Annotated in this window: 84 protein-coding genes, 4 tRNA genes and 7 pseudogenes; 58 read left to right on the top strand and 37 right to left on the bottom strand. The window is 37.2% G+C overall.

Going from position 1 to position 105,465, the window contains the following annotated elements; all coding sequences use genetic code 11:
- From ACFILD_RS00950 to ACFILD_RS00890, 13 genes and pseudogenes are all read left to right on the top strand, one after another.
- A pseudogene (locus tag ACFILD_RS00950) lies at nt 1–68 on the top strand (elongation factor Tu); the annotation flags it as partial.
- A gap of 48 nt (nt 69–116) precedes the next feature.
- Nucleotides 117–192 (top strand) — tRNA-Trp (locus ACFILD_RS00945).
- 200 nt (nt 193–392) lie between these two features.
- On the top strand, nt 393–605 hold the full coding sequence (gene secE, locus ACFILD_RS00940; protein ID WP_273790652.1) for a preprotein translocase subunit SecE: 213 nt from the start codon (nt 393–395) through the stop codon (nt 603–605).
- A 20-nt stretch (nt 606–625) separates the two neighbouring features.
- Nucleotides 626–1,156, top strand: a complete 531-nt coding sequence (gene nusG / locus ACFILD_RS00935; protein ID WP_273790740.1) for a transcription termination/antitermination protein NusG — start codon at nt 626–628, stop codon at nt 1,154–1,156.
- Nucleotides 1,157–1,305: 149 nt separating this feature from the next.
- Nucleotides 1,306–1,734 (top strand): 50S ribosomal protein L11, encoded by a 429-nt coding sequence (gene rplK, locus ACFILD_RS00930; protein ID WP_273723157.1) that lies wholly within the window; start codon nt 1,306–1,308, stop codon nt 1,732–1,734.
- Between the two features lie 4 nt (nt 1,735–1,738).
- Nucleotides 1,739–2,443: a 50S ribosomal protein L1 gene (gene rplA / locus ACFILD_RS00925; protein WP_375631242.1), complete on the top strand. Its 705-nt coding sequence runs from the start codon at nt 1,739–1,741 to the stop codon at nt 2,441–2,443.
- A gap of 361 nt (nt 2,444–2,804) precedes the next feature.
- The gene (rplJ, locus tag ACFILD_RS00920; protein WP_012755027.1) at nt 2,805–3,323 is read left to right on the top strand and encodes a 50S ribosomal protein L10; all 519 of its coding nucleotides are present in this window, start codon (nt 2,805–2,807) and stop codon (nt 3,321–3,323) included.
- A 101-nt stretch (nt 3,324–3,424) separates the two neighbouring features.
- Nucleotides 3,425–3,796: a 50S ribosomal protein L7/L12 gene (gene rplL, locus ACFILD_RS00915; RefSeq protein WP_273790654.1), complete on the top strand. Its 372-nt coding sequence runs from the start codon at nt 3,425–3,427 to the stop codon at nt 3,794–3,796.
- A 289-nt stretch (nt 3,797–4,085) separates the two neighbouring features.
- Complete coding sequence (rpoB, locus tag ACFILD_RS00910; protein WP_273790655.1) at nt 4,086–8,234, top strand: DNA-directed RNA polymerase subunit beta; 4,149 nt, start codon at nt 4,086–4,088, stop codon at nt 8,232–8,234.
- Between the two features lie 172 nt (nt 8,235–8,406).
- A complete protein-coding gene (gene rpoC, locus ACFILD_RS00905) occupies nt 8,407–12,618 on the top strand; it encodes a DNA-directed RNA polymerase subunit beta' (RefSeq protein ID WP_273790656.1) in 4,212 nt (1,403 codons plus the stop codon).
- Nucleotides 12,619–13,163: 545 nt separating this feature from the next.
- Entirely contained in the window at nt 13,164–13,550 is a 387-nt protein-coding gene (locus tag ACFILD_RS00900) for a MerR family DNA-binding transcriptional regulator (RefSeq protein WP_375631240.1), read from the top strand.
- Nucleotides 13,551–13,756: 206 nt separating this feature from the next.
- Complete coding sequence (locus ACFILD_RS00895; protein ID WP_375631245.1) at nt 13,757–14,446, top strand: nitroreductase; 690 nt, start codon at nt 13,757–13,759, stop codon at nt 14,444–14,446.
- A gap of 341 nt (nt 14,447–14,787) precedes the next feature.
- Nucleotides 14,788–16,179, top strand: coding sequence for an L-serine ammonia-lyase (locus ACFILD_RS00890; protein ID WP_375631239.1), 1,392 nt, complete (start codon nt 14,788–14,790; stop codon nt 16,177–16,179).
- Nucleotides 16,180–17,978: 1,799 nt separating this feature from the next.
- Here the strand turns inward: ACFILD_RS00890 and ACFILD_RS00885 are convergent.
- Both ACFILD_RS00885 and ACFILD_RS00880 read right to left on the bottom strand, forming a co-directional pair.
- Complete coding sequence (locus ACFILD_RS00885) at nt 17,979–18,257, bottom strand: hypothetical protein (RefSeq protein ID WP_273790659.1); 279 nt, start codon at nt 18,255–18,257, stop codon at nt 17,979–17,981.
- Nucleotides 18,258–18,289: 32 nt separating this feature from the next.
- A complete protein-coding gene (locus tag ACFILD_RS00880) occupies nt 18,290–19,639 on the bottom strand; it encodes a D-alanyl-D-alanine carboxypeptidase (protein ID WP_273790660.1) in 1,350 nt (449 codons plus the stop codon).
- Between the two features lie 235 nt (nt 19,640–19,874).
- On the opposite strand from ACFILD_RS00880, the gene clpS reads away from it, so the two are divergent.
- The gene (clpS, locus tag ACFILD_RS00875; RefSeq protein ID WP_273790742.1) at nt 19,875–20,246 is read left to right on the top strand and encodes an ATP-dependent Clp protease adapter ClpS; all 372 of its coding nucleotides are present in this window, start codon (nt 19,875–19,877) and stop codon (nt 20,244–20,246) included.
- A 6-nt stretch (nt 20,247–20,252) separates the two neighbouring features.
- Nucleotides 20,253–22,604 (top strand): ATP-dependent Clp protease ATP-binding subunit ClpA, encoded by a 2,352-nt coding sequence (clpA, locus tag ACFILD_RS00870; protein ID WP_375664639.1) that lies wholly within the window; start codon nt 20,253–20,255, stop codon nt 22,602–22,604.
- 7 nt (nt 22,605–22,611) lie between these two features.
- On the opposite strand, the gene ACFILD_RS00865 is transcribed toward clpA, so the two are convergent.
- Nucleotides 22,612–23,034, bottom strand: coding sequence for an HIT family protein (locus ACFILD_RS00865; protein WP_375631236.1), 423 nt, complete (start codon nt 23,032–23,034; stop codon nt 22,612–22,614).
- 134 nt (nt 23,035–23,168) lie between these two features.
- Nucleotides 23,169–23,630 carry a RidA family protein gene (locus ACFILD_RS00860; protein ID WP_375607219.1) on the bottom strand — a complete coding sequence of 154 codons (462 nt, stop codon included), beginning with the start codon at nt 23,628–23,630 and terminating at the stop codon, nt 23,169–23,171.
- Nucleotides 23,631–23,775: 145 nt separating this feature from the next.
- On the opposite strand from ACFILD_RS00860, the gene ACFILD_RS00855 reads away from it, so the two are divergent.
- The 13 genes and pseudogenes from ACFILD_RS00855 to lpxB all read left to right on the top strand — a co-directional run bounded on the left by ACFILD_RS00855 (nt 23,776) and on the right by lpxB (nt 37,865).
- Nucleotides 23,776–24,612, top strand: a complete 837-nt coding sequence (locus ACFILD_RS00855) for a cell envelope integrity EipB family protein (RefSeq protein WP_273790664.1) — start codon at nt 23,776–23,778, stop codon at nt 24,610–24,612.
- Nucleotides 24,613–24,779: 167 nt separating this feature from the next.
- On the top strand, nt 24,780–25,559 hold the full coding sequence (gene rpsB, locus ACFILD_RS00850) for a 30S ribosomal protein S2 (protein ID WP_273788135.1): 780 nt from the start codon (nt 24,780–24,782) through the stop codon (nt 25,557–25,559).
- A gap of 102 nt (nt 25,560–25,661) precedes the next feature.
- Nucleotides 25,662–26,585 (top strand): translation elongation factor Ts, encoded by a 924-nt coding sequence (gene tsf / locus ACFILD_RS00845; RefSeq protein ID WP_375664638.1) that lies wholly within the window; start codon nt 25,662–25,664, stop codon nt 26,583–26,585.
- Between the two features lie 157 nt (nt 26,586–26,742).
- Entirely contained in the window at nt 26,743–27,462 is a 720-nt protein-coding gene (pyrH, locus tag ACFILD_RS00840; RefSeq protein ID WP_273790666.1) for a UMP kinase, read from the top strand.
- A gap of 37 nt (nt 27,463–27,499) precedes the next feature.
- A complete protein-coding gene (gene frr, locus ACFILD_RS00835; protein WP_273790667.1) occupies nt 27,500–28,060 on the top strand; it encodes a ribosome recycling factor in 561 nt (186 codons plus the stop codon).
- A 724-nt stretch (nt 28,061–28,784) separates the two neighbouring features.
- Nucleotides 28,785–29,600 carry a phosphatidate cytidylyltransferase gene (locus ACFILD_RS00830; protein WP_273790668.1) on the top strand — a complete coding sequence of 272 codons (816 nt, stop codon included), beginning with the start codon at nt 28,785–28,787 and terminating at the stop codon, nt 29,598–29,600.
- Nucleotides 29,601–29,615: 15 nt separating this feature from the next.
- On the top strand, nt 29,616–30,764 hold the full coding sequence (locus tag ACFILD_RS00825; RefSeq protein WP_375631234.1) for an RIP metalloprotease: 1,149 nt from the start codon (nt 29,616–29,618) through the stop codon (nt 30,762–30,764).
- A 211-nt stretch (nt 30,765–30,975) separates the two neighbouring features.
- Nucleotides 30,976–33,372 carry an outer membrane protein assembly factor BamA gene (gene bamA, locus ACFILD_RS00820; RefSeq protein ID WP_375654509.1) on the top strand — a complete coding sequence of 799 codons (2,397 nt, stop codon included), beginning with the start codon at nt 30,976–30,978 and terminating at the stop codon, nt 33,370–33,372.
- Between the two features lie 65 nt (nt 33,373–33,437).
- Nucleotides 33,438–34,483, top strand: a pseudogene (lpxD, locus tag ACFILD_RS00815) (UDP-3-O-(3-hydroxymyristoyl)glucosamine N-acyltransferase).
- Nucleotide 34,484: 1 nt separating this feature from the next.
- A complete protein-coding gene (fabZ, locus tag ACFILD_RS00810; RefSeq protein WP_273790672.1) occupies nt 34,485–34,952 on the top strand; it encodes a 3-hydroxyacyl-ACP dehydratase FabZ in 468 nt (155 codons plus the stop codon).
- A 24-nt stretch (nt 34,953–34,976) separates the two neighbouring features.
- Nucleotides 34,977–35,801 carry an acyl-ACP--UDP-N-acetylglucosamine O-acyltransferase gene (lpxA, locus tag ACFILD_RS00805; RefSeq protein ID WP_273790673.1) on the top strand — a complete coding sequence of 275 codons (825 nt, stop codon included), beginning with the start codon at nt 34,977–34,979 and terminating at the stop codon, nt 35,799–35,801.
- 2 nt (nt 35,802–35,803) lie between these two features.
- The gene (locus ACFILD_RS00800; RefSeq protein WP_273790674.1) at nt 35,804–36,676 is read left to right on the top strand and encodes an LpxI family protein; all 873 of its coding nucleotides are present in this window, start codon (nt 35,804–35,806) and stop codon (nt 36,674–36,676) included.
- Nucleotides 36,669–37,865 carry a lipid-A-disaccharide synthase gene (lpxB, locus tag ACFILD_RS00795; protein WP_375643546.1) on the top strand — a complete coding sequence of 399 codons (1,197 nt, stop codon included), beginning with the start codon at nt 36,669–36,671 and terminating at the stop codon, nt 37,863–37,865. The genes ACFILD_RS00800 and lpxB overlap by 8 nt, the downstream gene beginning before the upstream one ends.
- 20 nt (nt 37,866–37,885) lie before the next feature.
- Here the strand turns inward: lpxB and ACFILD_RS00790 are convergent, their stop codons facing one another.
- The 7 genes from ACFILD_RS00790 to gltX (ACFILD_RS00760) all read right to left on the bottom strand — a co-directional run bounded on the left by ACFILD_RS00790 (nt 37,886) and on the right by gltX (ACFILD_RS00760) (nt 45,810).
- On the bottom strand, nt 37,886–38,659 hold the full coding sequence (locus tag ACFILD_RS00790) for an amino acid ABC transporter ATP-binding protein (protein WP_273790676.1): 774 nt from the start codon (nt 38,657–38,659) through the stop codon (nt 37,886–37,888).
- A gap of 79 nt (nt 38,660–38,738) precedes the next feature.
- Nucleotides 38,739–39,446 (bottom strand): ABC transporter permease, encoded by a 708-nt coding sequence (locus ACFILD_RS00785; RefSeq protein WP_273790677.1) that lies wholly within the window; start codon nt 39,444–39,446, stop codon nt 38,739–38,741.
- Entirely contained in the window at nt 39,443–40,165 is a 723-nt protein-coding gene (locus tag ACFILD_RS00780) for an ABC transporter permease (RefSeq protein WP_273790678.1), read from the bottom strand. The genes ACFILD_RS00785 and ACFILD_RS00780 overlap by 4 nt, the downstream gene beginning before the upstream one ends.
- A 79-nt stretch (nt 40,166–40,244) precedes the next feature.
- On the bottom strand, nt 40,245–40,997 hold the full coding sequence (locus ACFILD_RS00775; protein ID WP_375631231.1) for a transporter substrate-binding domain-containing protein: 753 nt from the start codon (nt 40,995–40,997) through the stop codon (nt 40,245–40,247).
- A gap of 339 nt (nt 40,998–41,336) precedes the next feature.
- Nucleotides 41,337–42,089, bottom strand: coding sequence for a transporter substrate-binding domain-containing protein (locus ACFILD_RS00770; RefSeq protein WP_375631230.1), 753 nt, complete (start codon nt 42,087–42,089; stop codon nt 41,337–41,339).
- A gap of 732 nt (nt 42,090–42,821) precedes the next feature.
- Complete coding sequence (gene gltA / locus ACFILD_RS00765; RefSeq protein WP_375660089.1) at nt 42,822–44,117, bottom strand: citrate synthase; 1,296 nt, start codon at nt 44,115–44,117, stop codon at nt 42,822–42,824.
- Between the two features lie 262 nt (nt 44,118–44,379).
- Nucleotides 44,380–45,810 carry a glutamate--tRNA ligase gene (gene gltX / locus ACFILD_RS00760; RefSeq protein ID WP_375658131.1) on the bottom strand — a complete coding sequence of 477 codons (1,431 nt, stop codon included), beginning with the start codon at nt 45,808–45,810 and terminating at the stop codon, nt 44,380–44,382.
- A 111-nt stretch (nt 45,811–45,921) separates the two neighbouring features.
- Here gltX (ACFILD_RS00760) and ACFILD_RS00755 point away from each other — a divergent pair, with 111 nt between their 5' ends.
- From ACFILD_RS00755 to gltX (ACFILD_RS00725), 7 genes are all read left to right on the top strand, one after another.
- Nucleotides 45,922–48,180 (top strand): ComEC/Rec2 family competence protein, encoded by a 2,259-nt coding sequence (locus ACFILD_RS00755; protein ID WP_273790683.1) that lies wholly within the window; start codon nt 45,922–45,924, stop codon nt 48,178–48,180.
- Between the two features lie 482 nt (nt 48,181–48,662).
- Nucleotides 48,663–49,367, top strand: a complete 705-nt coding sequence (gene rpiA, locus ACFILD_RS00750) for a ribose-5-phosphate isomerase RpiA (protein ID WP_273790684.1) — start codon at nt 48,663–48,665, stop codon at nt 49,365–49,367.
- A 107-nt stretch (nt 49,368–49,474) separates the two neighbouring features.
- Nucleotides 49,475–50,044, top strand: a complete 570-nt coding sequence (locus tag ACFILD_RS00745; protein WP_273790685.1) for a DUF2059 domain-containing protein — start codon at nt 49,475–49,477, stop codon at nt 50,042–50,044.
- A 203-nt stretch (nt 50,045–50,247) separates the two neighbouring features.
- A complete protein-coding gene (gene gor, locus ACFILD_RS00740) occupies nt 50,248–51,639 on the top strand; it encodes a glutathione-disulfide reductase (RefSeq protein WP_273790686.1) in 1,392 nt (463 codons plus the stop codon).
- 68 nt (nt 51,640–51,707) lie between these two features.
- Nucleotides 51,708–53,087: a class II 3-deoxy-7-phosphoheptulonate synthase gene (locus tag ACFILD_RS00735; protein ID WP_273790687.1), complete on the top strand. Its 1,380-nt coding sequence runs from the start codon at nt 51,708–51,710 to the stop codon at nt 53,085–53,087.
- 123 nt (nt 53,088–53,210) lie between these two features.
- Nucleotides 53,211–54,872: an NAD+ synthase gene (locus ACFILD_RS00730; RefSeq protein ID WP_375664637.1), complete on the top strand. Its 1,662-nt coding sequence runs from the start codon at nt 53,211–53,213 to the stop codon at nt 54,870–54,872.
- 10 nt (nt 54,873–54,882) lie between these two features.
- On the top strand, nt 54,883–56,256 hold the full coding sequence (gene gltX / locus ACFILD_RS00725) for a glutamate--tRNA ligase (protein WP_273790689.1): 1,374 nt from the start codon (nt 54,883–54,885) through the stop codon (nt 56,254–56,256).
- Between the two features lie 59 nt (nt 56,257–56,315).
- Here gltX (ACFILD_RS00725) and ACFILD_RS00720 read toward each other — a convergent pair whose 3' ends face one another.
- Both ACFILD_RS00720 and ACFILD_RS00715 read right to left on the bottom strand, forming a co-directional pair.
- Nucleotides 56,316–57,719 (bottom strand): DEAD/DEAH box helicase, encoded by a 1,404-nt coding sequence (locus ACFILD_RS00720; protein ID WP_375631225.1) that lies wholly within the window; start codon nt 57,717–57,719, stop codon nt 56,316–56,318.
- Nucleotides 57,720–57,864: 145 nt separating this feature from the next.
- The gene (locus ACFILD_RS00715) at nt 57,865–58,638 is read right to left on the bottom strand and encodes an NAD kinase (RefSeq protein ID WP_273790691.1); all 774 of its coding nucleotides are present in this window, start codon (nt 58,636–58,638) and stop codon (nt 57,865–57,867) included.
- A 263-nt stretch (nt 58,639–58,901) separates the two neighbouring features.
- Between ACFILD_RS00715 and ACFILD_RS00710 the strand changes: the two genes are divergently transcribed.
- The 6 genes from ACFILD_RS00710 to ACFILD_RS00685 all read left to right on the top strand — a co-directional run bounded on the left by ACFILD_RS00710 (nt 58,902) and on the right by ACFILD_RS00685 (nt 61,828).
- Nucleotides 58,902–58,978, top strand: a tRNA-Arg gene (locus ACFILD_RS00710).
- Nucleotides 58,979–59,513: 535 nt separating this feature from the next.
- Nucleotides 59,514–59,663: a YbfB/YjiJ family MFS transporter gene (locus ACFILD_RS00705; protein ID WP_375654511.1), complete on the top strand. Its 150-nt coding sequence runs from the start codon at nt 59,514–59,516 to the stop codon at nt 59,661–59,663.
- A 46-nt stretch (nt 59,664–59,709) separates the two neighbouring features.
- Nucleotides 59,710–59,937: a YbfB/YjiJ family MFS transporter gene (locus tag ACFILD_RS00700; RefSeq protein ID WP_375654512.1), complete on the top strand. Its 228-nt coding sequence runs from the start codon at nt 59,710–59,712 to the stop codon at nt 59,935–59,937.
- 283 nt (nt 59,938–60,220) lie between these two features.
- Entirely contained in the window at nt 60,221–60,472 is a 252-nt protein-coding gene (locus tag ACFILD_RS00695) for a hypothetical protein (RefSeq protein ID WP_375664636.1), read from the top strand.
- Between the two features lie 768 nt (nt 60,473–61,240).
- Nucleotides 61,241–61,486 carry a hypothetical protein gene (locus tag ACFILD_RS00690; RefSeq protein ID WP_375654513.1) on the top strand — a complete coding sequence of 82 codons (246 nt, stop codon included), beginning with the start codon at nt 61,241–61,243 and terminating at the stop codon, nt 61,484–61,486.
- Nucleotides 61,487–61,654: 168 nt separating this feature from the next.
- Nucleotides 61,655–61,828: a DUF6990 domain-containing protein gene (locus ACFILD_RS00685; RefSeq protein WP_375664641.1), complete on the top strand. Its 174-nt coding sequence runs from the start codon at nt 61,655–61,657 to the stop codon at nt 61,826–61,828.
- A 621-nt stretch (nt 61,829–62,449) separates the two neighbouring features.
- Here the strand turns inward: ACFILD_RS00685 and ACFILD_RS00680 are convergent.
- Nucleotides 62,450–64,018, bottom strand: a complete 1,569-nt coding sequence (locus tag ACFILD_RS00680) for a TerC family protein (RefSeq protein WP_273790694.1) — start codon at nt 64,016–64,018, stop codon at nt 62,450–62,452.
- A 437-nt stretch (nt 64,019–64,455) separates the two neighbouring features.
- Between ACFILD_RS00680 and ACFILD_RS00675 the strand changes: the two genes are divergently transcribed.
- A tRNA-Lys gene (locus ACFILD_RS00675) sits at nt 64,456–64,531 on the top strand.
- Between the two features lie 1,092 nt (nt 64,532–65,623).
- Here ACFILD_RS00675 and ACFILD_RS00670 read toward each other — a convergent pair.
- The 4 genes from ACFILD_RS00670 to ACFILD_RS00655 form a co-directional block, all read right to left on the bottom strand.
- Nucleotides 65,624–66,577 carry a YbhN family protein gene (locus tag ACFILD_RS00670; protein ID WP_273790695.1) on the bottom strand — a complete coding sequence of 318 codons (954 nt, stop codon included), beginning with the start codon at nt 66,575–66,577 and terminating at the stop codon, nt 65,624–65,626.
- 15 nt (nt 66,578–66,592) lie between these two features.
- Complete coding sequence (gene ybaL, locus ACFILD_RS00665; protein WP_375631222.1) at nt 66,593–68,344, bottom strand: YbaL family putative K(+) efflux transporter; 1,752 nt, start codon at nt 68,342–68,344, stop codon at nt 66,593–66,595.
- Nucleotides 68,345–68,443: 99 nt separating this feature from the next.
- On the bottom strand, nt 68,444–70,957 hold the full coding sequence (gene secD / locus ACFILD_RS00660; RefSeq protein ID WP_273790697.1) for a protein translocase subunit SecD: 2,514 nt from the start codon (nt 70,955–70,957) through the stop codon (nt 68,444–68,446).
- Nucleotides 70,958–71,049: 92 nt separating this feature from the next.
- Complete coding sequence (locus tag ACFILD_RS00655; protein WP_375660840.1) at nt 71,050–71,427, bottom strand: hypothetical protein; 378 nt, start codon at nt 71,425–71,427, stop codon at nt 71,050–71,052.
- 180 nt (nt 71,428–71,607) lie between these two features.
- Between ACFILD_RS00655 and ACFILD_RS00650 the strand changes: the two genes are divergently transcribed.
- From ACFILD_RS00650 to ACFILD_RS00625, 6 genes and pseudogenes are all read left to right on the top strand, one after another.
- Nucleotides 71,608–73,983, top strand: coding sequence for a mechanosensitive ion channel domain-containing protein (locus tag ACFILD_RS00650; RefSeq protein ID WP_375663672.1), 2,376 nt, complete (start codon nt 71,608–71,610; stop codon nt 73,981–73,983).
- Nucleotides 73,977–74,249, top strand: coding sequence for a hypothetical protein (locus ACFILD_RS00645; RefSeq protein ID WP_273790700.1), 273 nt, complete (start codon nt 73,977–73,979; stop codon nt 74,247–74,249). The genes ACFILD_RS00650 and ACFILD_RS00645 overlap by 7 nt, the downstream gene beginning before the upstream one ends.
- Before the next feature lie 565 nt (nt 74,250–74,814).
- The gene (locus tag ACFILD_RS00640) at nt 74,815–75,759 is read left to right on the top strand and encodes an outer membrane protein (RefSeq protein WP_375660842.1); all 945 of its coding nucleotides are present in this window, start codon (nt 74,815–74,817) and stop codon (nt 75,757–75,759) included.
- A 969-nt stretch (nt 75,760–76,728) separates the two neighbouring features.
- Nucleotides 76,729–76,794 (top strand): annotated as a pseudogene (locus ACFILD_RS00635) (hypothetical protein); the annotation flags it as partial.
- Nucleotides 76,795–76,818: 24 nt separating this feature from the next.
- Nucleotides 76,819–76,950 carry a hypothetical protein gene (locus tag ACFILD_RS00630; protein WP_375660843.1) on the top strand — a complete coding sequence of 44 codons (132 nt, stop codon included), beginning with the start codon at nt 76,819–76,821 and terminating at the stop codon, nt 76,948–76,950.
- A 179-nt stretch (nt 76,951–77,129) separates the two neighbouring features.
- A complete protein-coding gene (locus ACFILD_RS00625; RefSeq protein ID WP_342753367.1) occupies nt 77,130–77,459 on the top strand; it encodes a hypothetical protein in 330 nt (109 codons plus the stop codon).
- 125 nt (nt 77,460–77,584) lie between these two features.
- On the opposite strand, the gene ACFILD_RS00620 is transcribed toward ACFILD_RS00625, so the two are convergent.
- The 3 genes and pseudogenes from ACFILD_RS00620 to ACFILD_RS00610 all read right to left on the bottom strand — a co-directional run bounded on the left by ACFILD_RS00620 (nt 77,585) and on the right by ACFILD_RS00610 (nt 78,806).
- Complete coding sequence (locus ACFILD_RS00620; protein ID WP_375664635.1) at nt 77,585–77,788, bottom strand: hypothetical protein; 204 nt, start codon at nt 77,786–77,788, stop codon at nt 77,585–77,587.
- A 131-nt stretch (nt 77,789–77,919) separates the two neighbouring features.
- On the bottom strand, nt 77,920–78,147 hold the full coding sequence (locus ACFILD_RS00615; RefSeq protein ID WP_375664634.1) for a hypothetical protein: 228 nt from the start codon (nt 78,145–78,147) through the stop codon (nt 77,920–77,922).
- Nucleotides 78,144–78,806 (bottom strand): annotated as a pseudogene (locus tag ACFILD_RS00610) (lysozyme). Before ACFILD_RS00610 ends, ACFILD_RS00615 begins: the two are co-directional and overlap by 4 nt.
- Nucleotides 78,807–78,916: 110 nt before the next feature.
- On the opposite strand from ACFILD_RS00610, the pseudogene ACFILD_RS00605 reads away from it, so the two are divergent.
- The 3 pseudogenes from ACFILD_RS00605 to ACFILD_RS00595 all read left to right on the top strand — a co-directional run.
- Nucleotides 78,917–79,221 (top strand): annotated as a pseudogene (locus tag ACFILD_RS00605) (type II toxin-antitoxin system RelE/ParE family toxin).
- 186 nt (nt 79,222–79,407) lie between these two features.
- Nucleotides 79,408–80,063, top strand: a pseudogene (locus tag ACFILD_RS00600) (lambda exonuclease family protein); the annotation flags it as partial.
- Nucleotides 80,064–80,228: 165 nt separating this feature from the next.
- Nucleotides 80,229–80,411: pseudogene (locus ACFILD_RS00595) on the top strand (helix-turn-helix transcriptional regulator); the annotation flags it as partial.
- Nucleotides 80,412–80,499: 88 nt separating this feature from the next.
- Here the strand turns inward: ACFILD_RS00595 and ACFILD_RS00590 are convergent.
- The 8 genes from ACFILD_RS00590 to rpmH form a co-directional block, all read right to left on the bottom strand.
- Nucleotides 80,500–80,584 (bottom strand) — tRNA-Leu (locus ACFILD_RS00590).
- 113 nt (nt 80,585–80,697) lie between these two features.
- Nucleotides 80,698–81,318 carry a 2,3-bisphosphoglycerate-dependent phosphoglycerate mutase gene (locus tag ACFILD_RS00585; RefSeq protein ID WP_375637836.1) on the bottom strand — a complete coding sequence of 207 codons (621 nt, stop codon included), beginning with the start codon at nt 81,316–81,318 and terminating at the stop codon, nt 80,698–80,700.
- Nucleotides 81,319–81,346: 28 nt separating this feature from the next.
- Nucleotides 81,347–82,159 carry a 4-hydroxy-tetrahydrodipicolinate reductase gene (gene dapB / locus ACFILD_RS00580; protein ID WP_375637835.1) on the bottom strand — a complete coding sequence of 271 codons (813 nt, stop codon included), beginning with the start codon at nt 82,157–82,159 and terminating at the stop codon, nt 81,347–81,349.
- Between the two features lie 1,219 nt (nt 82,160–83,378).
- Entirely contained in the window at nt 83,379–84,071 is a 693-nt protein-coding gene (locus ACFILD_RS00575) for a glutathione S-transferase family protein (protein ID WP_273790709.1), read from the bottom strand.
- Nucleotides 84,072–84,210: 139 nt separating this feature from the next.
- Entirely contained in the window at nt 84,211–84,855 is a 645-nt protein-coding gene (gene yihA, locus ACFILD_RS00570) for a ribosome biogenesis GTP-binding protein YihA/YsxC (protein WP_375664633.1), read from the bottom strand.
- The gene (yidC, locus tag ACFILD_RS00565) at nt 84,852–86,690 is read right to left on the bottom strand and encodes a membrane protein insertase YidC (protein WP_273790711.1); all 1,839 of its coding nucleotides are present in this window, start codon (nt 86,688–86,690) and stop codon (nt 84,852–84,854) included. The genes yihA and yidC overlap by 4 nt, the downstream gene beginning before the upstream one ends.
- On the bottom strand, nt 86,680–87,072 hold the full coding sequence (rnpA, locus tag ACFILD_RS00560; RefSeq protein ID WP_273790712.1) for a ribonuclease P protein component: 393 nt from the start codon (nt 87,070–87,072) through the stop codon (nt 86,680–86,682). Before rnpA ends, yidC begins: the two co-directional genes overlap by 11 nt.
- A 117-nt stretch (nt 87,073–87,189) precedes the next feature.
- Nucleotides 87,190–87,324 carry a 50S ribosomal protein L34 gene (gene rpmH / locus ACFILD_RS00555; protein WP_005864709.1) on the bottom strand — a complete coding sequence of 45 codons (135 nt, stop codon included), beginning with the start codon at nt 87,322–87,324 and terminating at the stop codon, nt 87,190–87,192.
- A 576-nt stretch (nt 87,325–87,900) separates the two neighbouring features.
- Here rpmH and ACFILD_RS00550 point away from each other — a divergent pair.
- Nucleotides 87,901–88,962, top strand: coding sequence for an Mrp/NBP35 family ATP-binding protein (locus tag ACFILD_RS00550; RefSeq protein WP_375637833.1), 1,062 nt, complete (start codon nt 87,901–87,903; stop codon nt 88,960–88,962).
- Nucleotides 88,963–89,349: 387 nt separating this feature from the next.
- On the opposite strand, the gene ACFILD_RS00545 is transcribed toward ACFILD_RS00550, so the two are convergent.
- From ACFILD_RS00545 to ACFILD_RS00515, 7 genes are all read right to left on the bottom strand, one after another.
- Nucleotides 89,350–90,141 carry a pyrroline-5-carboxylate reductase gene (locus ACFILD_RS00545; RefSeq protein ID WP_375643627.1) on the bottom strand — a complete coding sequence of 264 codons (792 nt, stop codon included), beginning with the start codon at nt 90,139–90,141 and terminating at the stop codon, nt 89,350–89,352.
- A 55-nt stretch (nt 90,142–90,196) separates the two neighbouring features.
- The gene (locus ACFILD_RS00540) at nt 90,197–90,442 is read right to left on the bottom strand and encodes a hypothetical protein (protein WP_273790715.1); all 246 of its coding nucleotides are present in this window, start codon (nt 90,440–90,442) and stop codon (nt 90,197–90,199) included.
- 101 nt (nt 90,443–90,543) lie between these two features.
- Nucleotides 90,544–90,912, bottom strand: coding sequence for a YraN family protein (locus ACFILD_RS00535; protein WP_273790744.1), 369 nt, complete (start codon nt 90,910–90,912; stop codon nt 90,544–90,546).
- Nucleotides 90,913–90,916: 4 nt separating this feature from the next.
- Nucleotides 90,917–91,804: a 16S rRNA (cytidine(1402)-2'-O)-methyltransferase gene (gene rsmI, locus ACFILD_RS00530; RefSeq protein WP_375664632.1), complete on the bottom strand. Its 888-nt coding sequence runs from the start codon at nt 91,802–91,804 to the stop codon at nt 90,917–90,919.
- A 2,042-nt stretch (nt 91,805–93,846) separates the two neighbouring features.
- Nucleotides 93,847–95,511 (bottom strand): 4Fe-4S dicluster domain-containing protein, encoded by a 1,665-nt coding sequence (locus tag ACFILD_RS00525; protein ID WP_375664631.1) that lies wholly within the window; start codon nt 95,509–95,511, stop codon nt 93,847–93,849.
- A gap of 3 nt (nt 95,512–95,514) precedes the next feature.
- Nucleotides 95,515–96,435 (bottom strand): electron transfer flavoprotein subunit alpha/FixB family protein, encoded by a 921-nt coding sequence (locus tag ACFILD_RS00520; protein WP_273790718.1) that lies wholly within the window; start codon nt 96,433–96,435, stop codon nt 95,515–95,517.
- A 51-nt stretch (nt 96,436–96,486) separates the two neighbouring features.
- Nucleotides 96,487–97,233: an electron transfer flavoprotein subunit beta/FixA family protein gene (locus tag ACFILD_RS00515; protein WP_273790719.1), complete on the bottom strand. Its 747-nt coding sequence runs from the start codon at nt 97,231–97,233 to the stop codon at nt 96,487–96,489.
- Nucleotides 97,234–97,745: 512 nt separating this feature from the next.
- Here ACFILD_RS00515 and ACFILD_RS00510 point away from each other — a divergent pair.
- From ACFILD_RS00510 to ACFILD_RS00500, 3 genes are all read left to right on the top strand, one after another.
- On the top strand, nt 97,746–98,564 hold the full coding sequence (locus ACFILD_RS00510; RefSeq protein ID WP_375631209.1) for a hypothetical protein: 819 nt from the start codon (nt 97,746–97,748) through the stop codon (nt 98,562–98,564).
- Between the two features lie 178 nt (nt 98,565–98,742).
- Complete coding sequence (locus ACFILD_RS00505; RefSeq protein ID WP_375613503.1) at nt 98,743–99,663, top strand: sulfite exporter TauE/SafE family protein; 921 nt, start codon at nt 98,743–98,745, stop codon at nt 99,661–99,663.
- 2 nt (nt 99,664–99,665) lie between these two features.
- Nucleotides 99,666–100,475 (top strand): TIGR02186 family protein, encoded by an 810-nt coding sequence (locus ACFILD_RS00500; RefSeq protein ID WP_375637830.1) that lies wholly within the window; start codon nt 99,666–99,668, stop codon nt 100,473–100,475.
- A 22-nt stretch (nt 100,476–100,497) separates the two neighbouring features.
- Here ACFILD_RS00500 and ACFILD_RS00495 read toward each other — a convergent pair whose 3' ends face one another.
- Nucleotides 100,498–100,704: a DUF6460 domain-containing protein gene (locus tag ACFILD_RS00495; RefSeq protein ID WP_375664630.1), complete on the bottom strand. Its 207-nt coding sequence runs from the start codon at nt 100,702–100,704 to the stop codon at nt 100,498–100,500.
- 1,178 nt (nt 100,705–101,882) lie between these two features.
- On the opposite strand from ACFILD_RS00495, the gene ACFILD_RS00490 reads away from it, so the two are divergent.
- From ACFILD_RS00490 to ACFILD_RS00480, 3 genes are all read left to right on the top strand, one after another.
- The gene (locus tag ACFILD_RS00490) at nt 101,883–103,508 is read left to right on the top strand and encodes an ABC transporter substrate-binding protein (RefSeq protein WP_375664629.1); all 1,626 of its coding nucleotides are present in this window, start codon (nt 101,883–101,885) and stop codon (nt 103,506–103,508) included.
- Between the two features lie 414 nt (nt 103,509–103,922).
- A complete protein-coding gene (locus ACFILD_RS00485) occupies nt 103,923–104,072 on the top strand; it encodes a hypothetical protein (RefSeq protein ID WP_273790725.1) in 150 nt (49 codons plus the stop codon).
- A gap of 376 nt (nt 104,073–104,448) precedes the next feature.
- Nucleotides 104,449–105,465: ABC transporter substrate-binding protein (locus tag ACFILD_RS00480; protein ID WP_375664640.1), on the top strand; the 1,017-nt coding region annotated here is incomplete at its 3' end.

Here is a 105,465-nt window from a genome sequence, read left to right as displayed (position 1 = left end):
TTCGTTTTGCTATTCGTGAAGGTGGTCGTACTGTTGGTGCCGGTATCGTCTCTAAGATCATTGAATAAATAATGCTTGTTGCAGGGATACTAAAAGTTTTTTTAGTTTTGAGAGTTAGGGGTATAGCTCAGTTGGTAGAGCGGCGGTCTCCAAAACCGCAGGTCGCGGGTTCAAGTCCTGCTGCCCCTGCCAAAGGGGGGATTTTACATATAAGGGAGTGGATTTTGCTGCCTTTTTCGCTTTTTTTGATATGGGGCTTGTTTTTTTGTGTGTGAAACGGTATTGAATAGAAAGTAAGGAAATTGCATAAGTCTGAAAGTTGGCTTTTGCATTTTTTCCTGTTTATTTTGTTCTATAAAACACAATAGGACTAGAGAGAGTATAGTGTGACGATGGCATCTAAAACCAATCCGATTACCTTTTTGAAGCAGGTTTATGCAGAAACAATTAAAGTGAAATGGCCTACACGTCGTGAGACGGTTATTTCTACTATTATGGTTTTGTTGGTAACTGCATTGGCTTCAGCTTTCTTTTTTATTGTGGATCAGGTTATGCATTTTGGTGTTTGGCGGGTTATTGATCTTCTGAAATATCTTTTTAGTTGAGAATGTAAGGAAGTGTGACTGTGGCAGCTCGTTGGTATATTGTTCAGGCATATTCAAATTTTGAAAAGAAAGTAGCGGAAGCTATTGATAAGGAGGCAAAGCAAAAGGGACTTGATCATCTTTTTGAAAAGATTTTTGTTCCAACAGAGCGTGTTGTAGAGGTTCGTCGTGGACGCAAAGTTGATACTGAGCGAAAGTTTTTTCCTGGTTATGTTCTTGTTCGTGCTGAGTTAACAGATGAAGTTTATCATCTTATTAAGAATACGCCTAAAGTGACAGGTTTTTTAGGATCGGATGCGCGTCCTGTTCCTATTTCTGATCGAGAGGTTGAGCAAATTCTCAAACAAGTTCAGGAAAGGGTTGAGTCTCCAAAGTCCTCTGTATTGTTTGAGGTTGGAGAGCAAGTTCGCGTTGCTGATGGTCCTTTTGTTTCGTTTAATGGAATTGTTCAAGAGGTTGAAGAAGAGCGCTCTCGTCTTAAGGTTGAAGTGCTTATTTTTGGGCGTCCTACGCCTGTTGATTTGGAATTTGGTCAGGTTGAAAAACTCTGATTAAACTTAGAGTAGTTTTAATTACTTTAAGGAAGGAGTGGGAGGTGATTTATAGCTTTTGTCGGCTTAATGATCCGAACCACGTGACTGCAGCGGGTAACGGGCAAGGTGAATTGTCAGTATACCAGTGAAATTAAAGGCAGATTGTTATGGCAAAAAAAAGTATAGGTCAGCTTAAGTTGCAGGTTCCTGCAGGAGCTGCTACTCCATCTCCACCGATTGGTCCAGCTCTTGGGCAGCGTGGTATTAATATCATGGAGTTTTGTAAGGCGTTTAATGCAGCTACACAAGAAATGGAAAAGGGAGCGCCGATTCCAGTTGTTATTACGTATTATCAAGATAAGTCTTTCACATTTTCTCTCAAGACGCCTCCTGTATCATTCTTTTTAAAGAAGGAAGCAAACCTGAAATCTGGCTCAAAAGAGCCTGGTAAAGTGTCTGTAGGAAGCATTTCTCGCGATAAAATTCGTTCGATTGCGGAATCAAAGATGAAAGATCTTAATGCGAATGACATTGAGGCAGCAATGCGTATGGTTGAAGGTTCTGCTCGCTCGATGGGCTTGGAAGTGGTGGGCTAATATTATGGCAAAAGTAGCAAAAAGAATAAAAAATATCCGAAAAGATATTGATTTTAATGAACTTTACGCTTTAAAAGATGCCGTTTCAATGGTTAAGGAGCGTGCTGTTGCTAAGTTTGATGAAACAATCGAAATTTCAATGAACTTGGGTGTTGATCCTCGTCATGCTGATCAAATGGTTCGAGGCGTTGCTCATTTGCCTAATGGGACAGGGAGAAATATTCGTGTTGCCGTTTTTGCTCGTGGGGATAAGGCTGAGGAAGCTAAGGCGGCAGGAGCTGATATTGTGGGTGCCGAAGATTTATTTGAAAGCGTTAATAGAGGGACTATAGACTTTGATCGTTGCATTGCAACGCCAGACATGATGCCTCTTGTTGGTCGTCTTGGTAAGATTCTTGGTCCACGGAGTTTGATGCCAAATCCGAAGGTTGGTACTGTAACACTTGATATCGCCGGTGCTGTCAAAGCTTCTAAAGGTGGTGCTGTTGAGTTTCGTGTGGAAAAAGCTGGTATTGTGCATGCTGGTATTGGTAAGGCTTCTTTTGGTGTTGAAAAAATCGTAGAAAATATAAAAGCCTTTGCAAGTGCAGTTATTAAAGCCAAACCGCAAGGTGCAAAAGGTGAATATATTAAACGCGTTGCTGTTTCGTCGACTATGGGAGTTGGTGTTAAAGTTGATCCGGCAACGGTTCGTTCAGAGTTAATGTAAGCTGATTTATGATTTTGTTTTTTGGGGTATGGGAATATCAAAATTGTATTTTAAAGTGCTGGTTTTGATCAGCATTTAGCTATCTAAGCTTTATAGGGCTTAGGTTGTGCCGGGAGAAATTCCGGAATATCCTGTCCGAGATTGTAGGTGATACTTTTAAGTATCTTAATCAAAAAAAACCTGCATGAGACTGGGGTAAAAACTGAGAGTTAAAAGACTTAAAGGGTTTGAGCCAAGGTTGCCTTTGAACGCTGTGCGTGAAAAAGGGGACAGGATCCTCATCGGTGACATGAAGTATTTTATGTTATCAAAGGTAACCAACAGGTTTGTTTTAAGTAAATCTGTTAAATGGAGAGAGACAGTGAATAGAGCGGAAAAACGCGAATTTGTTACATGGCTTAACGAGGCTTTTCGGAAGTCTGGTTCTGTTGTTGTTGCACATTATTCCGGTCTGACAGTTTCACAGATGAATGATCTGCGTTCGAAAATGGGTGAAGCTGGCGGTGCCGTTAAAGTCGCCAAAAACCGTCTTGCTAAAATCGCTCTTCAGGGCACGGAATCTGAATCGATAGTGGGTTTGTTTACTGGGCAAACACTTATTGCTTATTCAGAAGATCCAATCACAGCACCGAAAGTTGCTGTTGATTTTGCGAAAAGCAATGACAAATTTGTCATACTTGGCGGTTCAATGGGTGCAACAAGTTTAACTGTAGATGCTGTGAAGTCATTGGCTTCATTGCCTTCATTAAACGAGTTGCGTGCAAAACTTGTGGGTATGATTTCTACCCCTGCGACCCGTATTGCACAGGTTGTTAATGCCCCTGCTGGTCAGGTTGCACGTGTCATTGGAGCATATGCTCAGGAGGATAAGGCGGCTTAAGGCTGTTTGTATTCACGTTTATGGAAGAGCCTTAATGCTTTTCTGTTTTTTTGGATAAAATTTAATAATGGTTCAAATCTTTTAATTGAAGGAATTTAAAAATGGCTGATCTAGAGAAGATCGTAGAAGACCTTTCTAATCTAACCCTTTTGGAAGCCGCTGAGCTTTCTAAGTTACTTGAAGAAAAGTGGGGAGTTTCGGCTGCTGCTCCTGTAGCTGTCGCTGCTGTTGCTGGTGCTGCTGCTCCAGCTGCTGAAGAAAAAACAGAATTTGATGTTATTCTTGTTGAAGGTGGCGCACAAAAAATTAATGTTATTAAGGAAGTTCGTGCTCTTACTGGACTTGGTCTTAAAGAAGCTAAAGATCTGGTTGAAGGTGCACCTAAGCCTATTAAAGAGGCTGCTTCTAAAGAAGAAGCAGAAAAAATTAAATCTCAACTTGAAGCTGCTGGTGCTAAAGTGGAACTTAAGTAAATTTAATTTTATCGGCGGGCATTTATGTTCGCCGATTTCTTTCTCTTAATACAAAGAGGGAAAATAATGAGTAAAAAACCTTTTCCTAATGGTTTCGTAACAGGAATGGGATAGGTTTAGATTACTTACTCCTTCATCATAGAGTCAAAGAGATAAATGGCTTATGTTGGTGGGAAAAGTTAATGATGCTCATTATTGAGTGTCAAGTGAACTGGTCTGCATATGCAGGTTAATGATATAAGGCTTTCAAGGTTGGTCTACCTTGAAGAGTAAAGATCAAGGAGCGACGATGGCTCAGACTCACGCAATGATGTCTCAATTCAATGGTCGTAAGCGCGTACGCAAATTTTTTGGTAAGATTCCTGAAGTAGCAGAAATGCCGAATCTTATTGAGGTTCAAAAAGCGTCATACGATCAGTTTCTCATGGTTGAGGAACCGAAAGGTGGACGACCAGATGAAGGTTTGCAAGCTGTTTTTAAATCTGTTTTTCCTATTTCAGATTTTTCCGGTACAGCTATGCTTGAGTTTGTAGGTTATGAATTTGATTTACCAAAATTTGATGTTGAAGAGTGCCGTCAACGTGATTTAACTTATGCTGCCCCATTAAAGGTCATATTGCGTTTGATTGTTTTTGATGTTGATGAGGATACTGGCTCCAAAGATATCAAAGACATTAAAGAGCAAGGCGTTTATATGGGCGATATGCCTTTAATGACGACGAATGGTACCTTTGTTGTTAATGGTACGGAGCGTGTTATTGTTTCTCAGATGCATCGTTCTCCTGGTGTCTTTTTTGACCATGATAAAGGAAAGTCCCATTCATCAGGAAAGCTTCTTTTTGCTGCTCGTGTTATTCCGTATCGTGGTTCTTGGCTTGATATTGAGTTTGATGCTAAGGACATCGTTTATGCGCGTATTGATCGACGGCGCAAAATTCCTGTTACAAGTCTTTTGATGGCATTAGGTATGGATGCGTCAGATATTTTATCAACGTTTTATGATAAAGTGACTTATGAGCGTGATGGAGAAGGATGGCGAGTTCCTTATTCTGTTGATCGCTTTAAAGGAATGAAGCTCATTTCTGACCTTATAGATGCAGATAGTGGTGAAGTCGTTGCGGAGGCTGGTAAAAAATTAACAGTTCGTACTGCGAAGTCTTTGGCAGAAAAAGGACTTAAAGCGGTTAAAGTTAGTGAAGATGATTTATTAGGTTGTTATCTAGCCGAAGATATCGTCAATTACGAAACAGGTGAAATCTACCTTGAGGCTGGTGATGAAATTGACGAAAAAGTATTAAAAATTTTGCTTGATGTTAGTGCTGATCAAATCAATATTCTTGATATTGATCACATGAATATTGGCGCTTACATCCGCAATACTTTGAAGGTGGATAAAAATGAAAGTCGGCAGGATGCGTTATTTGATATTTACCGAGTAATGCGTCCAGGTGAGCCTCCAACAATTGATACAGCAGAAGCAATGTTCCATTCATTGTTTTTTGATCCAGAGCGTTATGATCTTTCTGCTGTTGGGCGTGTTAAGATGAATTTGCGTATGGATCTTGATTGTCCAGACACAGTTCGCATTTTACGCCAAGAGGATATTCTTGCTGTTGTTAAGATGTTGGTTGAATTGCGTGATGGACGTGGTGAAATTGATGATATTGATAATCTTGGCAACCGTCGCGTTCGTTCCGTTGGGGAGTTGATGGAAAATCAATATCGCATTGGTCTTCTTCGTATGGAGCGTGCGATAAAAGAGCGTATGTCATCGGTTGAAATTGATACAGTTATGCCACAGGATTTGATCAATGCAAAGCCTGCTGCAGCAGCAGTTCGTGAGTTTTTTGGGTCTTCACAATTGTCGCAGTTTATGGATCAAACCAATCCATTGTCGGAAATTACCCATAAGCGCCGTCTTTCTGCTCTTGGTCCAGGCGGTTTGACTCGTGAACGTGCGGGTTTTGAAGTCCGTGACGTACATCCTACGCATTATGGTCGTATTTGTCCGATTGAAACACCAGAAGGCCCCAATATTGGTCTAATCAACTCCTTAGCAACATTTGCGCGAGTTAACAAATATGGCTTTATTGAAAGTCCATATCGAAAAATTATTGATGGAAAAGTTACAAAAGAAGTTATTTATCTTTCAGCGATGGAAGAAGCAAAGCATTATGTCGCTCAGGCTAATTCTTCATTAGATAGCGAAGGTCGTTTTATAGAAGAGTTTGTTGTTTGCCGTCATGCTGGTGAAGTTTTAATGGCGCCGCGTGATCATGTTGATTTGATGGATGTTTCACCAAAACAGTTGGTTTCAGTTGCAGCAGCGCTTATTCCTTTTTTGGAAAATGATGATGCGAATCGTGCACTTATGGGATCGAACATGCAGCGTCAGGCAGTTCCTCTTGTACGCGCTGAAGCACCATTTGTTGGGACGGGAATGGAATCCATTGTTGCACGCGATTCAGGAGCTGCTGTGAGTGCAAAACGTAGTGGTGTTGTTGATCAAGTTGATGCTACCCGTATTGTTATCCGTGCAACAGAAGATTTAGATCCTTCAAAATCAGGCGTTGATATTTACCGCTTACAGAAATTTCAGCGTTCTAATCAGTCCACTTGTATTAATCAGCGTCCTCTTGTAAATGTTGGTGATAGGGTAGAAAAAGGTGATATCATTGCAGATGGTCCATCCACGGATCTTGGTGATTTGGCTCTTGGGCGGAATGTTCTCGTAGCCTTTATGCCTTGGAATGGATACAATTATGAAGATTCTATTTTGTTATCCGAGCGCATTGTTGCTGATGATGTGTTTACTTCAATTCATATTGAGGAATTTGAAGTTGCGGCACGCGATACAAAACTTGGTCCTGAGGAAATTACGCGCGACATTCCTAATGTTGCGGAAGAAGCGTTAAGAAATCTTGATGAAGCTGGCATTATTTATATTGGTGCTGAAGTTCAACCGGGTGATATTTTAGTTGGAAAGATTACCCCAAAAGGTGAAAGTCCTATGACGCCGGAAGAAAAGCTTCTGCGTGCGATTTTTGGGGAAAAGGCATCCGATGTTCGTGATACTTCTATGCGTATGCCTCCTGGGACTTTTGGTACTGTTGTTGAAGTTCGCGTTTTTAATCGCCATGGCGTGGAAAAAGATGAACGTGCGATGGCAATTGAGCGTGAAGAAATTGAGCGTTTAGCAAAAGACCGTGATGATGAACAGTCTATTCTTGATCGCAATGTTTATTCGCGCCTCACCGATATGTTGACAGGTAAAGTTGCTGTAGAAGGTCCGAAAGGCTTTTCGGGCAGCAAAAAGCTTGATAGTACAGTGATGGGGCATTATCCACGATCCCAGTGGTGGCAATTTGCTGTTGAGGATGAAAAACTTCAAAATGAAATTGAAGCTTTGCGCAAGCAATATGATGAATCAAAGGAAGCATTACAACGTCGCTTTATGGATAAAGTTGAAAAGGTCCAAAGAGGTGATGAAATGCCTCCTGGAGTCATGAAAATGGTGAAGGTTTTTGTGGCTGTGAAGCGCAAAATCCAACCAGGTGATAAGATGGCGGGACGTCACGGAAATAAGGGTGTTGTTTCACGTATTCTTCCCGTAGAAGATATGCCATTTCTTGAAGATGGGACCCATGCTGATATCGTCTTGAATCCGCTTGGTGTGCCTAGTCGTATGAATGTTGGACAAATTCTTGAGACGCACCTTGGTTGGGCATGTGCGGGGATGGGCAAGAAGATTGGTGATTTGTTAGAGTTGTATCAAGAGACTGGGGATATATTGCCGCTGCGTCAGCGTATTGAAAATCTTATGCCTGATGATAATCATAATGAACCAGTCCGTCAGTATGATAATGAAAGCCTCTACAAATTGGCATTACAGATGAAAAAAGGGGTTTCAATTGCAACGCCTGTTTTTGATGGAGCACATGAGTCTGATATTAACATGATGCTGGAAGACGCAGGCTTAGATAGTTCAGGGCAGGTTACGCTTTATGATGGTCGTACTGGGGAGCCTTTTGATCGTCCAGTAACGGTGGGATATATTTACATGTTGAAATTGCATCACCTTGTTGATGATAAGATTCATGCACGTTCTATAGGTCCCTATTCACTTGTTACGCAGCAGCCATTAGGAGGTAAGGCACAGTTTGGTGGTCAGCGTTTTGGTGAAATGGAGGTATGGGCACTTGAAGCTTATGGTGCTGCATACACTTTGCAGGAGATGCTAACAGTAAAATCAGATGATGTGGCTGGGCGGACAAAAGTCTATGAGGCAATTGTGCGTGGTGATGATACATTTGAGGCAGGGATACCCGAAAGCTTTAATGTGTTGGTAAAAGAAATGCGCTCACTTGCTCTTAATGTGGAGCTTGATGATGCGCGTGAACTTATTGCACAGCGGGCATTGTCTGATACGGCAGAGTAATAATTCAAGGAGCGCACTGGAAAAAGGCTGTGCTCTTATTACTTTAAGAGGCTCAATAACCTTATTAAGGCTATACAGGTCGTTTTTAAAAGTAAATGTATTTTAAAGAAGATCTGTTATAAAATAAATGAGATATTACAACAGGTTCTAAGAATCTTTGAAGGAGAACAGCATGAACCACGAGGTCATGAATCTTTTCAATCCTCAAGCGCCAGCGCAGACATTTGACTCTATTCGTATTTCTATTGCGAGTCCTGAGAAAATTTTGTCCTGGTCGTATGGTGAGATTAAGAAGCCTGAGACTATTAATTATCGGACTTTTAAACCAGAACGTGATGGTCTTTTTTGTGCACGTATATTTGGCCCTATTAAGGACTATGAGTGTCTATGTGGCAAATATAAACGCATGAAGTATAAGGGCATTATTTGTGAAAAATGCGGTGTAGAGGTTACTCTTTCGCGCGTACGTCGTGAGCGTATGGGGCATATTGAACTTGCGGCACCTGTTGCACATATATGGTTTCTTAAATCATTACCAGGTCGTATTTCTACACTTTTAGATTTAACTTTAAAAGATATTGAGCGGGTTCTTTATTTTGAGAATTATATTGTAACCGAACCAGGATTGACATCTCTTAAGCTCCATCAGCTTCTTTCTGAAGAAGAATATATGCTTGCTATTGATGAGTTCGGAGAAGATCAATTTACAGCTATGATTGGCGCTGAAGCTATTTACGAGCTTTTAGCTAGTATGGAGTTAGATAAAATCGCTAATGATTTGCGTCTCGAATTAGCTGAAACAACTTCAGAGTTAAAGCAGAAAAAATTGATTAAACGACTTAAAATCGTTGAAAATTTTCTTGAATCTGGAAATAAGCCAGAGTGGATGATAATGAAAACAATTCCGGTTATTCCACCGGATTTGCGTCCATTGGTTCCGCTTGATGGTGGGCGTTTTGCGACATCCGATCTGAATGATCTTTATCGGCGTGTTATTAATCGTAATAACCGCTTGAAACGGCTGATTGAATTGCGTGCTCCTGGAATTATCGTGCGCAATGAAAAGCGTATGGTACAAGAAGCTGTTGATGCATTGTTTGATAATGGACGGCGTGGGCGTGTGATTACTGGAGCCAATAAACGTCCTCTCAAGTCTCTATCAGATATGTTGAAGGGCAAGCAAGGACGGTTTCGTCAGAACTTACTTGGGAAGCGAGTTGATTACTCGGGGCGTTCTGTTATCGTGACGGGTCCTGAATTAAAATTGCATCAATGTGGTCTTCCTAAAAAAATGGCTCTTGAATTATTTAAGCCTTTTATTTATGCGCGGCTTGATGCAAAAGGCTATTCATCAACGGTAAAGCAGGCAAAGAAGCTTGTTGAAAAAGAACATCCAGAAGTTTGGGATATCTTGGATGAGGTTATTCGTGAACACCCTGTTTTACTCAACCGTGCGCCAACATTGCACCGTTTGGGGATTCAGGCTTTTGAACCTATCTTAATTGAAGGCAAAGCTATTCAACTTCATCCACTGGTGTGTACTGCTTTTAATGCAGATTTTGATGGTGATCAGATGGCGGTTCACGTTCCGCTTTCTCTTGAAGCACAGCTTGAAGCCCGTGTTTTGATGATGTCCACCAATAATATTCTTCATCCGGCCAATGGTGCTCCCATTATTGTTCCCTCACAGGATATGGTTCTTGGTCTTTATTATCTTTCAATTGTTTCTGAAAAAGAACCAGGTGAAGGAATGGCCTTTTCTGATATAGGTGAGCTTCATTATGCCTTGGAAAATAAGGTTGTAACGCTTCATACGAAGATTAAAGGCCGTGTTAAGAATATTGGGAAGGATGGAAAAGAAGTTTCTAAACTTTATGATACGACACCTGGTCGTTTGATTATCGGTGAGCTTTTGCCAAGAAGTGCGGATATCTCATTTGATATTGTCAATCAAGAGATGACGAAAAAGAATATTTCTAAAATGATTGATCATGTTTATCGGCACTGTGGACAAAAAGAGACGGTTATTTTTTGTGACCGTATTATGCAGCTTGGCTTTTCTTATGCTTGTCGTGCAGGAATTTCATTCGGTAAGGATGATATGGTTATTCCTGATAGTAAGTCTCGTTTAGTTGCAGAAACAGAAGCTTTGGCTAAGGAGTACGAACAGCAATATAATGATGGTTTGATTACACAAGGTGAAAAATACAATAAGGTTGTAGATGCTTGGGGTAAATGTACAGATCGCGTTGCAGATGAAATGATGAAACGTATTCAAGCCGTCGATTTTGATCCTAAAACAGGTCGTCAACGGCCGATGAATTCGATCTATATGATGTCGCACTCTGGTGCTCGTGGTTCTGCTAACCAGATGAGACAATTGGCCGGTATGCGTGGATTAATGGCAAAACCATCGGGTGAAATTATTGAAACGCCTATTATTTCAAATTTTAAAGAAGGTCTAACTGTTAATGAGTACTTCAATTCCACGCATGGTGCACGTAAAGGACTTGCTGATACTGCGTTAAAGACGGCGAACTCTGGTTATTTAACACGGCGTCTTGTTGATGTTGCACAGGATGCTATTATTTCAGCAGTTGATTGTGGTACCGCAAAAGGGCTTACCATGCAGCCGATTGTTGATGCAGGACAAATTGTTGCCTCCATTGGGCAAAGAATTCTTGGTCGTACAGCGCTTGTTGATATTCTACATCCTGTCTCTGGAGAGGTTATCCTTGAAGGTGGAGCAATGATTGAGGAAGCTGATGTTGCGAAGATTGAAGCAGCTGGGATTCAATCTGTTCAAATTCGCTCTGCTTTAACATGTGAAACACGTCTTGGTGTTTGTGCAAAATGCTATGGTCGTGATTTGGCGCGTGGAACACCTGTTAATCAGGGAGAAGCCGTTGGTGTTATTGCTGCTCAATCCATTGGTGAGCCGGGAACACAGCTTACTATGCGTACTTTCCACTTAGGAGGAACTGCGCAGGTTGTTGATTCATCATATTTAGAGGCATCTTATGAAGGTAAGGTGGAGATTCGTAATCGTAATGTGGTTCGTAACTCTGAAGGCCAATTGGTTGTTATGGGGCGTAATATGGCTATCCTTATTAAGGATGAGTTAGGAAAAGAGCGCGTTGTACATCGTGTTAGCTATGGTGCTCATATTTTTGTTGATGATGGTGATGTGGTTAAACGTGGCCAACGTATAGCAGAATGGGATCCTTATACACGTCCAATTTTAACGGAAGTTGAAGGATATGTGGGTTTTGAAGATATGGTTGATGGTCTATCTGTCACTGAAACAGCTGATGAATCTACGGGTATTACAAAGCGTTTGGTGATTGATTGGCGCGCTAATCCACGTGGTGCGGATCTTAAACCAGCCATTATTATTCACACAGATAAAGAAGGTGAATCCATTGCTAAATTGTATAAGGGAGGTGAAGCCCGTTATATGATGTCAGTGGAAACTATTCTTTCTGTTGAGCTTGGTGCTCATGTTAAGGCTGGTGATGTTATTGCTCGTTTGCCAATGGAAAGTGCCAAGACGAAAGATATTACGGGTGGTTTACCACGTGTGGCTGAGCTTTTTGAAGCGCGTCGTCCAAAGGATCATGCGATTATTGCTGAAGTAAGTGGCACGATTCGATTCGGCCGTGGTTATAAGAATAAACGTCGTATCATTATTGAACCAAATGATGAAACTCTTGAGGCAGTAGAATATTTGATTCCAAAAGGTAAGTTGTTTCACTTCCAAGAAGGCGATCAAATTGAAAAGGGAGATTATATCCTTGATGGTAATCCAGCACCTCATGATATCTTGGCGATTAAGGGGGTTGAAGCTTTGGCATCTTATCTTGTTAATGAGATTCAGGAGGTTTATCGTTTACAGGGAGTTCTTATTAATGATAAGCACATTGAAGTGATTGTTCGTCAAATGTTGCAAAAAGTTGAAATTACTGAATCTGGAGATTCTGGTTATATTCCAGGTGATAATGTTGATCGTATTGAACTTGATGAAATCAATGATAATTTGATTGCAGAAGGGAAGAAACCAGCATCTGGTAATCCCATTCTTCTTGGAATTACAAAAGCTTCTCTTCAAACGCCTTCTTTCATTTCGGCGGCATCGTTTCAGGAAACAACACGTGTTCTTACTGAAGCAGCAGTTTCTGGTAAAATTGATACTTTGCAAGGACTTAAAGAGAACGTTATTGTCGGTCGTCTTATTCCAGCAGGTACAGGCGGTACGATTTCTCAAATCCGTCGTATTGCTGCGGTTCGTGATGATTTGATTGTAGATGAGCAGCGTAAGTCTAGTAATAACGAAGTGGCTAAGGCTATGTTGACAAATATGACAACCGGGGCCGTTGCTGAATAATTTAAATACAACATCACATAATATAAAAACGTCTGAATAGAAAGTTCAGACGTTTTTTTATCTCAAAATGCAGAAGTTACATATTTTCTTGAAAATGTCAAAAATTATAAGGCGACAGTTATTTGGAACGTCTTTAGTAGCTTATTATTTTGTAATGATGTTTATCTTTTTTGTTACTTTATTTTAAAGTTTCTTAATTTCTAAAAGCAGTATAGAATTTTTCCAAAATATGTAAAACTCAAAAGCCATATTCAAGGAAAAGAGTGATTATCTACAAATCAAATAATGATTGATTTTGAATTTTAGGAAAATTTTTGATTGATATCTTCTATAAAGATTTAAAAGGACTTATAATGAAAGGTCAATAGTCTTTTCTGTAATCTAAAAAATAATTGATTCTCTACTATACAATGCTTGTATGATAAGAATGTATTTTCTTATAAATTAGAATGCAGGAAAATAGAGATTAGGGTGCTTACTAAGTTTTTTATAAAAAATAGACACATTTCTTATAACAATGTGATCTATGCAGACAGAATGATAAAATGTACGAATATTATTCAATTGGAAAATTAACACGTGAGTTTTCAATAACAGCTCGAACTTTGCGTTATTATGAAGAAGAGGGACTTCTTAGTCCTTTTCGGCGTGGAAGTACACGGCTTTATACACAAACGGATCGTCATAAGTTAAAGCAAATACTGCGTGCTAAAAGAGTTAAATTTTCGTTGTCTGAAATATCTGATATGTTGACAATAGTTGGAAAACCACCAGATGATGAGAAAAAGCTTAAGAAATTAATTGCAGGAATTCATAAAAAACGAGCTGATTTAAAGCAGATGCAGCATGATGTTGATGATCTTCTACAGGATTTAGAACGAATTGAGGAGAGTTTTTTTGAGAGCTTAGCGGAGTTGGGGGTTAGTCATTGATTATAAAATTTATTTTGTCTACTTTTAGACAATTTTCTTTCTCTTAAAAGGGATAGGTTATACTATCTCTAAGGGGGATATTTAACACTGCGTGAAATGTGTAAGTCATTTAAAGAAATAGAGTGTTTGAAAAAGCTGCAAAGGTATTTTCGCAGTATATTGTCCTTGATAAGAAAAAATTATTTTTCATAAAGAAAGTAAAAACAATGACAGTTTCTCCTATGAGTGTTTTTCAATCTATTTTGTCACGAAAGTCAATTCGCGCTTTTACTGATCAGCCAGTTAGTTTGGAAACAATCAAAGAAATCTTAAAACTTGCAGCACGTGCACCATCTGGAACAAATATTCAGCCATGGCAAGTGATTGTGCTTACAGGAAGTGTATTACAGAAAGTAGGGCAAGAGCTTTCACAACTTGTGCTTTCAGGTGTAAAAGGAGAGCGTGAATATAGTTATTATCCACGTCAGTGGCGTGAGCCTTATATTTCAAGGCGTCGAAAAGTTGGTTTGGATCTTTATCAGAGTCTTGGAATTCAAAAAGGAGATAAAGAAAAAATACTTCATCAAAAGGCGCGAAATTTTTTATTTTTTGATGCACCTGTAGGACTCTTATTTACAATGGATCACGACATGGAAATGGGGAGTTGGCTTGATTTGGGTATGTTTATGCAGACCATTATGTTAGCTGCACGTGGATTTGGATTAGATACCTGTCCTCAAGCTGCTTTTGCTGATTATCATAAACAGATTCGTACGCTTTTATCTATTCCTTCTGATCGCCATATTATCTGTGGTATGGCACTTGGTTATCGCGATATGAGTGCTCCAGAAAACAAGTTTGAAACAGAACGAGAATCGTTAGAAAACTTTGTACGTTTCATTGAAACATACCCATAAAATATTTCATACAATTAAGCATACGTTTTGAAGAACTTAGTGCATTATGAAAAATATTTCCGATAAGATTTCTCATCCTTATTGAATTTTAATATTGCATATTAACACTTATTTTACTACGCTTGGAACATTAGGAGTGGTGACTCTAGGGGCATTGCCCGTTTTGAAGGTTGGCTAATGGAAAACACTATAGAAAGAAAGTGTTGGGTGGTAGCAAGACGAGCGACATTCGTGTTTATTGCTGTTATTTTTTTAGTTTATCTCGCAATTTGATTTTAAACGGGAGAAACGTTATGAAAAAGCATATATGCTCAAACTGTACTATAGTTTTGAGGTGATACGTGTTTCTATCTGTTTTTGAACTTTTTAAAATTGGGATTGGTCCTTCTAGCTCACATACGATGGGACCGATGACAGCTGCTAATATGTTTTTGCAAAAGATAGGAGATTTTTCTCAGTCGTCTGATATTCAAGTTTCTCGTATACGTGTTTATCTTTATGGTTCGTTAGCTTTCACGGGTATTGGTCATGCAACAGATAGGGCTATCATATTAGGACTTTTAGGAGAAAAAGCTTCTACTGTTGATCCTGATAGCATGGGGTTTCTGTTAGAAAAAGTTATACGTGAAAAAAAAGTGCAACCAGAAGGCCATCCCGCTTATCAGTTTGATGTGCAATGTGATCTTATTTTTGAACGAAAGCAAATCCTCCCTGGACATACAAATGGACTAGCCTTTGAAGGACTTAATACTGATGGGAATGTTCTGTTGCGGCAGATTTATTATTCTATCGGTGGTGGCTTTGTTGTGACTGAGGATGAATTAAGCCATATGAATGATAATATACAACCAGAAGCATTTGAGGTACCATATCCATTCGATTCTGCTTGTACAATGTTATCAATGGCAGAAAAATCAGGACTTTCAATTGCTGAAATGAAGCGCTTAAATGAAGAAACAAAGATAGAGCGTTCTTCTCTTGATGTAGGGCTTGATGAAATTTTTTCAGCGATGACAAATTGCATTGATAGAGGTCTTTCACAAGAAGGTGAGTTGCCTGGTGGATTGCGTGTTCTAAGGCGTGCTAAAAAGCTGCATGAAACGCTTTTGGAAAATCAAAGGAAAAATCACAATTATCCACTTTGGGCAAATGATTGGCTTTCGGTATATGCTATAGCAGTCAATGAGGAAAATGCAGCAGGTGGTCGTGTTGTTACAGCACCAACAAATGGCGCAGCTGGTGTTGTCCCAGCCGTTTTGCGTTATTATCTTCAATTTAATGATGATTCAGATCGAGAGGGAATACATAATTTTCTATTAACGGCAGCAGCTATAGGCGGTGTTATCAAACATAATGCCTCTATTTCTGGTGCAGAAGTTGGGTGTCAAGGTGAAGTTGGAACGGCATCTTCAATGGCCGCAGCAGGGTTGACCGCAGCATTAGGTGGAACACCAGCTCAAATTGAAAATGCGGCAGAAATTGCGCTTGAACATCATTTGGGAATGACATGTGATCCTGTTGCAGGTCTTGTACAAGTTCCTTGTATTGAGCGTAATGCAATGGGAGCTGTTAAGGCGGTAACGGCTTCTTCTCTTGCATTATATGGTAATGGAGATCATTTTGTTTCTCTTGATGCTTGTATAGAAACAATGCGCCAGACTGGTCATGATATGAGTGAACGCTATAAAGAGACAAGTAAAGGTGGTCTTGCAGTCAATGCAATATCTTGTTAAGAGCTAGAACATTTTTCAATCCATAACTGGACGTTTTGGAGAAGAATCGTATTTCCTGATAAAGCTTATGTTTTTTGTTCCTTATAAATCAAAACTCCAAATTAATTCAGCAGCATGCTTAAAATAAATTTGAGATGGCTTAGTGCTTTCTTAACGAATAGTAGCTGTTGATGCAAGTTTGGAGAGAGTGTATTGTTGATATATGTTTGATTTGTCCTAAAATGGAAAAAATAAAAAAGCGTAAAGTAAAATTAGTGATCAATTTACCATTATTTTTTAGCTGGGTTTTATGGTTTTAAAAAGTTTCCATAGCCATATCTTTTAAGTAATGGAAGATTATACCTGAGTATCCAAGGAAAATTTATTTTAAATCTGAATAATTATGATAAAGAGAGATTTTTAAAGATTTTAATTTTTTAAAAGTGAAGTTTTTTGCTACCTATATGGTAAAAAATATCTTGAAAAGAAACACTAATTTACAATAATTAAAGATATATTGGGAATATCTTTTTTATTTATAAATTCTGTACCGACAAAAAAATTAAAATAAATAATAACGTATACATTAGGAAATATTTATAAAAATTTTCATGAGAATAGAATGCACACAATAGAACATTATCGTGTTACTTGTTCGTGAGTTCGTTTAAAAAATATCTCTCAATGCTCCTAAGCTCATTTCGCGATGGCACCCGTGAATGATATAATAACGGTAAATCCATTGAGCTGTCCCATCTTTATGCTTAATAAAAAGAGTACGCTGGGCATGATTGCACACTTTGCCAAGCCCCCCCGTACAGGGATCAAAGCCCTTAGCATTTGAAATGGTTCATTATAGGTATTTTGAGTATTTTGGGTACAGTTTTACGCCACACACTAATCTCGCCCATAACATGCAAGAGAACGGTTTTTATTAATTCAACATAAACAAGTTTCAAATGAGAGAATCTTACGATATTCGAGATTATCATCTAACATGCAAAATAATGAATTATCTTTATAAATCAGCATCTTGAATATGAGTAGTATAATGTAAGTCATTCCATGAATGGTATAAAATCTATAGAGTATTAGCATCTTTATTTATAAAGGGAGAAAACCAGCACTATCATCCTTTTTTCAACGTTCAATGTTACAAAAGATCCTCGTACTTGAAATAATTCATAAGGGATATTTGATTCCTTTTTTAAATAGTTTATATGCCAATCTTTCTCGTGATGAGCAGGCGGACGATTTTGACTGATTCAATATAAGAAGGAAAATAAGAGAATTTTACGAAAATCTCTTATTCAATATGCAAAAAATAAATTATAATTATAAATTAAAATCTTATGGAAATCGTTATCATAATATTTAATCTGATAATTTCTTTTACGTTTTTTCATCGGTAGTATTTTTATTTTCCAATTTGCTTTGTCTGTTGAAAGAAATGCAAGTAAGAGGAGTGAGATTATTTTTTACAGCGTTTATGTTGTCAGGGGAGCATTAGTAAGAGGGACTTTCTTTATTGAACGTTTAGAATAATTCCTAAAATGATAAGCTTTCATCGAATGAAGCTATTCATTTTTCCAAAAAGATATCAAGGATAATTTTTTATATTAAATCCAAAAGTGGAAAAATATTGGATGTTTTTTATGTTCTTAACAATGGTTTTATTGAAGGCTTGGAGATATTGGATAGTTGGAAAAGCTGTCAAAACAATTCCACAATTTAAGAAAAAAGTATGTTTATCAAAGGGTTTTCTAAGGCTATAGATAATGGTTAATAATAAAATAGTTTTTTAGAGATGGTCTGTAGAATTAAATATTTGTTGCTCCTAGACGGATTTTAATAGGCACATTACCAGTTTGGCTCGCAACGCGTAAATGAATACGTACAGGAGGCATTATGAGACGACGGTTGCGCATTGTTTGGCAAATGAGAAGGTTAACAAGAGATTGTGTATCTAATGCAGTCGAATTATATTTTAAACCAGTAAGTTTTGCAGCAGCATCGTGAAGAGAACGCAATGAAAGGAGGGATGATTGCTTCAATAAAATTTCTTTTTTATGGAATGAAGCAAAAGCATTATCTGTCATAATACTATCCTTAACGCAGAATTCAAAATTTTTTAGTAGGCTACAGTATAGCAGTTAAAATTTGCTTTCTTTAATGTAGAACAAGCATCAAATGCAGCTTTTTTTGATTGAAACCCTGTAAAGCGCGCCCGGTAATAACGCTGCCCATTTTTTTCAAACAGTTGCATATGTGAAGATGCGTGCTTTAAAGTAGAAAAAGCTATATTTTTTGCTTTTAAAAGTAGAGTTTTTGCTTGTTCTTCACTAGGAAGAGAACCTATTTGGATAGCCCATCCGGCATTTTCGGACAAAGAGGCTGTTACAATTTTATGAGTCTCAACCGGTATAGTTTTTTGAGGGTTCGGTATTGGTATAATTACCTTATTTACAGCCGTTATTGCGATGTTGGAGTTTTTAGGTTGTTCTGCAAATGCTGTCAACATAGTCGAAATTTCATCGTCAAAATTACTTAAATCATCTTTAATGGTTGGTATAGGAGTATTGGCGCCAGTGGGTAAGTGATAGCGTACAGAAGCTATTAAACGTTCACCACTTTTCATTTGGCTTGCTTTGGGCAAATATTGATTCAATAAGCTAGCCATATGCTCGTCACGTGCAGTAGATGATTTTCCTCCCATAACAACAGCGACAATAGAGCGCCCCTCAAGACGCATCGAAGTTGCTAAATTAGAACCTGACATTTGTGTGTATCCTGTTTTAATTCCATCGACACCTTTCATTATTTTAACAAGTTTATTGTGGCTGTTAATTTTATGTCCACGGAAATTAAAACTTTTTGTTTTGAACAATTTATATTGTTTGGGAAAATGTTTACGTAAAGCTAATGACAAAGTCGCTATATCTCGTGCTGTAGAATAATTGCGCACATCCGGAAGTCCTGAAGCATTTGCGAAATGTGTATGTTTCATGCCAAGTTTATGAGCTTTTGCTGTCATCATTTGAGCGAATTTTTTTTCACTACCTCCAAGATATTCTGCAATGGCAGCAGCAACATCATTTGCAGATCTTGTAATGAGTGCTTTAGCTGCTGATTCTGCAGAAATTGTTTGGCCTGCTTTAAACCCAATTTTTGTCGGTGGACGCATTGCTGCATAATGTGAAACAGGAATTGGTGTATTGGGTGTCACACGACGCATCTGCATAGCTTCAAAGAGTAAGTACAATGTCATCATTTTTGTTAAAGAAGCAGGATAACGTTTCAGTGTTGCATTGGCTTGAAATAGAGTTTTTCCCGTAGTAGCATCTATAACAATAGCCGCATACTTATCAGGATAGGCGCCTTGAGGTGTGGCTGATGCCCAACAGTAAGAAAAAGCTAACACAACAAAAGAAATTGCTATTGTTTTACAGTAGCGCATAATTTTTTGATAATTAATATACACTTGCAGTATCCTATTTCTCCATTTATCCTGAAAAACTTCTATAAAGCTTCCTTTTCTGTAATTTGTTGATGTAATTTAGACGAATGGTATTACTAATTTGTTTACAGAAGTTATTTTATGAGTGAGTGATTGAAGTCTAACCATAGAGGGAAATTTTTTTCTAATACAAACAGGTATTGCAATAGTTATGAAAGAATTTAAAATTAATAAAAAATGTGCTGCATGGAAAACGATAATGGGACAGACGCTCATAATAAACTCTATAGCTCATATTATGCATAATGAAAAGGGCAAGAATTGGGATGAAGGTAGGCATGGTGCGGTTATAATGCCTAAGGCTAGAGAAAAACTCGAAAAACCTAAATTATGTCGAGTTTTTTTGCTTAATGATGATTACACACCTATGGATTTTGTTGTTTTTGTTTTGAAGAACTTTTTTAAAAAAAGTTTCGAAGAGGCAACGCGGATAATGTTAAATGTTCATCACAATGGGATAGGAGAATGTGGGACTTATACTTATGAAGTCGCTGAAATGAAAATATTACAAGTGAGAGAATGTGCGCGTCAAAATGAACATCCGTTACAATGTGTAATGGAATGGAAGTGAGGAGCTATGCCATCTTTTACACCTAGTCTTGAAGAGGTTTTACATCGTGCATTAACAATTGCTACTCAAGCACGGCATGAATATGCAACATTAGAGCATCTTCTACTTGCGCTGTTAGATGATGCCGATGCAAATTCCGTTATTCAGGCTTGCCAAGTAGATGTGGAGGAATTGCGAGAGCGCTTAACCAATTATCTTCGCTCAGAGTTAGATGAACAGATTAGAGCTGATGAGGATACAAAGCCTACAGCTTTTTTCCAGCGTGTTATCCAACGTGCGGTGATTCATGCACAATCGGCTGGAAAAGATGAAGTATCGGGGGCAAATGTTCTTGTTGCAATTTTTTCTGAACGTGAAAGCCATGCAGCATATTTTCTTCAAGAGATGGGAATGACACGCTATGATGCTGTACGTTTTATTTCACAGGGTGTCACGCGTGATGATGGGTTATCCATGTTACTTGAAGGACTTGAAGAGCAATTAGATCAGCAGATTTCGGATAATGGTGAAAGAGGAACAAGTGCTTTAACGAATTATTGTGTTGATCTCAATTGGAAAGCACGTAATGGAAAAATTGATTTATTAATTGGCCGTGAAATAGAAATTTCACGCATGATTCAGATTTTATGTCGAAGGTCGAAAAACAATCCGCTTTTGGTTGGTGATCCTGGAGTGGGGAAAACCGCTATAATTGAGGGATTAGCAAAACGCATTGTTGATGGGCAAGTACCTGAAGTTTTATCAAATGCAACAATATTTTCTCTTGATATGGGGGGACTTGTTGCAGGTACACGTTATCGCGGTGATTTTGAAGAACGCTTAAAGCAAGTTATTAAAGAGTTTGAGCTGTATCCAGATGCTATTTTATTTATTGATGAAATTCATACCTTAATTGGAGCAGGAGCGACATTAGGGGGAAATATGGATGCAGCAAATCTTTTGAAACCTGTATTATCTTCTGGAACTATGCGATGTATTGGTTCGACGACTTATAGAGAATATCGCAAATTCTTTGAACAAGATCGTGCTTTAGAGCGTCGTTTTCAGAAGATTGATATTAATGAACCTTCTGTTACAGATGCGATTAAGATTTTGCAAGGGATGAAGCCTTACTTTGAAGATTTTCATCAGATTAAATATACAGATCAGGCGATGAAGGCATCTGTAGAATTATCTTCACGTTATATAATTGATCGTAGGTTACCTGACAAAGCAATTGATATTATTGATGAAAGTGGCGCAGCGCAAAAGCTTTTGCCACAAAAACAACGCAAGAAGAGTATAGGTGTTAAAGAAATTGAAGCGACTGTTGCTACAATTGCAAGAATTCCACCAAAAACAGTTTCTCGGAATGATCAGAAGATACTGAGTAAGCTTGAAAGAGAACTCAAACATGTTGTTTATGGTCAAGATCAGGCAATTTCCGTCTTAGTTTCATCCATAAAATTGGCGCGAGCAGGTTTACGCGAACCGGATAAACCAATAGGAAGTTATTTATTTTCAGGACCAACAGGTGTAGGAAAAACTGAAGTTGCAAAACAGCTTGCATCATCTTTAGGCATTGAATTATTGCGTTTTGATATGTCAGAATATATGGAACGGCATACGATAGCACGTTTAATCGGAGCACCTCCAGGTTATATAGGGTTTGATCAAGGAGGTCTCCTTACAGATGCCGTTGATCAGAAACCTCACGCAGTTCTATTGCTAGATGAGATTGAGAAAGCGCATCCAGAGTTATTTAATATTTTATTGCAGGTAATGGATTATGGTAGATTAACAGACCATAATGGTAAGAAAATTGATTTCCGCAATGTTATTTTGATTATGACGACCAATGCGGGTGCTTCAGATATGGCAAAATCAGCTATTGGATTTGGGAAAGTACATCGTGATGGTGAGGATATAGAAGCAATCAATCGGTTATTTACACCAGAATTTCGTAATCGGTTAGATGCAATTATTCCGTTTGCACCTTTATCTCATTTAATCATCAATCAGATAGTGCAAAAATTTATTTTTCAGCTTGAAGCACAATTAGCTGATCGGGGAATTTGTTTTGAATTAAGCCCTTCTGCAACTTTATGGCTTTCCAATAAAGGATATGATTCTCAGATGGGAGCACGCCCATTAGGGCGTGTTATACAAGAATATATTAAAAAGCCATTAGCTGATGAAATTTTATTTGGAAAGTTACGCAATGGTGGTATCGTTCGCGTATTGACACAAAAATCAAATGGTAAAAAAGAAAGCTTACAGTTAGAAATTTCATCTTCCGATATATCTGTAAGTTCAAAGAAAAGTAAAATGGAAAATTTTACAAAAAAACGTGTAGGAAAAAAAAGCTCAACAACTTAAGAGTGTGTTATAAGGCAGCACGGATTTTTTTTGCATTCTCTTCAAGTATTTCTGTAGGCGTTATCATATCATTATGAGGGGTAAGTTCTATTCCCTCCATACGTGGTATAATATGAAAATGGAGGTGATAAACGGTTTGTTGACTAGCTGCTTCATTAAATTGCATGACAGTTATGCCATCTGCCTGAAAGGCTTTTTTGACGGCATTTGCAATTTTTTGAACAGCTTTAATAACAGGAAATAATGTTTCAGTATCCGCATCAAGTAAGTTTCTCGAGCCTTTTTTAGGAATGACCAGCGTATGACCTGGTGCCTGTGGCATGATATCCATAAATCCAATAACATCATCATCTTCGTAGACACGAACAGAAGGGATTTCATTGCGAATCAATTTAGCAAAAATATTGTTATTGTCGTAAGCTTGTTTCATACAAATATTTCCTTTTATTGTAAGTTTAAGATTCTAATTTAAAAACGAAAAAATGCAAGGTTTATCAGAGTGTAAGACAAAGAAGTATTTTGACTTCAGTTATATTTAGGATGGTGCACTGTCTTAATGAAGGTTTAGATTTCTATGATGGCTTCAACTTCTACAGGAACATCCATAGGAAGAGAGGCAACACCAATAGCAGAACGGGCGTGTTTTCCAATTTCACCAAGGATATTGACGAATAAATTAGAAGCTCCATTGGCAACAAAAGGAATATCGGTAAAATGAGAATCTACAGCCACAAAAACAGTAATTTTTACCACACGTTTTATTTTATTTAAGTCACCCAGAGTTGCCTTGAGTTGCGCGAGAATATTGAGAGCGCAAGCTTCGGATGCTTTTTGGGCTTGTTCGGTATTCACAGTTGCACCAACTTTACCGATGGCTATTGGTTTTCCATTAATAAGGGGGAGTTGTCCAGAAATAAAGAGCTGATTGCCACTTTGTGAAGTGGTGATGTAATTGGCAAGGGGGGAGATTACTTCAGGAAGAGTGATTCCGAACTTCTCTAAGTTTTTTTCAATCATATTGGTCATAATGTTAACTCCATAGCTACTCTATAATATATTCATTGCATAATCTATTTTTTGATTTAAGAAAATGTGTGGTTAATTGAGAAATTAGCCTTTTTTGCCTTATTGTATGATGTTATGCAACTGGGATAAAGTTCGGAAGTTGGGAATGATTAGATCATTATTTATAATAATTTTATATATTGTTTTTTTATGTACTGCGAGAGCTGAAGAACCCATTTTTATTGTGCCTCATCGAGCAATTTATGATTTTCATCTCGATAGTGTTTCTCATGAAATGACAATTTCTGCGATGTCAGGACGAATGGTTTACGAGCTTACTGGTTCGGCATGCCAAGGCTATAGCACACGTTTTCGTTTCATTAGCCGTGTTCACATTGAAGATATGCCAGTACGTTTGACGGATCAACAGACGACGAGTTATGAGACAGGAGACAGCCGTACATTTCGTTTTAATATCACAGATCAAGAGGGAGAAGAGGTTGTGCATCGTGCCGAGGGGGTTGCGGAGCGTACTCAAGATGGTATTACAGTTACCTTAAAAAAGCCAAAGGAAAAAGAGTATAAGCTTGCAATGGCTGAATTTCCAATAATGCAACTAAAAAATATTATCCGCCATGCAAAAGCAGGAGATCATTTTTACAATGTTACTGTATTTGATGGGACAAATAAAGCAGATAAAGTTATAAAAGAAAGTATCGTCATAGGGGAAAAGAAGACGCTTTTATCTGATAGCGAAACGGAAAAAGTAAGAAAATTGGATGAAGAAGAATATTGGCCTGTTACAATTTCTTATTTTGATGATGGAGAAAATAAAGATGGTTTGCCGGTTTATCGTAGCAGTTTTCTCTTACATGAGAATGGTGTCATGCGTGATCTTCATATAGATTATGGAACTTTTTCAGTGCGTGCAAAATTGAACAGTCTCGAATTCTTGGAACTTGGAAAAGATCTTAATCAATGTGAAAATGCAAATATTAAATGATTAAAGAAAATAACTTGAAAAAGAATCAAATATTAGTATGTTTGCGCTATTCCACACGCGGAGTCTGGGTGTTTGCAAATGATCTGTGAGAAAATTCTAGCAAGCATCCGCCGGTAGCAGGTCTTTCTGCTTTTTCCGCGGAGGTTGAACCGGAAAGGATAAGATTTATGGCACTACCCGATTTTACTATGCACCAGCTTTTAGAAGCCGGTGTGCATTTTGGTCACCAGACTCATCGCTGGAATCCCAAAATGACTCCCTATATTTATGGTCAGCGTAATAATATCCATATTATTGACCTTGCTCAGACCGTTCCACTTTTACACCAAGCGCTTAAACTTGTTTCAGATACTGTAGCGCGTGGTGGTCGTATTCTCTTTGTTGGTACGAAACGGCAAGCATCTGACATTATCGCAGATGCGGCGAATCGTTCCGCCCAGTATTACGTTAATGCACGTTGGCTTGGCGGCATGCTCACAAACTGGAAAACGATTTCCAATTCGATCCATCGTTTGCGGAAGCTTGATAAAATTCTTGCTGCTGAAGCGCAAGGCTTTACCAAAAAGGAACGTTTAAATCTTGAACGTGATCGTGAAAAGCTTAATCGTGCGCTTGGTGGTATTAAAGATATGGGTTCTGTTCCAGATCTTATTTTTGTTATCGATACGAATAAAGAAAATATTGCACTCCAAGAAGCAAAACGTTTAGGTATTCCAGTGATTGCTATTATTGATACCAATTGTGATCCCGATGACGTAACACATCCAATACCAGGTAATGACGATGCTTCACGTGCAATTTCTCTTTATTGCGATCTTTTTGCCCGTGCTGCTCTTGATGGTATTGCACGCCAGCAAGGAGCAATGGGTATCGATTTAGGAGCTCAAGTTGATGCACCTGTGGAGCCTATTTTGGAAGAAAATGCAGTTTCAGAAGTTTCTGAATAATATAAAACGCCTAATTAAGGTACTTTTATTGTCTAAAGAAGAAGTTATAGGCGTGCAGAGGGATTTTGCGCGCTTTCACCGTTACAAAATAAAGAGGCAAATATGAGCATTACTGCTGCACAAGTAAAAGAACTTCGAGAATTATCTGGCGCTGGTATGATGGACTGTAAAGCCGCTCTAGCAGAGACCAATGGTGATATGGAAGCTGCTGTTGATTGGCTTCGTAAAAAAGGAATAGCTAAAGCAGATAAAAAGGCTGGTCGTACAGCAGCTGAGGGATTAATCGGAGTCGTATCAAGAGATTCACATGCAGTTTTAGTTGAGATTAATTCTGAAACAGATTTTGTTGCACGCAATGATGGATTCCAAGATATTGTGCGTAAAGTAGCAACTGCTGCCTTAGATACGCCAGGGGATGTTGAATCTGTTTCTGTTTCTCTTTATCCAGGCTCTGAGAAGACTGTAGAGCTTACGATTAAAGATGCAATTGGTACAATTGGCGAAAATATGACATTTCGTCGTTCCGCTAAATTGTCTGTTGAGAATGGTGTTGTTGCGACTTATATACACAATAGTGTGGCTGATGGGCTTGGAAAACTTGGTGTTTTGGTTGCGATTGAAACAACAGGAAATAAGGAAGCTGCTCTTGCTTTTGGTCGGCAGGTCGCGATGCATATTGCGGCAACCAATCCATTAGCACTTACAGCTCAAGATGTTGATGCTGCTGCTGTTGAGCGTGAAAAAGCAATTTTTTCAGATCAAGCACGTCAGTCTGGAAAACCTGAAAATATCATTGAAAAAATGGTAGAAGGACGTATGCGTAAGTTTTTTGAAGAGGTTGTTTTGCTTTCTCAAGCTTTTGTTATGAATCCTGATATAACTGTTGAGGCCGCTTTAAAGGATGCTGAGAAATCAATTGGTGCTCCAGCAAAAATTACAGGCTTTATTCGTTTTGCATTAGGTGAAGGTGTGGAAAAAGAGGAGTCTGATTTTGCTGCAGAGGTTGCTGCTGCTGTAAAAGGCTAGTTATTGCAAACTCTTGAACAGAGATTTAAAGTCATATCGTTGGTTGTAGAATCTCTGAGGGGAACAATGTAATTGTTGAGAGGGCGTCACGTGAAAAAAGTGGTGCCCTTCGTGATGTCAAAAGCAAAAAGTAAATAGGCTTTTGGGGAGATTATTAATGGCATTAGCACTTCCGTATAAACGTATTCTTTTAAAGGCTTCTGGTGAAGCTCTTATGGGAGGGCAGAATTTTGGCATTGATGTTTCTGTTGTAGACCGTATTGCCGCTGATATTGCAGAAGTGCGCACAATGGGGATAGAAGTTGCGGTTGTTATCGGTGGGGGAAATATTTTTCGTGGCGTTGCTGTTGCTTCGCATGGTGGGGACCGAGTGACAGGTGATCATATGGGAATGCTTGCAACTGCTATTAACTCTTTAGCATTGCGAACATCTTTGACAAAATTAGGGGTTGAAACTGTTGTACTCTCTGCGATTGCTATGCCACAAATTTGTGAAAGTTTCTCGCAACGTAAAGCAATAGCTTATATGAATCAGGGAAAAGTTGTTATTTTTGCAGGTGGTACAGGAAATCCATTTTTTACCACTGATTCTGCTGCTACTTTACGTGCAGCAGAAATTGGTGCGGATGTCCTTCTTAAAGGAACACAAGTTGATGGTATTTATTCAGCAGATCCAAAAATAGACCCTACGGCTAAGCGTTTTGACCAATTAACACATGTTGAAGTTTTGCAATGGGGATTATCTGTTATGGATTCAACGGCGGTCACTTTAGCACGTGAGAACAATGTACCGATTATTGTGTATTCCATTCATGAAAAAGGCGGTTTGGCTAAGGTCTTGAATGGAACAGGACGCTTTACAATAGTATCGGAATAAGGGTAAGCTTCAAAGGACAATTGAAGGAGACAGAAATATGAATGTTACATCAATTATGGATGATCTGAAACGTCGCATGGATGGTGCCATTACGGCTTTTAAACATGAATTAGGTGGTTTGCGGACTGGACGTGCATCGGCCAGTTTATTAGAGCCGTTGACCGTTGAATCTTATGGTTCTGTTGTGCATATAAATCAGGTTGCTAATATTTCTGTTCCCGAACCTCGGATGCTTTCTGTTTCTGTATGGGATAAAACGATGGTCGGAGCTGTAGAGCGCGCTATTCGCGATTCTGGTCTTGGTTTAAATCCCATAACTGATGGTACGAATCTACGTATTCCTTTGCCTGAGTTGAATGAAGAGCGCCGTAAAGAACTTGTAAAAATTGCGCATCACTATGCAGAGCAAGCGCGTGTTGCTACACGTCATGTCCGTCGGGATGGTCTGGACAATTTGAAAAAGTTAGAAAAAGATGGTGAAATTGGACAAGATGAAGCCCATAGTTTGTCTGAAAAAGTTCAAAAGCTCACAGATGAAACTATTGCTGATATTGATAAAATTTTAGCCGTAAAAGAATCTGAAATTATGCACGTTTAAGACGGTTTTGTCGCTAGAAAAAGGATGTTATACTCCCAAGCCTGTAAATTGTTTCTAGGGATAATAGGAGGGGTGGTGTGTTCTGTGATAGCAAGGTGTGATGCAGGAAGGTATTCTATCATTTTGATATGGGAGAGACTGATTTGAAAGGGCAGATGTTTAAATTTTTTAATCTGCGTGGTAAATCATGCCCTTTGCTGGAAGACACTATTTAACAGCATAGTGTGGGCTTTTAGTTGAGTACGTCTTTGTTAAACTGCATAATGAAAGCATTATTAGAAATTATTCAAATATTCTAAGATGAAGGTTGGGGAAAGAATATTAAGCCTAACCTTTCTCTTATTTCTCATTATAAAACATGTGGGTATGATCGATCAAGCAGATGTTATGTGGCATAATTCGTTTTTTAATGACGAATAGTTGATAGAAAAGTGTTTTTATACGAAACCTATATTAGTTAATTTGTATGGGGCAGAGGTAGCTGCTTTTTCATTTTATATTTGAGAAAATATTAAAAAAATATTTAGGATTAATCTTGACTGAGATTTTTGAAGCTGTTTTCATTGATTATTAGTCTCATAAGCGCTATCTTAGTAGACTGAATTATTTATGATAAATTATAAGAGAAATTATACAGGTATGAGATAAAAACACTGCGTAGGGGAATTTTTCTTGCGTTAATTTCAGGGCTTGTATTTTCTATTTTTATTGTTTGGATGTTGTTTTGTCTAATTTGGTTTATCGTATTCTGACAGCTTTTGTTTTTGGCGTTATTGCGTTGTATCTAACATGGTTGGGAGGAAACTTCTTTTTTTTATTTGTATGGTGTATTGGCGGTTTTGTTCTTTATGAGTGGATGAGTATTACTAAAGAGAAGTGGTGTGTTTTACAAAAAATATTAGCAAGTATCTTTTACTTGATCTTTGGCTTTTTTTTAGTGTTGAGTGTATCTGCTCCGTTGATTTTTTGTGTTTTAATCGTTTTGGCTGCGGTGTTGGCTATTATATCTATAAAAAAGAGTGGTTGGGTTTTTTGTGGTTTTTTATATGCATCTTTTCCTGTTGTTGCTTTATGCTTTCTACGGGATCATGAAATGTTGGGGTTCCAAGTTGTTATTTTCTTATTTACGATAGTGTGGGGAACAGATATTGGTGGTTATTTTATCGGACGTGCATTAGGGGGCCCTAAATTAGCACCACAATTTTCTCCTAATAAAACATGGTCAGGAGCACTTGGTGGTACATTTGTCGGAGTTTTCGGTGGTATATGGGTTGCTTTTGGATTTTTTGATATAAATTTAGCTAGTTTTTTTGTGCCACTCCTTACACTTGTTTTATCAATTGTTTCACAATTGAGTGATTTAGGGCAATCGTGGCTCAAAAGACGGTTTTCTGTTAAAGATTCTAGTTCTTTATTGCCTGGACATGGTGGTTTTATGGATCGTATAGATGGATTGGTAGGGGCAGCTTTTCTTCTTTATTTAATTGGTTCATTTATGTCTGATATGGATGCGCCTTTTAATCTTTTTAGTATGATCTAATTGGGAGAAGATCGTTTGGAACTTTTAAATCATATCGTCACTATGGGTGATTTTCTTTTAAGAAGTTTGAGTATTCTTTTCATCATTATGATTATCATTTTTGTGCACGAATTTGGGCATTATCTCATTGGTCGGTGGTGTGGTATTAAGGCGTTAATTTTTTCGCTTGGATTTGGACCAGAAATAGCGAGTTATACAGATAAGCATGGCACGAAGTGGCGTTTAGCACTTATCCCCTTAGGAGGTTATGTAAAATTTGTTGGGGATGAGGAAAAAATCGATACGGAATCATTCCAATCATCTCTGATTGTTGATGGTTCATTTGCTAGTGCGCATGCTTGGAAAAAAGCAGCAACTGTTTTTGCCGGTCCTTTCTTCAATGCCCTTTTTACTGTTGTTATTCTAACATTTTTTTTCTTTATCTATGGTCGTGTAGCCATTGAGCCCGTTGTTGGTTCTTTGGTAAAAGATAGCCCTGCTCTTCAATCCGGTTTGGAATTAGGTGATCGTTTTGTTGAAATGGATGGACGACGGGTTGAAAGCTTTGAAGATTTGATGAATTATGTAGCTTTTCATGGAAGAGAACCCATAGAGTTTAAAATAGAACGCATGGGGCGAGTCTTTACAACCATGATTACCCCGAAAGTCGTTGAGCGAGATGATGGATTTGGTAATCGAACACGAAGTGCTATGATAGGTGTAGGTGTTCCTGTTGATTTAAATAATCCAGCACATTTAGATCCAACTTATATAAAACATATTCGCTATGGTTTTGTAACAGCTGTAAGAGAAGCGTCAGACCGTACTGTGTTTATCGCCACTCAAACCGTTCTTTTTATGAGTCGTTTAATAGGAGGCAAAGAGGATCGTTGTCGGCTAAGTGGACCTTCTAAAACCGTTAAAATTGCTTGGAAAGTGAGCGAGACAGGTTTTATCTCTTTGTTGAATTTGGCAGCTTTTCTTTCAATAAGTGTTGGGCTTATTAACCTTTTTCCGATTCTACCGCTTGACGGTGGGCATCTTTTATTGCATGTCATTGAGGTCATTACTGGGAGGAGAATATCTACCAAAATTCAGGGAATTGTTTTTCGTTTAGGTTTTTCCATTCTTCTCCTTTTTATGATCTTTGTCTTTTTTAATGATTATTTTTGTTGGTTTAGCTAATTAAATTATGGAAAACGCTTTATAAATTAAGTAATAATAGCAAAAACAAATTTAAGGTTGTTTACCATGTCTACAAAATGTTGTGGCGTTGTAGATTATAATGAGTAATTAAGGAATGAAAAGTCTCGCTGTAAAGCTGTAAAAAGGTTGTTATGGCAGTTAGCTTTTTAAGGCATCATGTCCAAGGAACGAGAGTAAGGTAAAAAAGCCAATGACTACGAATTCAAAGTTTTTAAATGCAGCATCTGTATTGGTGTTAAAGATGGGGATGATTGCCCCAGCAACGGTTTTTATGTCAATTGCTGCGGTCGGAGAAATACAAGCGTCTGTAGTCCGCTCTATTGAGGTTCGTGGGAATAAGTTTGTAAGTTCTCAGGCGATTCGAGACAATATGGGGATTAAGGTTGGGCAAGGTGTTTCCAGTGGTGATGTTGATATTGCTGTGAAGAACCTTTTCGAATTGGGTTTATTTTATGATGTTAAAATAAATCCGGTGGGTGATAAATTGGTTGTATTCGTAAAAGAATATGAGGTTGTCAATCAAATATTGTTTCAAGGAAATAAATCTTTTAAAGACCCAGATCTTAAGCGGTTTATTTCTTTAAAACCGAATGAGCCTTTTAATTCTGCTAAGCTTTCTGCTGATATAAATACAATTCGTGAGGCTTATAAAACTCTTGGTCGTAATAATATCACTGTTAACGTTCAAACGATTAACCTTGGAAAAGGGCGGGTTAATGTGGTATTTAATGTCGTTGAAGGGAAAAAAACAAAGATTGGTGATATCACTTTTAAGGGCAATAGTGTCTTTGGAAGTCGCCGTTTGCGTGATGTGATTTCAACAAAAACTTCAGGAATTTTTTCGAAGTTGTTGGGAGGTGATGTTTACAGTGAAGAGCGCCTCGCTGTTGATGAAGAAGCTTTACGTCGCTTTTATTATAACCGTGGTTATGCAGATTTTCGTGTAGTCTCTTCTAAAGCAACTTTTGATGCAGCAAGCAATACGTATAAAATTTCTTTCGTTCTTGATGAGGGTGCGCTCTATAAAATTAGCGATATTCAGGTTGAAAGTGATGTTGATGGAATTGACGTTCAATCTGTGAAAAGGGTGCTTAAAACCCAGCCAGGTAATGTTTATAGTGCAGAAGATATTGAACAGTCTGTTGCAACTATTAATAACAAAGTTGCTGATTCGGGATATGCTTTTGCTAAAGTTGAACCGCGGGGAAATCGTAATTTAGCAAATCATACAATTTCAATTTTATATAATATTGAACAGGGTACACGTGCTTATATTCAACGTATTGATATACGTGGCAATGAGAAAACGCGTGATTACGTCATTCGCCGTGAGATTGATTTAAATGAAGGAGATGCTTACAATCAAACTTTACTACAGCGGGCGAAACGTCGTCTAGAAAGTTTAGGTTTCTTCAAAGCCGTTAATATTTCAATGGTTCCCACAGATCAATCTGACCAAGTTGTTTTGGTAATAGATGTCGTTGAAGCTTCAACAGGAGATCTCTCTCTTTCTGGAGGGTATACAACAGGGGGAACAAGTCCTGGTATGTCACTTGAAGTTTCTGTTACTGAACGTAATCTTGGGGGACGTGGTCAATATGTTCGTTTAGGATTAGGTGCGGGGCAAGAAAAATCTCGTAATTATAATTTATCATTTGTTGATCCTTATTTCTTAGGATATCGTTTATCTGCTGGCGTTGATGTTTTTCGTAGTACTTATCGTGCTGATAAAGCCTATGATGTACGGCAGACAGGTGGATCGCTGCGGTTTTCGTTACCTATTAATAATCAATTATCTGCTAATGTAGCTTATTCTTATGTGCAGGAAGAATATGATTTTGGCGGAGAGTATGATTTTGACAAAGAGGGTGACATAATAGAATTATATGGGAAATATTCTGGTGCGATTGTTCAAGCTGCAAAACACAGCCCTTGGAAACGTTCATCAATTAGTTATGGTTTCACCTATAATACGATTGATGATATGAGATCCCCCCATGATGGGTGGTACGTGCATCTGCTTCAGGAATATGCAGGGCTTGGTGGGAGTGCAAAGTTCTTGAAGACCACGGGTAAGGCGATGATGTACAAGACTCTTTCTGACCAGAAGGATATCGTTGGTTTGCTTTCCTTTGGGGGTGGTTATATCCATGAAGTAGGCAAAGAAGGTGTTCGTATTTTCGATATGTTTAAAGTAAATTCTGATATGATTCGAGGGTTCAAATATAATGGAATAGGTCCGCGCCAGGTTTCCAGTAAGGGTGAGGTTTATTTCTTGGGGGGAACGACATATATGAATGCGACTGCTGAAGTACAGTTTCCTATCCCTGTTGTGCCTGAAGGATTCGGGTTGCGCGGTGCTTTATTTGCGGATATTGCCACGCTTTATGGCAATAATTATAAAGCCGTTTTTCAGGGTGAACCGTCTGTTACCAATACCAAAAGTGCTTGGCGTTCATCTGCAGGTGTGAGTTTGATGTGGGATTCTCCGTTTGGTCCTTTGCGTTTTGATTATGCTTGGCCAATAACGAAGCAGGAAGGTGATCGTTTGCAACAATTGAACTTTGGTATTTCTACGAAGTTCTGATTTGAGCGATTTTAAGAAGGAAAAATTTGAAGAGAATAGCTTAAGCTGGGAGAGAAAGTGTTTTGATGGCGGATACATTTTTTTTACGCCGTCCCGACGATTGACAGTTGCAAATGCTGCTGAGTTGACGGGTGCAAAGCTTCTTAATCCAGAGTTTTCTCATAAAGTTATCAATACTCTTTCTTCACTTGAGAGTGCGGTGGAAGGTTCGCTTGTTTTTGTAGAGCATCGGAAGTTTTCTGATGCTTTACTGGACAGTTCTGCTGTTGCTGTTTTGTGTACGAATGAGATTGTTTTTAAAGTTCCCGAAACTATGGCAATTTTGGTGACATCCACACCACAGCGTGACTTTGCTCAGATTGGTCGTATTTTGTTTCCAGATTCTGTCAAGCCAATGCCTTGGTTGGGGCAGAAGGGGATTTCATTACATGCGCATATTCATCCAACGGCTAAGTTGGCACATGATGTGTGTATTGAAGCTGGAGCTGTTATTGGTAAAAATGTTGAGATTGGTGCAGGAACTCTTATTTCATCCACAGCTGTTATCGGTGAAAATTGCCGTATTGGATGTGACTGCTATATTGCTCCTAAGGTAACAGTTCAGTGTTCTATAATAGGTGATAAGGTTCAGCTTTATCCTGGCGTTTGCATTGGACAAGATGGTTTTGGTTATGTTGGAGGTGGAGTTGGAATCGAGAAAATTCCACAGCTTGGTCGTGTTATTATTGAGGATGGTGTAGAAGTTGGTGCGAACACGACAATTGATCGTGGGACATTTCAAGATACTGTTATTGGTGAAGGAAGCAAGATTGATAATCTTGTACAAATTGCCCACAATGTAAAAATTGGCCGCTATTGTCTTATTGCCGCTCAATGTGGCATTGCGGGAAGTACATCTATAGGGGATATGTCTCAGCTTGGCGGAAGTGTGGGAGTAGCTGATCACATCATAATAGGTAAATCTGTTCAGATTGCTGCTCGTAGTGGTGTTATGAATGACATTCCGGATGGCGAAAAATGGGGAGGTAGTCCAGCGCGACCATTTAAACAATGGTTTCGTGAAGTAGCGGCGTTGCGCAGTATGGGAAAAGTTAAAAAGGAGAAACGCTGATATGATCAGCAGTGAAAAAACTAAAAACTTAGAGGCTGTCGATATTGAAAAACTATTATCAATATTACCGCACCGTTATCCATTTTTATTGATTGATCGTATCGTTGATATTGATGGTGAACAAGAAGCGATTGGTATTAAAAATATAACGATTAATGAGCCACATTTTACGGGACATTTTCCCGCAAAGCCTGTTATGCCTGGAGTTTTGATTTTAGAAGCTATGGCACAAACGGCAGGAGCAATAGCACTTTTAAATTTAGGCAATAAGCAAACAAATTTAGTTTACCTTATGACGGTTGATAATGCGAAATTTCGTAAGCCGGTTATGCCTGGTGATCAGCTCAAGATTCATGTTCAGCTTTTGAAAAAAAGATCTGGTATGAGACGTTTTTCATGTGTTGCAAAAGTAGAAGATGTCCGCGTCGCTGAAGCAGAAATTGCTGCGATGATTGTCGAAGAAGAATAAACGATATTTGATGGGAATTTAAAAATGTCCGGTACGAAAATCCATCCAACTGCTCTTGTGGAGAAGGGAGCGCAGCTTGGTGAGAATGTACGCGTTGGACCATTTTGCCATATTAGTTCAGAGGCTGTTATTGGTGATGAATGTAGTTTGACAAGTCATGTTGTAATAATGGGAAAGACAACATTAGGAGCCAAGAGTAAAGTATTTTCTCATGCTGTTTTGGGGGCAGATCCGCAAAATAATAAACATAAAGGAGGAGCTACAACTCTTTTTATTGGTAAGAATTGTACGATTCGTGAAGGTGTAACAATGCATAGGGGTTCCGATTCGAGTGTAGGAATGACAGTTGTTGGTGATAATTGCCAATTTTTTTGTTATGCGCATATCGCTCACGATTGTTATGTAGGCAATCATGTAACATTTGCCAATAACGCAATGATTGCTGGTCATGTCACTGTTGGTGATTATGTGATTATTGGTGGTGGTGCTGCTGTTCATCAATTTGTTCGTGTTGGACATCATGCATTTATCGGCGGCGTATCTGCACTGGTTGGTGATCTGATACCTTATGGAACAGCTGTTGGTGTGCAGGCAAAACTTGCCGGCCTCAATATTATTGGCATGAAGCGTGCAGGACTTGAGCGTCAAGATATTCATGCACTCCGTCATGCAGTTGCCATGCTTTTTGATCATAGCAAACCATTTAAAGAGCGTGTTAGTGATGTTGCTTCTTTTTATTCTTCTTCTCAGTCTGTTTCTGAAGTTGTTAATTTTATTAAAGAAGAAGGAAAGCGTTTTTATTGTACACCAAAATTTGAAGGTGATAAAATAAAAGAACATAAGGATTAAAAATGCCTATTTGGGGAGCCAGAAGTTTTCTTTCCGGCCGTACTGCTATTATAGCAGGAAATGGTGTTCTACCGATTACTGTTGCGCAGACTCTTGAGAAGAATGGAGAAAATCCTTTTCTTGTGCTTTTGCATGGTGAGGCAGATTCTGTTCTTTATCGCTATGAGCATTGCGAGCTATCAATTGTAGAGTTAGCGCGACTCGTTAAAATTTTAAAAGAGGCTGGTGTATATAATGTTGTTTTGGCAGGTGGTGTGAAAAAGCGTCCACTTCTTAAACAATTGCGACTGGACTGGACAACATTTTTAGCTCTTCCTAAGTTAATCGGAGCTTTGAAGAGGGGAGACGATGCGTTATTAAAAGCTTTTATACGGGTTATTGAAGCACACGGTTTTTGTGTTATCGGTGCTCACGAAATAGTCCCAGATCTTTTAGCTCCCATAGAATTTAATTTAACAGTACGGCGCGCTACTCCAAAAGAGAAAAAAGATATTTTTTTAGCAGTAGAAGCAGCAAAGCTTTTAGGTCAATTAGATATCGGGCAAGCCGTTGTCGTTGTCCAAGGAAGGGTGGTTGCTCTGGAGGGTGCTGAGGGAACTGATAATATGTTGTGGCGTGTTTGTGAAATGCGAGAAAGAGGGCAAATTCCCCTTAAAGGTGGCATTCTTGTAAAATGTGCAAAACCACAACAGGATAATCGCGTTGATTTGCCATCAATTGGGCCAGCGACAATAATAAATATTGCAAAGAGTGGTTTATCTGGTGTTGCGGTGGAGGCAAATAGAAGTCTAATATTATCGGTGAAAACAACAATAGAAAAAGCCAACAAATATTCTCTATTTATAGAGACATTTGAAAGGTTTGGTCATGAATAATTGTTTCTTAAAGATTGCTGTGGTTTCAGGTGAGGAATCTGGTGATTTACTTGGGGCCGATTTAATTACTTGTTTATCACAACAGATAGGATGCAATATTCATTTGATTGGTGTTGGGGGGAGGCATTTAAAGGCATTAGGTTTAAAAAGCTTTTTTGATTCCCATGATATTGCTTTAATAGGTTTAAAGGAAGTATTGAAAAAACTACCATTGTTGTTGCTACATATTCGCAATTTATCCAAATTTATTGCACAAGAACAACCTGATTGTTTAATTATTATTGATAGTCCTGATTTTACACATCGTATTGCAAAAAAGGTACGTGCTTTAGCGCCTTCTATTCCTATCATTAAATATATTGCACCAACCGTTTGGGCATGGAGGCCAGAGCGTGCAAAAGCTATGCGTGGATTTGTTGATCATGTTTTAGCGGTTTTTCCTTTTGAAGAAAAGATTATGCAAGATTTGGGAGGTCCTGCCACGACCTATGTTGGACATCGTCTTTTGACATATCCTCCCCTTTTGAGAGTTCAGTCAGAAAAAAAAAGCCAATTAGAACAAAGAAATTTGATCGATACACAAATATCATCGCCTACATTAGTTATTTTGCCAGGATCACGCAATTTAGAAATTCGTTCCTTAATGCCTATTTTTCGAGAAACAGTAGAGATTCTTGTACAACGTATTCCTCATTTACGTATTATTTTACCAACCTTACCTCATTTGGTAGATAGAATCCGTGATTTTGTGCAAGGCTGGAAAAGCAAGATAGAAATTGTCGTTGGTGAAGATGAAAAATGGCGTGCTTTTGCACAAGCAGATGTTGCTCTTGCGGCACATGGAACTGTTTCACTTGAATTAGCCTTAGCAAAAATTCCTATGGTTCTTTGCTATAAACTTGATCGTTTTTCTAAATTATTTATTTTTCCTAAAATGATGTTATGGAGTGCTGCTCTTCCAAATATTATTGCTGATAAGCCTATTGTTTCGGAATATTTGAATGAATTAATCCGTCCTGGTATGTTAGCAAGACAAGTAGAACAACTTTTGGCTAATCCTTTATTGCGACAGGCACAACTTGATGCCTTTGAGATGGTAGAACAGAAAATGAAAACTGAAGTACCATCAGGGGTTGTTGGCGCACAAACAATTATCGCTCTTTTAAAAAACAGGAATAAAATTGTATAAATAAAGCAATATTTTAATGATTAATATTTAATTTTAGCAAGAAAATTACAAGCACGTTGGCTTTTAGGATTGGTAAAAAATTCTTCAGAGGCTGTATCTTCAACAATTTTTCCATTTTCTAGAAAGAGTATTCTTTCTGAGACTTTACGTGCGAAGCCCATTTCATGGGTAACACAAAGCATTGTGATCCCTGTGTCGGACAATCGAGCCATCACTTCCAAAACTTCTCCCACACTTTCTGGATCAAGAGCAGAGGTTGGTTCATCAAAAAGCATGACTTCAGGTTCCATACAAAGTGCACGGGCAATCGCAACACGTTGTTGTTGCCCACCAGAAAGTTGTAAAGGATATTTTTCACAGTGTTTTTCAATACCAACATGTGTTAAGTAACGAATTGCCCGTTCTTGTGCTTGTTGTTTGGAAAGCCCTTGAACGGTCATAGGTGCTAAAATACAATTTTGTATAACGCTCATGTGGGGAAATAAATTAAAATTCTGAAAGACCATTCCTATCTTACGAAGAACTTTTTTTTGCTGTTGTATAGGAGCGGTATGGATATCAACGTTATGGATACAGATTGAACCTTTTTGTGCTTGTTCTAATTGATTAATACAACGAATTAACGTTGATTTTCCTGATCCGGATGGTCCACAAATAACGATATGTTCACCAGCTTGAACATTAAAGTTGATATCATGTAGGACCTGAAAGTTTCCATACCATTTATTTAGATTTTGAATAGAGATCACTGGTTTTTTATTGGGAGAGATCGATTTATTATTTTTCAAATTCATCTTATTTTATTCTTTCATTGATGAATAACGTGATTAATTCAACATTTTGGTTTGGTAAAGTTTTTTATGATCATTTTATTTAACGTAAATATCGAGTGAGGCGCTGTTCGATAAAAACAATAAAACGATGAATGAGTTCAACGATAAAGAGATAGATAAGAGCAGCCCAAACGTAAACTTGAAAATCAAAAGTCCGTGAATAAGTGAGTTTAGCAACTCCCATTAAATCATAAACAGTAATAAGTGAGGCAACAGCACTGGATTTAATCATTAAAATCAACTCATTTCCTAGGGGGCGTAATGCTACAATCATTGCTTGTGGAAGAATAACTCTAAAAAATGTGACAGAGTTGCTTAAACCTAAAGCTTTTGATGCTTCACGCTGTCCAGTTGTTACGGATAAAAAACTTCCTTTAAAGATCTCAGATTGATAGGCAGCAGAATTGAGTGTAAAAATAAAAAGACAACAATACCACGCATTTTGAAAAAACCACCATAGTCCCACCTGTTGCCAAAAACTATTCATTGAACCAAGCCCATAATAAAAAAGAAAGAGTTGAGCTAATAAAGGAGAGCCACGGAAAAAATAGACATAAGCATTTGCAAAATATTGTAAAAATGTATTCTTTGATAGACGAGCAAAAGCGATAAGCATACCAAGAAAAAGACCTAGAGAACAAGAGATAGAAACAAGCTCAACAGTAACAATAAAGCCATTAATAAATTTGGGTCCATAATGGCTTAAAAGATCAGGATTAAAAAGGAAATAAAGCCACTCAGGAATCATTGACCTAGCACCTTTTTATAGCCTATTTGAGTGTATGTTTCCAAATGGCGTAAGATTGCAGTAAAAACCGCTGAAAATAACAAATAGAGTAAGCATGCTACAAAATAAAATAGCATGGGTTTATTGGTAGCGGCGACAGCTAAATTCGTTTGTCGCATGAGGTCAACAAGCGCGATGGTAGAAACAAGGGATGTATCTTTCAGTAAAGTAAGCCAATTATTAGAAAGTCCTGGCAAGGCATTTCGGATGAGCTGAGGGAAGACAATACGAAAAAATGTGGTTGACCGTGAAAGTCCTAAAGCTTTAGCCGCTTCATATTGACCTTTATCAAAAATATTAAATGCTCCAAGCCAAACTTCACAAGAAAAAGCTGCAAGAACCATACTAAGGGCAAGAACACCAGCAACAAAAGCATTGATACTGAACATGATTTCAAAATTAAAATAGTCAAATAAATTTTGAATAAGGCTTTGTAATCCGTAGTAAACTAAAAACAAAGTTAAAAGCTCTGGTAGCCCACGGAATACTGTTGAAAAGAGGCGTGCCATAGCTTTGGCCATCTTAATATTGGATCGAATCATCACTGCATTGAGAAGTCCTAGAGGAAATCCTAGAAAGCCACAACATAATGCCAATGACAAAGTCATTCCTGCACTGGAAAGTATAACCACTCCCCATCCACCATTGCTAAATGATAGCAATGCTAAATTTTCAATCATTCCTGTGTTCCTCATGAAAGAGTTCGATAATATTTTTTAGCAATAACCAGTAGGTTTCATTTAAATATCATATCGATATTTAATAAACATCACCTGTAAAATACTTTCTCATAATTTTTTCATAAGTTCCATCCAAACGGATTTCTTTTAGCGCCTTATTGAACTTATTTTTAAGTTCATTATTATTTTGACGGACTGCAATTGCAATAGGAAATCTTGTTTCTTCTAGAGTTCCCAAGAGGAGACAGCAATCTTTTCCTTCATTTTTAAGCCAATTTAATGCTTGTAATTTATCAACAATAATCACATCAAGTCGATGATTTAAAAGGTCACGATTCACTTCTATTGTGGAAGGGTAGAGTTTGATTTTCACCTCTTTAGAAGCATAATGATCTTCTGCATAGAAAGCTTGTGTTGTATTTGATTGCACACCAAGATTTTTACCTCTAAAGTCTTGTGTCGAGATTTCTTTAATTCCCGAAGCTTTGGTAACGATAACAGCCAGTGCTGTATCGTAGTAAGGATCTGTGAAGTCAATTTTTTGTAAGCGCTCTTGTGTGAGAGAGAGGGAAGCAATGATAGCATCATATTTTTTTGCAATAAGTCCAGGGATCATTCCCTCGAAGTCTTGTGTAACAATAGTACACTCAACATTCATTTTTTTACAAAGTGCATAAGATATATCAATATCAAGTCCCTGCAATTTATTATTTGAGTCAATATAACTAAAGGGAGGGTAGGTGCCTTCACTCGCAATTTTTAATGTTTTCGCATCAGCCAATTGGGTGAATAGTACGGCGCTTATTATAAGAGCTCCTGCTAATAATTTCATGATGTTCTCCTATTGGATAAGCGGGCAAATATGAAATCATTATGTTTTTATAATCTGTAAGCTTTTTTGGAGCAATTCAAAAATTTATTGATGCTTATTTTAGATCATTATGTTGGGCATTATTATCAAAAAATTAGATTTTGATACGATAAAAATACAACTTTATCGTTGTCATTAGATTCTATAAAGTGTTTAAATATTGAGGAACAATTAAAAATTATTTTGATAAATGTAAATTTTCTTATAGAAATGCCGAATTTCCAATTATACCTGCATGTCCAATAAAGAGTTAAAGATACTCCTTAAATATACAGATTGAATTTTAATTCATAGTGAGATCTAATCGATATCGAAAGTAAAATATTTTCTCATAATTTTCTCATAGGTTCCATCGGCGCGGATTTCTTCTATTGCTTTATTAAAACTGTTTTTAAGATCATTATTATTTTGACGGAGTGCAATTGCAATAGGAAAATTTGTTTTTTCTAGAGTTCCCAAGAGGAGACAGCAGTCTTTTCCTTCATTTTCAAGCCAATTTAATGCTTTTAATTTATCAAAGATGATGATATCAAGCCGATGGCTTAAAAGATCACGATTAACTTCTGCTGCTGTAGGATAAAGTTTGATATTAACTCCTTCAGAGGCATAATGATCTTCCGCATATGCAGCTTGTGTTGTATTTGATTGTACACCAAGGTTTTTACCTCTAAAGGCTTGTGTTGAGATTTCTTTAATTTCCGAATTTTTGGTAACAATAACAGCGAGTGCTGTATTGTAGTAAGGATCTGTAAAATCAATTTTTTGTAAGCGCTCTTTTGTAGGAGAAAGGGAAGAAACAATAGCATCGTATTTTTTGGCAAGAAGACCGGGAATCATCCCCTCGAAGTCTTGTGTGACAATAGTACATTCAACATTCATTTTTTTGCAAAGAGCATAAGATATATCAATATCAAACCCTTGAAGTTCGTTATTTGAGTCAATATAACTAAATGGCGGATAAGAAGCATCGCTTGCAATTTTCAGCGTTTGAGAATTGGCCGATAGGGTAAATAGTGTCGCGCTTATTATAAGAGCTCCTGCTAATAATTTCATTATGTTCTCCTATTAGATAAGCTGGCAAATATGAAACCATCATGAATTTTTATAATCTGTAAGCTCTTTTGGAGCAATGTAAAAAATTTATCTGTGGTCATTTTGCTATCATTATGTTGAATATCATTGTCAAAAAATAATTTCTTTTTATCAAGTATGGGAATAAAAAATACAGGAAAGAAGGACACCTCTATTGATTATATGATTTAATGATTTTACTTAAAAAATCAATAATTTATCTTTAAAAGAAAAACTATTAACTTAAATACAAAGAAAATTTCAGCTCTTAACAGGACAAAATGTAAAGTATTTTTATTCGAATCTATTTGAAGAGGGATAAGAAGTTTTGGCATCTTAGAAAAGCACTTAATGTAAGCCTTTTGCAATTTTATCTGAAGAAGATAGAAAGAAAAATTCTGACATTGCTAGATTTTAATATGTAATAGGGCTTTTAAACATGGGGGAATGATAGAGAATACATTTCTATTAAAGATAATGAGGATTATAAGGTAAAATTTTCAATTTCTTTTTGCTAAATGTTTGGCTAATTCGCAGAAAAGTATTCTCAATTTCTTTACAGAGCTAAAACTTAGAATTTTTTAGTAAATTTTTATGATGATGTTATCTCTGTAGAAAGAGTTTTAAAATCACGTTTTATAAAAATTCTTAAAGGATGTTTTTTGATTACTCTCAATAAAGCTTCAGTAAATTGAAGCTTTATTGATCTCTTTTTTAATTTGCACGTTCATCTATAGGAACATAGTCACGCATAGCATAGCCTGTGTAGAGTTGTCGAGGACGACCAATTTTTTGTGCAGGGTCTTCAATCATTTCTTTCCATTGTGCCACCCACCCGACACTGCGCGCCAATGCAAAAAGGACAGTAAACATTTCAGTTGGAAAACCTAAAGCTTTTAATGTAATGCCGGAATAGAAATCAACATTGGGATAAAGCTTTTTCTCAATAAAATATTCATCACTTAAGGCAATTTTTTCAAGCTCTATTGCAATATCAAGAAGAGGGTCATCTTGAATGTTGAGTTCTTTTAAAACTTTATGACAGGTTTTTTGCATGATTTTTGCACGTGGATCATAATTTTTATAGACACGGTGCCCAAAGCCCATAAGGCGGAAAGGATCATTTTTATCTTTTGCACGTGCAATAAATTCAGGAATTCTTTTAATAGAACCTATTTCTTGTAGCATTTTTAGACATGCTTCATTGGCACCACCATGTGCTGGTCCCCAAAGGCATGCAACTCCTGCTGCAATACAGGCAAACGGATTAGCACCTGAGGATCCAGCAAGACGTACCGTAGATGTAGAAGCATTTTGTTCATGATCTGCATGAAGGGTAAATATTTGATCCATCGCCCGAGCAAGCACAGGGTTTATTTTATATTCTTCACAAGGAACAGCAAAGCACATATGGAGGAAATTTGCAGCATAACTAAGATCATTACGTGGATAAACAAATGCTTGTCCAATACTGTATTTATAGGCCATAGCAGCAAGTGTTGGAACTTTTGAAATAAGACGAACAGAAGCAATCATTCTCTGGTGAGGATCTGTAATATCAATAGAGTCGTGATAGAACGCAGACATAGCGCCAAGGCAGGCAACCATGACGGCCATAGGATGAGAATCACGACGGAAGCCATGGAAGAAGCGTGCAAATTGTTCGTGGACCATGGTATGCTGCATAATACATCGATCAAATTCATTTTTTTCTTGCTGTGTTGGGAGTTCACCATAAAGTAAAAGATAACAACTTTCGAGAAAGTCTCCTTTTTCAGCCAATTGATCAATAGGATAACCACGATAAAGCAATATGCCTTTATCACCATCGATATAAGTAATTTTTGATTCACAAGAAGCTGTTGAAGTAAAACCAGGATCATAAGTAAAAATATCGGTTTTTTTGTAGAGAGAAGCAATTTCAATGACTTCAGGTCCACTCGTGCCTTTACGCAAGGGAAGCTCTACTTTTTTATCATTCACAATAATATATGCGTTATTCTCAGACATTCGGTATTCCTTTCAGATCCTTCACTTCTAAAAATTAAGACTCTGCTTCATCAGAGTGGGGGATGTATAACTGAAGCTTTTCTTACTTATATTAAGGGTAGATTGCCTCTAAAAGTGAGTACATGCAATCTAAAAATATTTCCTTATTGATCATTATTACTCAATAAGAAATGTATTTCAATGATATAACATAAAAAACTCTTTTAAGGCGCGTTGAGATATCTGTATAGATCCTTATTTGAGGAAATATACTCAGTGCACATCATGGGCATATTGTTGTGATAAGTTGGTCCTTGATGCGATGAAGGGATTCATCGCGTCCTAATAAAATAAGAATATCCAAAACACCTGGTGATGTTGCACATCCTGTAAGAGCTGCGCGAAGTGGTTGGGCGATAGATCCAAATTTGAGATTCTGTGTTTGGACAAAAGAGCGAAGTGTTTCATCTAGAGTTTTTGTATCCCAAGAGGGGCACGCTTTCAGAGCAAGATAAAGATCGTTTAAAATGGTTCGTCCATTTTTATCTAAGAGCATTTGAGCTTTTTCATCAAGTTGTAAAGGTCGTTGCGTAAAAATGAAGGAGGCATTGTCAATCAGTTCGCACAGTGTTTTTGAACGTTCTTTCAAATGCGGGATTGCTTTTAAAAATTGAACACGGCGTTTTTCATCAAGTTTTTCAATAATTTGTGCTCCCCTATCGGTTTCTGGTAGAATATTAAGAGCGGCATCAAAAAGTTCTTGATCATTACTCATACGCATATAGTGTCCGTTGATGGAATCGAGCTTTTTGAGATCAAAACGAGCAGCACCTTTGTTAATATCCTCAATATCAAACCAAGAAATCATATCTTTAAGTGACATCAGTTCGTCATCACCATGACTCCAACCTAAACGGACAAGGTAATTGCGCAAAGCAGCAGGAAGATATCCCATTGTTCGGTAGGCATCAACACCGAGCGCACCATGTCGCTTTGATAATTTTGCACCGTTTTCACCATGGATAAGAGGAATATGGGCCATAACAGGAATGTCCCATCCCATTGCTTTAAAGATAATCGTTTGTCGGGCTGCGTTGGTAAGATGATCGTCACCACGTATAATATGTGTGATGCCCATATCATGATCATCAACGACAACAGCATGCATATAGGTAGGCGAACCATCAGAACGCAAAATAATGAAGTCATCGAGATCTTTATTAGGAAAACGGACATCACCTTGAACGCGATCATGTACAATCGTTTCTCCATCTTGAGGGGCTTTGATGCGAATAACAGGCTTAACACCTTTAGGAGCTTCAGAACTATCACGGTCGCGCCAACGTCCATCATAACGTGGTGGGCGCCCTTCTGCACGGGCTTTTTCACGCATTTCAGCTAACTCTTCAGGTGAAGCATAACAATAATATGCTTTACCATTCTTGACCAACTGTTCAGCGATTTGGCGGTGACGTTCTGCACGTTCGAATTGCGAAATAGGGGCGCCATCGTAACTAAGACCCATCCAGTGCAAGCCATCTATAATGGCTTTTACAGCTGCTTCTGTTGAACGCTCTCGGTCTGTATCTTCAATTCGTAAAAGCATTTTTCCACCGGTATGTTTTGCATAAAGCCAATTAAAAAGAGCAGTACGAGCACCACCAATATGAAGGAAGCCAGTGGGTGAAGGGGCAAAACGAGTAATAACAGACACGAATATTTTCCTTTAAACTAAGATATTACTTATGGAATTTTATAGAAAAGTCATGTTAGCATAAGTGATGGGGCGTGCAATAGCCGTATTGCGAGTTAAAGTGGGGGACTGATGTTTTATAAAAGTAAAGAGGGTTTATCCGAAAAATCTGTTACAGAAGGAAAAAAGCCATGTCAGATAGGGCAGAGTGTTTTTTCTAGATATGATGATGCAAAGAACGGTAGCTATAACCAACAAAAACTTTTTTTATTGACACTCTTAAAAGAAGTAATCATTTTTTTTCGCAAATGGTTAGAAGATTGTATCAATAAAGAAGTTTCTTTTGGTATCCTTTTTTCGCTGATTTTAGTCTTTTTTGCCCTAGGAATCATTTTCTATTTTCATTTAGAGTGGGAACCAAGTTGGGGACAATTGGGGGCGTTGGTCAGTATTTTTCTGGGAATATTCTATGTTGCACGTTTTTATCGAAAAATATGGATTCCCGTGGGGTTTCTGTTTTGTATTATATTGGGTGCTTTAGCGGCAAAAATAGAAACGTGGCGTATTGCAACACCCATGCTAAGTAGTGACATTGTCACTACATTGACGGGAAGAATTGTTTCTATTGAGTCAGGTGCCAAAGGAGGATTTCGTTTAGTTTTGGAGATTTTGAATACAGAAAATCCTGTATTACGCCATAGTCTTCATCGTGTTCGTTTATCGGCAAGATATTTGCCATCTGGCTTAGCGATTGGTGATGGACTGCATGGAAAAGTTAAGATTCGTGCATTCTCTGGGCCTGTGCGTCCAGGAGGCTACGATTTTAGTTTTCATAATTATTTTAAAAGAATTGGAGCACAAGGCGTTTATTTAGAAAAACCAAGAAAAATATTCGTTTCGCAGCCTGATGGAATATTCGCTATCATTCTACAGAAAATTGAAAATTTACGCACGAAGATGACACAAAGAATCCATATAGCCCTTGAAGGAGAAAAGGGGAGTGTTGCAGCTGCCCTCATAACAGGGCAGCGTGCTGGTATTTCAAATGAGACAAATGAAGCATTACGTACAGCTGGATTAGCTCATATTTTATCAATATCAGGTTTACATATGGCGTTGTTAAGCGGCATAGTTCTTTTGAGTATCCGTAGTTTTTTAGCATTTTTTCCAGTTTTTTCTTCCTATTATTCCAGTAAAAAATTTGCTGCTATCGTTGCTTTTATGATAACAGCTTTTTATTTGTTATTGTCGGGCTTAGCAATATCAGCGCAAAGAAGTTTTGTGATGATTGCTGTTATGTTGGTTGCTATATTGTGTAATCGCTCTGCTATAACAATGCGTAATTTTTCCATTGCAGGGTTGATAACTCTAGCGATGACACCCCATGAAATATTAGGTCCTAGCTTTCAAATGTCCTTTTCTGCGACTGCTGCTTTGATCGCTTTTTTTGATTGGTGGAGTGGAAGGTCATTTTTTCGTAAAAGAAAAACAACTCCCTCTTATGTTGGAGGAGGAGTGATAAATTTTGTTTTCTCATCGATGCTTTCAACATGTGCTTCTTCCTTTGTTGCAGGGAGTGCAAGTGGAATTTATGCTGCTTATCATTTTTCTAATATGGCATCTTTGAGCATTATTAGTAATGCTTTTGCTTTGCCTGTCATCTCAATTTTTGTCATTCCCTTTGGATTAATCGCAGTTCTTGCAATGTTAGGAGGATTCGAATGGCTTCCTCTTCAAATTATGGGTTTTGGAGTTGATCTTGTAATAAAGATTGCACATGCTATCAAGGCTATTTCTCCTGATTTGAATCCTGGTTTTATGCCGTTATCAGCGTTAGTTTTATTGAGTATAGGCTTGGTTGGACTGACTTTTTGCAAAACACCCATCCGGCTCTTTTTTAGTTTGTTTATTTTGGCAGGTATTTCTATTTGTGTAATGCATTCACCTGTACAACTGATTATAGCAGATAATATGCGTCTCGTGGGCGTTATCCATGATAAAAAATTATATATTGATCGTTACCATATTTCTAAGTTCACGACATCCATATGGAAAAAGTCATTTCGTGTGAATGAAACGATTAAACCAACAAAATATGGTCCTTCGTTGCACGGACAATTTATTTGTGATTATCATGTATGTACATCTTTATTGGATAATGGATTAAAAGTGATCGTTTTACAGAGAGAAACAGATCAATGTGTAGAGGCAGATATTCTCATTCAGACATTTGTGATGCATAATCCAACTTGTTACAAGAAGGCAAAAATAATATTTATGCCTCAACAATTGTTATCACGAGGAAGCGTTATGATGACCAAAGGTGGAGATATTATTTGGTCTTCTCTAGGGTTTCATAGACCATGGAATATGCACAGACAGCATTCATAAAAACATATAATCGGTCATATTTTGCTTCACATTTGGATAATGACAAAACAAAAAATAACAGAAGACTTTTCTCATAATATTTTACGGTATTTAGATTGGTAATTTTATCAATGTCATTGAAACGAGATAATAATCTACAGTTTTCTAGAAATAGATGATTTTTTATATCTGATCATTTTAATTTTTTCAAAAAAATTGATATGTGCATCTTTGTGCATCCTATTGATAGCACAAGATAAATCAAAAATTCTTATTGAATGAAAAAAATGCTAACAAATCTTCTCAAAGAAATAAAAAAGATAATTGTTGATTATTCTATTTTATTCTTATCATATATTTCTATAACGGGTAACATCTCTTCAAGCAAAAGATGATGGTAAATTTAAATAGATTGCGTCAAGAGGTTATCTTTTATTATCATTATTATCGGTGGTAATAGGGGTGATAAATGCTGCTTATACGGATAGAAGGCAAAGTCATTCATGAATGTTCAGCAGTTAAAAAAAATGGCAGCTATTAAAGCGCTTGAGTTTGTTGAAGATGGTATGCGGCTTGGTATCGGATCTGGTTCGACAGTCAATGAATTTATTCGTCTTCTAGGTGAGCGTGTTGCGGATGGTTTGCGTGTGACTGGTGTTGCTACTTCAAGATATTCTGAACAACTCTGTCATAAGTTTGGAGTGCCTGTTAGCACTTTAGAACAAATACCTGAGCTGGACCTTGATATTGACGGAGCAGATGAAATTGGTCCTGAGATGATGCTCATTAAAGGGGGAGGGGGAGCATTGTTGTATGAAAAAATTGTAGCATCGGCATCTCGTGCAATGCTTGTCATTGCGGATGAAACAAAGGTGGTAAAAAGACTTGGTGCTTTTGCACTACCAATTGAAGTTAATCCATTTGGTATCCACACAACATGCAGAGCCATTGAAAAAGTCGCTGATGATTTAGGGCTTTCTGGGAAAATTTCATTGCGAATGAATGGAAAAGATCCTTTTGAAACAGATGGTGGCCATTTTATTCTTGATGCATTTTGGGGCTGCATTTTGCAACCAAAACCATTATCGGATGCACTTCTTGCTATTCCTGGTGTTGTTGAGCATGGCCTTTTTTTGGGGTTGGCTTCACGTGCAATTGTCGCTATGGCTGATGGTCAAATAAAAGTTTTAGAACCGTTTGATTTTTAGAAAAGGCATTTACATGATGATATGTTAGCACAGTAAATAAAGGGTCTTAAAGATTTTAGGTAGAATAACGAATTAAAATTATAATTAGCTATCGGGGTAATCATTAAATGAAAATAATATTTTCTTTTCAGCGTTTTGTCGTATATTTTGGTGTAATTGCTATTTTTTTTGTAAATGTTGGAACGGTTTATGCACAAGGTGTGAGTGATCAACATTTGGATTCAGCGCGAAAGGCAATCAGAGCTATTCATGCAACGGATCAATTTGATAGTTTTTTACCAAATGCGGTCCATGATTTCAAAAATGAACTGATCAGCGATGATCCGAATTTAGCAACAGCTATTTCTGATATTGTTGATAAGCAGGCGCTTGCTTTAATTAAAAGGCGCTCTGATCTAGAAAAAGAGATTGCTCATGTATATGCAAAATATTTTACTCAAAAAGAGCTTGATGCGATAACAACATTTTATAATTCTGATACCGGTAAAAAGTTTTTGACAGAAGTCCCCAATATTGCACGTGATTCTTATTCAGCATTTGATATATGGCGTACTGCTCTTATGCGGGATCTTGTAGAAAATGTGAAAAAAGAGATGTCTGAAACACTTAATTTGAATAATTCTACTATGCCTACAAATATGCCAATAAAATCAGAATCTTCAGAAAATAAAAAATAGCTTGATCGATATCATGACAACAATGGGCAATTTCTGATTTTTTTTATAGCGGCGGTTTTCCCGCCGTTTTTAATATTTTAATGAGAGTAGATCTTTTTAGAATACTGCTTTATAAAAAATGCTTCTTCAAAAGAAAAAAAGACTTTCATTTGATAATAAAAGACCTTAGCCTACTCTTGCAGCTATATAAGAAGGAATAATTCGTGGGCTCTTTTGATTTTGATTTATTTGTTATTGGAAGTGGTTCTGGTGGAGTGCGTGCAGCACGGCTTGCTGGAGGTCTTGGCAAGCGGGTCGCTATAGCAGAGGAATATCGTATAGGGGGCACTTGTGTTATTCGTGGTTGCGTTCCCAAAAAACTTTATGTTTATGCATCACAATATGTAAAAGAATTTAAGAAAAGTGTTGGTTTTGGGTGGGAATATGCGGATCCAATTTTTAGCTGGGAAAAGTTGGTTGCAGCTAAAAATAAAGAAATATCAAGGTTAGAAGGGCTGTATCGTAAGGGATTAGAAAATAACAATGTGCATATTTATGAAAGTCGTGCTACTTTTATAGATGATCACACATTAGAGCTTTCTGCCACGGGTGAGCGGGTAAGTGCAGAAAAAATTTTGATTGCAACGGGAGCAAAATTTGCACAAAATACTCCCATAGAAGGTGGTGAATTTTGCCTTACTTCTAATGAGATTTTTGACCTTGATCAACTCCCAAAATCAATAGTCATTGTTGGTGGAGGGTATATTGGTGTTGAATTTGCTAATATTTTTCATGAATTAGGTGTAAAAACAACACTCCTCCATCGGAGTGATTTAATCCTTCGTAATTTTGATCATGATTTGCGGCAATTGCTCAGCGATGCAATGATTGAAAAAGGGATTTCTATTCTCTACGGAATAACAATTTCTAAAGTGCAGGCTGCAGAAAATTGTTATGAAGTTGTTTTATCAAATGGGAAAATAATCAGTGCCGATCAGATTATGTTGGCTACGGGGCGTGTACCAAATACAACGGGTTTAAGACTTGATAGGGCAGGTGTTCAAGTGGATGAATTTGGTGCAGTTGTTGTTGATGAGAAAATGACAACAAATATCCCTCATATTTGGGCTGTTGGTGATGTAACAGGTCATATTCAATTAACACCTGTTGCGATTCATGATGCAATGTGTTTTGTTAAGACAGCATTTGAGAATATTCCCACAACACCTGATTATGATTTAATTACAACAGCAGTTTTTTCACAGCCAGAGATTGGAACGGTGGGGCTTTCAGAAGAAGAGGCGGTAAAGCGTTATAAGCGTCTTGAAATTTATCGTACAGTTTTTCGTCCTATGCGTAATGTTCTTTCTGGTAGTTCAGAGAAAATGCTTATGAAACTCATTGTTGATGGTGAAAGCCGTATTGTTGTGGGCGCTCATATTTTAGGGGAAAATGCTGGTGAGATGGCACAGCTTATAGGGATATCTCTCAAGGGTAAGCTGACGAAGGATATCTTTGACGAGACGATGGCAGTGCATCCAACGATGGCAGAAGAATTGGTAACAATGTATAAACCAAGTTATATATATGAAAATGGGAAGAAAATAGAAAGTTAAACAGCATATATTATGGTAAAAAGTTTTTGATATGCTAATCTTTAAGCTTAATCTTTAGAGAGAGTGTAATGATAAAAGAATGGGCGCCTGACACTTGGAGAACAAGGCCAATTAAACAAGTTCCGACTTATCCGGATAAGTCTATGTTAGAAGATGTTGAGCGAAAACTGAGAAGCTATCCTCCTTTAGTTTTTGCCGGTGAAGCACGTGATTTAAAAAATGAATTAGCAGCCGTTGCGAAAGGCCAAGCTTTTTTATTACAAGGTGGTGATTGTGCCGAAAGCTTTGCAGAACATGAAGCTGATAATATCCGTGATTTTTTTCGCGTATTTTTGCAAATGGCGATTGTTTTAACCTTTGGTAGTTCTAAACCGGTTGTTAAGATTGGTCGTATTGCTGGTCAATTTGCAAAGCCTCGCTCTTCTGATATAGAAAGAAAAGAGGGGGTTGAATTTCCTGCTTATCGTGGGGATATTATTAATGGCATTGAATTTGAAGCCGGTTCTCGTATTCCAGATCCGCAACGGATGTCTATGGCTTATCGCCAATCTGCGGCAACACTTAATCTATTGCGTGCTTTTTCACAAGGTGGCTATGCTAATTTAGAAAATGTTCACACATGGATGTTGAGTTTTGTTTCTAACAGTCCGCAGGGGGAACGTTATGAATTATTGGCAGAGCGTATTTCTGAAGCAATTGATTTTATGCGTTCTATAGGGATTACATCCAAAACACATTCTTCATTGCGTGAAACATCTTTTTATACCAGTCATGAAGCACTGTTGCTTGGTTATGAAGAGGCTTTGACTCGGATTGATTCAACTTCAGGAAATTGGTATGCAACATCTGGTCATATGTTATGGATTGGTGACCGTACGCGTCAGATTGACCATGCTCACGTTGAATATTGTCGCGGCATTAAAAATCCTATAGGATTAAAATGTGGTCCTTCCATTGAGTCTGATGAGCTTTTAAAATTAATTGATATTTTAAATCCTGAAAACGAGTTGGGGCGGCTTACTCTCATTACGCGCTTTGGTTATGATAAAGTTGAACGTTATCTGCCTAAACTCATCCGTGCCGTTGAACGCGAGAAGCGTGCGGTTATATGGTCATGTGATCCAATGCATGGCAATACAATTACTGCCAATGGTTATAAGACGCGTCCCTTTGATTATGTTTTAAAAGAAGTAGAGAATTTTTTTGCAGTGCATCGTGGAGAAGGAACTTATCCAGGGGGCATTCATATTGAGATGACAGGTCGTGATGTTACTGAATGTACAGGAGGGGCGCATGCCATTTCTGTGGACGATCTATCTGATCGTTATCATACGCAATGTGATCCTCGGCTAAATGCAGATCAAGCGTTAGAATTGGCTTTTCTTGTTGCTGAACTCCTTAAAAAAAATCGTGCGACTGACTCGTTAGCAATTGCTGCTGAGGGGTAGGCAAAAATTTACTTAATATTTTTTTAGGTCATTATGGCAGAAGAGAATTTTTAAAAAAGTGATATTTCCGATGATGAAGAATAAAGTTGTGGTTGCTAAACTGATGAAATGATACAAAGGCTTATGAAAAATGATTTTCGGGTATCAATTGCCCAATTGAATCCTATTGTCGGTGATATTAAGGGAAATTTTTCTTTAGCTGTCATGGCGCATCAAAAGGCCAAAGAAGAGGGGGCTGATCTTGTTTTATTCACGGAACTTTTTATAAGCGCTTATCCGCCGGAAGATCTTGTTCTAAAACCTGCTTTTACAAAAACATGTGAAGAGACTGTTGAGAAATTAGCAAAGATAACCGTAGGCGGACCAGGAATTGTCATTGGTCTTCCATTAAGGCGCAATGGTAATATTTACAACGCTGTCATGGTTCTTGATGAAGGGAGAGTCATTGCCGAAAGTTTGAAGTTTGATTTACCTAATTATGCTGAATTTGATGAAAAGCGTTTATTTTCTTCAGGTCCACGTCCTCAGCCTATTGTCTATCATGGAATCAAATTAGGAATAGTCATTTGTGAGGATCTTTGGAATGATTCCTCTCTTAGTACAGAGCTTAAAGATAAAGGAGCGGAAATTATTCTTGTCCTTAACGGATCTCCCTACTATCGTAATAAAACTTTAAAACGTATAGATGTTATTCATACGCAAGCTCTACAATCTGGAGTGCCAATTATCTACGCTAATCAAGTAGGTGGTCAAGATGAGCTCGTTTTTGATGGTGGGTCTTTTGCCTTGAATGGACAAGGCAAAAAGATATTTCAAATGAAACACTTTGATAGCCATATTGCTTTAAGCCATTGGCAAAAAACAACGACGGGATGGCACTGTATTTCAGGTCCTAATGAAAGTCTTCTCAATGGATTAGCGGCTGATTATCAAGCTTGTGTTTTGGGGTTGAAAGATTACGTTAATAAAAACGGCTTTAAGGATGTTATTCTTGGTCTTTCAGGAGGAATTGATTCAGCCCTGTGTACGGCAATGGCGGTGGATGCTCTTGGTGCTGAGAGGGTTCGCACCATTATGATGCCCTATCATTATACTTCGCAAGAATCATTAAAAGATGCTAAAGAATGTGCACAACTTTTAGGGTGTCTTTATGAAATCATACCGATTGAGCAAGCTGTTGAAGCTTTTCTTGAAACAATGGCACCTCTTTTTTTAGGGTTACCCTCTGACGTCACAGAGGAAAATCTTCAAAGTCGTATACGCGGTACAGTTTTAATGGCTCTTTCAAATAAATTCGGTTCAATGGTGGTAACGACAGGCAATAAGTCAGAAATGGCTGTGGGATATGCAACACTGTATGGGGATATGAATGGCGGGTTTAATCCTCTAAAAGATATTTATAAAATGCAGGTTTATGCATTAGCTGAGTGGCGCAATAAAAATCACTTGCACAATTTAAGAGGACCAGAAGGGATTGTCATTCCATCCAATATTATAGAAAAAGCGCCTTCTGCAGAGCTGCGAGAAAATCAAAAAGATGAAGATTCTCTTCCGCCTTATCCTATTCTAGATGATATCTTACAATCTCTTGTAGAAAATGACATGAGTATTTGTGATATTGTTAAACGTGGACACTCACGAGAAACTGTTGCGAAAGTTGAACAGCTTCTTTATGGTGCCGAATATAAAAGGCGTCAATCTGCGCCTGGTGTAAAAATCAGTTACAAAAATTTCGGACGCGATCGTCGCTATCCCATAGTCAATCATTTTCGCGATAAAAATTGAGTATTATTTTATGGTTAAAGTTCGTTTTGCTCCCTCTCCAACAGGTTATATTCATATTGGCAATATCCGTATTGCGCTTTTCAACTGGCTTTATGCGCAAGCGTATAAGGGAGAATTTATTTTACGCTATGATGATACAGATATTGAACGTTCTAAACAAGAATATATCGATGCTATTGCTGTTGACCTTGAATGGCTTGGTATTCAACCAGATGCAATTTATTACCAATCCAAGCGATTTAATCGATATGATGAAGTGGCAGAAATTCTCAAACAACGTGGTCTTCTTTATCCTTGTTATGAGACAACAGAGGAATTAGAGCGGCGTCGTAAAATCCAGCTTTCACGCAAATTGCCTCCTGTTTATGACCGTGCAGCATTGAAGTTGACAACAGAAGAGAGAAAAAACTTTGAATCACAAGGTCGTAAACCCCATTGGCGTTTTCTTCTTCCTAATTTTGAAAGTGATCCTTTACACACAAAGCGAACAGAAGTTTGCTGGAATGATGCAATAAAGGGAAAGCAGACGATTGATTTAGCTTCTCTTTCAGATCCTGTTCTTATTCGTGAAGATGGAACCTATCTTTATACATTGCCGTCTATTGTTGATGATGTAGATATGGCTATTACGCATATTATTCGTGGGGATGATCATATTACAAATACAGGCGCTCAAATTGCTCTTTTTAAAGCTCTTAATGCAGAATTACCGGTTTTTGCTCATACCAATTTATTGGCGACAGTTTTAGGAAAAGGATTTTCAAAACGTAATAATGATCTTTCTATTCGTTCTCTACGGGAAGAAGGATTTGAATCTATAGCTGTTCAATGCCTTGCCGTTTTGATTGGGACATCGCAAAATGTGCATCCCTATCCCAATCAAGCTGCGCTTTTAGAGCATTTTAATCTCCAAGATACGTCAAGATCCGTTGCAAAATTTGATATTGCTGATCTTCTTGCTTTGAATAGTCATCTTGTCCATGAGTTAACCTATGAGGAAGTAAAAATGCGCCTTAAAAAACTTTCTATTGAGGGAGATAAGGCGGAATATTTCTGGAACGCGATAAGAAGCAATATTAATAAAGTCAATGATGCTGTTTTTTGGTGGAAAATCATTCATGATGAACAGAATTTTGATACAGTAGCACTAGAGGATCGTGCTTTTGTGCACCAATCACTCGATTTCTTACCTGAAGGTGCTTTGAATGAGGAAAGTTGGAAAATTTGGACAACAGCATTAAAAGAAAAAACAGGTCGAAAAGGAAAAGCTTTATTTATGCCATTACGTCAGGCACTTACGGGCATGGATCATGGACCTGAAATGGGAAAAATTTTGCAGCTTTTAGGGCGTGAAAAGGTAACGGAAAGGCTCTCTAGGAAATAAGAGCGGATTTTTTAAAAGTATTTCGTTCATTTCACTCTTAAAGAGAGTAAAGAACGGGTTTATTTACACGTTTTTATAAGCATGAAAGCAGGAATATCATCACCAAATCCAATGGGTGTGTAATTCTTATTTTTTCGTGAGCGTTGTTGCTCAGATGGCTTCTCCTTATTATTTGCATTTTTGATATATTCTATTTTATTCTCTTCTACAGATTTTTTAGTGTGAACAACAGGCTCTTTTGGAGCAGTTTTCTTTGATGGTTTTGAAGATTTTTTCTTTACAACAATATCTTCTGTTTGATCATCAGCTATTAAAGTTGAGAGATCTCCATTGAGCCATTCAATTTTTTCATTACTCATTTCTTCGATGGCATTGATATATTTTTGATCAGCTTTTGTGACAATTGTAAAAGCTTTTCCGCTGCGATTTGCACGCCCTGTACGACCAATTCGATGGATATAGTCTTCAGCATGTGTAGGAACATCATAGTTAAATACATGACTTACAGCTGGAATATCGAGTCCACGGGCAGCAACATCAGAAGCAACAAGAAGTGTAAGTTTATTATTTTTAAAATCAGCTAGGGTGTTCATGCGCGAATATTGGTCCATATCTCCATGAAGTGCCCCTACATTAAAGTTATGTTTGATGAGCGATCTAAAAAGTTCAGAGATATCTCTCTTTCGATTACAGAAAATGATTGCATTTTGAAGCTCTGCACCTTCATTTTGGATAAGCTCTCGTAAAACCGCTCTTTTATCCCATGATTTATTTCCAGATTTGACAAGCCGCTGTGTAATTGTGGTTGCAGTTGAGGATGCTTTTGTAACTTCAACAGATACAGGAGAATGTAAAAATTGTTTCGTTAGTTTTGTAATTTCTGGCGCCATTGTTGCAGAAAAGAACAAAGTTTGACGCGTAAAAGGAGTTAGCTTACAGATGCGTTCAATATCAGGAATAAAGCCCATATCCAACATGCGATCAGCTTCATCAATCACAAGGATTTCAACGCCCATCAGGAGCAGTTTACCGCGCTCGCAATGATCAAGAAGGCGCCCTGGTGTTGCTATAAGAACATCAGCTCCCCGTTCAAGTTTGCGATCTTGGAGTTCAAAAGAAACTCCACCAATCAAAAGAGCAACATTTAAACGATGATTTATTCCGTATTTATCGAAATTTTCTTCAACTTGAGCTGCAATTTCTCTTGTTGGTTCTAAGATGAGCGTACGGGGCATTCGTGCTCTTGCACGACCTTTTTCAAGGAGAGTGAGCATAGGCAATACGAAAGAGGCAGTTTTACCTGTTCCCGTTTGGGCGATTCCTAAAACGTCTTTTCTTTGAAGGACATGCGGAATTGTTTCGCTTTGAATAGGTGTTGGAGCTGTATACCCCGCTGATTTCACCGCATTAATAACCTTTGCGGAAAGACCTAAATCATCAAAACTGTTTAAAGATGGTATCATTTTTTTATCAACTGCTCTGTGATTTTAACTGCGTTATCTAAATGATAATTATAACCAATATTCTACACTCTTTAAAAGTGTTAAGATGTTTTTACAAAAAATTAACTATAACAATCATATACACATAAAACGCATAATACAATCATTAATAGCGAAATTGTTCTGATAAAATGCGCTCATCCCATGAATGATTTGAGTCAAAAAGGATTGAAGCTGTTACTTCTGTTGCCATTGAAATAGTAACTGAATGGACAGATTTAACTTCAATATTATCTGCAGCAGCGTTTACAGGGCGTTTGTCAGGTTCAAGCATATCAAAGCGCACTGTTACTGTATTGGGAAGCAAAGCTCCATGCCAACGCCGAGGGCGAAAAGGGCTAACAGGAGTGAGGGCCATAAGGGGAGCCATAAGAGGTAAGATAGGTCCTTGTGCTGATAAATTATAGGCGGTTGATCCAGCTGGTGTAGCGACGAGGACACCATCACAACTTAATTGTTCCATGCGTACGTTGTTATCAATGGTGATGCGAATTTTTGCGGCTTGATAAGATTGCCGAAAGAGGGATACTTCATTAATTGCAAGCGCCTCGATAGAATCTTGACATTCAGATTTTGCGATCATGCGCAGGGGATGGATTTCTTTTTTATGTGCGGCAGCAATACGATTGGGCAATTTTTTTTCATGAAATTCATTCATAAGAAATCCTACAGAACCTTGATTCATGCCATAAATAGGTTTGCCTGTGTTCATGACGTCTCGTACGGTTTGTAACATTGTCCCATCACCACCGATTGCAACAACAATATCAGTTTCTTCCAGAGAAGAATGACCATAAACGGAAATTAATTTATGGGTAGCTTTGATAGCCTCCTCAGTTTCTGCGGAAATGAAATGAAAGCGACTTGGTAATGTAGCCATTTAAAAATTGTCCTGATACTTATAATTTATGTTGTAACTTATTTATGAGAGTTTTGAAGTTGTAATAAAAGCTCTTTTTATAATAAAAAGAGCATTGAATAAAGAGAAGTTATTTCAAGGTAAAGTATCATTAAAAAGTAAAAGGAGTGCGTCGTTAGATAAATCACAAACAAGTAATTTTTTTATTAGAATGATAATTTAGCATTGAAGCTAAGAGTATGATTAGTTAAAAGACCATAACTGATTTTAATAATCAGTGTGAAGCACCCGTAGCTCAGCTGGATAGAGCGCTGCCCTCCGAAGGCAGAGGTCACAGATTCGAATTCTGTCGGGTGCACCAAATTTTTCAACTTCATATTATCCTAAATAACAATATTACCTAAAAAGAAGCCAATTTCCTCTTTTATGAAAATGGTTATTTGAGTTGTTTATTAAGTTTTTTAGCGAATAAGCAAATGATTTTAAGAGAAGCAAAATTTACGGCTGCGTATATAATTCTTCGGTTAGTCATTTTGAATATCGAGATAAAAAACAAGATTATCTAAATATGCTTTCAATTTAACTATAAACATTTATAACATAAAAATACATATTAATTCAATATGTTATTGTACAACTGATCTGGCGATGTTGATAGTAGATCGCTAAATATATTGTTTTGAGCATTAAAATAGATAGCTAAATTTTCTTTTATTCTATTTTTGGAGCTAAAGGCTGTTATGGTGAGATGGAACGCGGATGAGAAATATCACCAGTTAAAGGAACAATAAGGAGGAAAAACAACCTTCAAGATTTGAATTGTTTCAAAATGCTGTATTCGGTATGGTTTTGATATGGGTATCTGGTGATTTCTCTATACACCAATATTGCCAGTTATGTTGGATGAGGGATTGTTTACCTTTAATCAACGTTCTTATATACCAAGCGCTAATTATGATGGTTATTTAGTTGGGAGTATGTTCTTTACGTTTGGCAGAATTTGGAATATATTCCTTGCTCCTCGTATGCTATCTTATACAGTATAGTAATGAGTGCACTTAATTATTTCCATGGCGTTAATACTTAGTTCTTTTGATCCGTTTTGCTGCTGGTGTTGCGAGTGTAGCAATGATGGTTTTGGGTTCTATTATAGTCATACAGCATAGCCATATGGGCTGGGTTATTGCTTCGCTTTATGCAGGTGTAGGAGTTGGTATTCTACTACTAGGTAATGAATATGTTATTATTAGTTTGAACAGAGCACTTGATTCAACAAACATTTGGTTTGGAGTTGGCTTAATGTCTGTTCAAAACTTTTAAAAACATATAGGCTTAATTATAACAACTATATTAAGAAACACCTCCGTTATTTCTTCCATTACAAATGAAACCGCTCCTGTTAATAAGAAAAACCATCCAAAATATGAATTGACCAATCAAAAGGATTTCGTGACTGGCATTATATCGCATTCGTACTTTAAGAGATTTTGGTGATGTAAAAAAGGCGATCTAGATGCTTTTATTGAAATTGAAAGCAACCTCTCTCATGATGGCAATTGCTGGGTTGCTGATAATGCCTGTGTTGTAAAATCTGGTCGTGTTTATGAAAAGACAAGGGGCTATGGCAATACTGCCATTGGGGGCTATGTCTATGGCAATACCCTTATATGTGATAAAACCTATGTGTATTTTGGTGCTCATGTTTATGACAATGCTCATCTTTTTTATAACGGTTGAGTTTATCATTATGCGTGGGTTTATGGGAATGAAAAATTATCCGGTAGTGTACGTATTTATAGCAATGCCGCGGTTTATGATCATGCGGTTGTTTAGGCAAGGTTTAGGGCAATGCTAGTGTGGGGTGTCATACTAAGGTCTACGGCTCTGTTTATGGCAATGCCAAGATCTCCTGATTATATCGTGATTAGAGGTAATGTATATGGCAATGCAAGACTTGTTGTGATGATAGTATCTACATAATGTCTGCCTATCATTTACTAACTTTTTAGTAAGTGGTGCTTTAAAATTGACTTGTCTTTAAATCCTTTTATGTGCCCTTAATGAATTAAAACCTATCTTATGATAGTTTCAAATGATTATTTTTTTAAGGTTTAGCTCAAAAAAAGAGTAAACCCCATACCATTCTTTAAACGCATGCAATTTATGTTTATCGATAATTTCAAACGATTACGTTTTTAACAATACGATTTGTGTGTGATAAAAACGTATCATAAAATTTATGAACTGTTATGAATGATAGCTGCTTTTCACTTCATTTGAATGTTTACATGCGTTATAACATTTGCATCATGATTTGCTTTTTGTGGTCTATTCATACATGGTAATTGTTTATAAAAAATGGTCAATTAAATCACGTATAAAAGTGTAGATTTTAAATGGGATTTATATAAAATAATTGCACAAAACCTATTGACTTTATTGTGTTTTTTTATGAATAAGATTCCATCTCGTTTAGACGTTGCAAAAGAAATCACCAAAGACCTTATTGATAAGATTCTTCTCTTACACGGCGTTATCACTTTTGTTTGCAAAAATCTGCTTCGCTTTTGACTTTTGATATGGATACAACCTCTTTTGAGGTAGAGCAAAGAATTTTTTAATCATGGAGAGTGCAACAGTGTTCTTCAAAAATCTTGATTGGTCTGTTGAAAAAATTAAAGAGGTAGATAATTATTCAGCACGTTACCAACTACCAGATTGTGAAGTACAAATTCTTTATAATGACGCAATTATCAAAGGTTATCCGCAATTTGATTTTGGAGTTTCGATTACGACTGGTATTTTAGCTGCTGCCTGCGTGGTAATTGATCCCTATCAATTCTCAGCACTTACAAGATCTACAGCTTGATTTTGATAAAAAGGGGTGGAGAGTTTGTGAAGAAGAAATATAATGCAGATTGGTTGGAATTAAGCTTGATTATGTCTTGAAATAGGCGATAGAAAAAATTGATCTTCATAAATGCTTTTATTCCAGATATGGAGCACCACCTTGGCGATAGAGTGAAGTTGGAGGCACATAAAGGTTATCAAGGTATATAATGCAGATTATAGCTTACTTCATATTGGTGCACTGTCTTTATTGGGTGATGTTGCAACCTTACAATCTTATTATCAAAGTTTCAGTGCAGAGGATCATTTAGGCTTTGATGAAAATACCCAACAGATTCATCTGAACGTGCATTGGCTTTAGTCAAAGAAGTGGTGAAATCTAAGCAGCTCAGCTACGCTTTAATTAAAAAGTAGCAAAAATATGAGCTATCTAGAAGAAAAACAAAGTTCTTAATAAGGGCCTTTCCAGAGAGGTTGAGTCTCATTCTTGGAAGGAAAAAAATAGCTAAATTTATCGAAACAAAAGATAAGGAATAGCTCCTTAAGAAATATCAAGAAGATCTAAAAAGATTATAGGAGCCAGAGTCTGGTTTAAAGATGCCATCATCAGTTGAGTGAACTCAACAATGGTGGAGTTTTATCCATTGGCGGAAATCTGATGTTTGAAAGAGGCTTTCTTGATATAAAGGTAATATTGTAATAAATAATTATTATAAATCAATATGTTGTATATATTCATTGTTTTGAGATTAATGACCATTGACAAATAATTTTGCACCATTTTCTCTCTTCCAGCTTTTCGTCAATCATCAATGAAAATTTTTTATAATGGAAAGTTCATTGATATATAACTTTTGTATGTCATTATTTTACGCTTAAAAAAATATAAAAATAATGAAATGCAATTGAGTTATCAACTGCTTATTCTTTTCAATTTTTAATCATAAAAAAATCTTTTTATTCATTTTGCTGATAAAAAGAATTAGTTTTTTTCTGGTGATACAAGTGGAGAAATAAGGATTTTAGATATGTTTCGGCGTTCCATTTCAATCACTTTAAAGTGTAAACCATCAGTTTCAAAGCTTTCTCCCTCATTTGGTAAATGACCAAACTGCCAAAGCATAAAGCCTGCCAGAGTCGTATAACGATCTGCTTCATCCACAAGGTTACGCCCAAGATAACCACTTAAACGGCGGATATCAGCATATCCCTCAACAAGAAGACTGCCATTTTCAAGTTGTTCTGCGATCATGAGTTCTTCATCGTCATCAGGAAAGTCTCCTGCAATAGCTTCAAGAATATCGGTTGGTGTTGCAATTCCTTCAAAAGATCCATGCTCATCAACAATAATTGCAAGCTGAATCGAAGAATGACGTAATTGCTCCATCAATCGTAAAACACTTGTGTTTTCATGAACAACGAGGGGTTCTCGCATAGCTTTTTTCCAATTAATCTTTTTCCCCTCAGCCAAATTCAAAAGAAGATCTTTTGTCAACGCAACGCCAACAAATTCATCCACTTTTTCACGCGCAAGAATTAAGCGGCTATGTTTAACCTTTTGTAATTCTTCACGCATTTCATTTTCATCAGCATTTAAATCTAACCATTCAATTTCATTACGCGGCGACATGATAGAGCGAACAGGGCGATCAGCTAAATCGAGAACACCACGAATCATCTCCTTTTCTTCTGGTCTAAACAACTCAGATGCTGCGGCCTGTTCAGCAATAACATCTACAGTCTCAGCAAGGTGACTATCTTTGCTTCCTCCTCCTAAGAGCCTCAAAACAGCATCAGCTGTTCTACTGCGTAGATCATTCGTTTTAATCATTTTTTCACGGTTACGACGTCCAATTTGATTAAAAACTTCGATGAGAACAGAAAAACCAATAGCAGCATACAAATACCCTTTTGGAATATGAAAACCAAACCCTTCAACAATGAGAGTAAAACCAATCATCATCAAAAAACCAAGACAAAGGATTACAATAGTGGGATGACGATTAATAAAACGCATAAGAGCACCAGATCCGCACATCATTACTCCCATAGCAGCTATGACTGCGATATACATAACTGCTGCCTGCTCTTTTGCAATCATACCTGTTGCGGTAATAATACTGTCTAGTGAAAAAACGGCATCCAGCACCACGACTTGGACGATTACTTGCCAAAAAACAGCATAACCAAGGCCTGTTTTTCTTTCATGTGATACCCCTTCTAACCTTTCATGTAATTCTAGCGTTCCCTTTGCTAGCAAAAAGGCTCCACCACCGATTAAAATAAAGCTATGCCAACTAAATACAAAAGATGAAAGTGAAAGAATGACCCTATCGAGTCTCATAACCCATCCAATAACTGTAAGAAGGAAAAGCCGCATAATTAATGCTAAAGTAAGACCTATAAAGCGTGCGCGGTCACGCAAATGCAGTGGCAATTTTTCAGCTAAAATTGCAATAAAGATAAGGTTATCTATTCCTAAAACAATTTCGAGAAAAACCAGCGTGATCAAACCAAACCACGCATGGGGATCAGTGATCCATTCCATCATTCCTTACCTTTTATAAGCTTAAAAGCGCGCGATTGACAAAAAAAATTCATAGGCTTTTATTCGTATATTGGATCATGAACATTGTATGTAAGAAAACTTATATTCAAAGAAAAAAACAACACAATATTGCTTGAATGCATGTGATTGCTGATAAAACAAAATGATGCCCCATCCCGCTTACAACCACAAGAAGGTCCCTCTAAATTTTGCTCGGGCATTATGCTCGATAATCCTCTAACTATAGGTTCTGTGTAACAATCAGAACATTTATTTATAAAGCTTCTTATAATGGGTTTATTTTTATATAAGATCAAGTGGTGAATATCATATTTTTAACCTTACAGACAATGAGTTTATATAACAAACAACAAAATATCTGGACATCCATCCTTAGGAGCGTTATAGAAACGCTCATTCTCGTCTTTTGAGAAGCTTATGGGTGATTAGCTCAGTCGGTAGAGCAGCTGACTCTTAATCAGCGGGTCGTGGGTTCGATCCCCTCATCACCCACCATTCTATTTTATACCGTAAATAACTCATTGATTGCGTAAATTTTTTTAAGATACGAGTTTCTAAATAAAATTGGGCAGTAGGATTTCCCCATATCTGTTTGTTTAAAAGTGAAGATTGTTGATATAGCTTAGTCATCGGTTTTTGTACTTTTTAGGGGACTCAAAAAACTTCCAAAGGACATTTAAAGATCTTTTAATGCGTATTGTTTCTTTTTTTAAAGTCGCAATTGGTAAGGAGAAGCTTCTTACCGACAATTATCTTATTTAAAGGGGTATAAAAATCAACAGTTTTCACTTCTTTTAATATAAATTGATTAAATTTTTTTTGGATTTTTAGCATATTGTTTAAAGACAGAAGAAACTTTGCACTTTAGTTGTATTAGCAGCGTGGATATTTTTTGATAACTCTCCCGCTTAAACAAAAAACTTCTGTAATAATCATCAGTATTCCAAGAGGGTAAATCAAGATAAAATAAAGTATTTAGCGGACATAACAGGAATAAAATTAGATCAGTTTAATTGTTTAAAACTAGTACCTGTTAAACGAAAGACAATAGGCTTTAATGAGGCTTCAAGTTTAAAAATATTAAACTATGAAGTTATGCTATGCTGTCTTTCCGTTAGCTTAACCTCTAAAAATATAAATATTAAGAAAGCCGCTCAGAATCATTATAATATATTGATTTATAATGATTAATTATTCTTTTTTTAAACTTTACTATCATAAACTTCTTTTGTTTCAATCCCTCTTATAATGAATCAATTAAAATTATTATTTTTGCATTATAAATGGGATTAACGTGCGGATAAAGACCATTGAAGAAAAGCATAAAAATGATTCTTATTAACGTTCTTAGGCGCCAAAAGTTATCACAACATTGGGAAAATAGTATAATGGTGCAGGCTTACTCTTTTATTAAGTATAAAGATGATGTTGCAACAATGACTTTATTATTATACCATTCACGGGTATTGTTGTGTAATGGGGAAGAGCACTGAGAGAGTTTTCTTAAAAAAAATATGTAAATTGGTAACACGATGGTGTCCTGTTCTTATATAGGCACACAAAAAGAAGTAATTGATAACCTTTTATTTATTCAGGTGGTGTTTTGGGGGCTCTTTTCCAATATTGTTGCGCTTCAAAAATGGCGACCACAAATAATGAAATGATGAGCGGTATAATCAAATAAAACATTCTAAAGACAATAAGTGCTGCAATAACATCGGTTGGATTTATATTGGGCATGCCTGTGATGAAGAGAGCTTCAAGAACTCCTACTCCTCCTGCTGGAGCATTAGAGAGAAGAGTTATCGTAAAAGATGCTAGGAAAACACCAAGAACAGAGATAAAATGAATATCTGCGTTGTGTGGGAGAACAGCATATATAATTCCTGCTGCTCCTAAAAGTTCTAGAGGGCTAATGAGAAGCTGTTGAATAACAATTTTCAGCCGTGGATAGGAAAGTTGAATTTTCTTACCCAAGCGTAAGGGTTTTAACTGAAGCCAGCTGCCAAACGTATAAAGTGCTATACAGCTGAGTAAAATTGCTCCAGCTGCTGTTCCTAGCCATTCAGGAAGTTCTTTATGAATGAGGGTGATAATTTCGGGTTGCAGCACCAAAACGATTCCCAAAAGTAAGATTGTACCGATTACAAAAGTAAAAGAGCAAAAACCTACTAATATTGCGATTTCTGTTCCGTTTAACCCTTTCATTTTATAGGCGCGATAGCGTACAACGGCACCAGAAAAAACTGAAGCACCGATATTGTGTGAAAGAGCATAGGTTGTAAATGAACATATAGCGATAAAAATCCAAGAAATTTTATGGCCTAGATGTTGCAAGGCAATTCGATCATATCCAGCAAGAGCAGCATAAGCTAGGAGAGAACATAAACAGGCTAATAACCAGTGCTGTGCATTTAAATTGCTCAAGCGCTCCAATACATCCCCAAATGAAATGGCAGAGAGCTTCATGTAAAGAATTCGAATAGATACCAGCATTGCTAAGATACCAATCAATGGCCATATAAATTGCTTTATTTTCACGATTCTGTATCCATTTTATGTTTTCTGTAAATTTTCATGATTGAGCATATTCCTTACAGATCTTCGTTCTGTTATATACTCTATAATGCCATTGGCAATTTCTTCATCATCTGTTACTACAACATCAGCACCTAAATCAATGAGATATGTTGTTTCTGTGTCGGATAATGCATGTGTGATTATTTGGATATCTTTCTTCATATCACGGATATTCACGATACATTCTCCTACTTCAATGGTACTTCGCATTGTAATAACAACTTTATGTGCATTATTTATATTTGCTGCGTTCATTATTTCTTGTTGAATGATATTGCCGCAAATAGCCTCAAAGCCATCTGCAATCGCTTTATCAGAGAGGCGTTTTGATTCTTCTACGATCACTATAGGTTCACCTCTATTTATTAAAGATAATGCAACACACTTACCGATACGACCATAGCCAATAATTACGATATGGTTATTTTTTAAGGTCATCGGTAAAAAATCTTGGTCAGGATCTTGTGGATCAATATCAATAATTGTTTGGGTATTTTGTGAAGATGCAGAATTTTTTTCTAAACGTTTTTTAATTTTATTACAGGCAATGAAAACAAGAGGATTAAGCAAAATAGAAAAAATTGCTCCTCCAAGAATTAAATCATGAGCGTCATTGTTTAAAAGTCCTAAGCTTAAACTTAAACCAGCGAGGATAAAGGAAAATTCTCCGATTTGGGCAAGGCTTGCAGAAATAGTCAAAGCTGTTGCATTAGAATAGCGAAAAGCCTTAACGATGAAAAAGGCAACAGCAGATTTTCCGATTACGATAATGAATAAGGTTGCTAAGAGAGGAAAAAAATGAGTTAAGAGTTTCTCGGGGTCAAATAACATGCCTACAGAAACAAAAAAGAGAACAGAAAAAGCATCGCGCAGTGGTAAAGATTCTTCCGCGGCACGGTGGCTTAATTCTGATTCGCTCATGACCATACCAGCAAAAAAAGCACCAAGAGAAAGGGAAACACCAAATAAATGAGCGGCTCCGAAAGCTACTCCTAATGCAATAGCAAAGACGCTAAGACGAAATAATTCACGTGATCCCGATTGTGCGCTCATTTTTAAAAGCCATGGGATAACGCGTCGCCCAATGACGAGCATAAGTGCAATAAATACAATTACTTTCAGGATGGTGAGACCAAAAATACCCCAAATACTTAAATCCAACCATTGAACAAGAGGATCCAACGCTTCTTTTTTGGTATTGCTGAGAGCACTTGCCAAGGAAGGGATGAGGACAAGTATAAGGACCATTGCTAAATCCTCAATAATCAACCATCCAACGGCAATGCGTCCTTTTTCTGTTTCAATAAGATGACGCTCTTGCAAAGCACGTAGCAGGATAACAGTACTTGCTATGGATAAAGCAAGACCGAAGATCAAACTACCACTGAAGCCCCATCCCATAATCAGACCAAGGCACAAACCTAGAAAAGTAGAAAATGCCATTTGTGCAATAGCAGCAGGGACAGCAATAGCTTTGACAGATAAAAGGTCTTTTAATGAAAAGTGGAGCCCAACACCAAACATCAGCAAAATAATACCAATTTCAGCAAGTTGATTAATGATGACGGAATCTATTTTAAATCCGCCTGTATTGGGTCCCACAATAACACCAGCTAACAAATAGCCTACAAGTGGTGAAATACGTAAACGGCTAGCAATCATTCCCAAGAGAAATGCTAAACATAAGCCTGCAACAATAGTTGTGATAAGTGGTGTGTCGTGGAGCATGGATTATTTACTATTCTTGATCAAAAAGCGAATGAATGAAAACGACTATATTTCTATGAGAAGAGAGGCGAGATGTACCATACGCATTAAAGGGCATTTTTATTTCACTTTGATATTTGCACGATTATTTCGCTCACGCCACCAATTTCCTAGCAGGAGTAAAATAGGAGCAGCAATAAAGATAGAGGATGATGTTGCAATAATAATCCCAAAGACCATGGGTAATGCAAAATTATGAACAGCACTTCCACCCCATATCGCCATGGGGAGCATCGCAAGAATTGTTGTAGCTGATGTAAAAAAACAACGTACAAGAACCTGATTAATTGACAGATCAATCAGCTCACGCAACGGCATTTTTTTATAAAGACGCATATTTTCGCGCATCCTATCATAGACGACAACTTTATCATTTATAGAATATCCAACAATTGTTAAGAGCGCAGCGATAGCTGTTAAATTAAAATCAAATTGAAATAAAGCAAAAAAGCCAATCATTTTTGTGGTGTCTAGAATGAGAGTGATAATTGCTCCAACGGCAAAGAACCACTCGAAGCGTAACCATATATAGAGAGACATGGCAATAGCCGCAAGAATAACAGCAGTAAAAGCAGCTGTGGCAAGCTCGCCTGAAATTTTGGGACCCACAACTTCTATTTGATCGAATGTGGTATCGGGATAGATATTTTGTACAGCTGTTTTAACCTTATCAATGGCGATGGTTTGTTGTGCTTCGCTACCGCTTTGTTTCTGCATGCGAATTAATACGGTGTTTTCGTTATCAATATTTTGCAAGGAAACTTCACCAACATTAAGAGTAGAAAGCTTGGAACGCAGAGTTGCTAGATCTGCTGGTGCTTTCGTGGTAATACTCATTTGGCTTCCGCCAATGAAATCAATACCAAAATTCAATCCAGGCTTAAAAAAGAGAAAAACTGAAGCCATTGATAAAACAATTGAGACGCCAATACCAATGAAGCGTGCTTTCATAAAGTGGAAAGTTGTGTTTTGTGGCATGATGTTGAAAGCAGAGTGAATATGCAACTTTTTAATTTTCCATTTACGAACGATCCAAATCATGATGATGCGTACAATGGTGATATTTGTAAACATGGAGATGATAATACCAAGCAACATTGTTACGGCAAAACCACGAACGGGACCGGTGCCGAACCAAAATAGTAAGACAGTCGCTATAATTGCCGTAACATTTGCATCAACAATGGTTGCAAAAGCGTGTTTAAATCCACGATCTAGGGCTGCAAAAGCACCCACACCTTTTCGACTTTCTTCACGGATACGTTCATTGATAAGGATATTAGCATCAACAGCAATACCGATGCCTAAAATAATACCAGCAATACCAGGCAGCGTAAGCGTAGCTCCCAAAAGACTCAGTGCAGCAAATGTTAAAATCGTGTGCAGAGCTAGTGCTATATTGGCAATTAATCCCCAAATACGGTAGAGAAGAAAAATAAAAATTGCAACAAGAATAAAGCCAATTATGCCGGTGTAAAGTCCCATTTGGATGGCATCAGCACCAAGATTTGGGCCTACGGTTCTCTCTTCAATGACCGTGAGTGGTGCGGGGAGGGAACCAGCACGAAGCAGAGCAGCCAGAGTTGAGGCTTCTTTGGGGTCAAAGTTTCCTGTAATTTGACCTTGTCCATTGGGAATGACACTATTGATGGTCGGAGCGGTTAAAACCTTATTATCCAGAACAATGGCAAAAGGACGGTTAATATTTTGTCGTGTTATATCGGCAAATATTTTTGCGCCAGCGGAATCTAGAGTAAATGAAATAATGGAACGTCCTGGTATTTGGGGGTCAAAACCTGCACGGGCATCTTTCAGGACATTTCCATCTAAAGCAATTTGATCATAAATTGCATAATGTTGTGTTGCATCAGTGTATCCAGGGAGAATAGAAACACCTATAGGGGGATTATTGGGATCCACATTAGAAGGAACAAGATGAAAACTCATCTTAGCGGTTGTTCCTAAAAGATCACGCAGTTGTTTTGGATCTTGTAGGCCAGGCAATTGGACCATAATACGATCATTTCCAACCTTTTGGATGGCTGGTTCTGAAACACCAACTTGATCTATACGACGACGGATGATTTCTAAGCTTTGTTCAATAGCATTGCTTACACGGTCTTTTATACCAGCTTCCGTTAATGTGACGCGGAGAGTTTCATTTTGAGCACTGATCGTGATGTTATGTTCTGTTGTGCCAAAGCTACTGTGTATGGGGGTTATTAATGTTTTCAAAGCAGAGAGTGCTTTTTCAGTTTGCGATGGGTCAGAAATAAGGGCAATAACGCTATCTTCAACGATACGCACACTTGAGGTGCGGATTTGTTTTTCACGCAATACATTGCGCACATTGCTTAAAACTATATGTAACTGATCGCGTTTTAACGTTTTGCTATCAACCTCGAGCAGGAGAGAAGAGCCTCCTTGAAGGTCAAGACCAAGTGCTACACGGGTGTCGGGTAAGAATTTCGAGTTTTTAACTTGTTCGTGTGAAAATAAATTGGGTAAGGCAACATAAATGCTGCTTAAAAGAATAAAACAATAAAGGGTAGTTAACCAACCAGGTGTACGCATGATATATTCCGCTAATAGGCAATCTAACAGTTATTCAAAGTTAAAAGCACAAGTAAAATAAGATGATCGTTTTTATAATTCAAGGAAGAGAATTAAGTATGTTCATTGGGAGGAGCGCGTTTATTTGAGAAATATTGCGTTTTAACGTTACGAAATTGTGTGTCAACAGCTGGAATCTTTATTAAAAAGAAATCCAATGTTAGGATTCTTTGAACGGTTCTCATAAAAATAGATTCTGCATGGGGTGTTACAAGTTTTTTGTTTTCAGTTGTGGTAGCATTCAACTGATCACACTTATTTTGTAAATCAAATCTATTCGTTTTAATGATATTATTGGTGTGTGATTGTTTGATTAAGTAAGCACGCGTTCCTAAGGTACTCGTCAAGAATACACCTAAACTGGATAGAAAAATCCAGGTTGTCAAAGGAAGAAAATCTTCTTTTTTGCAATAAAGGTGCAAAAAAAACATGCTAGAGTGCCTTCGTTAATCTTATTGAGTTCATATTATTTATCATTCTTTTATCTTATTATCAGTATTATAGGATAAGGGAAAGCTTTTATAAGATTATTCTATAAAAGTTGAAAATAGCTGCTTTATACCATATTTAAAAGAGAGGAATAAAATCCTTTTTGTGCTTGTAAGGTAGATATGTATTCATTTTGTAGAAAAAACATCCACATACTTTTCCTTCTTTTGGGGATTATCTTTGTATTTAATTCTGGTGCATGGGGGAATCGGGGGGCACAAAGTACAATTGTCGAACAAACGATAGCTTCTTATTCAGTTGATGAAATTATTCAACAACAACTGTTGATTATTGAGACTCTTGAAGAAAATACTGAAACTTTAAAAAGAGATTTTGACAGAAAGCCAGAAGATGAGCGTGCTTTAGAAGAATTGCGGTTACGTGCACAAGATATCAGTGAACGTGCTATTGAGGCAGCATTTGTTTTGCGTCCTCCTCTTAATGAGATTAATACACTTCTTGATCAATTAACGGAGCTCCATCGTGACGTGAAAAAATTGAAAAGCTCAGTGAAGGAATATTCTTACTTGATAGAGCAAAAAGCTAAAATTAACAGTATCATGCTTCGTTTTGAAGCAATTTTCTTAGCAGCAAATAGAATAGCTGAACTTTCTATTTCTCAATCTCGGGAGCTTTTTAAACGCACGCTTACGTATAGGCTTGAGTTTTCGATTCCGATGGTTAAAAATCTCGCCCAAAAAACAAAAGAGGCTTCATCAGATTTTCTTTTGTTGTTAGATTCTTGGTGGAATTTTATATTTTATTTCAAGTTTTTACAACTATTTCTTTGCTTTTTAATTCCACTTTTTATTACTTTGGGTCTTTCGTATTTTTCTCAAAAAGTTCTTGTTCATGTGTATTGCCACTTTACGAAGTCTAATGAGGAAATATCTTATTTACAACGCTTATTGATTGCCTTTATTTCAGTTCTCTTACCTTCACTTGTATGTATTCTTTGCGTTTATCTTGTGTTGTTTTTGTTTCGTAGTTTTAACTTAGATCTAGGTAAGCTTACAACAGTTTTTGATATGATAGGTTGTCAAATTATTTTAGTATTTTTAATCAATCGCTTAGCGATTGTTCTTTTATCATCGAATATGCCCCATGTGCGTCTTCTCAGTATTGCACCATCATCTGCTTATCAATTAGTGATTTTACTCACTTCTTTAGGGGGTGTTTTGGCATTTGACGCTGTTCTTGATAGTATTTATGAAATCATTTCAGCGCCTCTATCTTTGACAATTGCTAAAAGTTTTATTGCTGTTTTTCTTGTAGCAATATTGCTGTTTATAATATCATTTGTACCTTTGCGGTTTAGACGTAGGCGTTTTCAAGGAGAAAAAAAAGAGCCATACTTTTGTCCATTTTACATACGCATTCCTCTTATTGGCTTGGGATTACTGCTCTTTGTGTTGAATTTTTTAGGTTATGTTGGTCTTGCGCGTTTTATTATGCAGCAAATTATGATTGATGGAGCATTTTTAGTTCTCATGTATTTAGGAATACAAAGCGCTCAAGCACTTGGAACTAAAGACCAATTTATGAAAACAACGGTTGGTCACCTTTTGATGCAGAGGTTTCATTTAGAAGAAAAAACGATGAATCAATTGGGAGTTTTTGTGAGCGTTTTTCTCAATTTATTTGTTGTTATATTTTGTGCAATACCAATTGCTGTACAGTTTGGATTTTCCTATTCTGATTTAAAAGCAGTTTTGTGGCAATCGGTGACCGGTTTTCAGATTGGAAATATTACTCTTTCTTTGATTTCTCTTGTAACAGGAATGATTTCTTTTTGTGTTTGCTGGTTTCTTATTCGCCGATTTATTGGTTGGTTAGATAGTGTGGTGTTGATTCATGGAGAGTTCGATTCTGGTATACGTAATTCTATCAAAACAGTGATAAGTTATGGAGGCATTGTTGTATCTGCTTTGACGGGATTATCAATGGCAGGTTTGGATCTTAGAAATTTCGCTCTTATTGCTGGAGGACTTTCACTGGGTATAGGTTTTGGTTTACAGAATATTGTCCAAAACTTTGTCTCTGGACTTATTATTTTAGTTGGAAGACCATTTAAAATAGGAGACTATATAGAATCTGGATCAGTAGCTGGTATTGTTAAGCGTATTAGTGTGCGTGCAACGGAACTTGAGACTATTCAGCGTAAGACGATTATTATTCCCAATTCAAGCCTTATTAATAATAATGTTAGTAATTGGACACGACGCAATAAAGTAGGACGAATTGATATACCAGTTATTGTATCATCTAAGGTTACTCCAGAGCATGTTGTTGAAATTTTGTTAGAGATTGCTTCTTCGACAGAAGGCGTTTTAAAAAATCCTATCCCACAGGTGAGTTTTACGGCATTTGATCGTAAGAGTTTTTCCTTTAATTTGGCTATTTATGTGCCTAATATTACTTCACCTTCTCATATAACCAACGCTCTTCGATTTAGCCTATATAAGCGTTTTGCTGAGGAAGGAATCTTAGAATGCTGAAATATACTTATGTTTTGATTACAGTTATTCTGTTAAGTATTTTTACCATAACAGCTTTTGCTGCAACAGTGAAGAATACTGATTTAAAGATACAATCTCTCATTGTTGTTGAAGGAAGTATACCTTCAAAAATTTCTTTAAATACTCATCAAACAATTACAATTTGTATGAAGGGATGTTTTATAACTTTTCCTAATAAAGACCGTTTTGCAATAAAGGCAGATGATAATATAGAAATCAATAGGGGAAGAGCAATTTTTAAATAAAATAATTGAGAATTTTTGTTTGGGGACAAGATTTAGAAGGATAATGATATTGTGCGTAATTAATAATCTCATCCTTTAGAAAATGGTAGAAAAAAGGTATGATTTTAGTATAAAATAGGTGTGATTTTTTATACTATGTAGAATCTACAGTTATACATTTTTGATGTAAGATTATTGAGGTATTTATAATATTTTTAATGGATATCAATTTTCTAAAAATTATTACATCATTTTTAGAATTTTTTCTCATAAAAAATGCATAAAATGTACTATTTTGTGATTTTTTTGCAGTATTATTGGTACAAAATGTTTTATATTTTTTCCTTTTAAAAATATAATAGGTTTTTTTATTAAATATTTATTATTTTAAGTATTGATTATTATAATATTTTAAAATTTATTTGATAATATTAAATTTTGATGTAATGATATATTAGTATAGTGATAGATTTAAATGTAACTATAAAGGAGTACATGCGATTTTGCGGCATAAGATTTTATAAAACTTTGTTTTTCTAAATGTGATTTTTGATTATATTTAAATTTAGCAATGGGGTATAATTTTATGAATACAAAATTTATAACAGCATCTGTTTTTTCTTTGATTTCACCTTCTATAGTACAGGCTGCAGATGTGGTGACTCACGAAGAGCCAGTACATGTTGCCTCAGAAGTTGTTGCTTCTTCACCTTTTTCTTGGGCAGGTTTTTATTTTGGGGGGCAAGTTGGGGGCTTTTCAAGTAAAATTTCTGCAATAACGCCTCATGTTGATATTCCTCTCCATCATACTGAGGAGAGTAAAAGTAAACCATGGATCCCCATCGAGAAACAGTATCTGCCCGATCTTTCTGGATTTATAGGTGGTTTTTATGCGGGTGTTAATTTTGATCTCGGTAATAATTTTATTATGGGGATTGATACGGATATCGTTTTAACGGAAAAAAAGGATACAAAAACAAAATTTCAGGCTGATGAATCGAGTGCTGGTGGGACTGATACTGATGGAAAGGACACTGAAGGATTGGGTACTAAAGAATCGGGTAGTGATACTGATGCAAGTACAGAAAAAAAAAGTCAAAAAAGGGCAAAACTTGTCAGGAGACAGGGTAGAGGCTTTTCTCGTTCTGCTACAGAGGCTAAAGAAGAGAAAGACAGTTTAACTTTTAATCATACGTTAAAACAAAAATGGACAGGTGCTACACGGGTGCGTGTTGGGTTTTCTGCAGGGCGTGTGATGCCTTATATTGCTGGTGGTGTTTCTTATGGACAGTTTCAAGATATTTTGTCGACAGTAATTACGGGAAGTGAGCCATTTAATAGGACATCGGATGTAACAAAAACGATGATGGGTTATACTCTCGGTGGTGGTGTTGATTTTGCAATGACAGACCATTTTGTTGTGCGTGCGGAATACCGTTACTCAGATTTTGGTAAAAAGAAATTTAAAGACGAGATTGAAGTTAAGTATAAGACGAATGATTTTCGCGCAGGAATAGCTTACAAATTCTAGTTTTGTAGGATAAAGGAGCTTAAATTTAAGAGGTCCTATTTCTTTGATAGGGCCTTTATTTTTTAATTTTATGCATTGCAAATACTATTTTATGGTGAAAAAAGGGAGCTTTGACTTTGAGTTAGAATGAGGAGGTAAGGAAGAGTTACTCAGATTCTTAATTGTTAAGAATGAAAAATTTTTAGTTCACGAGGTGTGGTTGAAATATTTGTTAGCAAAGAAGGATTAATTCGTCTTTCATATTATTACAGTTATCATTTTATAATATCGTTATAGAGTTACAAACAGTAAATTTAAAGAGAGTTTTTACTATCTAAGTAATGAGAAAATAAAGAAAATTCACATAGAACGATGCGGGCGGCGTGCACGTTTGTGCACCAATTTTTTCTTCCCTTAGAACTCTCTACAATATCATCTGATAGCGCGGTTTATCTTTGTTCTATTTAATAACTAATTGTTTTTATTTATTTATTAAATTGCCTTTTATATATAATCTTTGTACCAGATGAAAGTGCTCTAAGTGCGATTCAAAAGATGGTTTTTAAAAGGTGGTTCGAAGAACAAGAACACGTGATAGACTGTCTGTCTTATCTGTATCTATCTAAAGGCAAATATGCTGACAAAGCTGGTTTATGGCTTATCAAAACTACACCAGATCAAGGATGATAGTTTTTTAGATTTTACCTCAATAAAAGACGACGAGAAATGGGATTAGGCTCTTGTAGCAAGATACCTTTAAAAGAAGCATGGTTCAAAACTTCAGCTTGTTGTGATCTTTTGGATCAAGGAATTGACCCAATTTGCCGAAAACAAAAAGAAAATTTGCGTCGGGCAGGGGTGGTATTTCTTTACGAGAAATTGCCTCCAGTGCGTTTTAAGCAAAAAAACGAATTGAAAAATGAAGGAAAAGCAGCAAGGTGGCTAATACCTCTTGAGTAACATGTTTTTCCTAAATTTGATGATACGCCAATTACTGAACTGACGCAAATTGATATAAAAGGATGCATTTCTCCCATTTGGAAGACAAAAAACGAAACAGCAAGTAAAACTCTATCCCACTTGAATATAGCTATAAAACATGCGGCGGCACTTGGTATAGATGTGGATATGCAATTAAAAGCAAAAGCTTTATTAGAAAAGTTTATTCAAAATACCAAAAATATCCAGCAATGCCATGGAAAAAATGCCTAAGTTTTTTCAATCTTAAAATGATGAGCTTGTATCAAATCTAGCCTTAACACTTCTTATTTTGACGGGGGGAGGGCGTTCTATTCCAATCAGGCATATTCGGTCAGAAGAGATTTATAGATCAATATGGATTATCCCAAAAGAAAATATGAAGAGAATTGTTGGAAAGGTTTCTGACTTTCATGTGCCGCTTACAGCTGAAGCGCTTGCTGTTATTGAAAAAGCAAAAGAATGTTTTTTTATTTGCTGAGAGTTCTGGAAAGCCTATATCGGATGTAGCACTTTCTAACTTCATGAAAGACAAAGGTTTTGATTATAGACTTCATGGTTTCAGATCGATTCTGCGGGACTGGATAGCAGAGACAACGTCAACATCATTTGAAATTGCAGAATCTGTTCTTGCGTATTCAGTTGAGAAGTCAGTGACAAAGGCTTACATGCGGACGGATTTTTTAGAACAGCGCCGTGTCCCCTTAGAACAATGGGCGTCTTTTATATCAGGAGAGGCTTGATAATATGTCTATTATCAAGTCAGGTGTCTAAGAAACACTTAAGCGATTAGCGGATAGATTACGATATAATCTCTCATTCCTTGTGTTAAAAGCGGGGAAGGGTAAAGCTTTCAGTTTTTGGTTAGTCACTGTTTTAAACGTGCACAGACATTGTCTATCACATCCATAAGACGAGCAAAATCAAGGATAAGCAAAAAGAGGATGAATACAATCCATTTTGTATAACGTGACATCACTTTTACACTTTTGTAGGTCATGATGATTGCTTGAAGGATTTCTTTTTCTGCTTCTGTAAGCTCTGTATCGTCTTGTGTTTTTTTTCTAGCCATGTTTCCACCCACACACGCGTTCACCTAGATTATTGTGCTTTAAGATCTCTCTTGCTAAGTTTGAACTGATGGCGTTCAGATCTTGCTGGCTTAAATAAATTGGCAACCAGCCAACACAAGAAGAAACATATTTATTTGTCGCGCAACCAGTCAGAGAGAGCAGCACGCACATCAGCATCACTTTTTTGATTAACTTCACTTTCCACCTCCAGCCGTGTTGTGGCTGCTTTTAAAGCTTTTTCTGTTTGCTTTTGTTGCTCTGCTTTTTTCCCAAGATTAAAAGCTCTTGCTAAAATCATAAAAAAAGCGGCTAAAGCCGCGCCTGTTAGCATCAGATTTCTTTTCATCCATAAGATCATAGACGATGCTCCTGAAAGCGTTTAGCAACAAAGAAAATGCCAGCACATGCGGCTAAAACCATAATGGTGGCCAAAGCCCATTGGATTGGTCCATTTCCAGCTAATAAGCCTCCAAGCCCAGAAAAAGAGCCAATAATCGGTGCAAGGGCTTCTGCTTTGAAAACCCCCGTTGGTGCTTGCGTTTCTACTGTTTGATAATTGGAGGAAACAAAAGCCCCTTTCGCCCATAAGCCTGTTTCTGCCGCACGCCGGTGTGCTAGACCTTCAAGACGCTTCCCGCCTGCTTTGGTCCATTTCTGTAGCTCTGCAGGGACAGCTTCATATTCACCTTGATTGAGCTTTTTTAACAGTGTCGAGTTACAAAAGGCTCCTGTTCCTACATTATAGCAAAAGGAGACTAACGCCGCGAATTGTTCATCAGTTAATGAAACTGTAACCGCGCGTTCAACAGCATTATCAAATTGTCTTAAGTCTTGGCAAAGAAGTTCTTCTGCTTGCTTTTCAGTGATTGTCATGCTTTTGTGAACAAAAGGTTTTCCAGCACTGTTTGTATGTCCATAACCTATTGCTCACACCCCAATGGCATCTTTATAGGCGTTCAAACGCAAACCTTCCCATTGTTTAATAAGTGCTAGTCCTTCTGATGATATTTTTTGCATGTGATTCTCCATAAAAAAAGCTCCGCAAAAAGCAGAGCTGGATTAAAAAATTGACATCTTTCTCATTCGGAAAGATAGCTTGTTAAAATCTATGTAGCATATAAACACAGATGTTTGTTGTCAAAAAAACACTATATTTTATAAAGTGGTTAGATTCATTAAAAGACAAACAAGCGCAAAAGAAGGTTGCTGCACGTATTTTTCGCCTTGAATATGGTCTTTTAGGTGATATGAAATATTTTCGTGAAATTGGAGAATTAAAACTAAATCACGAACCCAGGCTATCGTGTTTATTTTTTCAAATAAAGATAAAGAGATTATCTTATTACTGAATGTTGGTGATAAATCTATACAACAAAAGGATATCGAAAAAGCTCTTCAATTAGTAAAGAAAATAAAACATGGAAATTACTAAATTTGATGCAAGTGAATATTTTAATACACCTAAAGATTTTATTAGAGGATGCCTTCATAGGAGCAAAAAAATCTAACAGATATGTCTTATAAACAAGCCAAGATCGCTTTGTTTTCTTTGAAAAAAAAGCAATGCTCGCAAATGAATCAAGCACAATAAGAGCAACAAACGGCGGTGTGAGATGGACAAAGAACAGCAGAATGTTTTCAAGCAAGGTTAGGGAAAGTCACCGCATCTAATGTCTACAACGTACTCAGTAAGACAGCAAAAGGTTTGCCTACAAGCAAATATGAAGATTACAAAACGAAACTCATGACAGAACGCTTAATAGGNATTACAAAACGAAACTCATGACAGAACGCTTAATAGGGGAAATAAGCCAATCTTATACAACACCTGCTATGCAATGGGGCATTGAACATGAAGAGAATGCCTTAAGAGAATATGAATTCATTTATGACACCAATGTCACAAGATGCGGGTTTATCCCCCACCCAAAAATGGAAATGGCGGGGGCTAGTCCTGATGGGTTGATTGGAGAGGACGGTTTAATCGAAGTCAAATGTCCACAATCAACCACGCATTTGCGTTTTTTTATGTATGACGAAATCAAACCAGAATATCACGCACAAATGCAATTCCAAATGGCATGCACTGGACGCAAATGGTGTGATTTCATGAGCTATAATCCAAACTTTGTAGGCAAATCTACTGGTTTGAGAATGAAAATAGAACGCATTCTCCGTGATGAGAAACACATTGAAGAGATTAATAAAGCGGTCGAAATCTTTTTAGGGGAAATAGAACAAGAGATGCAAAAGATTTTGACAAAAGCCGCTTAAACCTATGGGGGTGCTCTCTCCTTCTCCTCTTTCCTAAGCACCCCCACCCATTTAATTAATATAAAAAAGAGAAAGGTAATGAGATGATATTTGATGATGGAGATAGATGGGAATTTTAAAATAATATAAGATAAAGTTCTTATATTATTTTAAGAATATAATTATTATGTAACGACACGTGAGTGTGTACAGCTTTTTAGTGTATCCACAACAACGATTCGCAATTGGGTGCTTCAAGGGGGTGTTTCCCGGAGCCATATAAGCTAGGGAGAGCAGTGAGGTGGAGAAAAGAAAGAGATCTTAACCTTCACTCCAAAGAAAAATAAGGAGCAAATAAGAACAAATTAGATAAAATTATATAAACTGTAGAAGGTGGTCTAAAAATGGCTATTTAAAGAAAAAAATCTATATATTTCAATATATTAAAGATACAAAATGGTGCCCAAAAGAGGACTCGAACCTCCACGCCTTACGGCACAGGTACCTGAAACCTGCGCGTCTACCAATTCCGCCATCTGGGCTCATAAAATTCATCTAAGCGCATGACGCAATTCTGTCAATAAAATTATAGACTTTATTTTTTCAGCTTAAAACGATTGAATTGAATTTTTGGGGAGATCATGATTTTAGAAGTTTAAGGTGTGAGGACTTTCTTTGATAAAATTGTTGAATCCGGATTAAATGTGTAAATAATAGGAATACCGGTCGCTAATTCTTGAGATATAATTTCCTCACCGGAGAGACCTTCAAGTGCCATAATAAGAGCACGAAGAGAATTTCCATGCGCTGCGATTAAAACAGTTTGGGAGCGCAAAATATGAGGCTGGATATGGTAAAGATAATAAGGCCAGATGCGCGCACCGGTGTCGCGTAGGCTTTCTCCATTCGGGGGTGCAATTGTATAGGAGCGGCGCCACATTTGCACTCGCTCTTGCCCCCATTGTTGGCGTACTTCATCTTTATTTAAACCAGAAAGATCACCATAATTACGTTCATTTAATGCGGGATTTTTTATCACTTCTAAATCTGATTGTCCCATTTGCTCTAAAATGTGCTGAGCGGTTTTTTGAGCACGCTGTAAGGCTGATGTATAAGCGATATCAAACTTCAAACCATATTCTTTCAGTTTTTTTCCTGCTGCTATCGCTTCGGCATGACCTTTTTCTGTTAAATCAGGATCTTTCCAACCGGTAAAAAGGTTTTTGAGATTCCATTCACTTTGTCCATGACGAATTAGTGTAAGTATGCGTCCCATTATGAATTGCCTCTATTCTATTGATTGTTTAAAATTCATCGTTCAATCCCAAAACATCGAACATTGAATAAAGACCGCTTTCATGATTTTGTGCCCATAAAGCTGCTTTTAATGCGCCATTGGCAAAGATAGAGCGTTCTTGCGCTGTATGTGAAAGAACAATGCGCTCATTGGAGCCGGCAAAAATGACACTGTGTTCTCCAACAACTGTCCCACCACGTGAACAGGAAAAGCCAATGGTGCCTTTTTTGCGTTTACCTATATGACCATTGCGTTCGTTGACACGCACATTTTTAAGCATAACATTGCGCCCTTCAGCTGCTGCTTGGCCAAGAAGAAGGGCTGTTCCAGAAGGGGCGTCAACTTTGTTAGCGTGATGCATTTCATAAACTTCGATATCAAAATCATCGGCTTCTAATGCTTTAGCGGCTTTCTTTACAAGGTTGGCTAAAAGATTTATTCCAAGGCTCATATTTCCGGATTTGACAATTGTTGTATATTTCGCAAAATCTGCAATTTTTTCTTCTTCTGTTTTGCTAAATCCTGTGGTGCCAATAATATGGACAAGACTTTTTTGAGCAGCGTAGTTAGCATAAAGAATACTGGCTTCTGGTTGTGAAAAATCTAAAATACCTTCTGTATTAGAAAAGGCATTTTCGGGATCGTCAGTGATACCAATCCCAAGAGAATCTGAACCAATTAAGGCACTGGCATCTTTTCCTACAAACGGTGAGCCTTTGCGTACAAGAACAGCACAAAGTTCTACATCTCTCCTCTGCTGGATTGTTGTAATGAGTTCACGTCCCATTCTTCCATTTGCACCAACAACTGTAAGGCGCATTTTTATCTCCTTATAATACTTTACTGTGCAGTATAGGCAAATTCTTGCCTTCTTTCCAATGGTTCTTTTTCTTTATAGAAAAATTTTTTTCCTGCTTTAATTTATCTTGTTGTGCTGTAGAATACTGTTGTTTAGAGCAAGTGATATAAGATCTGCAAATTTAAATAGAGATGTTTTTCGTTAGAGTGTGTGATGAATATTCCTAAGTAAGGTTTGCTTATGTCACCTAAAGGAGATTGTGTATTACTTTACGCTTTTGTTTCTTTCGTTCTTTAAGGGGGGAGCGTTCTTCATGCAAAACAAGATCTCCAAAACAAAATACACCTATGTTGTCAATTCATGCGCTTTTCTTAAAGAAATATTTATCAATTCTTCTAAACTTATTTTATGATAGTGCTCGTGAGTGGTATCACGAGAGAGTATCCATGAATAATATAACATCTATTCTGCGCCACTATCTTTATGCTTCATAAATAGAGAAAATTAGCATTATCATACGTTTTGTTAGCCTTTAATGTTTTAATAATTCTTGGCACTTAGGCATTTTCATTCTTTTCTTTAATATTCTTTCATTTACCAATTCCATTTGTGACGCATAAGAAAGCGATTTTGATTGTTTTAAATGTGATGAAGGTAATGAGAAAAAGGTATTTGGAATTGATGATTAAAGTAAAAAAACGATTATTTATCATTGTATATCAATATGTTACCCATAAATAAAATCACGTAAAAAGGGGATAAAAACAAGGGGCTAACAAGAAGTTGGATTGTTTACACACGAGAGTTGGTCGGATTCTTCATCTTTTAGGAAAGTCAGTTTAAAAAATTGTTATGTTGTAAAAACGCATGATGAGGATTTTTTTATTATAGAGCAAATAGTATATATGTTATGCAATGCGTTTTTTCATATATTGGGGAGACTTGAGGATAACATGCGTTAAGTATTGTTATTTTATTTGCCTAGCTTCTAATGATGCTACAGCTCTTGTATTTAAAGAGAGTCGTTAAAATGCTTTCTTAAATATTTTTTATTCCTGTGCTAATCTTTTTTTGTGACACGATAAGAAAGTATTTTTTTTGATTCAATTATAATGGGTCTTATTCCCTGTTGAATACGATTATAAATCATTATATCGTTTATACGCATGCATAAAAATTCATAAACCTATAAATATCCTTTAGATAAAATATCACTTTTATTTTTGTTTGTGAGAGAAGGCTAGAAATCAAGATCTGCATAGTGAGCACTTGCAACAATTCCGCGGACGCGATCTGTTAAAAGAGAACGAAAAGAAGGGCGTGATTTTATTCTCATATACCAGTCTTTGGCAGCAGGAGATTGTTCCCAGTCAATTTCCCCTAGAAAGTCAAGTACAGAAATAGAAGCTGCTGCTGCTAGATCTGCATAGGACAAGGCAGAACCGACTAAGCTATCGCGAGAGGCACAGAGCCAATTGAGATAGTTCATATGTGGTAAAATATTGGCACGTGCATTGCGTAAAATTTGTGAATTAGGAGCACCACCGCCAATGGCAAGTGGCATTTCACGTTTATGGATTCGTTCTCGTACGATATGGCGCGTTGCTTCATTTTCGAATTTATTTAAGAACCAGTCATTGAGACGGCGTACTTCTGCACGATCTAAAGGATTTTCCGGAAAGAGCTTATTTTCTTGTCGTAAACTTCCATGTGTTTCGTCTAAATATTCGCAGATAACAAGAGGACCTGATAATGGAACCTCGTGTTCATCGAGAAAAACAGGAACATGACCAGCGGGATTGAGGGCTAGAAATTCGTGTCTTCTTGCCCATTCATATTCTTCAATCAGTTGAGTGGTTACACCATATTCCCCAAGAATGAGGCGTATGAAGCGCGAGGCAGCGGATAGGGGAGAGTGAAAAAGTGTCAGCATAATTTACACTATCAAATAGAGTTGAAGAGAATTCTTTCAAGTAATCATTTTTATAAAGATGCTTGACTAGAAGTACAAGATCATTAGCAGCTGCTAGTAATTATAATTAATAAATTGTTAATGACCAAGAATTGTTCTCTTATGCGATGGTTTGCAAAATGGCAGCACGTAATTCTTCTAAACCGATAGCTTTTTCTGAAGAGGTTACAAGAAGCTCAGGATAAGCTGCTGGGCGTTTAAGAAGCTTTGTTTGTGTGCTCATAATTAATTTTTCCAAGGCATTTGATTTGATTTTATCGCTTTTTGTCAAAACAATTTGATAAGAAACGGCTGCTTTATCAAGGAGAGCAAGAACATCTTCATCATTATTTTTGATTCCGTGCCGTGAATCAATCAAGATATATACACGTTTTAACGTTGTGCGCCCCCGTAAATAGCTAAAAATCAAATTTTTCCACTTATCAACAAGATTTTTAGGAGCAGCAGCAAAACCATAACCAGGCATATCTACTAATGCTAGAGGGGGAAGGTCTTCTAGTTGCCCACTGAAGCCATCGGGGACAAAATAATTAAGCTCTTGAGTCCGTCCTGGTGTATTTGAGGTACGTGCTAAGCTTTTTTGTTGAACGAGTGCGTTGATTAAAGATGATTTTCCAACATTGGAACGTCCTGCAAATGCAATTTCTGGTGGTCCTTCGGGGGGGAGAAAGCGTATTGCTGGTACACCACGAATAAAAATCCAATTGCGAGAAAAAATTCCAGAAAGGGAAGAATCTCTTGTCATTCACGCACTTCTTTTTTGGGTGATCTTCTCCAGATGGCTTTCAGATTATCAAAAAGCTCAATTTTAACTCCTTGGCGCTTCATCATGATACCTTGCTGAATGATTGATAATATATTGTTCCATGCCCAATAGATGACGAGACCAACAGGGAAAGAGGCGAGCATAAAAGTAAAGACAACAGGCATCCATGTGAATATCATCGCTTGGGTTTGGTCTTGAGGAGCGGGATTCATACGCATTTGTAAAAACATCGTTATTCCCATAATCAAAGGCCATGCACCAATCATAAGAAATGTTGGCGTTGTATATGGCAAGAGACCAAACAAGTTAAAAAGAGAAGTTGGATCGGGTGCCGCTAAATCTTTAATCCAGCCAAAGAAAGGGGCATGGCGCATTTCAATGGTGATATAGAGAACTTTATAAAGAGCAAAAAATATTGGGAATTGAACCAACATCGGCCAACAGCCTGCAAGGGGATTTATTTTTTCGGTTTTATATAGTTCTATTATTGCCTTTTGTTGTTTGGTTTGGTCATCGGGATACTTTTCTTTTATTTCTAGCAACCGCGGTTGTAAAAGCTTCATGCGTGCCATAGATTTATAAGATTTATTGGCTAGAGGGAAAAGAAGAGTTTTTAAGAGCACTGTGACAAGAAGGATGGCTATACCAAAATTCCCTGTTTGTTTATAAAGAATATCAATGAGGGAAAACATTGGTTTGGTGATGAAATCAAACCAGCCCCAATCAATTAAAAGAGCAAACTTTTTGATTTTTAGGTCATTTTGATAACTATTAATAATTTCAACTTGTTTTGCACCAGCAAAAAGACGATTTGTAACAGTTTTTGTTTCATTTGGGGCAATCGTTAAAAGCGACCCTAGCAAGTCAGACTGATAATGTGTTTGCAAACGATCAAAATAAATAAAACGGCTTGTATATTCTTTATTTTGCGGGGGAATAACTGCTACAGCCCAATATTTATCGGTAATACCAATCCAACCTCCTGTTACTTTGGAAAAAGTCACGCTCTTTTGCCCATTATCAGGATTTGGGTCAAGCTCTGCTAAGGTTTTATATTTTTCAGTTTTGAGCGAATCTCCAGCAATACCTATCATACCTTCATGAAGTAAATAGGTTGCATTTGTATGTTCTGGTGGTGCAGCACGTGCAACGCGGGCATAGGACGAGAGATGTATTGGTTGATCACTTTCATTGCTGATAGAATCCTCAATGGTAAACATGAAATGATCATCAACAGAAAGGGTCCGTCGGAAGATTTGTCCCTGTCCATTATTATAAATTAAAGTGATAGGTGTTGAAGGAGTCAGGATTGTATTGTTTCCCTCTACTTGCCATTTTGTATCCGATTGTGGCAAGGCTTTTGCTGGCAAAGACGCACTTGCAAAACCAAATTCAGCAAGGTAGGTCGTTTTGAAACCTTTAGGGTTTAGCAAATCGATTTCCGGTGATTTTTTATCGACTGTTAAACGATATTTTTTGAGGTGAAGATCATCAAATTGTGCACCAACAAGATTAATAGAGCCTTCCAGTTCATTGGTTTGGATCGCAATACGCTCTGTTTTGGCCAATACAGCTTTCCGGATTTCAGGTGTCATTGGCTGTTCGATGATAGATGTTGCTTGATGCGTTGAGGTATCGTCAGAAAAATCCGTCGTGGTAGTAGAAAGGGCTGATTGTTGTTTTGACAATTGCTGTGTGATGACATGTTGTTTTTGTAACTTTGCTTGTTTGGGAGCAACATGAAGAAATTGCCATGCGATGAGCACTACGAAAGATAAGCCAATAGCGATAAAGAAATTGCGGTTATATTCCATCCGTACACCCTTGTTGTTGTTGCTGATGTTTTATTTTTGGTTTTATTCGCCGATTTAATTCACTAATCAAGGATGTAAAAGGCGCATGTAACACATCACGGTACGCTACAATGACATAATCTGTTCCTGCTTCCATGTGGTTTGTTACACCAACTCTCACGGCTTCACGCAAGCGCCTTTTAATACGATTACGTTTCACAGCATTACCGTTTTTACGAGTAACAGTGAAGCCTACACGTGCAAAAAGAGAATCTTTTCTTTCTGTTGTTTGTTCACGAGATTTAACTTCGAGCAAAAATAAAGGACCACGTCGTTTTTCTCCTGTACGGGCAGCCAAAAAATCTGCTCTTTTGCGAATACGGCAGGGATGTTTTTTCTTCATAAAAGAACATTTCGCAATTTCACTAAATGCCTGCAAGCAGGCATTAGAGGTTCATAATGAAAGTTTCACAACGAAGAAATGATGAGCAATCCTCAAAGGTTGTGAAAATTTAAATGGTTAGGCAGAGAGCCGCTTACGTCCACGAGCACGTCTTGCAGCAATAACTTTACGTCCTCCAGCTGTGGCCATGCGTGCACGAAACCCATGGCGGCGTTTACGGACAAGTTTAGAGGGTTGGTAAGTACGTTTCATTTATTTAAATACCGCGGAGTGCGGCCCTTCTTAATCTTCGTTTTACGAGCAGTTATGCGCGAGAGGGATAATTTTATCCTATCATACGGCTGTTAACCCATAAGGAAAAATATAAAAAAAGTCAATCTTAGATTGTTTTTCTCTTTCTTGAAAGAATACAAAACACCTTATAACTGTCTGTGACACTTTTTTACAATACTGTAAGAGTGTTAGAAAATAACAATTGAATCTACAGAACGTAAATGGCTAGGGCGTTAAAGAATTAAAGAAAGTGTGACTGATTACTGTATGCTCAATTTAAAATATCCTTTAATATTAAGAGTTTTTTTTACAAAATTTTTATCAGAATATTCATTAAAGTGGTTGTAGCACAAACATGATTAATAGGATTTATATCAGATTCTATGTTTGAGCTTCTTTATTTAAGGATGGTTTCATATTTTTAAAGAGAATAAGATATAAGTAATGTATACTTTATAATGCTGAGTAAAGTAGAAAATTATCAGGTGATAAGCCTGTAAGTATTTTTTGTTCTTATGCTTGTATTTGCTGGTATTTTTATAGAGAGGAAAGAACGTGGATCCTATCACAAGTGAAGCTGTCCGCAACGTATTACGTACAATCAAAGGACCAGATCTTGAAAGCGATATTGTGTCGTTGGGTCTTCTTTCAGAAATATTGATTGCTGATGGTAAGGTTTTCTTTTCTATTACAGTTCCTGATGGAGGTGTGCAAGAATGGGAATCATTGCGTCGTTCTGCTGAAAAGATGGTATGTGCCTTGGAAGGAGTGAAATCTGTTGTTGTCACACTTACAGCAGAAAAAACAACAAAGGCAGTACCTAGACGGAGAGCAAATCTCTTACCGATCAAAATGCCCATAGAAGGTGTGCGGCATGTGATTGCTGTTGCTTCTGGAAAAGGAGGGGTAGGAAAATCTACGATGGCAGTAAATATCGCCTTAGCTTTACAAGATTCTGGTTTCAAGACGGGGGTGATGGATGCTGATATTTATGGTCCTTCGTTGCCACGTTTGACAGGACTTGTTAATCAAAAACCACAGCTTATTGGAGAAAAAAAGATTCAACCTCTTGAAAAATTCGGACTTAAATTGATGTCGATGGGATTTTTGGTTGAGGAAGAAAAGCCGGTAGTATGGCGTGGTCCTATGGTTATGGCAGCTGTAACGCAATTGTTACGAGATGTTGTATGGGGCCCTCTGGACATTTTAGTCGTTGATATGCCGCCCGGTACAGGGGATGCACAATTAACGCTTGCTCAACAGGTACAATTAACAGGTGCGTTGGTTGTCTCTACGCCACAAGATCTTGCTTTAGTGGATGCGCGTAAAGCAATAGAAATGTTCATGAAAGTCAATGTTCCTATTTTAGGACTCATTGAGAATATGAGTTATTTTATCGCTCCTGATACAGGAAAACGCTATGATATTTTTGGCTATGGTGGTGCACGGGCAGAAGCGGAACGTCGAGAAGTCCCTTTCTTAGCGGAAATACCGCTTGATGCGGCTTTAAGATTTTCTTCAGATGAGGGGGTCCCTATTTTTGTTGCTAAGCCTAGTGAAGAGCATGCTAAACTATATCGTAAAATTGTTGATCAAATAAAAAATCAACTCTTTTGAATGTTTTTTTAAGAGAGTTTATTAAAACACAATCATGAAAGACATAAAAATAGTTTCTTCTTTGTAAGGAGAAGTTTTAATGCGAGAATGGAGTATATTAGGTTAAATAAATAAAAAATTATTCATGCGTTTGGATAACCTGAAGGGGACACAAATTGAAGAGTTGGAGCCGTGAGGTAGAAAAAAATATTGGACTTGAGGCTAAAAGAAGACAGAAAATAAAAGTAATTTAGAAAAATTGTAAAAGGTTGTAAAAAATATTTTAATAATCAATTTTTTCATAAAATAGTATTTTTTCAGGTGTAAAAAAGCATTTTTCGATGTGAGTTTTCTTGATATACATCTTCAACATTTAGTTTTTTCTTATTGAGATGATAAAAATATTGGTCAAGTCTTTTTAGAAGCATTCATTTTTTGCAAAGTAGCCTCAAGAGCGGTTGTTAAAGCATTCCTTCCCCCTTGATGAGAAAAGTAATCTGACAAAAATTCATTTGTTCCACCCTTTGTTGAAAACTCTTTTTCAAGCAGTGCAAAATCGAGAAATGCAGAATGATCCGTTGCTGTAATTTTACGCATTTCATCCGTAAGATTTCCAAACATCATAGTAAGGAATTCTGCTGATTGCTGTTTTTTTAACCCTTGTGTTATAAACCATTGATGGGCAGTTTCTATAAAATTAAAATATACTCCCATAAGTGAACCTGCTGTCATAAAAAGATTAAACTGCTCTTCCTTATCCAGCACTAATGTGCCCCCCAATGCATCAAATAAAGTGCGTAAAAAGGGATGATCGGGATAGATTGGTGTCAAATTTTTGCATTCTGCAACAAAAGGTAATGGAACAGCACGATAAACTTTATGATTAATCCACTCTTCTATTTCTGCTGCTTTTGCCATAGCAAGTACGGAAATAACCAGCTGTTCTGGACGAAAACAAAGAGAGCGCAAAACGTCTTCTGCAATTTGATTGGGCAAGCAAAGAAAAACACAATCACTAACATCGAGCAACGCTTGGTTATTTTCAGCAATCATAACCGTATCATAGGTGCGTGAAAGGCGCTCTGCTGTTTGTGCATTGCGAGGCGAAACAATAATGGAAGAAACATCAAAGGTGCTTGTCATTAAGCCATTCACCATTGAAGCACTGATTGTACCCGTTCCTAAAAAGCCAAGTTTCATTTCTATTTCTCAGTTTTATATTTTTAAAGGAATCTCAATCAACATTTCAGGTGTTTTAACTAACATAAACGCTAATTGAAGAAGCAACACATAACATAGCAAGAATAATCAAGCCCAAATAGATTTTAGGCTTGTCAAAGAGAACGGCAAAAGCAGAAAACCAACCAACAACAGCTGCGGCTAATGCAAATAAAAAACCTGGTTTATTCATAAGCACAATATGCATTGCCATTAAACCACCAATAATGAGCGCTCCAAAAATAATGAGTAAACCTGTTGCAAACTTTTCATAATCATCCATATTTTGCTCCTTATAGCGCTCAATTATTACACACTTTTTAACGCATATGCACATAAAAACGAAATGTTTTTTATTGAATATGGTTAAAACGGGGGGTTCTTTTATTGATCAGATGTAAAAAATGCAGGGATATGCTGTGGCCAACGCCAAGGTAAAATTGCAACCAAATCAAAGCGCACAGACAAAAGGGCATAATCTTTTTGCCGTGCGAGCCAAATATCGGCAGCTGCTTCAATTCGCCTTTCATTCATTCGGGAAACCGCTTCCATTGCTTCAGCCAACGTTGAACGTGCTTTAACTTCAACGATTAACACAAGATTTCCGCGTCGTGCAATTAAATCAATTTCCCCACATTTTGTTTTAAAACGCCTTTCGGCAATGTGAAACCCTTTGCAACGTAGCCACCAAGCTGCCAATTTTTCTGCACGTACCCCTCGATAAAAAGACTTTTGTCTGCGTTTTTTTTGCATCATTTTATGCATTTTTTAAAAAGATTAATCGCTGAAAAAGTTCCTGCTTTTTAAAACCGGTTTTTTTTGCAACAAAAGCTGCCGCTTGAGCAGCAGAATATGTCCGTGCGCGTTCTAATAGCATTTCATCAATTTCTTGATCACTTATCACATTTAAAGAAGAAGATGATTCTCCAACAAGTACAACAATTTCCCCACGAATATGTGCTTGTTTTCTGTAATTTTCCAACAAGTTCCCCAAATTGGAAACATCTACTGTTTCAAACTTTTTTGTTAATTCACGACAAATGGCAGCAGGTCGATCAGCCGAAAAAAGTGTGACCATATCCTGTAAAGTTTCAACAAGACGATGCGGTGATTCATAAAAAATCAAAGTTGCTGGAATCTCTTTTAATTGTTCCAACCGTTTTCGGCGTTGTAGCTTTCGTGCACTCAAAAAACCTGCAAAAAAAAAGCTATCAGTAGGAAGCCCTGTCGGTATAAGAGCGGCTAAAAGAGCGGATGCTCCAGGAATAGGAATGATTTTATGACCAGCTTTACGGGCCTCTTCCACCAATCGAAATCCGGGATCAGAAATAAGTGGTGTTCCGGCATCTGAAACAAGTGCTACTGTTTTGTTTTCTGCTAAAGCCGCTAAGAGCTTTGGACCCGCTTTTTGCGCATTATATTCATGATAGAGAAAAGTTTTTTTTTGAATACCGTAACGTTCTAACAAAACACGTGTTACTCGCGTATCCTCACACGCTAAAATATCAATTCCTGCAAGCACTTGCAAAGCACGAAGCGTAATATCTGCAAGATTTCCGATAGGTGTTGCCACAAGATAAAGCCCTGATTCTATAACGGGTGCAGAATAAGCATGCGCACCTATAAAATATGCTTTTTCACACATGCTCTTTTCTTTTCATTAAATTCTCCTCACCACAAGATTTTTATCCATACTCATAAGCCATTTTGGCTTATTTTTTACCAGCACATTTTTTATCATTACAAAGGCTTACCTTACTCGAATAATCGATTACACTACAATAAGATAATTTCATATTTAACGTCTTAATTTAACATTATTATCTATTTTGGTCCGCATTATTTTTTCCAGTAAAACAAATTCCAAATGTAACCAATATTCTATCAGCTCCATGATTTTCTATAAAGTTTTTCCTTCGAGAACCAAAAAACAATTTTACCCATGTTATCATCTCATGCTTGGTTATGCTCTTTTAAAAGCTAAGCTTTTTAGATTATTTTCATAATGCCGATTTTTCAAATATTCTATTGATATCCAAACTGTTTTTCTGAGCAAATATAAACAGCCTCTTTTGAAGCACAAACAGTTAACTGGCAGCTGACTGTATTGTTATTGATTAAATATAAGCTCTTATCAGCAAAATACTTTATTTTTTCATATTCTCTATAGCTTTAACAGTATAATGAGTACCTTAGAAACGTTTAAGGCTAATTTTTATCTTAAAGATTTGATTTGTAATGGAAAATTTATTATTTTGCCTATTAATTAGGAGCTTTAAATATCGTAACATTATCTCAGCTCTTCTTATAGTCATTAATCAAAATTATTTTCGTGCATCTTGAAACTTTCTCAAAGCAAAGATTATCGCATCATTGGGGATCGCAGAGAAAATGATGCTGCTAGCTTGTACTTTTTATCTCGTAAATATAGAACTGTTCGTTCACAGGAGTGTGTTATACCTTTTTCGGATAGTGTCGCGAAATAATTGTTTGATATGAGAGCTATCTCTTAAAAACAAGCCCATGATTGAACAACACAAGTCTGCTTTAATTTTGGATACCTTATTTTTTTGAAGGATATGCTCCTATAAAAAAACTTAAGTAATAAAAGCGGGGACAATACGTTATTTCTTCTTTTTAGAGGATATTGTGATGCTTTTGAAAGTTTTAAAACCAAATGGACAGATGATAGTAAAGAGGAAAACAGGTTTTTTCCTTTCAGGTTTCATATTCTTGCTAAATGAAACTGTATTTTCGTTTCAGAGATTACTCAAATAGAATATGCAATATTTTTGCTCTAGCTACAAAATCTGGAACGGCGTGCAGAGCTTTCATTCATCTTAATCTTTCTTTTAAATATACCACTATGTTCAATTTGGATGTTGATTTACAAGCAACAGCGAAAGCACAAGCTTTATAAACAAACAACTCTATAAAACGCGTCATAGAGTGGTTATGAAAGCTATTTTGGTTTTTATCAGATGTTTTGCTAATAGCGATAGTCTCCATGGCTTGGTATCTGCTTATTCTTACGGTATTTGCATACATTCATTGCAGTATATTGGTAAAGGGCAGTATATTGGTAAAGGTTAGATGCAAGGCGATTATCTTTAATGCAAAAATAAAAGGTTAATGTAAGATTTTTTCGTGTCATTATCATTAGAAACATAAAAAGGGCTTGAGCAAGCATGCTCTTTATCTCTTTATCTCGCAATGTTTTTTCTACATTTGTTTGTGGTTTTCTTGAGTGAGCATTACTTGCCAAGTGTAGGAGAAAAAATAAACTTGAAGTGTACCTCCGTAGGTTTTGCTCTTGGCTAGTTAAAACGATTGATGTTTCTTATGAGATGGCTAAAAGCATTTTGGATCATGTGGGAGAGGGGGTAAAGTAGAACGGGCTTATTTTCTTTCAGATTTTCGAGAACCGCGGTTTTTCCTTTATTGCAGAATTTTCAAGAATATATTCATTATTGTTTTGTTATTTAGATAAAAAAATTTTGATAAAAATATGTTATGTTTTTCTATTGAAAAAAGTCATGCGGTGAAGAGAGTATATTATATGAGAATAGAGTTCTTTTTACATTGTGAAAGAACGTATGAAGGAAGGTGATTGATAGATTTCTGATCTGGGAAATATTTTTATTCAATGTGTTTTGTATATTTCAATTTTAGGAAAATGAACAATGATTACATATTGGGATAGAAGGGGCCCTCATTACCTTGCGGACAGATCCAAGTGATATTTTGGTTTGGATCTTTGATATCGCATGTTTTACAATGTATGCAATTTGAAGCGTTGATCATATAAGTCAGATGATCATTATCCTCTAGCCACTCGTAGACAGCGGCGGGACAATAGCGTGTAGAGGGTCCTCCATAGATCGTATATTCAGAGTCTTTTTGTTTTTTTAATGAGGCTATTTTTAAATGACAAGGTTGATTTTCTTCATGATGCGTATTGGAAAGGGCAACACTTGAAAGGCGATCAAAGGTTACAACGTCATCTGGTTTTGGGTAAGAAATGGGTTGAAATTTTTCTGCTGGTTCAAGGCATGCATAATCTTCCTTTCCATGGGAGAGTGTTTTAAATAAGGAAAATCCGAACAGTTGTTGCCACCACATATCAAAACCAGCAAGTTTAATTCCATATTTTGTCCCATATTTTGCCCAAAGCGGTTTGGCATTTCGCACTTTATAAAGATCTTTTCCAATGAGCCCTTTTCGCCATTGTTCTTCGATTTCTTTAACCTCATCATGGGCACGCCCTTGTGCAAGAGCGGTAGCAATTTTATCGGCAGCTAATATGCCAGATAAGATGGCATTGTGTGATCCTTTGATACGAGGAACATTGACAAATCCAGCAGAGCAGCCAATAAGCGCCCCACCAGGAAAGGTGAGTTTTGGTACAGATTGCCAACCTCCTTCGCTGATAACACGTGCACCATAGGAAAGACGTTTTGCGCCTTTAAAGATTTTATAGAGTTTTGGATGTGTTTTAAAACGTTGAAATTCTTCAAAGGGAGAAAGGTAAGGATTTTTGTAATCTAAGTGCACAACAAAACCGACAGAAATGATATTGTTTTCTTGGTGATAAATAAAGCCACCGCCACCGGTATTATTGTCTAAGGGCCAACCAGTGAAATGTTGTACTAAACCGCGTTGGTGTTTGTTGGGGGCAATTTCCCAGAGCTCTTTGAGACCAAGACCAAATTTTTGTGGTTCTCGATTTTTGCTAAGATTAAAATGTTGTATCAGTTGTTTTGCAATTGAGCCGCGTGCTCCTTCCGCAATCAGAGTATATTTTGCCAATAAAGCCATCCCAGGCATATAATTTTTTCCAGGGGTTCCATCTTTGTTAAGCCCCATATCTCCGGTGAGAACACCAATAATAGCTCCGTTATCTTTTTGGATGATGGGTTCTGTTGCTGCAAAACCAGGATAGATTTCAACACCCAACGCTTCAGCTTTTTTGCTTAGCCAGCGGCAGACGCTCCCAAGCGAAACGATATAACATCCGTTATTTGATAAGATTTTAGGGTGCAAAATATTGGGAAATACTGTGGACTTTTGAGGCTTTAGAAAAAAAAATTGGTCCTGTGTGACAGGGGTTGTGAAGGGATGGTCGTTATCATTTCGCCATTCTGGTAAGAGTGTATCGATACCAATGGGGTCAACAACTGCGCCAGAGAGAATATGTGCACCAACTTCGGTCCCTTTTTCAACAATTGTGACAGAAAGCTCAGGATTAATTTGTTTAAAACGAATTGCGGCAGAAAGCCCTGCAGGTCCTGCTCCGACAATGACTATATCAAACTCCATACTTTCACGTTGGTCATGCAGAGGTGCTTTCATGGCTTATAAAGCTTTCTCCAATTCTGGAATAATTTGGTGGAGATCACCTACAAGGGTGTAATCGGCAATTTGCATGATGGGAGCTTCTTCATCTTTATTAATGGCAACAATAATTTGTGCATCCATTATACCGGCTACATGCTGGATTGCACCGGAAATGCCAACGGCGATATAGAGTTCAGGGGCAACGACTTTTCCTGTTTGTCCAATTTGCCAATCATTGGGAGCATAGCCTGCATCCACTGCTGCGCGGCTGGCACCTAAAGCAGCATTTAATTTGTTTGCAAGAGGAAGAAGCAGGGCCATAAATTTCTCTTGAGAACCAAGACCACGCCCGCCTGATATAATAACACGTGCTGAGGTGAGCTCAGGACGATCACTTTTGTTTGTCTCTGCTTTTACGAAAGAAGAAAGATTTGGATTGGGAGCTGGTGTTATTGTTTTAATGGGAGCAGAATTATTTTGGGAAGGCGTTGGGGTGAAAGAAGCGGTGCGAACTGTTATAATCTTTTTATAATCATTGGTGCGGACAGTTTCAAATGCATTGCCTGCATAAATTGGTCGTTTGAAGGTATTGGGTGAAAGAATGGCGGTAATATCTGAAATTTGCATAAGATCAAGAAGAGCTGCTACGCGCGGCATCACATTTTTCCCAGTACTGCTGGATGCTGCCATGATCACATCATAATCATTTGCTAACGTGAGAATTGTATCTGCCATAGGCTCGGCAAGTTGATGGGCTAAATAGTCTGCTTTTGCAATAAGAACTTGCCGCACACCATTAAGTTTAGCACTATTTTCCGCTATCGTTTGAATTTTTTCTCCGCAAACCAGAATATCGATATCATTACTGAGTACGCGTGCAGCGGTGAGTGCTTTTGCTGTTTCTTCTGTATTATGATCGGCCAATAAAAGAATTGCCATAAGTTTTTGCCCTTTTATGTGAGTGTTGCTTTTACTCTAGTGGTGAGAATATTAAATGCAGTTCTTCTGTTTTAAGGCTCTGACAAGTTCTACTACATTTGCCACTTTTATACCGGATTGACGGGGTTTTGGCTCTTCAACGCTTAAAATTGTTAAGCGTGCTTTCGTATCGACGCCAAGATCAGTAAGAGATTTTTGTTCAATGATTTTCTTTTTTGCTTTCATGATATTGGGGAGAGAGGTGTAACGCGGTTCATTGAGCCGTAGATCGGCGGTCATAACAATGGGAAGGGGAAGACAAAGGGTTTGTGTTCCATTATCAACTTCACGAGTAACTGTAGCATGCCCATTTTCTATGTTAAGATGTGAGGCAAAAGTTGCTTGTCCCCACCCAAGAAGAGCAGCGAGCATTTGTCCTGTTTGGTTGCTATCGTCATCAATTGCTTGTTTTCCTAAAAAGACCATATTAGGTTTTTCTTCATCAACAATGGTTTTGAGAACCTTAGCAATTGCTAAGGGTTCAAGTGTTTGATCCGTTGTGACAAGAAGTGCGCGATCAGCTCCCATTGCAAGTCCTGTTCGTAGAGTTTCTTTGGCTGCTTCTGGGCCAATTGAAACAAGAAGAACTTCTGAAATTTTACCGGATTCTTTTTGGCGAATGGCCTCCTCCACGGCTATCTCATCAAAAGGATTCATAGACATTTTTACGTGAGACAGATCAACGCCTGTATTATCAGGTTTGACGCGTATCTTGATGTTATAATCAACAACACGTTTGACAGCGACAATTATCTTCATAATGATCCTCTTTGTTTGTACGTCATAAGTTTATAGCAATACTCATAAGAAACCAAATTGTTTAGAATGAAGTCTCAATTTATAACTTGTGTTCTCTTTCATATAAGCTTTTTTTACGTTTACTTGTACTTTCTCGTCGTCATTTTCAATCTTCATATTTTTGCATTGCCATAATTGCCCTATTTGCTTGAATAAAAAGTAAAAAAATCAATTTGTCTTGTGAGAATATTTTTTTAGTTTCTTATGCTTTGTTTATGATGGTGCAATAGGTCCTTTATGCAATGAAAAATTAAGTAAAAAAGATAAAAATGGGGGAATGATTTTTCTCTTCAAATCTTGAATACAGAAAAATTAAAGATTTTTCTTTCAAATATTTTAGATAAAGATTGGGGAAAATATTTCTAACAAAAAAGTTTTTGGGAGTTCTTAAAGCTCTATTTACTAAAATAGAGCACACTTTCTCATCATTTGTTGCGATTCTTTTCAAAAAGGTTAATGAGGGGTAGGCGTTTGTGAATACGAAGGGTCATACGATCGGCCAGGCGACCAAACAGGTTAGGAACGATAAAGTCTTTTCTTTTGTTGAACAGAAAGAGAGCATGGATACTTCTGTAGAAGTAACGATGTCGGATATTGCTCAAAAATTACGCACCGTTTATGCGCAAATGCAAATGAAGCATTCGCCTCGTTCTTTAATGCAGCAGAGTTCGGTAGAAGAGCATTTTAAATCTTACTTAGATGATATTAGTCGGGCCATTTTGGCTGAACATTATATACGTCGTCAAAGAGAAAAAAAGCTTTTCCAGTCTTTAGAGCAGATTAAAACAATTGTTCAAAGTTTGCAGAGTGAAAAAAAAAGCTTAGAAGAAGCAGCGGTAACACGACGGGTGTCTCGTTCAAAATCACCTGATTCTGTTGTACAAAAACTTGCTCACATGGAATGTGAGGGAAATCAAGAACGCTTATTACTTCAAAAGGTGCAAAATTTTTCGAAAGAAAACAGCATAATTTCACTCCAAACAAATGTTGAAAATACGGTGCAGCAAGAAGATAGAAGCCCTTTGCCCAGTGATGCTCTGAAATCTTCTTTTAAAAAGGTTGAGGGGGTAGTGGAGCATGCTGTGATAGAAGAAAAAGGTATGATGGGTGCTCAGGCATCTAATCATTGTATTGAGAATGATTTTTCTTCTTTAAGGACGCAGTCTCGGGAACATGTGTCGTTTTTATCTTATTTGCTAAAAAAAGGTGTTCTTTGTTTTTTAACCGTTGCATTTGTGGTAGCGATAACGTTATGTTTTTATAGCTTTTTAAAAGGAGCTCGTTTTTTTTAATTTTTATGATGTTGATGTTAATAGATGTGAAATGTATTGCGCATTCGTGTTTGTGCGGAAGCTATAGCAACTAAAATTATCCTTTTAAACACGCAACAGAGATTATTGGAAAAGAGGATAATTGGAGAAGGATTCTCTAATTGTAAAAAAACCTCAAATTATCTTGAAGGTTCTGTAAGTGAGTATTTATTTACCAATTGCTGAAATGTCACTCAATATGCTGATCTTGATTGGTATGGGAGTCGTTGCTGGTTTTTTTTCAGGACTTTTTGGAATCGGTGGTGGGTTTCTCATCACGCCGTTATTGATTTTTTATAATATTCCTCCTGCTATTGCTGTTGGAACAGGTGCTAACCAGATGATTGCGTCATCTGTAACAGGAGCAATTACACATTTTAGAAGACGTACGCTCGATATTAAACTTGGTATTCTTTTGGCGATTGGAGGAGGGATTGGTTCTTTAATCGGGATTCAGGTTTTCTCTGTTTTGAAAAAGTTAGGTCAATTAGACTTAATGATTTCGCTTCTTTATGTGATTCTTCTTGGAAGTGTAGGAAGCTTGATGATCGTTGAAAGTTGGTATGATATGATGCGCAAGCGTAAGGCAGGAAAAGCCAATATTCGTCTTGCTGGTCGACATAATTGGATTCATCGCTTACCCTTAAAAATGCGTTTTCGGACATCTATGATATATGTTAGCATTATTCCAGTTTTAGGGATTGGTCTCATTGTGGGGTTGTTGTCTTCTATTATGGGAATTGGTGGGGGGTTCTTTATGATACCAGCATTGATTTATCTTCTGCGTGTTCCAACCAGTGTGGTGATTGGGACTTCACTTTTTCAGATTACATTTGTGTCTTCTTTCACGACAGTTTTGCAAAGTATGACTAATCAGTCCGTTGATATTGTCTTGGCTTTTTTGTTAATGCTTGGAGGAAGTATTGGTGCGCAATATGGAACACGGGTTGGACGGAAGTTAAAGGCTGAACAATTGCGTATGGCACTTGCATTTTTAGTGTTGATTGTGTGTATGCGTCTTGCTTTTCAATTATTTATACGCCCTGATAATCTTTTCTCTCTGGATATTCTTATGAGATAAAAATGGGTAGATTATTTTCTTTATACATCATTACAGGTTGCTTTTGTTTTATTTCTTTTTCTACATGGTCACATGTTGGGACGCCAGCTACATTCATTGATCAAGTTGACCACGAAACTGTCCAAATTATTGTAACAACGAATACGATTACTGTGGATGCAAATTTTGCTGGTCGTGATCTTTATATTGCTGGTGTTTTGGAAAATATTGATCCGTTATATTCTCGACAGAACCGTTATGATATTGTTGTAAGCTTGGAGGGACAAGATCGGACAATGGTGATGCGAGAAAAAAAACGCAATGCCGGTGTATGGGTCAATACAGATTCTCTTATTTTTAAAAAGGTTCCTCTTTTTTACTCTATGGTCACAACACGTGAAATTGACGATATTACGAGCATTGAAGATTATAAACGCTTAGGGTTAGGATTACTCTATTTGCCATTGCAGACGGATGAACAAGATCAGAAAAAAATACAAATCTTTCGCGATGAACTTATAAAATTGCAAAAAGCTAAAAGCCTTTATTATGAGGAAGTGGGTGGGGTTCGTTTTGGTTCTGACACACTTTTCACAGCGCATTTTCGTTTGCCAGCAAATATCCCGGTTGGACATTATAAAGTTCGTGCTTATCTTTTTCGTGATGGACAGTTTATTGATAGTGCAACAACGACTCTTGAAATTGTTAAAGCACATATCACCTATACAATTTTTTATGCAGCGCACAAGTATCATTTTTTATATGGTATTGTTGCAGTGATTATTGCTATTACTACAGGATTTTTGTGTCGTTTGATTTTTCGAAAAGATTAACGCAAGGAAAATGTTAAGGCTTTTATTTTTTATGAAAAATTCGTAAGATAAGAAAAATAGGCACAACAACAATAGCTCCTGTCATAGTTATATGGAAGAAATTTGTAAGCGTTATAAATCCTGCTTCCCATAGTGATTGAAAAAAATCGACTATTTTTTGTATGAGGTTTCGAGGTGTCCATCCCAAAAAATTCATTACGATACCAATGAAGAATGAAAGGATAAGCAATTTTAGACTAACGCGGCTTGATTTTTCTCCAAGAAACGCATGAAAAGAATCTAATAATTTTTTTTTCGCTTCATTTTAATATACTTTCAAAGATCGTGTTTTTTATTGTATTATCATGGTACAGCGATGTTATTATCATAAAGGAAAAACATTTTTTTATTTTTTCTTACTTTTTGAGTTTATCACCTTAGTCTGGTTAACGGTGCTGGTTTTTGAAATATACACATGTTTTATTGCATTTTTTGCGATATTTTCATGGCCCTTTTTTATTAAATAAAGGGATATCCTTTCGTTTCTGAGAATTTGTAGAGAAATTTTATAACGTTTCAATATTTCACATCAGAGTGAGAGTTCTAGTATATTGAAGATTTTGTAACGAACTTATTATTGTCGTGTATAGAAATAATATTTCAAGACAGTTTACTTAAAAAAAGACTATCTATTCTAATAAGGGTGTGCTTATATAAGTATTATATTTAGATATTTCAACCTTGGTGCATTGAAAAGATCTTTTTTTCTGAAAAAATGTAAGCAATGATAAGCAATGAATTGAGTGTTGTTAAAGGAGCAAAGATATTAAAAATACGATATTGAAAAAAGTTTTGTTATGTATGTCCGCGTGAGGGAATGTCAGAGGTTTGTGGTGCCCGTGCTCCTTTTATTTGGAAATAAGATATAATTAGAAGCCGTTATTTAGTGGGGAATTATGGAAAAATTCAAAATTCCTCTTGCAGAAGGGGTAGAGGTGATTCATGTTAGCCGATGGGTGAATTTTTCTGTTTTGTTAAAATATCAAATTATTATTAGAGTTCTTCGTTATTAAGGCACTTGAGCTAACAGGGGAGAGCCCTTTGATGGCATAAAAACGCTAGAAGAAAGAAGTGACAAGCTTGCCTGATAAGAGAGAAGAAGTCTTTGTCTTATCGCGTTCAATGGTAGACGTTGTAATATTATCAATAGATTTATGATGGGTTATGTCATTCATCATATATTAAATTGCTTTTCGGTGCATATTGGGGGCTTGTTAAGTATGGACAGGAGAAAAGGTTGGTAAGTGGTGCTGTTTGAAAGTTTGAATACTTTGTTTTAGGGGCCTATGGATCGTCTAACCTTATGATTAAGCATGTTCTTGTTGCGTGGGAAATTTATATAATAAACTTTATTTAAAAGGAAAAGTTATGAACTTGAAGAAAAAAATATTGAAAGGGAGCAGCTATCTTGTTTCTGCTTTTATTGCACTGGGGGTAGTTGGACAACAGGTTTCAGCAAAAACACCGGCTGATACCCTTGTGATGGCTTGGAATCTTGATGCAATCAGTACGTTTGATCCTGCGCAGCTCAATGATGTTTATGGAAGTGAAATTGTTCGCAATGTTTGTGATAACTTGGTGAGTACTGCGACAGATGATCCTGCAAAAATGGTTCCTGCTTTAGCAACGCATTGGGATGTTTCAGGTGATGATCACAGTACGATGATTACTTTTCATTTGCGTGATGGTTTGAAGTTTAATAATGGCAGATCAGCCAATGCCAATGATCTTGTTTGGGGTATGAAGCGGGTTGTCAAATTGAAGATGGGTAATGCGGCAATTTTTAATGAATATGGAATTGTAGAACAAAATGTTGATGATGCTTTGCAAGCTCCTGATAAGAAAACAGTTGTGATGAAATTTGATAAACCTTATCCAGCAGAACTTATTCTTAATAATATTGTTGCAAGTCCTGCAACAGCTTTGCTTGATCGTAACACGATTATGAAACACGAAAAAGATGGTGATTTGGGAAATCAGTATTTGAAGAGTCATGCTGCTTGTGTTGGTCCTTATCAGTTAAAAAGTTGGCGCCCTGGAGAAGCTCTTTTGTTGCGTGCAAGCTCTCACTATTGGGGACAAGCGCCTAAACTGAAGCAGATTTTAATTCGCCATGTTGCAGAGCCCGGAACACAACGCTTGTTGTTGCAAAAACATGATATTGATGTTGCTCGTAATTTGACACCTGAAGATCTTGCAGATCTGCAAAAAACAACAGATGTTAAAATCAAGGAAGTGTTAGAACCATCCATGATGTACTGGGGATTCAATATGACAAATCCCATTTTTGCTAAGGAAAAAGTACGCTTGGCGATGCGTTATCTTATAGATTATGAAGGTCTAGGCAAGAAGCTTCTTAAAGGGATTGGTGTTCCACGGGCCAGTTTTATTCCTCTTGGTAATCTTGGAGCTTTGGATGAAAAAGAGGGGCAACCCTTTAAGCTTGATATTCAAAAAGCAAAACAGCTTTTAGCAGAGGCCGGTTATCCGAACGGATTTGAAGCAAATTTTATTGTCTCAAATGCTCCTTATACTTTGTTACTTGCTCAGTCACTTCAAGATAGTGCTGCACAGGCGGGCGTGCGTCTTAAAATTGAACGTGTAGCAGGTACACAGTTGTTTTCAAAAGTGAATGCACGGGCTTTTGATACGGCTTTTATCGGATGGAATAATGATTCTGCGGATCCTCATACAATGGCTTCACGTCTTGTTTATAATCCAGATAATCGGCTTGAGGCAAAAAATACAGCCTATCCTAGTTGGCAGCATGGGTATTTTGATGCCAAAATGAATAAAAAAGTTGAAGAGGCGTTGTTTCAAAAAGATCCGCAAAAACGGGCACAAATATATGCTGATTTACAACGTGAACTTATGCAAAAAGGACCTTATGCGTTTATCTATCAGAAATATACTGTTATTGCGATGACGCCTGATGTCAAAAAGTGGGTTTGGAATAGTGCGCCACATATTTTTTATAGTAAAATTGAAAAATAAGAGTGTCTTCAATGCTGTTCAATAGATAAAGGGCATCGTCATGATATATTCGGCGTATTGTATAAATTTTCAAGTTTTGCAATGCGTCGAAGATCATAGGTAATGCGTGATATATTGTTGAATGTCTTTTCAAGACATTCGTTTAAAGATATTTTTCATTCTCATTAGAGGTGTATTTAAGTGGATGTTAAGATCGATATTTCAATTTCTCTGAATTAGAAAGTGGTCAATTTATTTGTTAAAAAACTGAGTATAACATAAAGAAACTAAGTGTAACAAATATCGCGGAATTTAGTGGTGCTAAAGGTGCAAAGGTTTTGCTGTGTTGAAGGAAAGTTTTGTTATGGGTGGGTACACAAGGGATATCAGTTTTTTATAGTGTTCATATTTTCTTTTTCTTTGAAAGATGATGAGATGTCATTTGGAGGGTGTTATTTTACGGGGAGTGATGAAAAAATTAAATTTTCTTTTGAAGAAGGAATAAAAGTCGTTGCACTTGGCAAACTGACAAATTTTCCTGTTTTATCAAATCGTCAAATTATTATGAAGGCTCTTTGTTATTAAGGTACTTGAGCCAAAAGGGGTAGTGCTTTGATGGTATAGAACACGCCGGAAGAAATACGAGACAAGCTTGCTTAACAAGATAGAAAAAATACAGGTTTTATAGTCTTCAATAGTAGGCGTTATGATATCGTGAATAAGCTCTGTTGTTGGTGAGCGTTCATTGTATATCAGAGTGTTTTCCTTTGTATGTTTTAGTTTGGCTTATAAGTGTAGACAGGAGGAGTCATTGACAAGAGGTGCTTGTTCGTGAAGGTTTTAAAGTTTGATCTTTAAGAGCCTATCGTTCGTCTAAACTTAATTATTAAGCACGTTTTGCTGCATGGGGAATTTATACAATAAACGTTAAAAGGAAAATTCTATGAACGTGAAAGGTTCTATGAACGTGAAAAGAAAAATATTGAAAAAGGGCGGTTCTTTTGTTTCTGCTGTTCTTGCAATGGGGATGTTTGTGCAACAAGTTTCAGCAAAAACACCTGCCGATACGCTTGTGATGGCTTGGAATCTCGATCCAATAAGTACATTTGACCCTGCACAACTCAATGACCGTTATGGAATTGAATTGGTTAACAATATTTGTGATAATTTAGTCGTTTCTGCTACAGATGATGCTACTAAAATGGTTCCCTCGTTAGCGAAGAGTTGGGATGTTTCAAGTGATGATCAGAGTACTGTGATTACTTTTCATTTGCGTGATGGTTTGAAGTTCAACGATGGTCGTCCTGCGAATGCCAATGATCTTGTTTGGGGTATGAAGCGGGTTGTCAAATTGAAATTGTCTAATGCGGCAACATTTAATGAATATGGGATTACAGAACAAAACGTTGATGAGGCTTTTCAAGCACCGGATGACAAATCGGTGGTGATGAAATTTGATAAACCTTATCCAGCAGAGCTCATTCTTAGCAATATTTCCACTAATCGCACTGCAGCCTTGCTGGATCGTGAGACACTCATGAAAAACGAACAAGATGGTGATATGGGAAACCGGTATTTGGCAAGTCATTCTGCTTGTGTTGGTCCTTATCAGCTAGAGAGTTGGCGTCCTGGAGAAGGGATTTTGTTGCGTGCAAGCTCCAATTATTGGGGGGAGGCGCCTAAATTAAAGAAGATTTTAATTCGCCATGTTGCGGAACCTGGAACACAACGTTTATTATTGGAAAAACACGATATCGATGTTGCACGTAATCTGATGCCAGAGGATTTGGCAGATCTTCAAGCAACAACGGATATTAAAGTTGAAAAAGTGTTGGCGCCCTCCATGATCATATGGGGGTTTAATACGACGAACCCTATTTTTGCCAATGAAAAAGTGCGTTTAGCGATGCGCTATCTTATTGACTATGAAGGACTCGGTAAGACTCTTCTCAAAGATGTTGGTATTCCACGTGCAAGT

The sequence above is a fragment of the Bartonella sp. CL162QHHD genome (assembly GCF_042195435.1).
Classification (GTDB): domain Bacteria; phylum Pseudomonadota; class Alphaproteobacteria; order Rhizobiales; family Rhizobiaceae; genus Bartonella.
Note: the sequence above shows the minus strand (reverse complement) of the source record. Positions and strands in the feature narration are given on the sequence as shown.

Bases quoted from the DNA above. Each gene is read 5' to 3' on its own strand.
- secE (WP_273790652.1), top strand. From the start codon at position 393: ATGGCATCTAAAACCAATCCGATTACCTTTTTGAAGCAGGTTTATGCA.
- rplK (WP_273723157.1), top strand. From the start codon at position 1,306: ATGGCAAAAAAAAGTATAGGTCAGCTTAAGTTGCAGGTTCCTGCAGGA.
- rplA (WP_375631242.1), top strand. From the start codon at position 1,739: ATGGCAAAAGTAGCAAAAAGAATAAAAAATATCCGAAAAGATATTGAT.
- rplL (WP_273790654.1), top strand. From the start codon at position 3,425: ATGGCTGATCTAGAGAAGATCGTAGAAGACCTTTCTAATCTAACCCTT.
- rpoB (WP_273790655.1), top strand. From the start codon at position 4,086: ATGGCTCAGACTCACGCAATGATGTCTCAATTCAATGGTCGTAAGCGC.
- rpoC (WP_273790656.1), top strand. From the start codon at position 8,407: ATGAACCACGAGGTCATGAATCTTTTCAATCCTCAAGCGCCAGCGCAG.
- ACFILD_RS00900 (WP_375631240.1), top strand. From the start codon at position 13,164: ATGTACGAATATTATTCAATTGGAAAATTAACACGTGAGTTTTCAATA.
- ACFILD_RS00895 (WP_375631245.1), top strand. From the start codon at position 13,757: ATGACAGTTTCTCCTATGAGTGTTTTTCAATCTATTTTGTCACGAAAG.
- ACFILD_RS00885 (WP_273790659.1), bottom strand. From the start codon at position 18,257: ATGACAGATAATGCTTTTGCTTCATTCCATAAAAAAGAAATTTTATTG.
- clpS (WP_273790742.1), top strand. From the start codon at position 19,875: ATGGGACAGACGCTCATAATAAACTCTATAGCTCATATTATGCATAAT.
- clpA (WP_375664639.1), top strand. From the start codon at position 20,253: ATGCCATCTTTTACACCTAGTCTTGAAGAGGTTTTACATCGTGCATTA.
- ACFILD_RS00865 (WP_375631236.1), bottom strand. From the start codon at position 23,034: ATGAAACAAGCTTACGACAATAACAATATTTTTGCTAAATTGATTCGC.
- ACFILD_RS00860 (WP_375607219.1), bottom strand. From the start codon at position 23,630: ATGACCAATATGATTGAAAAAAACTTAGAGAAGTTCGGAATCACTCTT.
- ACFILD_RS00855 (WP_273790664.1), top strand. From the start codon at position 23,776: ATGATTAGATCATTATTTATAATAATTTTATATATTGTTTTTTTATGT.
- rpsB (WP_273788135.1), top strand. From the start codon at position 24,780: ATGGCACTACCCGATTTTACTATGCACCAGCTTTTAGAAGCCGGTGTG.
- tsf (WP_375664638.1), top strand. From the start codon at position 25,662: ATGAGCATTACTGCTGCACAAGTAAAAGAACTTCGAGAATTATCTGGC.
- pyrH (WP_273790666.1), top strand. From the start codon at position 26,743: ATGGCATTAGCACTTCCGTATAAACGTATTCTTTTAAAGGCTTCTGGT.
- frr (WP_273790667.1), top strand. From the start codon at position 27,500: ATGAATGTTACATCAATTATGGATGATCTGAAACGTCGCATGGATGGT.
- bamA (WP_375654509.1), top strand. From the start codon at position 30,976: ATGACTACGAATTCAAAGTTTTTAAATGCAGCATCTGTATTGGTGTTA.
- fabZ (WP_273790672.1), top strand. From the start codon at position 34,485: ATGATCAGCAGTGAAAAAACTAAAAACTTAGAGGCTGTCGATATTGAA.
- lpxA (WP_273790673.1), top strand. From the start codon at position 34,977: ATGTCCGGTACGAAAATCCATCCAACTGCTCTTGTGGAGAAGGGAGCG.
- ACFILD_RS00800 (WP_273790674.1), top strand. From the start codon at position 35,804: ATGCCTATTTGGGGAGCCAGAAGTTTTCTTTCCGGCCGTACTGCTATT.
- lpxB (WP_375643546.1), top strand. From the start codon at position 36,669: ATGAATAATTGTTTCTTAAAGATTGCTGTGGTTTCAGGTGAGGAATCT.
- ACFILD_RS00790 (WP_273790676.1), bottom strand. From the start codon at position 38,659: ATGAATTTGAAAAATAATAAATCGATCTCTCCCAATAAAAAACCAGTG.
- ACFILD_RS00785 (WP_273790677.1), bottom strand. From the start codon at position 39,446: ATGATTCCTGAGTGGCTTTATTTCCTTTTTAATCCTGATCTTTTAAGC.
- ACFILD_RS00780 (WP_273790678.1), bottom strand. From the start codon at position 40,165: ATGATTGAAAATTTAGCATTGCTATCATTTAGCAATGGTGGATGGGGA.
- ACFILD_RS00775 (WP_375631231.1), bottom strand. From the start codon at position 40,997: ATGAAATTATTAGCAGGAGCTCTTATAATAAGCGCCGTACTATTCACC.
- ACFILD_RS00770 (WP_375631230.1), bottom strand. From the start codon at position 42,089: ATGAAATTATTAGCAGGAGCTCTTATAATAAGCGCGACACTATTTACC.
- gltA (WP_375660089.1), bottom strand. From the start codon at position 44,117: ATGTCTGAGAATAACGCATATATTATTGTGAATGATAAAAAAGTAGAG.
- ACFILD_RS00755 (WP_273790683.1), top strand. From the start codon at position 45,922: ATGTTTTATAAAAGTAAAGAGGGTTTATCCGAAAAATCTGTTACAGAA.
- rpiA (WP_273790684.1), top strand. From the start codon at position 48,663: ATGAATGTTCAGCAGTTAAAAAAAATGGCAGCTATTAAAGCGCTTGAG.
- ACFILD_RS00745 (WP_273790685.1), top strand. From the start codon at position 49,475: ATGAAAATAATATTTTCTTTTCAGCGTTTTGTCGTATATTTTGGTGTA.
- ACFILD_RS00735 (WP_273790687.1), top strand. From the start codon at position 51,708: ATGATAAAAGAATGGGCGCCTGACACTTGGAGAACAAGGCCAATTAAA.
- ACFILD_RS00730 (WP_375664637.1), top strand. From the start codon at position 53,211: ATGAAAAATGATTTTCGGGTATCAATTGCCCAATTGAATCCTATTGTC.
- gltX (WP_273790689.1), top strand. From the start codon at position 54,883: ATGGTTAAAGTTCGTTTTGCTCCCTCTCCAACAGGTTATATTCATATT.
- ACFILD_RS00720 (WP_375631225.1), bottom strand. From the start codon at position 57,719: ATGATACCATCTTTAAACAGTTTTGATGATTTAGGTCTTTCCGCAAAG.
- ACFILD_RS00715 (WP_273790691.1), bottom strand. From the start codon at position 58,638: ATGGCTACATTACCAAGTCGCTTTCATTTCATTTCCGCAGAAACTGAG.
- ACFILD_RS00705 (WP_375654511.1), top strand. From the start codon at position 59,514: ATGTTGGATGAGGGATTGTTTACCTTTAATCAACGTTCTTATATACCA.
- ACFILD_RS00695 (WP_375664636.1), top strand. From the start codon at position 60,221: ATGAAAAGACAAGGGGCTATGGCAATACTGCCATTGGGGGCTATGTCT.
- ACFILD_RS00690 (WP_375654513.1), top strand. From the start codon at position 61,241: ATGGAGAGTGCAACAGTGTTCTTCAAAAATCTTGATTGGTCTGTTGAA.
- ACFILD_RS00680 (WP_273790694.1), bottom strand. From the start codon at position 64,018: ATGATGGAATGGATCACTGATCCCCATGCGTGGTTTGGTTTGATCACG.
- ybaL (WP_375631222.1), bottom strand. From the start codon at position 68,344: ATGCTCCACGACACACCACTTATCACAACTATTGTTGCAGGCTTATGT.
- secD (WP_273790697.1), bottom strand. From the start codon at position 70,957: ATGCGTACACCTGGTTGGTTAACTACCCTTTATTGTTTTATTCTTTTA.
- ACFILD_RS00655 (WP_375660840.1), bottom strand. From the start codon at position 71,427: ATGTTTTTTTTGCACCTTTATTGCAAAAAAGAAGATTTTCTTCCTTTG.
- ACFILD_RS00650 (WP_375663672.1), top strand. From the start codon at position 71,608: ATGTATTCATTTTGTAGAAAAAACATCCACATACTTTTCCTTCTTTTG.
- ACFILD_RS00645 (WP_273790700.1), top strand. From the start codon at position 73,977: ATGCTGAAATATACTTATGTTTTGATTACAGTTATTCTGTTAAGTATT.
- ACFILD_RS00640 (WP_375660842.1), top strand. From the start codon at position 74,815: ATGAATACAAAATTTATAACAGCATCTGTTTTTTCTTTGATTTCACCT.
- ACFILD_RS00625 (WP_342753367.1), top strand. From the start codon at position 77,130: ATGTGCCGCTTACAGCTGAAGCGCTTGCTGTTATTGAAAAAGCAAAAG.
- ACFILD_RS00620 (WP_375664635.1), bottom strand. From the start codon at position 77,788: ATGGCTAGAAAAAAAACACAAGACGATACAGAGCTTACAGAAGCAGAA.
- ACFILD_RS00615 (WP_375664634.1), bottom strand. From the start codon at position 78,147: ATGATCTTATGGATGAAAAGAAATCTGATGCTAACAGGCGCGGCTTTA.
- ACFILD_RS00585 (WP_375637836.1), bottom strand. From the start codon at position 81,318: ATGGGACGCATACTTACACTAATTCGTCATGGACAAAGTGAATGGAAT.
- dapB (WP_375637835.1), bottom strand. From the start codon at position 82,159: ATGCGCCTTACAGTTGTTGGTGCAAATGGAAGAATGGGACGTGAACTC.
- ACFILD_RS00575 (WP_273790709.1), bottom strand. From the start codon at position 84,071: ATGCTGACACTTTTTCACTCTCCCCTATCCGCTGCCTCGCGCTTCATA.
- yihA (WP_375664633.1), bottom strand. From the start codon at position 84,855: ATGACAAGAGATTCTTCCCTTTCTGGAATTTTTTCTCGCAATTGGATT.
- yidC (WP_273790711.1), bottom strand. From the start codon at position 86,690: ATGGAATATAACCGCAATTTCTTTATCGCTATTGGCTTATCTTTCGTA.
- rnpA (WP_273790712.1), bottom strand. From the start codon at position 87,072: ATGAAGAAAAAACATCCCTGCCGTATTCGCAAAAGAGCAGATTTTTTG.
- rpmH (WP_005864709.1), bottom strand. From the start codon at position 87,324: ATGAAACGTACTTACCAACCCTCTAAACTTGTCCGTAAACGCCGCCAT.
- ACFILD_RS00545 (WP_375643627.1), bottom strand. From the start codon at position 90,141: ATGAAACTTGGCTTTTTAGGAACGGGTACAATCAGTGCTTCAATGGTG.
- ACFILD_RS00540 (WP_273790715.1), bottom strand. From the start codon at position 90,442: ATGGATGATTATGAAAAGTTTGCAACAGGTTTACTCATTATTTTTGGA.
- ACFILD_RS00535 (WP_273790744.1), bottom strand. From the start codon at position 90,912: ATGCAAAAAAAACGCAGACAAAAGTCTTTTTATCGAGGGGTACGTGCA.
- rsmI (WP_375664632.1), bottom strand. From the start codon at position 91,804: ATGTGTGAAAAAGCATATTTTATAGGTGCGCATGCTTATTCTGCACCC.
- ACFILD_RS00525 (WP_375664631.1), bottom strand. From the start codon at position 95,511: ATGAAAGCACCTCTGCATGACCAACGTGAAAGTATGGAGTTTGATATA.
- ACFILD_RS00520 (WP_273790718.1), bottom strand. From the start codon at position 96,435: ATGGCAATTCTTTTATTGGCCGATCATAATACAGAAGAAACAGCAAAA.
- ACFILD_RS00515 (WP_273790719.1), bottom strand. From the start codon at position 97,233: ATGAAGATAATTGTCGCTGTCAAACGTGTTGTTGATTATAACATCAAG.
- ACFILD_RS00500 (WP_375637830.1), top strand. From the start codon at position 99,666: ATGGGTAGATTATTTTCTTTATACATCATTACAGGTTGCTTTTGTTTT.
- ACFILD_RS00490 (WP_375664629.1), top strand. From the start codon at position 101,883: ATGAACTTGAAGAAAAAAATATTGAAAGGGAGCAGCTATCTTGTTTCT.
- ACFILD_RS00485 (WP_273790725.1), top strand. From the start codon at position 103,923: ATGTCATTTGGAGGGTGTTATTTTACGGGGAGTGATGAAAAAATTAAA.